The following is a 115,343-nucleotide window of genomic DNA, read 5'->3' on the forward strand; positions in this document are numbered from 1 at the left end:
TCAGGTTGTTTTGTCTTTGGGTGATATTAGTTGCTATTTTAGATACTCCGATGACTTGTTCATTGCTTTCATCAAATACTGGCATGTAGGTAGCTTCAAGCCAAACCGCATTTCCTTTCGAATCCATTCGTTCGATCTTATCCTGAAAACTCTTCCCTGTAAAAAGATCCTGCCAAAACCGTTCGTAACCTGGGCTATCTGCGAAATGTGGAAAACAGAACTCTTTATGATGCATTCCGTACATTTCATCTTTTTTATATCCCATGGAATTTGCAAAAACTTCATTCACATAAGCTACCCGGCGATCAAGGTCAAACCGGATAATAGCTAAATTTCTTTCTAAAGATCTAACAACAAGCTCATCAGTAACTCCTTGAGAGTGTACCAGCCCCATTCTAATTCCCCCTGAAAAATTCAATAGTTGATAGGTCGTAGTTAGTATATTCGAACAATTATACATCCTTAATCTGTAGTGTGATATTAGCTATATTACTTAAAATATTTATAACTTCTGCAGACGTTAATATACTCGAAATGATGATAATTAGGGAAAACATCCCTAATGATGTGCAAGATTCGAATGTTCATCTATCTTTTTGGGAAATACTCCCCAAAAACTCATGAAATCAGGTCTTTTTCTATCTTTTCAGGGGATTTTCAGGGAGGTTTTCCCTAAAATCTCTTTTTTTCGAGCATTTAGAGAAAAATAGAGGGAGGTTTTCCCTAATTTCATTTTCCAACAGAAAAATATCTACAGCTACGTCGACTATGAGACCCCCAAATTCTTCTTAGCATTAGCCTTACTTATAAGCTAAAAGCTTGCCCTAACTTAGTTCATTCATTTTTACTGATCCATTACCAAAAACCCCAGCTGCAAATATCAGCTAGGGTTCAAACTCTCAATTTCATTTTCAAAATTCCTATCATTCTCAATCCCCTTGTAGCAAAGTATGGAAGTTCCTCCGTTTTCAAATGCACTCCAGCCAGACTGCGGCGCAGCAAGCCACGCCTACCCTCGCCTTCATGCAACAGTTGTCTGCGACCTGTACGAATATTTTCCTTCTCCCATTGTACACACATTCAAAATTATCTTACTTATTGGATTTATAATCTTTTATCTTAATCCCCAAAACCATATCCTTCTGATATGCGTCAGCTTGCTTCAAACCAATAATCCTTGGGTCTGAAGGGTAGTGACGTTCAAGATATAACAAAAATGCGTGATGAAACCTAATTTCAGCATCCAATTTATTCAGTTCGTTCGGATGATTCTCTAGTTCGGTTAATTCTGCTTCCCATCGATACAAATCGCTCGCCTCAGAGCGCTCCATACGAACCTTCTCTGTCAGCTCCCGCAACTCACGATAGGCCCGTTTTACTTTTGGAGAGTACAACTGCTTCTGGTTCAAATAGGTTAATAATGCGATCAATAAGGCTAATCCTGTCCACAAAATAACGTTATCCATCTTTTCCCCCCACACTTAAGCTCTTCGCCCTAATTATACATGCCCAAACGCAAAAATACCCCACAAAGTGAGGTATCCGCCTTAGCTTTTTTAGCTGCTATTCTTTCTTCATAATCTCATTCAGCTGACGTTTGTCCGCTTCTTGTGCGCGATCCTGAGCTTCAATATCATCAAGATCGGCTTCCGCCGCCGAGAATTCTACATCCTCCGCTTTAGCTTCGTATAACATTTTCAATTTCTCCGTCTTGGAGAAGATTTGTGAGTTCTCTCTATCCATTATTTGTCTCCTTCCTTCTTATTAATGAGTGCCTGATCAGACCATCCCGCCTGCTTCTTCAATTAAGCGCAGAGCCTGATCGTAGGACTCCGTATGCACAATAACCGTAAGCAAAATATCTCTCCCCGTTGGACCTCCGTTACCACCATGACTCATTCCGCTAGAGCTGGTGTCCGCAGCTGCAAGTATGCCTGTGTGTGCGTACTCAGCAGTCATGGAGTCCATTCTGGCCACATTGCCTGTCACCGGATTTACCCCTGAGCTAAAGCTGGTACCTCCATATCTACTGAAGCGATCGATGGAAACTTCAATGGCCCGAAGTGCACGAAGCTTGCGCGCGACGCCTTCGGCTTCCTCTGGACTTTTAAAATATGCCAAAATATATCTTTCCGACATCTTATCCCCGCTCTCGCTTGAAATTCAGATATCTGTTGCATTCATTTATATTGTCTTAATTTCACTTGTTTTATGCTCTGATTTTCTTATATTCCACTTATCTACTGGGAATTCGACATTTTCCTCAACACTTCGCTGCAATATGGTACTAAAGTTGTATATTCGATTTGAAGTTATAGCTGTAGAATAAATTTAATTTTCATAATTTTTTACATTTTATATTGAGGAGGAGAACCACAGACACATTGCAATACAAAAAAATTCATTTGGGAGGATGAACTTATTTGAAACGTACCTTTAAACACTCTATTCAAAGATTTGGTATTGGAGCGGCAAGCTTCGGACTGGCTGTGTCTGTTCTTTTTCCATCAGCTGCATTTGCGAACTCATCCCTTGAATCTTCAACCCTGGTTACGGATGTACAATCTCAAAGTGTGACCCCTCATAACTATGCTGGAGTACTCAAAGGTTCAGCACCAGTTTCAGTAATTGTGGAATTGACTAATAAACCAGTCAGTGTGTATGTAAATGAGGCAAAAACTTATTCTTTACGATCCTCAGTCTCCTCACAACGCAGTAAAATTATCTCAGAGCATAAAAGCTTTATTTCCTCAACACAGAAAATCGATGCCGATATCGGTTTTGAATACAGTGAGATTTTTAACGGGTATTCCATTACGCTGCCAGCCAATCAAGTAAACAAGCTGTTAGAGCTTCCAGGCGTTGCGGCTATCTATCCAAATGAAGAAGTACATGCACTAGCAGACAGTGTTGAAGTAGCGACATTACCTGTTACACGTTCCTATTCAGACAGCGGCAAGCTAATAGGCGCGGACAAACTACATGATTTAGGTTACACAGGCAAAGATATACAGGTAGCTGTTGTTGATACTGGTATTGATAAGAATCACCCTTTGTTAAAAGATAATTATAAGGGTGGCTATGATGTATATGATCAGGATGATGATCCGGCTGAAACAGCCCCTGATGCTAACTTCCCTCCAAGAGCAGGTACTCCTTACGAAACCTCGCATGGTACACACGTTGCCGGGACAATTTTAGATGTGGCACCTGAGGTAGAATTGTATGCGTATCGCGTACTTGGTCCCTATGGATCTGGTTCCACAGCAGATGTAATTGCGGGTATTGAGAAAGCAGTCGATGACGGAGCAGATGTGATTAACCTTTCTCTAGGCTCTAGTGTCAACCAAAGCTATTCCGCGAGTTCAATCGCGATAGACAATACCGTAAAATCGGGCGTGAATGTTATTGTTGCCGCCGGTAACGCTGGACCGGATGCAGGAACACTGGGCGAACCCGCTGGTGCCCAACTCGCGCTTAGTGTTGGAGCTTCTACTACTCCGATAAATACCCCTTTCTTTGATATTGGCGATGTTAAAAAGATTCCCGGGACATTAGCCAGTTACTCCCCAGATTTAATCGATAATATTGCTGGCAGTAAGATCGTTTTCGCTGGTCTTGGGAGTCCTTCCGATTACAAAAATCTGGATGTCAAAGATAAGGTAGTGCTTGTTGATCGGGGCTCGCTGAGCTTCTCAGACAAATCTCTTAATGCCAAAGCTGCTGGTGCGAAGCTTCTGCTGATTGCCAATAATGAGCCTGGTGAAATCAGCCCCACCCTTGGTGCGCCTGGGGATTACATTCCTACCTACGGAATCAGTCAAGCCGATGGCAAAAAAATAAAAACTCAGATGGCTGCTGCTAAAGATATAATCAGTTACTATATAGCGCTTGAAGTAAATCAGTTAGCAAACTTCAGTTCTATGGGTCCAGGGATGCCCGATTATCTAATAAAACCTGATGTTGTAGCGCCCGGAGTCAATATCAACTCGACGATCCCTAGCTGGGATGGGAACTATGACCATGCTTTCGGCTTAAAAAATGGCACTAGCATGGCAACCCCACATGTTGTAGGAGCTGTGGCTTTGTTACTGAGTAAAAACTCTGATCTGAAGCCAAATGAAATTAAAGCTCTGTTGATGAACAATGCTGATCCTATTTTTAACCGTGATGGGAATTCTTACTCCTTGTACCAACAAGGTGCAGGTTTAATTAATCTGGAGAAGTCGATAAACGCTAAATCCATTGCTAAAGTCGGTGAGATCCTTAACAGCGGTCTTCCGGGTACTGTTGAAATCCCTTATTACACAGGTTCCTTATCCTTCGGCTTACAGCCAAAGGGTGTTACTGTAACGAAAGCTGTCTATGTAGAGGACTTTAAAGGAAACGGAGAAACATACACCCTGTCCACCAAATGGCTGACAGAAGCTCCTACTGATATTAGTATTGATTTTGCACCAAACAGCGTTACCTCAGGGGCAGATCAATATGCACAATTTACACTCAATGTATCTAAAACAGCAAAAGAGGGCGCATATGAAGGCATCCTGTTACTTACCTCTGATACAGAAACCCTTCGTCTGCCATTTAATGTTGTTGTAGGTGACCAATTTAATGTAGCACCTATTAATCAGCTCTCTTTTGAAAGTCCACAAATTTCACCTAATGGTGATGGTCGCTCAGACGACACCACCTTTACCTTTTCTGTCAATGAAGAGCTGGAAGGCATAAGTTTCGTTGCCTCTTCAAAAGATGCTCCCGCAACAGTTTTAGGTGAAGTTTATGCGATCGATGAGAAGATCTATCGTGGTGTATACGAAGTTCCAAATTGGGATGGAACATTAACAGACCTGGAGACCTCCGCCAAGTCTACTTTAGCAGATGGTCACTACTACATCATTCCTGTGCTTCCCAATGGGCAACTGCTCGAGAAACAAAAGGCCGAGTTCACAATTGATACCGAGAAGCCGCTAGTTTCCGGCATCACCATTGAGGAGTATGAACGCGAAGCGCCAACCGATCCTGGCGTGGCACAAATTAGTGGTTTCATTGATGATGACCTAATGGCCTATTATATTTCTAATACAAACCCTATTGGAAACTGGTTTACCGTATATGCCGAAGGCAAACATTATGATGGGAATGCTTATAAATTTGGCGGTGTGATTGCAAATAACGGTGCCTTTACCATTGATGTTCCTGTTAACGAGGGGCTAAATGAGTACAAAGTCCATGTGGTCGATAAAGTTGGCAATGGTGCAGACGACGATGATTACGTTCAGCGGCTGCTTTATAGCACAGGGGACGGTACTTTCACAGTAACTCCGGCTCTTTCTGCATCCACCATTGAAGTAGGACAATCTGTGACCGTTGATTTAGATTATTCCGTGACAGATGAGGTTTATGGCGTCTATGGGGCTTCATTCGGTGTCATATACGATGATTCCCTTGAAACACCAGTAATCCAGCCAAGCGTACAGCTGGTTACGTATCAAGAGGAGCATTTCTCTAGTGTTCCACTTACAGAATATTCACAAACGTATGATCTTGGAGACGGCCACAAACTGACACAATATAGTGTCAATCTGTCAGGAGGTGCTTATCACGGCTCTGGCTCACTAGCCCAAATAACCTTCGAACCAGCAACAGCAGGAGATTATTCCTTTGAGCTATATGATGTCCAGATTTGGAATGATGCCACAACATCAACTATCCCATCTGGTTTGAGAACAGTAAGTGTAACTGTAAACACACCTGAAAAACCTACACCAACGCCGACACCGACACCAACGCCAACGCCAACGCCAGATCCAACAGAAACACCAACACCGACACCAACACCATCGCCTACATCGCCTCCATCTTCTGAGTCGTATGTACCTACAGCAACCAGCACTCCCACTCCTGGACCTTCTTCGAAATCCGGGAAGCTAGTAGAGACAGCCGATCCAGCTGGTGGTAAAGCTTCAGCGGTGTTTAATATCTTAGATACTGCATTAACAAATTCGATTCAGAATGCAAAAGATAAGACTTCTGTACTTGATCTTAGCGATGTGAATTTCAATAAGTATAGCCAAGTCGTTATTACGCTTACCCCGGCGCAAGCTGAACAGTTGAAGAAATCGGAGAATGCACTCAGCCTTAACGGTAATGGATTCAATGTTCTTATTCCAGCGGCAACCCTTCCGGATTTCATTAGCAGCAGTGGTTTGTTGCTTACGATAAGTCTGGCTGATGCTAGTGATGCAGCAGTGTTATCAGGAAGCTCAGCTGCGATCAATATTGGTTCTTCCATTCTTACCATCAAAAATGGTTGGACAACCGGAAAGCCGGTTACCCTTCAGCTTAATCTAAAAGACAGCAGTCTACGTGATGCTCGAAAAACTGCCGCCTATGCAGAAACAAAGGATCATAAATGGTCCTATCTGCAACCTGGATCTTTCTCTAAAGAAGGTATTCTACAGTTTACAGTTACTGGCGACGGCTCATATAGCGTTGCATCCCGTAATGTAAGCTTCAAGGATATCGGCACACACTGGGCTAAAGGCGATATCGAAGTTCTTGCTGCTCATGGCATCATTGCCGGCAAAGGAACCGATGGCAGCTTCAAACCTGCTGACACCTTAAATCAAGCGGAACTGTTAACGCTCTTCGACCGTCTACTCGGAAAAGGTGACACATGGAATACTCGTATCAAACAAAGTGGTTCACGCGATGTGCTGACTCGCGAAGAAGCAGCCCTTATCATAGCTGAGGCCCTAGGCGCTGATCTTACAGTAGCTAAGACTCCTTTGAGCTTTAAGGATGCCGACAACATCGCTGCAGAAGCACGTAACGCCGTAGCCTATGCTGTAAGCAAAGGTTATCTCAAGGGCGTTGGTGCGGACAACTTCAATCCACAAGGCACTCTGACTCGTGCACAAGCAGCAACGATTCTGAGCCGTGTGTTTGAGGACCTACGTTCTTAAACAGTATCTAGTTGAACTCTCAAAGAAAGCCCCAGCAGCCATTTGGCTGCTGGGGCTTTCTCGTCTTAAGGTCACATCTGGGCGCATACGAGACAACTATCGGACACAGTTGCACTTAAACACTGAATTATGCGACTTTTGCCATGCCAACGGACCCCATAGTCGCTATTTGCACGAAAGACACCAAATATGAGCGTGTTACTAGGCAATAGCTGCACTGGAGTCCGAAACTTCGCTCAAAAGGAGAAAAATGTGCTAATTGCATCAGCTGAGTCCGACTTCGCACAAAAGGCGATAAATTTGCAAATAGCGTCAGCTGGGTCCGTATGCCTCCAGCGTCAGCTGGGTCCGTATGCCTCCAGCGTCTTCTGGGTCCTATCCACTCAGATGATTATTCTCAGCGCTATCGGACACAGTTGCACTTACACGCTGAATTATGCGACTTTTGCCATGCCAACGGACCCCATAGTCGCTATTAGCACGAAAAACACCAATCATGAGCACTTTTCTAGGCAATAGCTGCACTGAAGTCCGAAACTTCGCTCAAAAGGCGATAAATTTGCAAATAGCGTCATCTGGGTCCGTATGCCTCCAGCGTCTTCCGGGTCCTATCCACGCAGAAGATTATGCTCGGCACTATCGGACACCGTTGCACTTAAACGCTGATTTATGCGACTTTTGCCATGCCAACGGACCCCATAGTCGCTATTAGCACGAAAGACACCAAATATGAGCACTTTTCTGAGCAATAGCTGCACTGGAGTCCGAAACTTCGCTCAAAAGGCGATAAATTTGCAAATAGCGTCAACTGGGTCCGTATGCCTCCAGCGTCTTCCGGGTCCTATCCACGCAGAAGATTATGCTCGGCACTATCGGACACCGTTGCACTTAAACGCTGATTTATGCGACATTTGCCATGCCAACGGATCCCATAGTCGTTATTAGCACGTAAAACACCAAATATGAGCACTTTTCTAGGCAATAGCTGCACTGGAGTCCGAAACTTCGCTCAAAAGGAGAAAAATTTGCAAATAGCGTCATCTGGGTCCGTAAGCCTCCAGATTCTTCTGGGTCCTATCCACGCAGAAGATTATGCTCGGCACTATCGGACACAGTTACACTTAAACGCTGAATTATGCGACATTTGCCATACCAACGGACCTCATAGTCGCTATTAGCACGAAAAACACCAAATACGAGCGCTTTTCTGGGCAATAGCTGCACTGGAGTCCGAAACTTCGCTCAAAAGGAGAAAAATGTACAAATAGCGTCAGCTGAGTCCGCAAGCCCACCTAGATAATTCAAAGCATATAGTGTGTTTAAAAAAGCTGGAGACCAGTCGGGGGTTTCAAGGTTACAGGGTTCGCGGTTCGCGGTTCGCGGTTCGCGGTTCGCGGTTCGCGGTTCGCGGTTCGCGGTTGCCGGGGTTACCGAATTTACCGGGGTTACCAGGTTTACCGAGGTTACGGGATTGGCCGAGTTAGCCAAACACGCAGAATTTCGCAGGTTCAAGCATCACAGCTCCTCCAAAGATTTGCATGAGGTTAGTTAACTGGCCCTGCCCTAATCTCATGCCTGGACAAAAACGCAGAGCAGCGATCCCCCAATAACGGGAGGTCGCTGCTCTGCTGTCATTTTTCTATTCATTTACTGAATGAATGAGTTAGGATATCAGTCCCCGCGAAACGCACGTTTCACACGATCAAAGAAGGACTGCTCGTGCTCATGTGTGTTTTCTCCGTTCAGAGAAGCGAACTGGCGTAGCAATTCTTTTTGCTCTTCATTGAGCTTGCTAGGTGTCACAACAATTACCCGTACATGCTGATCACCTTGGCCAGATCCACGCAGACGTGGAACACCTTTACCTTTGAGGCGGAAGAAAGTGCCTGTTTGCGTTCCGGCAGGAATCTTCAGCTTCACTTTTTCGGTTAAGGTTGGAATTTCAATCTCATCACCAAGTGCTGCCTGTGCAAACGTAAGCGGAACCTCGCACATAATATCATCGTTCTCACGCACGAAGAAATCATGCGATTTAACACGGATAACAATATACAAGTCTCCAGCAGGACCGCCGCGTAAGCCGCCTTCGCCTTCGCCAGTCATGCGCAGCTGTGCACCGTCATCAACACCGGCCGGGATGCGCACATGGATCTTGCGTTGCTTTTTAACCTTACCCTGTCCGGCGCAAGTCGTACATTTTTCCTTAATAATCTTACCTGTACCACTGCAATGTGAACAAGGACGACGATTACGCATCTGTCCAAGCGGTGTATTCTGTACGAATTCCTGTTGTCCACTACCATGACATACGGAACAAGTCTCTGGTTTAGTGCCCGGTTTAGCCCCGGAGCCGTAGCAGGTATCGCAAGTTTCTGTACGTGGAATAGTAATATCGGTTTCTTTGCCGAATACCGCTTCCTTGAATTCAATGGTCATGGTATACTGCAAATCCCCACCGCGCTGCGGTGCGTTAGGATCACGGCGTCCGCCGCCTCCAAAGAACATATCAAAGATATCGCCAAGTCCTCCGAAGTCGCCACCACCGCCGCCTCCGAAGCCGCCCATACCTTGGTTAGGGTCAATATGGCCATATTGGTCATATCTAGCTCGCTGTTGTCCATCACTAAGAACATCATAAGCTTCTTTTACTTCCTTAAACTTAGCTTCAGCGTCATCTGCTTTATTCACGTCTGGGTGATATTGGCGCGCTAATTTCCGGTACGCTTTTTTCACCTCATCGTCTGAAGCATCTCTACTAAGGCCAAGCACTTCATAATAATCGCGTTTATCTGCCACTGCTTTCACCTCCGTGCATACATACTCAAATTCCTTATTACCTGTCAAACAAACCATTATACGATAAAACCTCAGGATCTGACCATCCAGATTCAGCGATGTTTATTCTTACAATATCAGAAGGCGCATTCGCAAAGAGTGTGCAATCTGATATTACAAAAGGAAAGTCAAAACACGGGATGACCCGGTTTTGACCTTCCCTTCTTAACTATATAAGAATTTATCAGTTTCCTATTACACTTATCGTATAAGGTTACCCTTGATTCTTATCTTCGTCAACAACCTCATAGTCAGCGTCAACTACATTATCTTTTTTAGGAGCGCCTTCAGCGGCTCCAGCGCCACCTTCAGCACCTTGCTCAGCTTGAGCAGCTTGTTCGTACAGCTTCATGGACAACTGTTGTACAATCTCAGTCAATGCTTCTGTAGCTGCATTGATTTCTTCAAGATTGTCAGTTTCAAGTGCTGCTTTAACTTTATCTTTAGCTTCATTTGCTTTTTCAACATCAGAAGCATCAGCTTTATCGCCAAGGTCTTTAATTACTTTTTCAGTAGAATACACGAGTTGGTCAGCACCGTTCTTCGCTTCTACCAGTTCTTTACGCTTACGGTCTTCCTCAGCGTGAAGCTCGGCATCCTTCATCATTTGTTCTACTTCTGCGTCGCTCAGGCCGCTGGAAGAAGTGATAGTGATTTTTTGGCTCTTGTTCGTGCCTTTATCTGTCGCAGATACATTTACGATACCGTTGGCATCAATATCGAAAGAAACTTCGATTTGTGGCACGCCACGTGGTGCTGGTGGAATCTCGTTCAGCATGAAACGTCCCAGTGTCTTGTTGCCATTTGCCATTTGACGCTCACCTTGCAGCACGTGAATCTCTACGCTAGGTTGGTTGTCAGCAAAGGTTGAGAATACTTGGGATTTGCTTGTAGGAATCGTAGTATTACGCTCGATCATCTTCGTGAACACGCCACCTGCAGTTTCAATACCCAGGGAAAGCGGAGTTACGTCAAGCAATACAACGTCTTTAACATCACCAGTCAATACACCCGCTTGAACAGCAGCACCAAGAGCTACTACTTCATCCGGATTCACACCTTTGTGTGGTTCTTTGCCAGTAAGCTTTTTGATAGCATCTTGTACAGCTGGGATACGTGTAGAACCACCAACCAGAACGATTCTAGTAAGGTCTGCAGGGGTCATGCCAGCATCAGACAATGCTTGACGAGTTGGTCCCAATGTACGTTCTACCAGACCAGCAGTCAGTTCATCAAATTTCGCACGAGTCAAGTTGATCTCTAAGTGCTGAGGTACGCCGTCAACCACAGTGATGAACGGAAGCGATACAGTTGTTGTCAGTACGCCTGACAATTCTTTTTTCGCTTTTTCAGCTGCATCTTTCAAACGTTGCACAGCAGATTTATCTTTGCTCAGATCAATGCCTTGCTCTTTTTTGAATTCGGATACCAGGTAATCCATAACCACTTGGTCAAAGTCGTCGCCACCCAGCTTGTTGTCGCCGCTTGTAGCTTTTACTTCGAAGAAGCCATCACCAAGTTCAAGGATGGATACGTCAAAAGTACCGCCACCAAGGTCATAGACTAGAATGGTTTGATCTTCGGATTTCTCCAGACCATATGCCAAAGCTGCTGCTGTTGGCTCGTTCACAATACGCAGAACTTCCAAACCTGCAATTTTACCTGCATCTTTGGTAGCTTGACGTTGGCTGTCATTAAAATAAGCAGGAACAGTGATAACTGCTTGAGTAACAGTTTGGCCAAGATAAGCCTCTGCATCGGATTTCAGCTTTTGCAGAATCATTGCCGAAATTTCTTGTGGGGAGTAGTCTTTACCATCAATGCTTTCTTTGTGGTTAGTACCCATGTGACGTTTAACAGAGCTGATCGTACGATCAGGGTTAGTAATTGCTTGGCGTTTAGCCGTTTCACCGACGATACGCTCGCCGTCTTTCTTAAAGCCTACAACCGAAGGGGTTGTACGCGCGCCTTCTGGGTTTGGAATTACTACGGCTTCGCCGCCTTCCATAACGGCAACGCAAGAGTTCGTGGTTCCTAAGTCAATACCGATAACTTTACTCACAATAATTTGCCTCCTCTAAAGTTATATGGAGCCTAAGCTCAATAAATTTATAAAAATATCAAAAAAATTCGATTGATAATAAACTATCCGGGCAACAGCCTGCAATCGGATAAATAGTAGGCAAAAGCACTGCTGCTTTATGGCGAGCAGAAACTGCCCGTCCTATATAGACAGACTACATGCTGACTTTGACCATGGCCGGACGAAGAACTCTATCTTTCAGAAGATATCCCTTTTGAACCTCTTCTGTAACGATACCCTCTTCGTACTCCTCGCTCTCAACCTGCATAATAGCCTGATGGTATTCAGGATTAAAAGGCTGTCCTACTGTTTCCATAGCTGTAAGCCCCTCAGCCTTCAATACCCCATCCAGCTGACGGAAAATCATATTAACGCCCTTCGCGAAAGCTTCGGATTCAGGATTAGCTGGAGTAGTGACTAACGCACGCTCGAAATTGTCCAGCACGGAAAGCAATTCCGTCAGGAGCTTGGAGGTAGCATATTGAGCCAACTCTTCTTTTTCCTTCTGGGTACGACGACGGAAGTTATCAAAATCAGCTTGTGCACGCAGTGCACGACCTTGATATTCATCAGCAAGATCCTGTAGGCGTTTCACCTCAGCACCTGTATCTGAAGCACCTTCACTAACGTTTTCAGCTGTAAATGAGTCGGCATCTGAGACTACTTCAGCCACAGGCTCCTCATTGATCAATTCCTCTTTGAATTCATTAGAATCTTGAACTTGTTCCTTTTTCAAGTTGTCTTCACCTCCTTAAAATCATTCACGAAATCATGTTGACTCTGTTCACTTATACCAGTGCGCCAGCATCGCTGTCAAATCTCGGGATAAAATGCCCAAGATCCCCATCACTCTTGCATATTCCATACGGGTCGGCCCAAGGATCCCAATGCTTCCTAGTGCCTGCCCATCAAGTGAATAAGTGGCGGTGATCAGACTACAGTTAGCGAACGCTTCGTGATTGTTTTCTGTTCCTATTCGTACTTGAATACCTGTGCCACCCACTGTAGGGGCCAGCATTTTGAGCAGTGTCGGTGTCTCTTCCAGCAGATCAAGAATACTCTTCACCTTGTCTACGTCTTTGAACTCGGGCTGTGTCAGCATATTCGTTGCTCCGCTGAGATAGATGCGCTGCTCTTGATCGCTTTCCAGCGCGGTGTCCAGCACCTGCATTAATTCTTCATAATGTGAGATGTGACGCTGCATTTCTTCGCCAAGCTCGGAATAGAGCCGAGTCTTCAGCTTATAGAGTGGTACATTGACCAGTTTACTATTCAGTAGGTTAACCACTTTCTCCATCTCGGAAACAGAAATCTCCGGCGGAATGTTCACCGTACGATTCTCAACTTGCCCCGTACTTGTGACGATAATGGCCACAGCGGTTGTATCATCTAGTGGTAACAACTGAAAATGACGCAATGAAGTATGAAAAACCTCCGGTCCCAGCAGGATGGAAGTATAATTCGTCATATTGGAAAGAATCATCGCCGCATGTTGGATTACCTGCTCCATTGCATTTAGCTTCTCGGCAAAAAAAGCGCGGATCGTGCCCATTTCTGCCGTTTCGGCGGAATTCCACGGTACCAAATGATCCACATAATATCGGTATCCTTTATGGGAAGGAATTCTTCCCGCCGATGTATGAGGCTGCTCGAGATAACCTAAATCCTCTAGGTCAGCCATTTCATTTCGAATCGTAGCCGGACTGTATCCTACATCTCCCCGTTTAGAAATGCTGCGAGATCCTACTGGCTCTGCCGATGAAATATAATCATCCACAATTGCATTTAGTATCATTCTCTGGCGATCAGTTAACATGTTATTCCCTCCTATCGGCTGTGGCTCCGATTCGTTAGCACTCGACTCAGATGAGTGCTAACCACTAATACAAAAATACCAAACTGACATTGACATTGTCAAGTCAGTTCAGTATCTTAAGCACTGCTATTTCATCGCAGGCATGCTGCTTTTTACAATTCACGCAATCTGTCCATACTTTTTCAGGGAAAATCTCTTTCTGGACGACTTCAAATCCATTTCTAAGAAAAAAATCAACAGCATAGGTTAGTGCCATAACCTTTGGGATTTTCTGGTTCCTAGCTTCCTCGACCAGCTTCGCCAATATCATGGAGCCTACGCCTTTACCCTTGCCTTCATCATTCAATCCAATTGAACGAATCTCTACGAGATCATTCCCGAGCTTGAAAAGTGAACCACAGCCTACGAATCTGCCTTCGATTTCAGCAACTACGAATTGATCGATCTGGCGTGTCAGCGCCTGCCGGGAACGGGGCAACATGATGCCGCGCTGGGCATACTCTTCTATCATTAGATACAATGGCTCAACGTCTTCTACCACAGCATTTCTACAAATTACCTGTGCGTCTCCCGCTGGAGACGAATGGCGAATCATTTCCGTCTTGGCAAGCACTTTGGTTCACCCCTCTGTTGATAATATGAATAAATATACAACAGAGTGAATTACAATTCAAGGGGTATTTTAAAATTAAACTTCTGTCAGGGCGCCTACAAATTCAGCAAAAACATCGTTCCCAAACAAGATTCCTTGCTTGCTGAGTCGGTAAACCCCTGCTTCTTGTTCCAACAGCCCTGCATGCAGCATTTTATGCAAGGATTTTTCGAATACTTCCTCTATTGAACGCCCGAATTGCGCCTGAAAAGCTTCATTAGAGACGCCCTCATGCATACGCAAGCCGACCATCATAAAGTCTTCCATCGCTTCTGCTTCTGAGATTGGGTATGCATCCAGTCGTGGCAGCCCTTTACGTGTGGCTTCTACATATGGATTTACGCCCTTAACATTAATATGCCGCTGACGTCCCACATATCCATGCGCTCCTGCTCCTAGACCATAATAATCTTCATTACGCCAGTAGGTGATATTATGGCGGCTCTCCATTCCTGGTTTCGCGAAGTTACTGATCTCGTATTGATTGTAACCCGCTTCCTTCATAGAGGACATCAACAGGAGGTACATTTGCAATTCATCTTCTTCATTAGGAAGAGGAAGCTTGTTCTTATTAAACAGCGTGTGAAAAAGAGTATTCTCCTCCACCTTCAAGCTGTAAATAGAATAGTGGGGTAGATCCAGCTCCAACGCCTTGCGGATACTTTCGCCCAACATCTCAACAGTTTGATTAGGCAGCCCAAACATCAGGTCAACCGAAAGATTATTTAGTCCAACTGCACGTGCATTCTCTAGGCTCCGGTATACATCATCTACATTATGAATCCGGCCGATGCCTGTGAGCAGCTCGTTCTGAAATGCTTGAACACCAAAGCTCACCCGGTTCACGCCGCCTTCTTTCATAACCGTCAGCTTGTCCAGATCCGTTGTTCCAGGGTTAGCTTCCATAGAAAACTCAATATCTTTATCCCAGTTGGGGAAATGCGTGCGAACAGACTTTAAGAAATAAGCCATTTCATCAGGTTTTAAAACAGTGGGTGTGCCTCCGCCGACGAAGATCGTTTTGATAACACCCGGAGGGGTGTTCTTGACGGTCTGCTCCATCTCTCGATCCAAAGCTTCGAGATAATCCATAACTGGCTGATCCTTGAGTACATAGGAATTGAAATCACAATAAAAGCACTTATTGGTACAAAAAGGGATATGAATGTATACAGCCTCAGGGGGACGGCCATTAGTCTTCGTTGTCATTAGCTGTCTCCTTTATATAAAAATATCGTTTGAATAGTGTAATCTAAAAAACAAGAAAAGGGAAGCCTGACGGCTTCCCTCCGAGGGCGTTCATTTATAAATGAACTCTATTTTATAATATAAGAAAGTATAAGTTTTACGTTATCCTATATATTTTGTATTTCCCGCAGAAACGGATACCGTCCCTATAAGGACGGCAAAGCCGTTGCTTCTTGATAAATCCGCATTTCCACAAGTTCGGCATGTACTCCACCGTTAGTTTCATGAATAACGATCCGGACAGCATCTGTAAGGACAGGCTTCTCTAATCGATGAACATTTTTCCGGCGATGGTTATCTTTGACACGGAGCATGACTTGCCACGCGCCATCAATGAGCAGCTCTACATCATAGTTCTTTACCAGTTCAGGAATCACTAGAAATGGCGTTTCATGGTGATGTAAGTTGATGAGATCTTCATTGACATCATCATTAAAGGTGAAATGGATTTCGGAGACTGGAACAGCATCAGGGAGACGCGCCTCTACCCACTCCGATCTACCCGCGGTCATCGGCTCAGAAACCCAGCTATGCGGTCCTGCGAAAGGTCGAACATACCCATCAATGACTTTAGATGCAGCATATGCCGATGTTTCTACTGCAAAGCAGAAATGCCTGCGTACAAGTTGTTTCATGCTCCACTCTATCACCGGCTGATCTGGCTGATGATCTTCCAGCGCTGAATCAACAACGGATTTAGCACCGCGCTCAAATGTAATGACACCTGTGATTGGGGTTTCTGAAATATGCAATTGAAGGTGTTCATTAGCTCGAATAATAGCGAAGATATTACATTCGCCGATAAGACTACATTTCTCCTCTTGTATCGGAACTTCAATCCATTGCTGCTCTCCAGCCTTTACTGTTATAAAATCAACCTGTTTGCACTCCGCCGGCACGTAATTTTCCGCGCGTCCAGTCGTCCAGATCTCCACGGTCAGCTGCGTCTGAATAGTTGCTGACACAAGCAGCCTTAACCCACGGATACTTCCTTCAACCGGAAACAAAATCCCTACATCATGAGAAAGCTCATAAGCTTCGGCTGGACGATCCAGCAGGATACCATTCAACGTGCTGGATGCATGAATCTCGCTTTTTCTGGCGAGGTCCAGTGGATCTTCGTTACGTAATCCAATAATCGAAGCATCTTGCTTCAACATCACCTGTTGTAATTCATGCATATGATGCTCGCGAATTACACGTGGAGTCACACCTTTGATGACGGATAAAGCGGCACCTGCTCCAGCTGCTTCACCCATGATCGCACAGGTTGCCATAACGCGTGTTGTTCCAAAAGCCACATGAGATGCACTGATATTACGACCCGCGAAGAATAGATTCCGCACATTCTTCGAATATAGCGAACCAAATGGAATATGGTAGATCCCGTCCGCATGCAGATGCTTGGAGCCACTCTCTTCTGCGTACATCCCTTGCGGTGGATGCAGATCAATCGACCATCCTCCGAATCCAATCCGGTCTGCAAATTCACGCTGCGCAAGAATATCATTTTGCGTTAAGATCGTATCGCCAACAAACCGTCTGTATTCACGTTTACCCGGAATTGAGCCAACCCACTCCAGCGTCATATTTTCGGCATCAAAATGACCTGAGTTTTTAATGTAATCCCAAATCCCATAAATAACAGAGGATAGTTCATCACGTATACGTTCATTCTCATCCACCGTATCAAGCTCGCCGCCCCACTCAATCCACCAATAGTGACAGCCTGAATCCCCACTCCGAATGACCCGGCGGATCGGGATAGACGTTGTTGTAATATCCTTCGCGAATGAGGGTGCAACATAACGTACCGGTTTTCCAGTATCCTGTGTATAGAATAATAATGTACTGCCTAATGTAATATTATCAGGCACTTCTGGTGCCCATTCCTCATTAAATTCATGACGGGCTTCACGTCCTAATCGAAAATCCGCTCCTGCTAGGAAGCCCACTAAACCATCACCCGTACAATCGATGAAAGCATCGCTCTCGAACGTGATTAAACGCTCAGATCCCATCATCCAGCCGGTCACACTCTGAATCGTACGCTCCTCTGCCTCACCTTCCGCTTCCACTTCACGTACATCGGTATTTAGGAACAAGCTGATATTCGATTCTGCCTTCACCGCTTCGAGCAAGGTTAGATCCCATAGATATGGATTCCCTTCCGGGTTCCGGTATTGATTCTCGATGAACAGCTCACCCATAATGCCTGTCTCCCGTGCATAGCGATTTACACCATGTCCTGTTGCACCACATACCCATACCCGAACCTCTGAACTCGAGTTACCACCAAGTACAGGACGATTCTGTACCAGTGCTACCTTTAACCCAAGACGTGCTGCAGCAATCGCCGCGTTCATCCCTGCAAGTCCACCCCCGACCACTGTCACATCGGATTTAACCGTTTCTGTTCTCATGTCAGTATCCCTCCTATAGTTAGCCTTTCACAGCCGAGCTAGAAATCCCTTGAATAATATATTTCTGACCTATGAAGAAGATAACAATCATTGGAATGATCGCAGCCGACGAAGCGGCCATCATCCCGTTGTAATCCACATTGTTCTCAAGAATAAAATTCTGCAATCCAAGCGGAATGGTATATAGCTTAGGGCTCTGCAAAAATACAAGCGCATTCTCATAATCATTCCATTGCCAGGAGAAATCAAGAATAGCAAACGTAGCGATTGCCGGCTTCGCTAATGGCAGAATTAAGCGGAAAAATATTTTGTAATGCCCGGCTCCATCCAGAAAAGCAGATTCCGTGATTTCCTTAGGAATGCCCATGAAGAACTGCCGAAGCATAAATACACCGAAGATCGAGAACATGGCTGGAAGGATTAGGGCCAAATGCGTATTGTAAATCCCAACCCAGTTAAACATGATAAACTTAGGAACAAAAAGCACCTGCGGTGGAACCATCATCATGGATAGATATATGACAAATAGGCCATCCCGCCCTTTAAACGAAGTACGTGAAAATCCGTAAGCGGCAAGGGCAGATAGAAACACAGCTCCCGCAGTCCCAATAATCGATATCTTAAGTGAATTTAAATAATACGGAACAAAATCATAACTTCCTGTCCACACCCGAATATGATTGCTCCAGTTGAGAGATGAAGGCAGCCATTCGTTAAACACCTCGGCAGGTGTCTGAAAAGATGTGCTGAGCATCCATAGAAAAGGCACAATCATAAATAGTCCTAGAACAAACATGATGATCGTCACTGGCAGCTTCACCTTCATGTTTCCTGCTTTTTCATTCATACCGCCTGCTCCTTTAATTTATGGTTTCGGGGCCTCCCGCAAAGCTCCACTTTGTGGGTTTAATTAGTAATGAACCCAGCGCTTTTGGCCGATCCACTGAATGACTGTAATGACGAGAATGACGGCGAACAAGAACCATGAAATGACTGAAGCATATCCCATATCGTAATAACTGAATGCTGTTTTATAAACGAATAGTGATAAGACCGTCGTACTTCCGCTAGGTCCTCCAGCCGTAATGGCTTGAATAATCGAGAACGATTTCATCGTCATAATTAATCCGGTAATCATTAATAAAAAAGTTGTTGGACTAACAAGAGGCCATACAATTTTCCATGTTGTTTTGAATGTGCTTGCACCATCGATCCGGGCAGCTTCCAGCTGTTCTGTCGAAATTTCCTGTAGTGCTGCTAAATATATGATCATATTGTAGCCAAGCATCAGCCAGATCTGTACGATATCAATGGCATACATTGCGGTTTCCGTATCCGCAAACCACCCTGGCGGCGATGTTATGCCAATCCAGCGAAGCAGTTCATTGATGGGTCCCTGTGAAGGCTGAAATAGCAGCATCCAGACAAATGCAACGGCTACTCCACTAGAGATATACGGCAGGAAAAACATTCCACGCAATAATCCTTTAAGATACACACTGCGGTTTAGAAATAGCGCCACAATAAAAGCGAGCACCATCGATACTGGAACCGATATCAGGAATATCACCGTATATTTGATCGAGGCATAGAAATTATCGTCATGGAACAACCGTTTGAGATTATCCAGCCCGGTAAATTGCCAATTCGGATTTGAAAATTGATAATTCGTAAACATCAGGACAAAGGAAAAGATTGCAGGAATCACAAAGAATAAGAGAATACCAATCATATTCGGGAGAATAAAAGTCATGCCGATCCAGCCTTGTCTGTCCATCCAGCTTCTCCGCTTCACGGTATCGCCGCCTTTCGTATGCTGAAAAATGGGTACACGAAAGAGAAGAACGAAGAATTCTTCCTCCTTCTCTTTTGTGCCAGCTATTTCTTTATTTCATTAACTCTTGCGAACGGGTTTGCATATTTTTCATCGTGGTATCAATATCTTGCTTATTTAAGAAGTATTTTTCATACTCTTCTTTACGTGCATCAATGGCTTGTTGAGGTACATTTAGCTGGAAGGATGGGAATTTGCCGAATACAATATTATTCATTGAATCTGTATCATATTTGTCTTCTACACCATTCAAGAGAAGGCTCATCGCTTCCTTACTGTCCACACTCTTAGAGGCTGGAATACGACCCCCGCTTGCCATTGGCAGCATACCGCCATCCGCATACCATTTTGCGAACTCCCAAGCCGCATCCAGGTTCTTGGACTTTGCATTAAGAGCAAGCATGTCGCCCACACCGCCCGAATATTTATAATCCTTTTGATCTTTATTCACTTTTGGAATAGCGGCGAACGCGGTTTTGAAATCATGCGGATAGTCCTTCAAGTTGTTCGCATTGCGGAAAATAAACTCACCTGCTGCCAGCATTGCCGCTTTGCCTTGCAGGAACATGGTATCAACCGGCATTTTACTGGTCAGCTGCTCCCCATATTCCGGTGTGGATTTGTCCACGAACATCATGTTATGCAATATTTCCAGTTGCTGTTTCCAGAGATCATTTCCAAAGTTTGAAGTACCATCCGCCTGTTTCACACCCATTCCAGCAAGCGTACCGTCCATCGTTGTTGCGAAGGAGGAATCTGCCTGCAATAATCCGTACACACCAGGTTTCGTTAGCTTCTTCGCATACTCCTCAAGATCTGACCAAGTCCAGTCCACCGCAGGAATCGGTAATCCTGCTGCATCCAGCATATCTTTGTTCAACCATACAAACGCCATGTTTTTCTTTGTAGGAATCCCATAGTATTTATCATTGATTTTCCACATCGCTGCGTCCTCGCCGATCTGGCTGTCGATATCATAATCTGTTTTCGTGCTTAGATCCAAGGCAACGCCTGCATCCATACGTTTCTGTAAATGAGCAAGATCGTAGTTCATGAAAAGGTCTATGTTTTGATTGGTCATCAAAGCAGTGTCCAGCTTTAAGTTGCCTGCATCGTCATTTACATTACGGATATACTCGACTTGAATATCTGGATGATCTTTATTCCAGTTATCAACTACAGCTTGAGGCCCGGCTTCTGCAGGAACTGCCCCCCACATCGTAAGCTTTATTTTCTCCTTTGCTGGTTCTCCATTTGTGCTGCCCTGCGATTCATTACTTCCACCACTCCCACAACCAGCCAGCATCGTACCTGCTAATAAGACAGAAAGCACTGCAGGATACCACTTTTTCTTCATAGATAGCTTCCCCCTTGGAAGGATTATGTGTTGTGCTCTACATCTATAACTTTATCATCAGAGCGGATTCTGGGGGATGAACTACATTTGGGAACTTATAGAACGTTTTTTGGTTCTTTACGGAATTCATTTGGCGTGACACCACACCACTTTTTGAAGATTTTTATAAAATAATTATCGTTCTCAAATCCTACTTGCTGCCCAATCTCGCTAATTGTTAGCTTCGTTTCTGCAAGCAGCATTTTCCCAGCCTGAATCCGACGCTCTTGAATATAATTGGTCAACGTTTTCCCTGTCTTTTTCTTGAATAAGTCACTTATATAGCTGGCATCCATCCGGATCAACTCTGACATGGATTTGAGCGAGATGTCCTCAGCATAATGTTCTTCAATATAAGCTATAATTTTGTTCATCTCCACATGATCTGTCGGTCCCGTTTGTTGCTTCTCAGGAAACCATTTATCGGCCTTCTTCATCTTCACCATTCGCTCCAGCTCGGCCTGGACCTTACCCATAGTCTGCTTCAAGCCTTGGAGATCTAAAGATAACTTCAAAATGTAGTCCGAAGCCCCAAATACGAGCGCCTGCCGGGCGTATTCAAATTCACTCAATGCGGTCAACATTACAAATCGGCAGTCGAAGCCTTCCTCTCGCGCAATTTGAAGAAGCTTCACCCCATCCATCACTGGCATATTGATATCCGTCACTACCACATCAGGCTGCAGCTCACGAATCATTTGCAAGCCTACTTCTCCATTCTCCGCCTCACCTATAATTTCAAACGGGATTCCAGCCTTTAAGAATAGCTTTCGTATACTTTTAACCGCAGGTTGTTCATCATCCACAATTAACGTTCTCCACATGTGAGCTTACCTCCATCGTAAGGTTTTGAAATAAGGAATGGAAAATGGATGATCACTTCAGTTCCTGTATCCGAAGATACAATGTCCATACCTGTCCGTTGATTCTTAAACAACAGCTCTAAGCTCTCCCTAATATTCTGAACACCGATTCCTTTACGTTTCCGTGTAGCCTTATTCAGCTGTGCTCTTTCTATCCCCATGCCGTTATCTCTAACCTGCAGATACAGCTGTTGCTCAGTCACTTTAGCGGAGATATCAATTCTCCCTTGTTTTACAGACTGACCGAAGCCGTGAATCAAGCTATTTTCAATTAAGGGCTGCAGACAAAATTTAGGGATTAATGCGTATTGCAGTTCCTCGTTGATATCATATTGAATTTCAATCCCATGTCCAAAACGTTGCCGCTGTATCTCCATGTAAGATTCTATTAGTACGATTTCATCCTTTAACAGGATCAAATCGACTTCAGTATTTAAGGTTGTCTCCAATATTTTTCCTAGTGCAACACAAATTCCATAAATTTCATCATCATCTTTATCTAAGGCAATGCTCTTTATCGTATTCAATGTATTTAGTAGAAAATGCGGGTTCATCTGCGAAAGTAATACCTGAAATCGAACGAATTGCTTCTGTTTTTCTTCAAGCTGAAGTCGCTGCAACAGCTCATTTAAATCATGGATCATGATATTGAAACTCTGAGTCAGGGCAAGAATCTCTCCCCGCCCTTGCTCGGGTAATTTCATTTTGAGATTCGTCTTAGCGGTCATTTCCATCTTCTTCTGTAGCTTCTTAAGCGGTACTGTAATCGTCGATGATATGAAATAAGTTAATAGAACAAATAGCAGCAGAATGATTCCAAATCCACCAAAAAACCGTCGTTTCTGCTTGTCTACCTCAAGAAATAGCTGTGCTAGCTGCACCTTTTTAACAACATAGCCATTTAACTCCTCGATGTAGCTGTATGTGTATAAACTTTCCTCCTTCGGATCGACAATGGATGCAGCACGCCCCGTCTGCCGCTGGTTGGCACTCTTCACAATACTCTGCGCAATATCAGGGGAAAAAGTCTCATCCTTAAGCGGATTAAGCATCACACCCCCCAAGGCATCGAGTAGAAATAAAGCCCCTTCCTGTTTACTCCCTAACGTTGATCTGGTAAACCACTCCTCATAATCGATACTTAATCTTGCATAGGCATAAATATTCAAACCATTATCACGCATAACCTCATAAAGACTAAGCATTTTCTTACTTGTTGTACTTTCCCGGACCACATTATTCTTGTCATTCGGATTCCATATATATCGATTCGTTCCTTCTCGCTTCAATGCTTGAACCCAATCCTCTGATTGGATTTCGTCGTAGCTCAAAGTTTCCTTTGGCATAAAGGAAGTGTATGCGTTTCCATGAAGGTCGATTAATGTATAATACACCGTCGCTCCACTCATAAAGAATGTATTTTCAATCGCTCCAAACTTGTTTTCAACGAGTTTTTTTCTCGTGATTTCATCAGATTGCTCGGGATTCTTCATTATCGATAAAATCGTCGTATCTTGTTCGAGTAATGACCCTGTTTTCATCACGAGACTCATGAGATCAACAAAACCATTCTTAATACCAATAAGCTGCTCTATGTTCTTCGTTTCCGCATTATCCTGCAGCATTTGTTCTGTCTCTTTAAAGTTATATAGAACGAGTATGGCAATGGGTGTTAGTACCAACAGCAAGAAGGCTAACAAAATCCGATTCTTAAAGGTACTTGGCGTAAGTTTCAAATATAATCGCTTCACGAGGACTCCCCTCACTTTGTATGTGCTTACAATCCTTCCCCCTATTGTAATCTGCTCCTGCTTAAAAAAATAGAGCCGGGATATTCTCCCGGCTCTACCTATTTTCTACTCATCGATCTTCAGTACTGCCATAAACGCTTCTTGTGGTACTTCTACACTACCCACTTGCTTCATGCGTTTCTTACCTTCTTTTTGCTTCTCCAGCAGCTTCCGTTTACGGGAAATATCGCCGCCGTAACATTTAGCAAGTACGTTTTTGCGCATCGCCTTAACGGTTTCACGCGCAACCACCTTCGTACCCACAGAGGCTTGAATCGGCACTTCGAACATTTGACGCGGGATAATCCCCCGCAGCTTCTCACAAATGATACGTCCGCGGTTGTAGGCACGATCGCGGTGAACGATAAAGGACAAGGCATCGACCTGCTCATTGTTAAGCAAGATATCCATCTTGACCAGATTCGAACGACGGTATCCGCAAATTTCATAGTCGTAAGAAGCATAACCTTTCGTACCGGATTTCAACTGATCAAAGAAATCATAAACGATCTCTGACAGCGGAATCTCGTACGTAATCGTTACACGATTAGTATCTAGATATTCCATATTTACGAACTCGCCGCGTTTGTTCTGGCACAGCTCCATTACAGTACCCACGAAGTCGTTAGGCACAATGATCGCTGCTTTAACATACGGCTCTTCAATATAGTCAATCGTACCGATCTCCGGATAATGTGACGGGTTGTCGATTTGGATCATTTCGCCATTGGTCAGCATAATTCGGTAAATAACACTCGGCGCTGTTGTGATTAGCGGCAAATTGAACTCGCGCTCAATCCGCTCTTGAATAATCTCCATATGCAAGAGTCCAAGGAAACCACAACGGAAACCAAATCCAAGTGCGCTTGAACTTTCCGGCTCAAAGCTTAGCGAAGCATCATTCAGCTGGAGCTTCTCCAGCGCCTCACGAAGATCGTTATAATCGGAGGTCTCAATCGGATACAACCCGCAATATACCATCGGGTTGATCTTACGGTAACCTGGAAGCGGCTCAGCAGTAGGATTCTTTGCGTCAGTGACAGTATCACCGACACGGGTATCTCCAACATGCTTGATCCCAGCTACGATAAAGCCAACATCACCGATGTTCAATTCATCGACAATGGTCATACGCGGCATAAATGCGCCAACTTCAATGACCTCGAAGGTCTTCTCAGTTGCCATCATCTTAATCTTCGAACCTGCACGGATCTTCCCGTCCATTACGCGCACATAGACGATAACGCCTTTGTAAGGATCGTAGTGAGAGTCAAAGATCAATGCTTTAAGCGGCTCTTCTGAATTACCAGATGGCGCAGGAACCTGCTTCACCACCTGCTCCAGAATTTCCTTGATTCCGATACCGGCTTTGGCAGATGCCATAACCGCTTCACTGGTATCCAGCCCGATAACATCCTCGATCTCCTGCTTTACCCGGTCAGGGTCAGCGTTTGGCAAATCAATTTTGTTGAGCACAGGTAGGATTTCCAGGTTATTATCCAGTGCTAAATACACATTGGCCAGCGTCTGTGCTTCAATTCCTTGAGCCGCATCCACAACCAGCAGTGCGCCTTCACATGCTGCAAGACTGCGGGAAACTTCATAGGTGAAATCGACGTGCCCCGGTGTATCAATCAAGTTGAGATAATACTCTACACCATCGTCTGCACGATAGGTTAAACGCACGGCTTGCAGCTTTATTGTGATACCACGTTCGCGCTCCAGATCCATCTGATCGAGTACCTGTTCCTGCATTTCACGCGTGGTTAGTGCCCCCGTGTATTCCAAAATGCGGTCAGCTAGTGTCGATTTACCATGGTCTATATGTGCAATAATCGAGAAATTGCGAATTTGTTGTTGTCTTTTCTGAACGTCAGTCATTCCTTACCCCCACAGACAGCCTGATATTAATCCACTTATTATAACAGTACAAGCTTACTCCATCAATCCCGCGCTGGCCCAAAACAAAAGAAACAGCTATACACGATCCCGTGAAATAACCGTTTCTTCTAAATTTGCTGTTAATTTTCTGCCGAAGCGAACAATGAAACTACCCAGCGGATTCCCTTCTGGGAAGCCTGCTGCAAGAGACCTGCCGTCTTATCTGCCAGAACATCGACTGTAGGCTTTTGCTCCTCAGGAATTAGAATTTGCTCCGGAGATTTCGTACTATAATCATCCACAACTTGTTGAGGAGGATCTGCGGCTGGCGTTGTATTGCTATTTTGAGGCAAAGGAGAGACGGCCGTATAAGCACCTGTGACAGGATCGATCACCATTGGCACATATACATAAGTCTGCCCACCCTGTGCCACACCATTCTTTTGCAGTTGTGGCTGTGGCTGCATGCCTGTTACTTGACTGGTCGGTGTAGTCGGGCTGGCATTCCAGCCGGGCAGAATCTTAGAGACTGTTGACCCCCCACTTCCGCCGAACTGCATCCCTAAGAGGATGCCAATCCCTGCCCAAATCCCGACCATAACCAGTTTTTTTCCGAAACGCGACATGTACACCACTCCTTTTTAATCCTTGGTAATTTATTTTAAGAAGCTCCGTTTGATTTCTTTGGTGTTGTAGTGGGATTCGCCACTTTTTCAGGTGCGTTCACCTTCTCAGCGTCATGACTGCTCCAGTAAACATCAGCGATAGCATCCGCCAAAATATCAGCCGTACGCTTTAATTCCTCAGCCGAATTATCAATTCCGCCCACTTCAATCAAAACACTATTAGGAGAGAGGGTCTGATTGTACTCCCCGTTATTTCCTTTACCCGCAGCTTTTCCCCATATCCCACGAGATATTCCCGGGTAATTCTTTTCAAGCTGTTGATGAATCTTATTGGCAAACTCTTCGTTCTTCTTCCAGTCTTTATTTGCATGTCCAATGATAAAATAGACCTGTGCATAGCTTTTCCCGTCAATAACAGCTGTTGTTTTGCTATGACGCTGCGAATCGCGGTGAATGTCGATAAAACTATCCATTTCCTCATTTGCGCTGAGTGCTGATTTAACCAAGATCCGGGAATATTTATAGGAAAAGTTCCAGTTATAGTCGGTGATTTTGGTTGGAAAATCTTCTTTGGCATGAACCGTACCAATCCCGAGCTGTTCCAGTCTTTTCGTAATATATGATCCTACCAGCATTACATTTTTAGTTGAAACTCCGGAGCTGGGATTTTCATTTGCTGCCCCTAACAGAGGATTGTAGGCCTCTCTAGGATGTGAATGATAGATTAGAATCCGTTTGATGGAGGTATCCTTAGTGCTGTCTGTGCCGCTTTGCGGATCACTCTTATCCGTCCCTTCCTCCGCTGATGGTTCAGGGGATGGTGCAACCGTCGCTTCAGGCTGCTGTGTTGTAGTATCTCCATGCTTGTCCCCTTCGTCCGGAACAGAAGTTTCTGCATCTTCACCACCCTCAGCCAGTTCATCAGTCCCAGGATGATAATCCACTGGTGCTCCTGTAGATCCACCTGAACCTTTCCGCAAAAGAAATGGATCATCCGCCGCCATCCCCGGCACTTCACGAGAGACTAGACTCTTAGGGTCACCTGGATTCACACTGGTTAGCAACTGAAATACGAAAGAAGTTACCTTTTCACCTGAAAAAGCGGAAGGCTCTTTACCCTGAGGTAAATGCGGCACCTCCATCCCCAGCAGCTCCATGAAAAAACCACTAGACAGAGAGGCAGCAAGCCCCTTCATTGAAGGAATGGGTGAAGAGCTAAGCTTCTGCCCGGCCAATCCACCGGCTCCAAGCAGCATAAAAAATACTAGCGAACCTCCGGCCAACAGCAGCATCGTTCTCCCCAGCGATAAAACATCCAGCATTTTTCCCCTTAAACGGCCGATGTTCCAAAGCTGAAACCATTTTTTATTCATTGTAGTTATGTCCTCCTCCAGCCCTCTGTAATCTCTTATACTCCAAATCTATGAGCGCAAGAGCAATACTAGAACCGAAAATGAGAGAATAGACATAAAGCCCGTACAGGATACCTTAATTCAGCATCCCGCCGGGCTAAACAAACCATAATTCAGTTAGTGGGTATACGCGCCAACATTCTCAGGATCAACCGCATCATGTAAAGCCGCATTCAGACCACTGGCCACAATATTCGCGATCCCTTCAATAAATTCATCGATTTCCTTGGGAGTGACAATCAAATCGTGCCCCAGAGGTTCAAGCACTTCCTTCACTAATGACAAGCGTTCCTGCTCAGAGATATCGTCCAGCATCCCCATGATTTCCTTCGTATGGTTTGCTCCTTGCCCGAAGTGATTTTTCATCATCTCCAGCACATTATTTACAATAGTTGAGGCATAGCAGACAGTGGGCACTCCGATTGCGATACAAGGAACACCCAGAATTTCTTGGGTTAATCCACGTCGCTTGTTGCCAATCCCCGAACCGGGATGGATCCCAATGTCGGCAATTTGAATCGTCGTATTGATACGCTCCAGTGACCGGGATGCCAACGCATCTATGGCAATAATAAGCTCAGGTTTCGTCCGATCCACGATTCCCTGCACGACTTCACTCGACTCAATCCCAGTCAGCCCAAGCACTCCAGGAGCAATAGCGCTCACCTTACGATAACCAGGGGAGATCTGATCCGGAACCAGCTCATAGAACTGCCGCGTAATGAGTGAGTTCTCCACCACCAACGGACCCAGTGAATCCGGTGTAACATTCCAGTTACCAAGACCAACAATCAACACAGATGCATCCTTGCCAATCCCAATTCTGATCAAAAAGTCCTCAAATTCGCGGGCAAAAACTTCTGCCACCTTTTGCTGCAAGCCTGTATCTCCGCCACGCAGAGCGGGTACCTCAAGGGTTACATAGTTACCAATTGCGCGTCCTATTGCCTGTGATCCGGCAGCATTAGCTACACCAAGACGGGTCACTTTAATCCCATCAGACTCTTCCACTTCTTCGTTCACACCAGGGATCGGCGTTCGTTGTGGGCCTTGAGCCATTTCCTTTGCCTCTAATGCCAAATCGGTGCGCACAGAATATAGCTGCAGATCCGGTTCCATTGTGTACCAGCCTCCTAAAAGTTTTGTAAGCATACACTTCCATGAGTTCATCCTCATTCGGCAAGCTTCTGCCTATGCTCTTTTGTCGATAGTGTGCGAGAGAAAGCCAATGTTTATGCAGGATACGGAGGTTTAATTTGAAAGCTTTAAGTATTGCTTTTTGCTACCGGTCATGCTAAACTATTTTAAGTTGTGAATCATTTGATAATGATTTCGAATGTCTTACAGGAGGTGAATGCAATGCCAAATATTAAATCCGCGGTTAAACGCGTAAACACGAACGAAAAACGCCGTGCACTGAATGCTTCCCAAAAATCCGCGCTTCGTACAGCTGTGAAAACTGCTGATGTAGCTCTGACTGGTACGGAAGTAGAAACTGCTCAAGCTGCTTTCCTAGCTGCTTCCAAAAAGCTGGACAAGGCCGTAAGTAAAGGTCTGGTTCATAAAAATGCGGCTGCCCGCAAAAAATCCCGCTTGGCGAAGAAATTGAACGCTCTTACGGCTCAAGCCTAAGACGACATTCATAATGAGCAATTGAAGAACCTGACCGCTATGCTTCATACGGTTAGGTTTTTTTGTGTCTATTAATTAATAATAAGTAGTGTTTAAGAGATGTTTATTAAATGAAAGAAGACCCCCTCAGAGAGACGGTCTTCTTTCATTTATTTATTCTCTTTTTTCATTTCATAATAGTTACCATCCCATAAAAAAATCATCGTTTGATCGTCTTTAACAATAAAACTGCTGCCGGGATTCGTCCAATTATTTATAGATACCGTCATAACCGATTCCGTTTCGATGCCAAGGTCGCTTAATTCATTTCTGTATTCGTTAAAAAAGTCATCCTTTGTTATGTTCTCTTCCTTATATTCAGGGTTCATAATTTCATCTTTATCAAAAGATGCCTTTTCTTGCGAATAAGTTACCCGCATGCCAATAAGCTTTTCATCCTCCGCTGCCGAGACAGGTGTAGAACCTACTAGACCTTGTACACTCCATTCCCCAAAATAAGAAGGTGCATCTGCAGAGGTATTCGAATTCGCAGGCGACTCAGAAGCTGAACCTGACGGTGAATTAGTATCCGTTTTGCCACAGGAACTAATTAATAGAACGAGTAACAGCAGTGCCGAATATTGAAATATTCTTTTCATAGTCAGATCATCTCCAATACTTTTTCCCCTTCTTAGCTCAGACACCTAAACGCAGCATGAACAGCTCCAGCCCTAGCACTTTGTCTATAGCCCCTGTTTTCATTTTATAATCCAGATCCGCCAATGCACTTAAGATTTGCCGTAATCGTTCACTGGAGAACTTATGGGCCTGCTCCCCAGCAAGTTTAACCGCATATGGATGCAATCCGATCTGTGACGCAATCTGTCCCTGCGAATAACTATGTGCTGATAAATCCTTAACCTGCAAAATAATGCGGAACTGCCGCGCAACCAACGCTGCGATCTTGATCGGTTCCTCACGCTGCTTCAGCAGCTCATATAATGTATCAAGCGCCTTATCAAGACGCAGATTAGCGATATCCTCAACAAGCGTAAACACATTTTGTTCTGTACCACGGTGTACCAGACTCTCTACGGCCCCCGCATCCACTGTGCCGCCCTTACCAGCGAATAAACAAAGCTTGTCCATCTCTGCAGATAAACCTTGCAAGCCTGTGCCTGCATTCGTTATAAGAATTTCTGCCGTGCCAGGTGCCATTACACAACCCCGCTCACGAATTCCTTTTTCCACCCAGCGCAGCAGCTCTTCTGCCCCCAGCGGATTAAAGGCTAATACTGTGCCCACTGATTTGACAGTCTTCACAATTTTTTTACGCTCATCCAGCTTATCATTATTCACCATAAAGACGATTACACTGAAGTCTACAGGATGCTGCAAATAGTCACTTAAAAGATCTATACGATGCTCCAGTTTGGCATTTTCTTTGCCCGCTGTAAATAACGAGGCATCCCGCACCAGCAATAATTTACGTTCTACCATAAATGGCACAGTCTCCGCTTCTTCTACCACAGCCTGCACCGGCGTCTCAGAGAGATCAAAGGGAATAACTGCGAAATCACGATCCTCTTTAGCAATCAGCTGTTCTTCCAGCAGTGCCGTGAATTCATTCATTCGAAATTTCTCACTGCCATATAAAACATATAACGGTGAGATCTTCCCTTGTTTGATTTCTTTTATCGCCGTTTTGGCATCCATCCCGCCACTTCCTTTTCCATTCATCTAGCCCATTTTGTCCAGAGTTCTATTGTAGCAAAAAAAACTACAAAAATGCATGCAAAAACGGAGAAACTCTGGCAGCCATGGCCAAAGCCTCTCCGTTTAAGCGGCGCATCTATATAAACGACGGAGTGCGAAGCTCTAGAAACTCCGCATCCGGCGGTCATACCGATGTTCTGCAAAACCTATACTTTCTAGTTCCTGTCCTGTTGATATAGTATATTCAGAAACTTCGAAAAAAGTTCCAACCCCACTTTAATTTGTTGAAGATGAGGTTGGAGTGTTCGTTGGTGTCGCCCCAGGGGATGCAGCCGGACTTGAAGAAACTGCTTCCTGTACAGTGTACACCTTGGTTACATTCACACCATCTTTTTCAGTCACGTACGTAAACTTCGAGCTGTCCGCAGACCATTCACCAGAAATCCAATTTCCTTCCAGCGGATAAGAGTTTACGGCTAACCGTTCTTCCGTTGAGCCCGCTGGCGACTTCTTATAAATCACAAGCTGCAATCCAATAAATTCTATAGCATACTGACCATCAGGGGAAGTCCAGGTCTGCACATTAGATTCATCAGAACTGCTTAAGCTCATAACTTCCCGTCCATAGTCATAAGGAATCTTTAAAGAATCCTCCATCAGCGGAGCAGAATCGGCTGCGCTGTCTGAATTCATATCAGCAGTTTGCTCCTTATTATCCACCTTTAGCTGATTGCTACTGGCGTTGCTAGAATCTGAATTATGAGATTTCGTGGCGACATCCTGCTTTGGCGAAACAATTTTCTCTGTAGGCTTAGGATCTGCGCTTTGAGGCGGTTCGGTGATCGACCGCCCTCCAGCTCCAGCTCCCGCATCAGCTGCATCCGCCGGTGCACTTGGCATCGTGGTAGGGTCCACTGGTCCCGTCGCTCTATCTAAAGCGGCGTTATCTTCGTTCATCTCTGTTGCATCCGTCTTATACTGGGCAGCGCCCTCGTTCTCTCCACCAGCTGCAGGTGAAGCTCCATCAGAGTTAGCAGTAATAGAAGCTTGTGATTCCATTGCTGTATCCTTAGTATCATCGCTGGCTGTTTTAGCACTATCCTGCATCCTTTGTTCTACTTCTGCCCCAGGCATTTTATCGGGCATATTAAATATTGCGATCCCTAATAGAACGGCAGCTGCAATAGCTCCAATGCCTGTCCGTGTTGCTATAGAGGTTCCCTTGGAAGGTTTACCGCGGGAGCTTTCACGTGAAAATGGAACAACAACCGGCTCCTCAGATCTCACAGCACTTTGTTCACGACTGCTTCGATCCAATTCTGCAAGCTGAGGTAAAATAGAGTCAACCAGACTAAACGGGGGTTTCACGTCTGGCAACTGCTCCAATTCATTGGAGAGAAGTGTCAGGCGCTCAAAGACTTCCGCGCAGGAAGGACAATTATCGATATGACGGAACATCTCAACAATCTCATCTTGACTCAAATCTTTGTCTAAATAGCGGTGCATCCATTCCATCACCTCCGCGCATTTCATCCCGATACACCACCTTTCTGGTACTCCTGAAGTCTATTCTGCAGTTGCTGTCTAGCCCGAAATAAGTATGATTTCACTGTATTCAAGGGCAAATCCAGACAATCTGCAATCTCGTTGTAAGAAAAATCCTGTAAATAGCGCAGGACGATGACTGTCCGATGATGCTCGGGCAATTGATCAATCGCTTCGCGTATATCCTCAGCTAAATAAGAGGATAGAACCTCACGTTCCACATTGTGTTTATCCTGAAACACCATTTCATGTTCATCAATAGAAACTGTAGGTTTAGTTCTTCTGAATTTATCAATGCAAATGTTAGTGACGATTCGCTGAACCCACGTTTTGAACTGGGCCTTCTCCTCATATGAGCCGATTTTTGTATAAACCCGGATCAAGGCTTCCTGAGATGCATCTAGCGCATCTTGTTCATTATGCAAAATGTAGAAGGCCGTTTTATATACATGTCCTTCAATTTCTCGCAATAGGGTGATTAGAGCGTCGCGATCGCCCGCTTGAGCGGCTCTGATGAGTCCCTGCTCCACCACGAAGGTTCCCCCTCTCTATGCAATCTTACTGACGCGCAAGACTGCGAATTTGTTGCAACCGTGTAATTAATATTTTTAGAATACCAAACTTTTCTTAGAACGTCATGTTAAGCCAGCCGTTACAACGCGCTATCCCGCATTGCACAGCCAATAATTCCTACTAAGCATACAGGGGAAACAACAATCATTCAAATACTCTTTTTCACTATCTTAGTAACAAAAATGACATCAAAAGAAACGGCCTATCCCCTTGTCGGAAATGAAGCCGTCTGTCTTAAATATTACCCTCCGGTATCGAGCAAGAAACTCTATTTATAGAGCGCAATTTTGCAGAGCATGAAGACCGCGTAGTTTTCCCTAGTCTCATCATCCACCACATAGGCTTCTCCATTCTCAAATAATTGAGGGTTATTGTAATTGCGCTCTAATCTGTAGATCTGCCCTTCCGTCACCTTACAACCATGGAATGCCGACTCAATTTCTACGTACTCAGCATCATCTTCATCCGCTGCTTGATACAGCTTTTTATCATTATAAGCAGGCATATACTCACTCCCGGCTGGATAATAAATCCTGACGTTCAGTCCATGTATCACTACTCTTCTATTATATAGTTTATTATCTTTATCCCGATTCTATACTTTCTAAAAAGCATAGAATAAAAGGAATATGGACAGCTCAAAGAAAATCAACATAAAAAGGCTGCATGGCCAACGTCTGTCAGCCACACAGCCTATAAATAAAAACGCGAATCCGGATTTTAATCTCCGTTCGAATACATTAAATCCCTTTTATCTCTTTAAACTTCGCCACATATTGGGCAGCAAGATCAGTAATCTGATCGTATCGGCCATTCTTCGCCGGTGCAGTCAAATTCCCCCCAATGCCCACAGCCATGCAGCCGTTTGCAATCCACTTCTCCATATTGTTCAAATCCACGCCACCGGTCGGCATAATATTCACATGTGGCATAGGACCTTTAACCGCTTTTACATAATCCGGACCGAAAGCACTGCCAGGGAACAATTTAAGCACATCCACGCCGTACTTCAGCGCTTCCTTCATTTCATTTAATGTCATGCAACCAGGCATATAGGGAATGCCATAAAGATTACACATCTTAGCTGTCTCCACTTCAAAAGAGGGACTAACCACAAACTCTGAACCTGCAAGAATGGCTATTCTAGCTGTTAAGGGGTCCAAGACAGTTCCGGCGCCAATCACCGCACGACTTCCGTACTCTGCAACCAATCTCTTAATCGCCACATCCGCGTCTGGTGTAGTAAAAGTTACCTCAATATTATTTAGACCGCCTTCTATACAAGCAACGGACATCTTAAAAGCTTCCTCAGCACTATCTGCTCGAATAACCGCTACAACCCCGACGGATGCCACATTCTGCAATACTTTCATTTTCTTCATCAGTAGACTCCCTTTCTCTTGGTACGATCATAGATAAACAGGAAATACTTTTTTAGATAAACTTTTTTATTAAATTTACTAATTATTGCGTTTTGTTCTATAAGGAAATAGTAATAACAATACGATTAACAGTCAATACATTTTTATTACATCAGGTGGAAATAAGTAATAAATTCTAAGTAAAACCTTTATAAAACAAGGGTTTATGGAAACATTATTTTCTTTTTACGAAAAAAGTTTTTTGGTTAACAATCATTCTTTTATTGTACAAAACCGATTTATGTGATAATTTCAAATTACAAATCATTATACTGGGATAAAATCATTACCCTAGGAGGAACTAAAAATGAGTAAACAGCTGGATGCCGTCACTTTCGGGGAGCCGATGGCGATGTTTTATGCGAATGAGGCTGGTCCTCTGCATGAAGTATTTTCGTTCTCCAAAGCATTAGCAGGTGCAGAAAGCAACGTGGCTACAGGCTTGTCGCGTTTGAATCATCCTACAGGTTATGTTACGAAGCTCGGCGAAGATAACTTTGGCACATTCATTGCTCAGGCGATGAAGAATGAGAACATTAATACGGACAATATTACTTTTACTAAAGAGTATTCAACAGGCATGCTTATCAAATCGAAAGTGGTTACCGGCGATCCAAAGGTCGAATACTTCCGCAAAAACTCCGCGGCCTCCACGCTTAGTCTGGAGGATTTCGACGAGGCCTACTTCAATTCCGCAGGACATCTGCATGTTACAAGTATCTCCGCCGCTTTGTCCAAGAGCTGTCTTGAATTTTCTATTCACGCTATGGAATTTATGAAGAGTAAAGGAAAGACGATCTCTCTGGATCCTAATCTGCGTCCTAGCTTATGGCCGGATACAGAAACAATGGTGAGTACCATCAATGATCTGGCTACACGCTGCGACTGGTTCCTGCCGGGACTCGGTGAAGGTAAAATCCTTACCGGACTGAGCACACCCGAAGAGATTGCAGACTATTACCTGGAGCGTGGCGTAAGCTTAGTCGTCATCAAGCTTGGCCCTGAAGGCGCTTACTATAAATCCTCTGCTGGGGAAGGTTACGTGGACGGATTCAAGGTGGAGCAGGTTGTTGATACGGTGGGTGCAGGTGATGGATTTGCGGTTGGCGTAATCAGTGCGATGCTGGAAAAGCTTCCGATTGCTGAGGCCGTCAAACGCGGCAATGCGATCGGTGCGTTAGCCGTCATGTCGCCAGGCGATATGGACGGACTTCCCACCCGTGAGGAACTTGCGAAGTTTATGCAACAAGAAGTCTAATAATCGCAAAAAGACACAGAGCAGCGATTCTCCGTTATTGGAGGAGCGCTGCTCTGCTTTTTGGGTTGCTGATTGGCTGCTATTGCTATGCTATGGCTTTGGCTTTGGCTTTGGCTTTAGCTTTGGCTTTAGCTTTGGCTTTGGCTTTGGCTTTGCTATGTTAAGCTTTTGCTATTGCTATTGCTATGCTTCAGCAGTGTAATCACGTACCTCAGGGCTTTCGGACCCAAAAGACGCTATTTGCAATTTTTTTACCTTTGCGGCGTAGTTTCGGACTCCAGTGACACTATTCCTTATGAAAAAGGGCATTTAGCATGTTTTCCATGCCGATAGCTGCGATGGGGTCCGATAGTACTCCAAATATGGGATTATACCGCATATAAGGTCAGCTGAGTCCGATAGTGACTTCCTACGCGAAAATATTACCCAATCAAACCCAAGTTTAGTGTTTAGATAAACTTAGGTCCAATAAAAGGGGGAGTGCCCAACAAGCTAAGAAATAGCTGCTGGGCACTCCCCTTTTTATAGTTCAAACTTATTTGTAAGACTTCACCGACTGCCCTTGCTGCAAGGTCGGCGGGAAACGATATGTAATTGGAACAGAAGCTCCCTTATCCTCGATACAAGAGAGTATAATCTTGGCAGCCTGCATCCCCATCTCGTAAGCAGGCTGACGGATTGTCGTAATGACCGGATTATAAATTTGCGCGAATTCCGCATCATCTATCCCGATGACCGACAACTGTTCTGGAATAGAGATGGCATTTCGATTCGCATATTTCAGAATTTCCGCTAGTGTGATGTCGTTCGTAGCCAGCAGTGCAGTTGGCGGCTCCGGCAGTGCTAATAAGTGTTCCAGCCCCGAAGCTAATTCCTCTTTGGATACACTGCAAATATACTCCTCACGCAGCGTTATGCCCGCTTCTTCCATCGCTTTTTTGTAGCCACTAATCCGCTCTTTCCGAGGGGTAATCGCATGCTCCCCAATTGGAAGGGACACCAGAGCAATCCGCTCATGGCCTTGCTGAATTAGCTGCCCTACGCCTATCTTTGCCGCCATTTCATTATCCAGCAATAGACTCTGCGTGGTGATTCCATCTACCAGACGATCCATAAAGACTAGCGGGAAATCAGCCTCTACCAGCTTGCTATAGGCAGACGGGTTATTCCCTGTAGGAAAAATAATCAGCCCATCCACCTGACGAGCGATTAAGGTTTCTACATATTTGCTTTCTTTCTCCGCATTCTCATCTGCGTTGCATATGATCACTTGGATTCCGTGATGCTGCAGCTCATTCTCAATCGCCCGGATACATTGGATTGACAGCGTGTAGTCAATATTAGCTACGATGATCCCGACCATATGCGTCCGGTTCTGCTTCAGACTGCGTGCCAGACCATTTGGCTGATAATTAAGCTCCTCAATTACGGCCTCAATCCGGTTTTTCGTCGCTTCGCTCATATATTTAAAACGTTTGTTCAAAAATTGGGAGACCGTACTTTTCGAAACTCCCGCTTTTTGAGCCACATCATCAATCGTTAACTTCTTCATCGCTTCGGCTCCACTCTTCTCAAAAGAAAATACTTTATCAAAAAGTATAGCTTTTATTTAGTGATTTATCTACTAGGGAGTCTGACTGTAAAATTCCTGATACAGCTCATTTTGTCGCTCTTCTGATAAAAATGCCCAATCTTCATCTAACCACCCTGGTCCACCTTTCGTAAGAATATCAGCTTTATAAAGTTCTCCATTCATCTCATATTCCATGGTTAACGATTGTCCATTAATGTCTCTAAATCCAATGGTCGATGCAGGTGTTTGAATGCTTAAGGTCTCCATATCATAAAGCACTGTTTTGTCTTGGTATGTCTTATCTACCGGGTATTCTAGGTAACTAAATACGATCTGGTCATGCTCCTTATCCACTGCGATTATTGACTTATATTCTAATAGCTCCCAATCAAAGGACGTAAGCTCTTTCGGTACCACTGATTCTCCTGTCGCTGCTTTTTTAACATTTAGAATAAAAAATCTACCATTCTCCATAATGCCTGAACCTATAGTCTTCGTATAGGTAAATAGCAGAGCGTAATCGCCCGCTCCAAAAAATCCACTCAAATATTGATAAGTACTTGCCCCTCCTGCAAAAAGAGGTAAAGTATAAATCCTAGTAGCTGAAGAAGCCGATAATTCCGTCTGGTCCTTCGAGCTCAGGTAAAGAGTGAACGGTTCTGTAGGATGTGTGTACTTTGGCTTCTTGTAGTCCACCATCGGGGGTGGCGGCGACCAAAGGATTCCCGCTGTTGTCTCAACGGCATACGCTTTACTCTTATCTCTGTTCATTGGCAAAGGCATGTAGTATTTCTTACCGCTAATCTCAAATTCTACTGGACTTGTCGGAGGCTCTATCGCTTTATCATTAGTTGCAGGACTAGAAGAAGGCAGTATGCCTGCGCCTTGTGACTGAACGGATGACGAATGGATTGGCCCTGTGTTTTTCCATATGCCCATAGGGAAGGTAAGCGCACCTATCAACAAAATCGTAGCCAGACTGGTCAACACCACATTTTTATTTATCCAATAACGTTTGTAAGCTGAACTTTTATTCGCAGCAGCCTGTTCGATCCGCATCATTAACTCAGGCGTAAAACCATCTTCAATGAAAGGATTTTTGCCTGCTTGCGCATACCAATCCGTCTGCCCGATCATCACTGGATTACTATCATCGGCGTTGCGTTTCATTCCCTCTCCTCCTTCTGGATAGCCTCTTTAACCTTCTCTCTCGCCCGCGCGAGCCGAGATTTCACGGTTCCTTGTGCTACATTCAGCAAATCTGACATTTCGGCAATGGATAATCCATGTTGAATATCTAGCACAAGCACCTCTCTGTTCTTCTCTGGAAGGGTCATAATAATTTCCCAGATCCGGTTCGCATACTGATTGCCAAGGGCTTCTTTTTCCGCAGAAGGTGCATTAACAGCAGTAGGTTGATCACCCAAAGCTATGAATCTGCGCCAAAAGCTATTTTTGCTCCAACTGAAGGCCGTATTTCTGGTAATCGTAAGCAGCCAGGTTTTCATCGAAGATTGCCCCCGGTATTTCCCAACATTCTTGTACGCCTTCAAAAACACTTCTTGGCTGATATCATTTGCCTGCTCTCGACTTCTAGTTAAGAAAAAAGCATAATTCCACACATCCGAGCCATACGCCTCCATCATTTCCCGCAAACTCATTGCGGGCGCATACGCTGCTGTATATGGTATATCTTCGCTTAGCATGTTTCGCCTCACCTCTTGCCTAATAAGACTTTCCAAACTTGAAAAAGTTCCCTCTAAAATAAAAAATAGGTCATTTATTAAAAAACACCACCGATGAACGTTTAAGCGTTCACTAGTGGTGTGTGGATATTTTTTAAAGAGAGCTGAATTTCTCCTCCAGCCGCCGTGCAAGCTCATCGTCCGGTAACGGATTACGATGCGTATTTTCCAGATAGATATGTTTTTCGGTCTCGGGCATCAAATATTCCTTATACCATAGAAACATATCCGGACTATCCCCCTGAATCCGCAAAAATTTACGGGCCGTTTCTACATGATCTATAGTGTTGGCAATATTGGTCAACCAATCAGCCCGATAAAAATGCTTCCACTGGCCGATCTCTGCCCGTAAAAGAGCCTGCTGGCCCTCCTTATAATCCCAAACCGCATGAGAAGCTTCGATAAACGCCTCTGGAAATCGCTCTTCTTGGTAACACATATACGCCTGGCAAAGAGAGGATAATCCTCTGCACCCGCTCCAATGCAGCTCAATTTGAACTAGCAGTTGAACATGCAGCCTGTTTCGCTCTTTTTCGGGTAAAAGTTCCATCACCTCTAGGCACTGCTTTCGCAGCAGATACCAGACTAGTACAACTCGCTCAGCTCGATCCCTGAACCATCGAACCTGCTCTACAAAAGGAACATCCCCTGCGGCCCAGCGCAGTCGCTCATCGCTCTCCGTCTTATTTTGCAGCCAATGCCCTATAATCTGCCTTGCCGGATGATGATAGAATTCATCGCCTGCGCGGTCGTCAGCATTAGGACCATATACTATGGTGTTTTTGAAGTAGCTTTTGTACAATTGTGCAATTCGCCCCTGCTGCGCTGTGTAGAAACGGTTAACGAAGGTCTGAAGCTGTTCATCAGCATCTGCTGTTCCATCCATCCACAACTTTGCTGTCAGATCTAATGTATAGAGATGAGGCAAAATATTCCCTGAATTCACTAGCAGATATTCACTAGCCCCTGCCGCAAATGCCCCCTGTAATTCCTCCACTATAAAGGACGGATCCGTTGGGAATTGTGTTAGATGATTGGAGGCCTGCAAGTCGTGGAAGGTGACGTGGTAATATACCCCGTTTTTGCCTTGATCTCCTGCCTCGGGTAGAGCAGGCACGCGCAGATTCAGATGGCCATGTCGTCGCGACACCATTTTACCGTATCCGTTATCCGCCCATATTTTAATAACACCTTCTGGCACTTCGATCTTTCCTTGTTTATACAGCTCTGCAATTTCTCCGTACATCGCCATACAGCACACAGGCTGGTCCACATATTCACAGATCATATCGTATTGCTTGCGAACTACAAATGAGATCAAATCGCCCCGTTTCTCCGGAGTATCAAAAGAGGGATCATTCTCCCAAAAAGGTTTATCACCCTGTCCGCGGAAGGAAAGCACCCAGAGTGTTTTTTCATCTTTTTGCCGCTCGATGGCTTCTCTCCACAGCTGTTCAAACAATTCTGGATATTCTTTATAGCTAGCCTGCTTGCCCGGAAAAGCACGTAGGAACATTTGCGCGCCAAGCGGTTCCGCATGATGATGTGTGATCCACAGTCCCATATCCACCGCAAGCTGATGATGAATTCCGTTTCTCGGCAAATCCGTCCCGGGGATTACCATATTTCCACCACAGCGCAGCAGCGCTTCAAAAACAGGCTCCCATACCTCCGCCGTCGGAGGATAATCCTCCTTCCAGCCGATAAGACACACTTCATCATTCACGAACCAACCTCGGTAACGCACCTTTGGCTGAATGCTGTTGTAATCAGAAATAGGTAAATTGATCGCATCTTTCTTAACAGGAGGAAGCTCCGCCCAGAACCAGAAGGGATCGACACCAAGCACGTGGCGGCTATAATGAAGCATCCCATAAATAATGCCCAATTCATCGCGGCCGATAATATGCAAGATCCGATCCTCTTCACTACCTGTAAAACGCAAACAAAAACCCTCCGCCCATTCCGGGCAGCCATCATCCTCTGTCGCATAACGAATAATTACAGTAGCTGCTGCTCCTTGTACCGGAGCTTTTCCGAACACCTGCTCATGATCCCTGGCGATCATCCGCCAAGCATATCCAATTGGATTACTGCGTTCCACTTGAACATCATATACACTTTCCGTTGTGACTCTAAATTCTGCATATGTATTCACTATCGCTTCATCTCCTAATTCGCTACAAAACACGGAGGACACAAGCTTCTCACCACCGCACTTTGCAACATAGTTTAAGTAGGCATAGAGTTTACCAGAATCTTCTATCTCTATTATAAAGCGTTTACATATATTGTGCATGCGTACGTAATAATTACTGGAGGAGGACGACGGCTACTGGAGCTACTGGAGCTACTGGATTAGAGCAGTTGGTGCTAGATAGGACAACAGATACTAGCATTAGAGCAGCTGGTGCTAGACAGGGACAACAGTTACATACTTAGAACAGCAGGTGCTAGAACAAATGGACTGGGATCATCAGCAAGTAACAGGAACTTATGTGAAAGTTAGTATCGCTACAACGATAATATGTAATTGAGGTGCTTTGATATGTTCATATGGAGCGTTTAGTTGCACTTAGTGCAACTAAAAAAGATCTTTCCAGCTCATAAAGTGATTTAGTTGCACTTCATGCAACTATTTCTGCTCAAATTTAGAAAAATAGGCGTTTTTTCAGATTTTAAGTGTACAAAGTGCAACTAAATGAAGAACCAGCTACTTTAAATTGCGATCTATTGCACAAAGTGCAACTAAACAAGGTTTTAGTTTTATAGTGGTGTAAAAGACCACGAAAGGAGCTTTAAAGGGGCCTTAAAGGAGCTTTAAAGGGACTTTATAGAGTCTGCGAAAATTAACATACACCACCCAGCGCTCAATCACATTACTCAACTACCTCCCTAATCCGCTCCCTCCGCCAACTTATGACGCACAATAATCCCGTCGGCCCGCACACGCATCTGGATCTCTCCCTGCTGATCCGTTCTATAAATAGCAGCTTGATTAGCTTTCAAACGTTCCAATACCTCAGCTTTCGGATGACCATATAGATTATTTACTCCCGCAGAAATCACCGCAGCGGCTGGGTGCCAAAACTGCAGCCAAGACTCGCCTGTTGAAGTTTTGCTCCCATGGTGAGCTACTTTTAAAACGTCAATGGCAGGTCCTGCGTTAATGCCCTTTTGCAGGGCTTGCTGCACAATCTCCTCCTCGGCTTCCAGATCCATATCTCCGGTAAATAGAAAATTTCTTCCGTTCATCTCTAGACGAAAAACTACAGAATCGTGGTTCTGATCCTCCAACAGTGGGATGCTATTCAGCATAGAAGAACCTGACGCTGCTCCCTCTCTATCTTGTTCTTCCGGCCATAAAAAGGACAGCTCCGTCTTATCATCCGGGGAAAGCCTCATTCCCTGATGTACGGCATACAGTTGAACATTGTTCTCCAGCGCAGTCCGCATCATCTCCATATAAGATTCACGGTCAGCGAGTGTGCCATTAAAAAGCAGTGCCGAAACCGGAATTGCCTCCATAACGGCTTGGAGTCCCCCGGCATGATCCTGATCCCCATGAGTCAAAATAATCGCGTCCAGACGGTGGATCCCACGTTTTTTAAGCAAAGGCACCAACACTTTAGCCCCTACCTCGAACGGGCTGCGGCGAATGCGCCATTCTTCTTTTTGCCCAAAATTTAACGTTCCTCCACCATCTACAAGAATATGAGCTCCTTTTGGTGTAGTGATGAGGATACTGTCGCCTTGCCCGATATCCAGGTAACTAATCGTCCCTTTACCCGCCTGACGTTCTGACTGATAACCCTTGTACAGCATTAGGCCCAGTCCAACCGCAGATAGTAGAACAATCGCTCCGCTCCAACGTACAATCTTAGGTTCATCCAAAAAATACTGTGCGCTCCCCGTTCCCCCAAACCCGCCGTGCTTGTTCACAGATAAACCAATCTCAGCTAACGGCCTCGTCTCATCCTCCATATACTGAGGTGTTGCGCGGGCTTCTACTCTTAGCCTGGCAGCATACAACAGCCCACACAATAAGACATAATACACTCCAATCCACAGCAGTGAAGGCGAGCGCCAAATCAGAACTCCACCAGCAAAACCATTAATCCATTCAACCGCATAAAAAGTAACGTTATTCAGCAGCTCCGTAATATGTGCCAAAAAAATCGCGGCATCTCCCCACAATCGTCCAAGCAGTAGCGCAAGCGTTCCTAACGGCAATACGATAAAAGTAATAAAGGGCACAAAAACCAGATTAGCCACTAAAGACAGGAGAGAAAATTGATTAAAATAATAAATCGTCAATGGAAATGAGACTAACTGGGCAACTAGAGTCACAGAGACGGCGCTTTTAAGCCAGCGTGGCAGTGCGCTCAGCAGAGGGTCCATAAGCGGAACGTAGACCATTAATCCTAAGGTCACCAGAAACGACAACTGGAAACTGACACTGAGCAGCATGTAAGGATTCCAAATCAGCATAACCAGTGCCGCTGCAGCCAAAATATTCAGTCCATCCTTCAGCATGCCAACTCGTGCAGCGAGCAATGCAATCATACTCATTAATCCCGCACGCACGATAGACGGACCCGCACCTGTCAACAGGACGTATACAGGAACGAGCACTAAGGTGACTGTTAGCGTGGTTTCTTTTGTCATCCGTAAGCGCCTGAATATAAATAAAAGAACACCAACATACACCGCAACATGCATACCTGAAATGGCGAGGATATGTGTCAAACCAAGTTGTGAGAACTGCTTAAAGGTATCCGGATCGAGATCATCCTGCATCCCAATCACCAAACCCTTCATATATCCAGAGTGGCGCGCTTGAAACAGCCGATCCGTCTCCGCTCCAAGAACTGCCCGCGCTTTATCATTCCAGCGTAAGATCATTAACGGATTCCATGAATCTGGAGCAGTTGCTTGCACATTCTCTGCACCTTGACTCTTTAGAAGCCAGTGAATCTTCTGCGTATGCAAATAGGCCCGATAATCAAACCCTCCGTAATTCCGCGCTGTCGCTGGCTCTTCAAGTACACCGTTTAGCGACACCTGATCCCCTCTGCGCCACTCCGCAGCAATAGCGATTTCTTGCTCGGCAAGTAGTTTGATCTGCACCATAATTAACTCCCCATGCACTCTTTTATCTTGTTCATCCCGCGGATCAGGTGAAGCGGCATCTTCCTCAGTAATCAACAATAACTCTGAGAGCTTCATCGTGAAATCAACCCGGTCCCCGTCCCGTTCCACCACGGAAACTATCGTCCCCTTAGCCTCCACGGCAGTCTCATTCAACTCCGACAATAATCTCCCTAGCGCTTCAGGCAGGTGACTTAAATTACGGCCTTCATTCCATTCCCAATATCCAGCGGATAAACTAATCGCCAAACAAAATATCGCCAGCTGTTTCCAGCTCATGTTCACCCAAACTCTCATACTAACCAGTAAAAATAGTAATCCAGCCCACGCCAACCATAAGCTAATCCCTGAGAATAAACACGCTGCTGCGCTTCCAGCAATCCAGCACACTGTAAAACTTAATAAGGGTCTCTCCTTCATGCCTCCACTCTCCTCCTTTCGCAAGATTTAACAAAAAAAAGAACCTCTGCATACGCCATAAAAGCGCACGAGAGGTTCTTCCTCAAGCCATCTTATTCAATTAGGGTTGTACAATACAGCTACTCCGCTACTTTAATCATCGTTTCACTTGGCGGCTCATAGTTCTCCAATTGGCGAAATACGATGCCTTTGGCAGCCATCATTGCTTCTACCTTTTCCATATCCTTACGGTAAGGACGATAATACACAATCTCCACAATACCGCTATTAGCCAGCATATTTGCACAGGTCCAGCAAGGCTCATCCGTCACGTAGACGGTACTGCCTTCCCGGTCAATCCGGTCTGTGAATAGCAAAAGATTCTGTTCGGCATGAATCGTGCGAATGCAGCGCTGTTTCTTCACCATAGTCTCTACGCCATCCACGATCTCCATCTCATATTGCTCCGAGAGCATACAACCTGCCTCTGAGCAATCAGGTACGCCCATTGGCGCCCCGTTGTACGCGGTACCAAGCAGCTTCTTGCCTTGCACCAGTACTGCACCTACATGTCGTCGTGAGCAGCGTGAACGAGTTGAGACCATACAGGCAATGTCCATGAAATAAGTATCCCAGTCTTTACGATAGGCAGTAGTCATAATCAATCTCCATATCCTTCTAAATAGTTGTTAACTATTGTAGCACATCCCCGCAAGTTTTCACTAGGACAACGGTTGTGGCACTTCCAACGATCTTCATTTCTTATTATCTTCAAAATATTACTAAAGCTTTTAACTTCTCCAGCATTTTAGGTCCTATCCCCTTTACCTTCCCCAGATCAGACAGGCTGCGAAAGGTCCCTGCACGGTTGCGGTAATCCATAATTGCCTGAGCCTTCTTTTCTCCGATGCCCGGAAGATCCATCAGCTCCTTAACACCCGCAGTATTCACATTTACTTTACCTTCCTGTGAAGCTGCTGATATGGAAAGCTCAGTCGTCTCCTTAGCCGCAACAACTTTATCCCCTGCAGGCGTTTGCTTCCCTGCAATGTTTGGCGTTTGAACTTCTGCCCCTGCTGGTGTTTGGCCTTCTGCCATTGGCGTTTGGCCCGCTCCTTCTGCTCTCTCCCCCGCAACTGCTGTCGAAGCTTTTTCAGCTGCCGAAGTTTGATCAGCTTGTTCTGCTCGCGCTGCCTCCTTAACCTTCTCACCTTCTTCAGCATTCCCAGCAGCTTCAGCCTGCCCTGCATCTTTCTCTAAATGTAGCTTATTTCCCTTCGTCTGATGACCTCCCTCACTGCCCCCAGCAGCTGGAGCGGCACCAGACTCAGCGATTCCAACCGCTTGCTCCATACCAACATTCAAAGTCTCCCACCCGGCAATCCCGGAATCGCCCTTGCTCCCTGCCGCCCATAAAAGCCCACTTCCTATTACAGCAGCAGCCACTCCGAGTACGATACTTCCTTTATTCATATTACTTTCCTCCTCACAAAAATTCTTCTTATGCCTTTTTGTGAATCTTCATACATTCCTGCGGCTGGAAACTCCTTTAATTATTCATACAAAACCTGTCATCTGTCCAAGTCTATCCTGCATACATATAACGAAGAGCATTCATGTCAGTTAGTAAATAAGCAACGCTAGAAAGGAGGAACCACAGGTGAAAGTTGGATTTATCGGAACAGGCAGCATGGGCAGCCTGCTGATTGACGCCTTTCTTTCTTCCGGAGCCCTGAATCCGTGCGATGTACTCGCCAGCAACCGCAGTCTGAATAAACTGCTGGAGCTAGAAGATCGTCATCCCGGCATAAACTTATGCGGAAGCAATAGTGAAACAGCGACTGGAAGTGACATTGTTTTTTTATGTGTAAAACCGCTGGAATTCAAAACCTTAACAGATGAGATCGGCCCTTATCTCCGTAGCGATCAAATCGTCGTATCCATTACAAGTCCCGTTCAATTGCAACATCTGGAATCCGCTTTGCCGTCCAAAATAGCCAAGATCATCCCCAGCATTACACACTGTGTCAAAAGTGGGACATCACTGTGCATATTTGGCAGCAGGCTTAATAAAGAAGACAGGCTCGTGCTGCTGCAGCTGTTGTCTTTCATAGGTGTTCCTTTGGAAATTCAAGAGGCCCATACCCGAATCGCTTCTGATTTCTCCAGCTGCGGACCTGCGTTCTTGAGCTATTTCATTGAACGCTGGATTGAAGCTGCGGTGGAAGTTACCGGGATTGAAGAGACGTTAATCAGCCGGCTTGCAGGTGAAATGCTGCTTGGAACAGGCAAGCTGCTAACAGAAGGAGAATTCACCCCGCAAGAGCTTCAAGAACGTGTAGCTGTCCGTGGTGGGATTACCGCAGAGGCACTGAACCATCTTCGCATTAGCCTTGAGGGCGTATTCGAACGTCTCATCATGACTACCCATGATAAATACGATGAGGATGTTACCAAGCTGGATGCGTTATTTGGGCATGACGGTATTATTCAAAGTCCCGTAGACCGTTAGAAAACAATAAAACCCGCAGCACGGAATTCTCCGTTGCTGCGGGCAATATTGCGTTCTTCGCTTAACCCACTACGATATTTACAAGCTTGCCAGGAACCGCAATGATCTTGCGTACGGTTTTACCTTCTACTGCTGCACTCACATTCGGGAGTGACAACGCATGAGCTTGCATCTCTTCTTGACCCATATCCTGCGGGATCAATGCGCGTTGTACGATTTTACCATTTACCTGAATAACGATTTCAACCTCAGCATCCACCGTCCATGCTTCATCATACGTTGGCCAAGCCACGTAGCTGATACTTCCTTCGTGACCGAGCAGCTGCCACAGCTCTTCAGCGATGTGAGGCGCCAGTGGTGACAACATTTGTACGAAGTGTTCAGCAGCTTCTTGGGACAAAGTTTCTTGCTTATAAGCATCGTTAATAAAAATCATCAATTGGCTAATTGAGGTATTGAAACGCAGATGCTCGAAATCATCAGTGACCTTCTTAATGGTCTTGTGCCAAGTGCGTTTGAACTCGTCAGTGCCACCGTCTGCTGTGATTTTGGTGCTCAGCTTACCATCTTCACTCACGAACAGGCGCCATACACGGGACAAGAAACGGTGAACTCCTTCTACACCCTTTTCATTCCAAGGTTTGGTTGCTTCCAGAGGGCCCATAAACATTTCATACACACGCAGCGTATCTGCACCAAATGCTTCTACAATCTCATCAGGGTTGATGACATTTCCGCGTGATTTACTCATTTTTTCATTATTATTTCCAAGAATCATACCTTGGTTAACCAGCTTATGGAAAGGTTCTTTTGTTTCAACTACGCCGAGATCATAAAGCACCTTGTGCCAGAAACGTGCATAGAGCAAGTGAAGCACGGCATGCTCTGCTCCACCAATATACAGATCTACTGGAAGCCATGCTTTTTGCTTCTCAGGGGAGCAAAGCTCTTGATCGTTTTTCGGATCAATATAACGCAGGTAATACCAGCAGCTGCCCGCCCATTGCGGCATGGTGTTCGTCTCACGGCGAGCCTTCATGCCAGTCTCAGGATCGATAGTTTCCACCCACTCTGTTACATTCGCAAGTGGAGATTCCCCTGTACCCGAAGGTTTGATTGCCTCTACATCTGGCAGTACCAGCGGCAGCTGATCCACCGGAACAGTCTTCATTGTGCCGTCTTCCAAATGCAGAATTGGAATGGGCTCTCCCCAGTAGCGTTGACGGCTGAACAGCCAGTCACGCAGACGATAGGTTACTTTGCCTTTACCTACGCCCTTCTCTTCCAACCAAGCAATCATCTTAGCAATCGCTTCTTCATTCTTGAGTCCATTCAGGAAATCAGAATTGACATGCGGACCATCTCCGGAATAAACCTCTTCTTCAACGTTGCCGCCTTGAACGACTTCCACGATATTCAGGCCGAATTGTTTAGCAAATTCCCAGTCGCGAGTATCGTGACCCGGAACTGCCATAATTGCTCCCGTTCCGTAACCAGCAAGCACATAATCTGCAATCCAGATTGGCACCTTCGCACCATTCACAGGATTAATTGCATATGCGCCTGTGAAGACACCGCTCTTCTCTTTCGCCAAATCCGTACGCTCCAGATCGCTCTTACGTGAAGCTTTTTCACGATATTCTGCCACAGCAGCAAGCTGTGCTTCAGTTGTAATCACATCAACAAGCTCATGCTCTGGTGCCAATACGCAGTAACTTGCTCCGAACAGTGTATCTGGACGTGTAGTAAACACGGTCAGGTTAGCTTCGTGACCTTCAATGTTAAAGTTCACTTCTGCACCTGTTGATTTCCCGATCCAGTTGCGCTGCATATCCTTGATGCTTTCGGACCAATCCAGCTCTTCCAGATCCTCCAGCAAACGCTCAGCGTACTCTGTAATTCTCAGAATCCATTGACGCATCGGTTTGCGCACGACAGGGTGACCTCCGCGCTCACTTTTACCATCGATAACCTCTTCGTTGGCAAGTACCGTACCCAGTGCCTCACACCAGTTAACAGGTACTTCTGCTACATAAGCCAGGCCTTTGTTATACAACTGGATAAAAATCCATTGTGTCCATTTATAATAATCCGGATCTGTCGTACTGATCTCGCGGTCCCAATCGTAGGAGAAACCCAGCGATTTGATCTGACGACGGAAATTATCGATGTTCTTATCGGTAAAATCACGTGGATGCTGGCCGGTATCCATCGCATACTGCTCTGCCGGAAGTCCAAAAGCATCCCAGCCCATCGGATGCAATACGTTGAAACCTCGCATCCGTTTGTAGCGAGAAACGATATCCGTCGCTGTGTAACCCTCTGGATGACCTACGTGCAGTCCTGCACCTGAAGGATACGGAAACATATCCAGTGCATAAAAATTGGGTTTTTCAGGATCTTCTCCTGTCTTAAAGCTTTTGTTCTCATCCCAGAACTTTTGCCATTTCGGCTCAATAGCCTGCGCCCGGTAACCAGTAGCGGGTATGCTATTTGTTTGATTGTCGCTCATTGTCTGCTCCTCCTTGGAGTGTTACTTCTTAGATTTCTTATTTCTTAACCAAGCATATACGCCCTCGGTGTCCTTATAAGGACAGTAAGCATTTATGCGGGAAATATAAGACATGAAGTATTGCGTGAAACGTATACTCTCTTATATTTACAAAAAAACCTCCCATCCCTAGCGTATTATCGCTAGGGACGAGAGGTTATAATTCCCGTGGTACCACCCTAGTTAGCGGCTGAATATACTTTATTCTGCCACTCACTTTGCACCCTTTAGCGGGGGTGAGGCGACGGCGGTTCATTCATGACATCCATTATCTCTTATGGATATCCTGTAAACTTGCACCGTTACTCCGAGGTGAGTTCACTCTGTTCCGTTAACCGACTCGCACCTTAGTGCCGGCTCTCTGCAATAACGGTATAGAATTAATAATCCTCATCATCGAACAACTATATACTGAGTCATCAGTAATATTCCCCAACATTATATACAAAACTGTTATCAATAGTCAATGATTATCCCTTTATACAGGCTTTCGTTTGATTAAAAACGCCATAAAGTGTTGAATAACGACTTTTGCAGCTGCAAAGAACGGTACAGCAAGGATCAGTCCAATCATCCCTGCCAGCTCACCACCTACCAGCAATGCAAAGATAATAAGCAGCGGATGCAAATGTAGCGTCCTGCCTACTACCTGTGGAGAAATAATATTGCTCTCCACAATTTGGCATAAAGTGTTTACCACAGCAACCAGTAGAACTAATCGAAAAGAGACGGTCGAAGCCATCACAATAGCAGGTGCAGCCCCTAGAAAAGGACCCATATACGGAACAATATTGAATACTGCCACCACACTGGCGAACAGTAAGGCATAAGGCATTCCGACGATAGCATAGCCGATATAGGCGAGCACACCTATAATGATGCAGACCAGAAATTGTCCGCGAATGTAATTGCCGAGCGCGGCATCAATATCTTTTAACAAAGTAACAATAGACTTGCGGCGTGCGCGGGGCAGACAAGAGACCACCGTCCGTTCAAATACGTCAAAATCCTTCAGAATATAGAACACCAGAAACGGCACGATAAAAGCATTGAACAGCAAGTTAATCGTTGTCCCTATGTTATCGAGAAAATGAGAAATCCCTTCGGCCAGACGATTCTCCAGTTGAAAAAACCAGTTGTTCATCCCCATTTCAACCCCAGGTGGTATTAGCCTTGTATTCATATGGCTCATCAGGCCTTGGGCTTGCAGTGTGATCTCAGGCAGATGTTCATTTAACTCTTCAAGCTGCTCAATAAACATCGGGATAAGGTTGATGGCGATCACGGTAATCGCCGTTAGAAACACTGCATATATAAGTAGAACAGCTACGCTACGCGGCATCTTCCGTCCGGCCAGCATACTAACCACGGGATTCAGCACATAGGAAATAATCATAGCTGCCAGAAATGGAGCGAGGATTGCCTTTAAAAATACAAAAATCCCCTGCAGCATCGGACGAAGCAACCAAACAAAATACAAAATGATCAGGGATAGCAGCACTCCGATCATCCAGCGGAACCATTTACTTTGGGACCATTGTTCCATGAGAGTACCCTCCTGCGGTAGAGCCTGGACTAGCTTCGTAAATAAGTATATGTATGGCCGCAGCAAAATAACCATCAAACACACAAAAAAGCGTCAACAACCTTGCAACTGATTTCAGCTGAAAGGAAATTGACGCTTAAGTACATAGAGCAGTCTTGCTTACAAAGCAAGATTCATAGTTAAGACGACGCATGAATTTGCGGGAAATCCTGAGTCATATCATCCCCGGAGAACAGGTCGTCCAGTGAGCTTAGTGTGCCGTCTTCTTCAACTTGATAAACCGACATTTTTTCGCCATTTACCGTCAATTCGATGAAACAGCCCCAGCAATAAAACTGGTGGGAACCGATCTTTCCGATATCTTTGGAGTTGCAGTTTGGACACTTCATATAATACATTCCACCTATCCGTTAACAATATTAATGGCTTTTTGTAGCCGTTCTTCGCTCATCGCAGGAACCATTAATGCATTCTCACCAATGGACATCTCGTCAGAACAAGGCAGCCATTTGCGGCCTTCGATCAAATCAGTGACAAGCCCGTCACTAATTTCCAGCGCTCCTATTGTGTTTCCCAACTTTTGGTCAAAATAAACATCAGATATTCGTCCGAGTATAGTTCCAGTTGTAGTTAGCACTTTTAAATCCTTAAGTTTGTTCTTTCCAAGTAGAAAAGTACAAGGTATATGATCGGCATCTATCTTATCAATCGACTCTTTACTACGAATCATGACAGCATCCTCGCCGTAGGCCACAATATCTTCCCATGCCACAAATTTCACATGGCCACCAAAAAAAGATTTGCTTTCCAGTTCAATACCCGTAATATTCCAGTTTGAATCGAGCAAAATATCGACAATTTTGCCGATTGCGTTACCCTCTTCAACTTCATATACAGCCAAGCCGATCAGATCTTGAAGTTTCATGGCTGCTCGGTCTCCTCACTTTGAGTGTAATTACGAGTTCTCAAAAAGTGAAAGCCCGAATGATCAGGATACCTATCATAGCCTAGAAGTAACTAGTCTCTGATACGCAGCCGATTCAGAATGGTTTCAACTTTTCGAGCAACGTACTCAATTTCTTCAGTAGTATTACCCAAACCCATGCTAAATCGAATCGCGGACCCTAAAATATTTTCTGGAAGCTCCATTGCTCTCAGAACATGGGATATTTCCAGTGATCCTGACGTGCAGGCTGAACCGCTTGCCGCCGCAATCCCGTCCATATCCAGGTTCATCAGCATAACATCTGTTCTAGCTCCCGGGAAGCTCAAATTCAGTATACTTGGCAAAAAATGCTCGGTATTGCCGTTAATCGAATAACTTTCCCGTCCAATCAGCGTATCCAGCTCTTCAAGTAGTCTATTGCGCAGGAGCTGCACTTTTTGTCGACGTTCTGATAGACCTGTAACTGCTATCTCAACAGCCTTGGCAAATCCAGCAGTACCTGCTAGATTTTCTGTTCCGGCTCGTCTGCCGCGCTCCTGAAGGCCACCGTGAAGTCTTGGATGCAGCGGTGCTCCACTCCGCACATAAAGGCCACCGATCCCCCCAGGTCCATTGATTTTGTGAGCTGTAAAGCTCATGTAATCTACCGGAAGCTCCCGCAGTGTGATCGGTAAGGCACCAAGAGCTTGTACAGCATCAACATGGAACAGAATTCCCCGCTCTCTGGCAAGCTGGCCAATTTCCTGAATCGGCTGAACGGTTCCTACCTCATTATTGGCATACATTACACTGATTAGCACCGTGTCTTCCTGCACCGCTGCTTCTACGTCTGCAACGGATACTCGGCCTGTAGAATCCACAGGAAGATAAGTAACCTTAAAGCCTTCCTTCTCCAGCTCTTCGCAGGTATGTAGCACTGCATGATGCTCTATCGCAGAGGTGATAATATGATTGCCTTTCTGGGCAACAGCAGCGACAGCTCCATAGAGGGCTAGATTGTCGCTTTCGGTTCCGCCGCCAGTGAACACCCACTCTTCCGGCGAGCAGCCTAAAAAGGCGGCGATAGTATCGCGCGCCCCATTTAATATTTTCTTGGCTGAACGTCCGAACTGATGTACACTGGACGCATTTCCATATTGTTCTGTCATTATATTCAGCATGACCTTGGCCACCTCGGGATGAACCGGAGTTGATGCGGCGTGGTCCAAATAGATGGTTTTCATCATTCATTTCTCCACTTCTAGGGTATAGGACAATAGTTCGTTTTTAAGAACTATTAAATTATACCGCGCGAGAAGTTAGTTTTCCACAAACTAAAGAACACAATATTGTAATCAATTCCCTGTATAGGCTAGGATAATGACAGCCAATTCTCTTCAGAGGTAACTTCTATGCCGTTTTTTCTAAGTAAAGCCGCAGTCACGCCGTTGCCAGCGATCTTCTTCCCTTTGAACTCTCCGTTATAAATCATGGTGCTGCCGCAAGAAGGACTGTTTTCCTTGAGGACTACCATCGTGGCTGAAACCTCTTGAGCTTTTTCAAGCGTAATATAGGCCCCTTTTAAATATAGTTCTGTTACATCTGTTCCCGACCGGTCCACTACTTTTGCCGTTCCTGCAAGCACATCCTCACCATCCCCGCCGACAATTTCAGCTGGCTCTCTAGGCGTAGAGAATCCCCCTAATAATTCCGGACACACAGCAATAGCCTGATTCTCATTCAAAAGCTTCTGAATTTTCTCATCCAAACAATCCGTACCATTATATCTTACCTTCATGCCAGCTAAACAAGAGCTTACCAAAATCACCTATATGCACCGCTTTCTTCATTCATTGTGCTTCGTTTATAATAAGATACAACCCTCAACAGCCGTTCAAGCTAAGAAATATTTCGAGCATAACATGCTGATTACAAGCTGTAAACAAATCTAGCCTCAAAAACGACCGAATGGGAAGTGTATAAAATGTGCGGACGATATACAATAACAGTCACCATGGAAGAGCTGATGGTCAGATATTTTGCCAATGATTCTACCATTATCCACTATGCTCCAACATATAACGCAGCACCCATGCAGCAAATTCCGGCAGTCATTAACACAGGGTCCAGCAATAAACTTGGGGAACTGCGCTGGGGTCTGGTTCCTTCTTGGGCCAAAGATGATAAAATCGGCAGTAAAATGATCAATGCCCGGGCAGAGTCACTCCTTGAGAAGCCTTCTTTCAAGCGATTAGTAAGCTCCCGCCGCTGCATCATCCCTTCTGATGGTTTCTATGAATGGAAGGCACAGGGCAGCAGTAAACAGCCCATGCGAATCGTGATGCGCGATGGGGGTATTTTTTCAATGGCCGGATTGTATGATATTTGGATGGACCCTGAAGGTAATAAATTAAGTACCTGCACGATTATAACGACTACCCCAAATGAACTTATGGCTGAAATCCACAACCGTATGCCAGTTATTTTGAAGCCTGAGGATGAGCCTGAATGGCTAAGCCGGAGCAATCAGGACGCAACTTCGTTAATAAAGCTTCTTAAACCCTATGATCAGCATCAAATGAGAGCCTATCCGGTTTCCACTGCAGTGGGAAATGTCCGGAATAATACGAAGGAATTAATCAATGAGATATAGACAGGAGGAAGTCATATTTATAAAACACATTTAAAAAAGTGGATCGTAGCAGGGTTAGTATTTCTGAGTTTATTTAGAATTCTGTTCTTTATATTAAAAGAGGTTATCTTTTCTTATGTCACTCTCCCTGATCCCTATAACAATATTATTCAAATGGTGGGAATGATTGTCACCCTTTTATTGACACTAATTCTGACCTCGTTGTTAATCCATGAAAAAACATCTTAACCCTGCAGATTAACCGCAGAGTTAAGACCAGCGCCGCTCAATTTGAATTCTACGTCCCATCAATTGATGATACATCTGTAGAAATCTGTCTGCATACAGCTCGGAGGACAGGTTAGTCCGGATATGCCATTCTCCATTCATCCTGATTCTGGCCCGCAGTGCCGGATCATCCATTAAGGATAGAGCAGCATTCACAGCTTCATCCAGCTGCCCTCTCGTGTATATTTTTCCAGTGTGATTGTTAATGACGAGTCTTCGAACGCCGTCAGAATCTGTAGTAAGTACAGGACAACGGCACAACATCGCCTCAGCAACCGCATATCCAAATCCTTCCAAAATCGAGGTCGAAAGGAGCAAACCTCCCGAATCACCAATAATGCTCATATAATCTGCCATTTGCTCATGAGGAATATTGGAATACGAAATTAATCGTGAAGAAATCCCTGTCTCAGCTACAAATTGATCAAAGCTTTCTTTTTGCTCTGGATCAAACAACGTATCATCCTGAAAAATCCATAAATAAAGCTCGGGATGGATCGCCAGCAGCCTTTGCCCGATTTGCAGAAATTCCCGCCAATTCTTATTCGTTTGAATGCGTCCTACCCAACCGAGGATAGGGAAACTTTTCGCGGGATAATTGGTATATCCAAACTGATCGCAATCGATCGGATCATCAAAACAATATTGTGGAATGGTTGGAAATCCGCCTTTGAAAAGCGCCTGCAAATGGGTTGTTTCCGGATACAGCAGTGCATCGGTGAGCCTGTAAATGCGCTCTGTAAAATTATTAACGACCTGCTCAGCTTCATCTAAGGTACCTAAACCCTGCACTTCAAAAACAAGCGCCCCTTTATACCCAAACTCTCGAATCCGCTCTGCTAAGTTAATATCCGTACACACTACAATTAAGTCAAAAGCTTCCCGAGCAAGCATTGCCCTGATCTCGTCATCACTATTGGTAATATGCGTTTGAATGTTACGGATATTCTGCTGTCCTTTTCCATGGTGTGTATACAGTAAATGGCACTCTACACCGCGAGCATATAACGCTTGGCAGCGAACTCGGTTCAGAGTTTGCATACCACCACTCGGGTTATAAAAAGTGAACAAAATCTTCATCATGATCACTCATTCGCAAATTATTTTAGGTAAAAGAGGTCTTCAACAAATCATACAAATCTGCGCTGCGAAACAGCTCATTATAATAGTGGCTTTTGGTCGAGGGGACATGTCTGTGTCGAAATCCAATCAAGCTATGATCATCCGTGTAGTAGTTGGAAATCGTATCCCCACCCGTAGTAATCAAAGCTTCCAGCATGTACTCAATATCGAGCGCTCCTATAAAAACCTTTGGACCTAAAACTATCGTAAATGGGGTGGATAGCTGCTCAATAGCACTGCAAATCGCGTGTGACTCCACAGCCCCAGGCAGCCAAGCGAACGCTGTCGCAGGATGAGGTATGGTTTCCAATAGAGCTGATGGCTGACGTGTAGTTGATAAATCCAGCACCCGGCATTCATAATTGCTATACGTTTGTTCGTACAGATTCTCTATCCTCGTTATTTCATCCGCACAAGCATTAACTACAGGATATAAAACGGTAATCATCGCCGGAATCCCTCTGCGAAACCGCGCCTGATGGCGGGTCAAATGATAGGCATATCTCCATCTACGATGATTTTCAACCGAATGTAACTGGGCAGATACACTAAAGGTAGAATCCACACGATAATTCACCAGTTCCACCGGTATAAAGCGAATCTCACAATGTTCAGCCAGTCTCAGCCAGTAATCATAATCTTCCACCGGTTCCATTCCATAAGCTCCAACAAACTTCGCAATCTGTGTTTTGTACATAAAAGATACGCCAATGAGCGAATAATCCAGCAATCTCTCTTTGGGCTGTGACTGATAATTACGCTGCGTAGCCAATTGATGTTCGTTGTGAAGAAACTTTCCCTCGTTATCGATGCTTTGAAAAGAACTGAACACGATGCCTAACTCCTGTGGACCTCTAACTAGCGCCCCCCGAAGGATTTCGAGGAAACGGGGTTCATAAACATTGTCGCTGGAAACCCAACTCAAATATTGAATACTGGGCTCACTAAACAAAAGATCAAAGCCAGTATTCAGTGCATGTGCTATACCCCTGTTCTGTGCGTAAGAGATAACCGTTACCCTCGGATCTTCGACAATAATGGATCTCACGAGCGGTTCCATATCTGGTGCTCCATCGATCACAACAACCAGCCGAAAATTGGTAAAAGATTGGTGTAGAACAGACTGCAGAGCTTGCCGCAGAAACTCCGGCTTTTGGGTATACACAGGCATAACTACTCCTACATCCGCCATGATTTTTACCTCTCTCTACATTGGAGTATAAAATCAGTATATTTTGATTCCTCTCATCTGATTGTGTGAATGCCCCTAAAATACTTTATTGCGCCTAAAAAAGCAGCAATCGCCCTATTTCTTTCAGCGACTGCTGCTTAATGGTCTAAACGTTACTATTATATAGGGATAGATAATGCGGTAATCTGCGTCAATTCAGATTGAAGCACTCGCTGATCAGTAACTAGATTTCCGAATTCGTCCAGCCCATACACGGAGGTAACTACTTCTGCCAAAGGAAAAGGACTACTAATTTGTACCTCGTAAGCCAAATTGCCCCCAATGAAAAACTCTCTAATATCAGAACTCTTTGCAGGAACGTAATACCCTGTGACATAAAGCGGAGTAAGAGCTGGCATCGAATATGGAACACCAAAAACTTCGACGATCATCATTGCACTCGCATTACTTGTGTTACGAACACTGACTACTACATTACTTGCTGCAGTACCAGTTGCTCTTGTATTTGTAATAAGACCTGTTGTATAAGGCATTTCCTCACTCCTCCTTTTGGTTTCTATCAACTTATTCACCAGGAAGCCGATAGTTGTGAGGCAAGAGGAAGGGGAAACTCGTGGAATAACAGCCAATTAGACAGGTAGAAGATTATATTGATATCATTTCCGTTCCGCTTTGAGGATATGTCGGCGGGTGATTTCTGCCTTCTTATAAACAAAAATAAGTACAAATGTTCGCATATAAAGAATAATAGTGTTAAAATAAAGTTATACTATTCCTAAACTAAAGCCTAAGGAGTCTTGCCTAATGAGTCAAAGAGTTGCTTACAATGAAGTTGCACCTGAGGGTATGAAAATCATGATGGATATGGAGATGTACACCAAAAAATCTACGATTAATCGGACTACAAGAGAACTTATCAAAATCAGAGTTTCTCAAATTAACGGATGTGCTTTCTGTATAGATATGCATACATCCGAAGCTCGTAAAATGGGTGAAACTGAACAACGAATTTATTGTTTAAATGTTTGGGAGGAATGTACTTTTTATACACCTGAAGAGAAGGTTGCTCTAGAACTAGCTGAGCATATTACGCTAATCCCTTCCAAAAGAGTTCCGGATGATCTATATAAGCAAGTACGTGAACATTACGATGAGAAACAATATGTTGATCTTGTGCTGATTATTAATCAAATCAACAGTTGGAACAGAATTTCTATTGCAATGGGAAATACCCCCGCAGCACAATAATTAACATTAATTAACCTTAATGAACACTTTAGGGTGTTCTTTTTTTATTCTCCGCTCCTCACGTTCCACGGCTCCGTTGATATATGAATCATCTCATTAAAATGCCCTGCCAGTATAATCACTAGCAAGGCATTTTTTCTTGCGATCGTGTTGGGTTAGTTCAATAACAATTTCTGATTTTAGTACTCTCTTTTATTTCCCTTCTTTACGTATTCCCACTCAACCTCAACATTTTTCCTAACTCTTTGCAAAAGTCGAAACAAGACTTCCGTTTCTTTTTCAGATAATCCTGCTAACGCAACCAAGTCGGTATGGTCCCCTTCTCTCTTCAGAAAAGAGTAGGCTTGTTTGCCTTTTTCAGTTGTGAATAACCTTTTTATTTTTTTGTTCGTTTCATCGTCTTTCTTTTCAATAAAACCTTGGATTTCAAGCTTCTGAATCGCACGTGCTGCTGTTGTTCGGTCCACCTTTATCATTTCCGACAGCTTTTCTTGAATAATGCCCGGATTCTCATATATCCGGACCAGATATAAATACTGCCCCTTTGTAAGCTCTAATTCCTTGAACTCTATATTACTTATGGAATCTAATGCCCTCGCTATCATTCCAACTTCACGAAGGATCTCTTTCATTCAATCACCTACCAGTTCCAATAATGTTGTATTTACAACAATATTGATTGTATATATACTTATAATTGTCGTTAATTCATTATGACGTTTTTCCTAAAAAAAACAAATACAGAATGGAGTAAGCAAGAATGAATCTTAAAAGAATTACACTAATCGAGGAACTTGAAGCTGCATTTTCAATCAGAAAAAAAGTATTTGTTGAGGAACAAGGCGTTCCCCTTAATGATGAATTTGATGAATTCGATACACTGAATGGAGAATGTGAACATGTCCTGGCCTATTATGATGGGCAACCAGTTGCCACAGGAAGGATCCGCGTTCTTGATGGTATAGGTAAGTTAGAGCGTATTTGCATCCTAGAACCTTATCGTAAATTTGGAATTGGGAAAAAAATCATTTCGGCATTAGAAGAGATCGTGGTGGAAAAGGGGCATCAAAAAGTTAAATTGCACGGGCAAACTCAGGCGGAGGGCTTCTATAAAAAACTTGGTTATCGGGCTTCATCTACTGAATTTATGGAGGATGGCATCCCTCATCTTTTAATGACTAAAGATCTTTCTGCTTCAAAAGAATGAAGAAGTTTAGTGTAACTACGTTTTCCATTTTCACTTGCGGGATTTTCATCTTAACCCTAGGCGTTTCACTAACAATAATCTCTGACCTTGGAGCATCACCTTTTGATGCACTTTTAGTGGGTCTATCCAAAAATGTCGGTCTTACAGTAGGCAGTTGGGAAGTGCTGATCGCATGCCTATTGATTGGATGTAATTCATGTTTATCCAAGCAAAGACCGGAATTATTAGGGCTGGTAACTGCATTCATAGCAGGCTTAGGTATTGATATGTGGCTTTTTTTGTTTAACCATCTGATCGAGCCTAATCTGTGGATCAGTAAAATTGCTTTTTATGGTTTAGGCTTAATCGCAATTGGATTAGGTACATCCATTTATTTATACGCAAATTTCGCACCGATTCCAGTGGACCGGCTAACATTAGTACTGCAAACGATAACTAGGCTTAGTATACTATTTACTAGAACAATCATTTATCTTGTTTTCTTATTTGCCGCCATTATTTTCAATGGGCCTATTGGGATTGGCACTCTACTTACCATTTGTTTAGGCGGATTAATTCTTAATTACTTTATGCCACTTACACAGAAAGTCTTGGACCGATTGCTACAACATTAATAGCGAACTCCGCTAAAGAAACTTGATTTATACAACAAACCATAATCTTATCATTGGGAGTGAATAATTTGGAGATTAGAATCGATAACTTAACCGGAACCGAAATCATAGCATTGATCAGTGAACATCTTCAGAGCATGTTTGAGCAATCTCCCCCAGAGAGTGTACATGCGTTGAATTTAGATAAATTAAAAACACCTGAAATCACCTTCTGGAGTGCCTGGGAGCAGGGCGAACTCTTAGGTTGCGGTGCTCTTAAAGACATGGGTAGCCATCATGGTGAAATCAAATCCATGCGTACTTCTACCAAGCATCTTAGGAAGGGCATTGCATCTAAAATGCTTGCCCATATTATTAAAGAAGCTAAGCAACAAGGCTATCGGCGGCTGAGCTTGGAAACCGGATCCACTGAAGGGTTCGAAGCGGCTAGAAAACTATATGAACAATATGGGTTTGAATACTGTAGTCCGTTTGCAGATTACATTGAAGACCCCTATAGTGTTTTTATGACGAAAGAATTATAAGTACTGTAGAGGTGCTTACTTGACTACTAATCAATGGATACCGATTCTCGCAGCGTTCATCGGAGCCTTTTGCTGCTGGATTGCGCTCCTTAATAAACGTAAGAACAAATAGAATCACAGATAATAAAAGATAAAAAAAGACTCCCAAATGGGAGCCTAAAGGTTGATTCATAATACTGTTGAGTTATCTTTCATTGGAGATCTAAATATAAAACATGTAATTGTCAGCCAAACTCTCTTCTTTGTAGTTAATCAAATCATAAAGTGTTGTGGAATCCAGCACATCGGCAATACTGTCGCGAATACGCAACCATAAATCCCGTTTCGCTGCATCGTCCTCTTCCGTGAAGTCTACAGGAGAGATAGGGCCCTCCAGCACACGGATGATATCACCGGCAGTGATAGCATTCGCCTCACGCGACAAAATGTATCCGCCATATGCTCCACGAATACTTTTTACAAGTCCTGCATTGCGCAGAGGAGCAATTAGTTGCTCCAGATAATGCTCGGAAAGACCATTTTTCTCAGCGATACTCTTAAGTGAAGTTGGTCCTTCACCAAATTTCAGTGCAAGCTCCATCATAATTGTTAGTCCGTAACGACCTTTAGTTGATATTTTCAAAGGGGCACCTCTTTCAGTTTAATGTCTGATTATTGTATACTATTGATTCGGCAAGTCATTTGGATTGTCATATCAAGGTATTCCGATAATTACTCTCAGTTTATGTTATCATATCCGAAGTCACAAATGAAATGGAAAACAAAACATTTTACGAGAATGTTCACCCCAGGTGGACATTTTGTTGTTTCCAGTCTCTTATTTCAGAGGTTTAGAGTAGACAGGTATGTTATAATACATTTTGAGCCGGGTGTTCCATGAATGACCGGTATTTTGGGTACAGAAATGGTGATTACGATGACAAAAGCAAAACAAGACACCCGTGTCGTCGTCGGCATGTCCGGAGGGGTCGATTCCTCCGTCACGGCGCTTCTGCTCAAGCAGCAGGGCTATGACGTCATCGGCATCTTCATGAAGAACTGGGACGATACCGACGAATTCGGAGTATGTACGGCCGAAAGCGATGCAGAGGATGTTCGCCGCGTATGCGAGCAGATTGATATTCCTTACTATACCGTTAATTTCGAGAAGGAATACTTTGATAAGGTATTTTCTTATTTTCTCGATGAATATAAGGCCGGCCGGACGCCAAATCCTGACGTCATGTGCAACCGCGAGATTAAGTTTGGAGAATTTTTGAACAAAGCTCTTCAGCTTGGTGCCGATTATGTCGCAACTGGACATTACGCACGTGTTATAGAAGAAGATGGTGTGTACAAGCTGCTCCGCGGCGTAGACAACAATAAGGATCAAACCTATTTCCTGAATGCACTGGGGCAACATCAACTCTCTAAAACAATGTTCCCTATTGGACATCTGCCGAAACCTGAAGTGCGGAGAATTGCTGAAGAAGCAGGACTTTACACTGCCAAGAAAAAAGATAGCACAGGCGTCTGCTTTATCGGCGAGCGCAACTTCCGCGAATTCCTCAGCCAATATCTCCCGGCACAAGCTGGCGATATGGTTGACATAGTAACTGGAGAGATCAAAGGCCGCCACGACGGACTTATGTATTACACGTTAGGCCAACGCCAAGGCCTTGGTATTGGTGGCTCTGGCAACGGCGAACCGTGGTTTGTAGCTGAAAAAGATCTTAGCCGCAACATTCTTTATGTAGTACAAGGAGACAAGCACCACAGCCTGTACTCCACTAGCCTGATTGCTTCCGGTGTTAACTGGATTGACGGTCAAGCGCTTGGGCAAGAGCCGCTGAAATGCACCGCCAAATTCCGGTATCGCCAGCCAGATCAAGGCGTAACCCTTACAGCGCGGGAAGATGGAACAATAAATGTAGCCTTTGATGTTCCACAAAAAGCGATCACCCCTGGTCAAGCCGTTGTCTTCTATCTCGGCGAGCAATGTCTCGGCGGCGGAACGATAGAATACGCGGAGAAGGTTGTTCCTTCAGCACAAGTGTGAATGTAAACCAAGCTTCTATAAAAGCTTGATCTACAAGTATTCGTAGTAACTCACAATATCTAACTAACATACCAAAAGCACGAAATAGTTGTATTTAATACAGCTATTTCGTGCTTTTTTATTTCTTTTTGGGTTTTAGTTGCACATTGTACAGTTAAACTGAGCTTATATCTCAATAAGTATCCATATACTGATAAATAGTTGTATGAAGTGCAATTAAATTACGTTGGCGCGGCTAGAGCCCATTTTAGTTGTAGGAAATACAATTAAAATGGACATGAAGCCACAATTAGTCGAAGTGCAGTCGCTAACCAGCCAATAACAAAAAAAGCCCCAGCCAAATGGCTAGGGCTTCCCTCATTTAGACTTTAAGGCTCAAGTCCCCATGCTAGAGCACCATTCAAGTACAACGGCACATGATTCCATTCCGTGTACGATGTTTTGGTAGGGTCATAAGAGTAGTCTCCAACCTCGTTGTAATTACTCCAGTCCGTTTTGTTGACCCGGATCTGGATATCACCCGTGTTGGCTCCCGGTGCAAGACTGCCTGCACCTGCGCCGAAGGAGATTTCTAAATAATAGTCCGCTCCAGTTTTGGCAGGGTCTACCTTCACGAATGTTCCCTGTATATTACTTCCACCGATGTTAGCATAGTCAACATTAAATTGTTGAGGTTTATCGCCATCAATCGTGTAATAATACCGCAGCTTTACATCGCTAAGCGCTACAGCCGTATCCCCATTGTTAACAATTTGCAGCTGCGGGCGGAACTGATTATCTCCCGGATTGGTATCACTTGTCCGATACTTCACCACCAAATCTCCTTGTGCCGGAATCGGTACATCCATAGGCTTGGCGTGTGCCTCAGGGGAATTCGGACTCTCCCCAACCACGTTGGAAGCACTAACTACATAGTAATAATCCGTACCGTTAACCACGGAAGCATCACTGTAAGTAGCTTGAGTGACAACAGCCACATCGCTATAAGGACCGCCAGTTGTTGCAGCTCTTTTCACAGTATAGCTTGTAGCTCCAGTTACGTTGTTCCAACTAAGATCTACAACTTGGTTACCAGCGACCGCACTTGGTTTAGAAGGTGCTTTTGGAGCTACTGGCTCAGTAGGCACGCTGCTGTTGATCAGTCGATCGTATTCTGCATAAGCAGTTGCCATATCTACTTGCGACCAGAAGCGATGGTAGGTAAATTCAGGGGCTCCATTGTCCCAAGTTTTAGTCACTTTATTAAAAGAAGTATTGTATTTGTCCAGCAGATATTGCCACTTGGAGTCATTTACGATATTTGGACGGATATCGGTATAGCTTGCATATACCCCATTTCCGCCTTTAGCAGGATCGGAAGGCACTGTTGATGTACCAGGGATCGTATTTCCTTGGCCGAATGTACCTGTCCAGCCGCTTGGGAAATAGACTTCTTTAGTGAAATAGCGAGAATAATCTGCACGGCTTTCGGTAGTTGCAATACCAATTCCATCGTTATAACCCCATGCCGTGTCTAACAAAGATTTAGCCAGTACCTGAGCTTCTCCTCCCAGAGTACTGTAGCTGCCATGTTCAGCTTTGGTGCCAGCCGCATAGAAGGTAAGTGCCTTAATATAGCTGCCCAGTACACCTGTATCTTGGCTTGGACTCTTAGTTACGGCTTTCAGGTTACTGTTTGCGGCAGAACCACTGAAGCCATTCCACGTATTAGGTTGTCCTGTCCATTCCACATTACCTGGAATCCAGAATTCTCCTGGTGCAGAGACTGTAGCCACTTGTGGATTGGCGCCTCCAAGAATTCGATTTCCTTGGCTGTTCAGATAGTAACCTTCTGCATCCGTAACTGGACGTTTGTTGGCAAAGGCATAATCTTTAGACCAATCTACCCAATTTTCTATAACTTGTTTTGCCATTTGGAAGTTTTCAGATGTAGTGTCTCCGTTAGAAGCAAGGATATAGTACAGCTCCGCTACCCGCTCCACACTCCATGCCTGCATTCCGAACCAGTTATTGGATGGAGGATCGTGGTAGACTGGAGCTTCGTCATAGGCCATGCCATAAAAAGTACTGGTTCCAGCTGGATAAGCCTTGTAGGCGCCTTGATAACTATTGGTCGCTCCACCGGCAATTGCCCCTTCAGAGGACTGCAGCCAAGTATAAAATTCCAATTGACGTTTCAGAGAGTTTTCCCAATCCTGCCCAGCTGTAGCTGATGACGGAATCAGACCACCATCCGAATCAGAAAGTGCGTAGGCAGCCACGACATTCTGATACCCTTGGTGGGCATGGCTCGCACCGATTCTCCAAGCCCAGTTTCCTGTTGCTCCAAGTCCACCGCCCCATGCGGTATACCAAGCCAGAAGATATTGATTGGAATCTTTGCCAGTCCCGGCATCAGGGGTGCCGTCAGTAGCAGCACTTCCTACTTTTTGGAAGTATTTATCATACATACCGTAACGCAGGAAATCGCCCATTTTCTTAGCTTTATTCAAATACACTGTATTGTTGTAGCCGAGCTCTTTAGCCCAGTACATTGCTTGTACTGCCCGTGCATCGGCATCTGTAGCATTCGTGTAACGCCATTGAGCGGAAGGCACGTTAGCTTCTTTTGTGAACAGACTCATGAAGCCTTCGTTTGCTTTTCCGAACGTTTTGTCATCTTGAGAAGGGTGAGGGACCGCCTCCCAAACGGACTCTTGTTCACCCCGTTGGAATGTATTTACATAAGCGGCTGTATGCGTAGGATTCAGCAAGTTGCCGAAGCCGTACCAGTTGTCCACGTCTACCAGCCAGTGCATCAAGTAGGTCTGGTTGTTGCCATACGTCGCCTTCAATTCAGCATCTAGCGGATCTTTACCTGCTGTATACTGGCCACCTAGCTGACTTGGATACTGATCCGGCTGAGCATGCTCCGCTGCATACGTAGCCGGGCTGTTCGGATTGTAATAACTCATGGTTGGCTGCTCTTCCTTGCCATCACCTTCGTTAATAGGGATGATATACTTCTCCATGTTGTCCCAAGCGGATTCCAGCTTAGTCCAGTCCCCTGTGTGATAACCATAGAGTACCTCAAGCCACATCCAATAACTGTAAGCTTCTGAGGTCGTCATATGTCCGTAATCAGGGGCTTCACTCATCAAGGTCTCTACCGCATGATAAGGTACTCCTTCGGCAGAGAAATAACCATTTGCGGGGTCTTTTAGCTGCGCATATAATTGCAGAAATCGCGTCTGCTCCGTAGTTGAAGCGTGAGCAGTCTGAGGTCTAAAATTAAATAGACCGGTCATGAGTGAGAGAAACAGGACTGCGGCCATTATTACAGAAACAGGCTTCTTTATTAAGCTCAATTTCATCATCTTAGGCAAGCTCCCTCTCTTGGATATATTTATGGTTCTAAGCCCCATACAAGTGTTTCACCTTGATAAAGTGTAACCTTATTCCAATCGGCAAATGTCTGCTGAACCGCGCTGTAGGAATAATCATCCGTTTCATTATAAGCCGTCCAGTCCGTCTTATTGGTGCGAGCCTGAATCTCGCCGCTATCTCCACCAGGCGCTATACTTCCAGCCCCTGCACCAAAAGAAATCTCCAGATAATAATCCGCGCCCGTACTGGCGGGATTCAGCTTAACAAAACTGCCGCTTAAATTACCACTGCCCACTACAGCATAATCACAATGAAACTGTTGTGGTTTATCCCCATCCACAGTGAAATAATAACGCAGCTTCAAGCCGCTAAGTGCCACAGACTCGGTTCCTGTATTCATAATTCGGAACTGAGGGCGCAGCTGTCCATCACTGGCATTCGTATCATTCGTACGATATTGCACCTTCAAATTTCCCGTTGTGGGCTGTGTCGGTTCTTGGGGTTTAGCACTAACCTGTATAGATGGCAAGCTCTCCCCTACACTATTCGTGGCAGTGATCACATAATAATAAGTGGTTCCGTTCACCCGTCCACTATCCATGTAATCCGTTCCCGTGACATTCTCAAGCACCGTATACGGGCCTCCACTCACTTCACTGCGTTTAACGGTATATTCACTGACCCCGCTAATCGCATTCCAAGTCAAATGGACAGTCCCATTACCTGCTACAGCCTGAACATTAGTCGGACGTGCAGGGACTTGAGGTTCTCCAGGTTGTCCGCCACCCGCTGGAAGTTCTCCATACATGTGCACACCTGCTTCAAACACCGGAATGTTCGCTGTTTTTACAGGAGTTACTCCTTGAGCTGCCACCCCTTGGAATGAAAAATCATTAGCATTATTCCAGAAGTTAGTGTTCAGCGGAGCTGCAATTCGGAATTGAATCTCCTTACGATGAGCAGATTGTCCACCCGGATAAATCAAAGTACCTGTAAAATCAACCTTAGTATAGTAGATATGGTTAGCTGCATCGTAAGGCTGAAGTGCAGACACCGTTCCACCCTGATTGTAGCCTCCCGCTGTAACCGTAATATCCTCAGGACCATAACCAGCCGCTATCGCTTCACTAAGATCCACATAATAGTTAAAAGACATCTCTTTACTGGCCCTTGCCGGCCAGCCCGTACGGTTATTCAGCAATGCTCGAATCTCTACAAAGTTGCTGCCACTAGCATTCACAGAGGCTTCGACAAACATCTCATCTTCACGTGTCTCTGCAGGTGGAAATTGTGCAAGGGGCTGTTGCCCTTGTCCATGCAGCAGCACCATTTTTGCAATAGCTCCTGTAAAAGCTGCATTGTAATCGGTTGCAACTTCATTCGAGACATAATCGTTAATGGAGTCGGTGTAACTGTCTGTTTTGGACGGGCCTCCAACTAGCGCTCCGTACAAGACATGGCGATGATTTACCGGAACGCTCTGACTATCATTCCATGATCCATGTGAGGTTCGATGATGGGGATGCTGAGGAGAATTGTTACCAAAACCGATAACATAACTGCTGTTTCGTGGATTGTCGCCAAGCATATACGTAATTTGTCTCTCCGCGAAAGAGCGCGCCGTATCTTTCTTCACCGGATCGCTCACCCAGTCTGAGTAAACGAAGGCCATAAAAGCCTGATTGGCTGCATAACGCAATGCGCCCCATTGATCCAGATGGGCTAGTCCGCCAGGTGTATAGGCAACACGGTCACTTGTTCCACCCACTCCAGTCGTCCAATACTGCATATTCCGTTCAGTGGATTGAATGAACTTGGTCTGCCCGGTGATTCGTGCCAACAGTAATTGAGCGCCATAATGCTTGTCGTCCCAAGACTGTGTCCACTGATACCCCCAGTTTCCAGCCTGATTCGTTCCCCATTGATCGCTTGCTGCAATAGCCTTATTGAGATACTGCTGATCGTTAGTCGCCAAATACAACCAGACAGCCCCCCAGCTCAATTCATCCGCGTAACCGCTCCAAGAATTATAATATTGTTTGACGTCGGTAATGCTGTCGGAATAGGAGCCGCGATAAGTGTCTGCAAAATTGTAAAGCTGTTTAGCATGCAGCAGCAGCTTGTCCGCGTATACGGCATCCGTATCCCTGAAAATAATGGATGCTGAAGCTAACGCTGCAGCTGTTTCTGCGGCAAGATCTGATCCGGGATGAGTGGCATCAATTTTGTAGGAAGGTCTCTGCATCTGCATGACTTCTGCGGGTCCCCACCAATTATGATCGGTTGTTCCGTTACCAACTTGTCCCCACAGCTCGTTAGGAGCGGTATGAGCTTTCACAAAATAATCGGTTGCCCAGCGAATATTGTCTAAAATTTCCTCCAGCTGCCCAGACCCCTCATATCCTTGCTTGTACTCATAAACTGACCATGCCAGCATCGTTGTAGAATAAGCCATAGGCAAACCGAATTTAACGTGATCACCGGCATCGTACCAACCACCAGTCAGATCATGTCCCACATCCGCCCCGTCCAAAAGACCGGAATCGCCCCGCCATTCCACCCGATTGTTATCTGGCAATTCACCAGACCGCTGGGTTTCGTAGAAATAAATAGATTTTTGTAGAACCTCCGCATAGTTGTAGTCTCCGGCCGCTGCCTCTGCTATCGCCGGTTGAAATGCAGCATTTGAACAAAATGTAAGCGTAAACAACAAACTGAACACCAGTCCTTGTTTCCTATACCTCTTGATCATTTCTACTGCCCCTCTCTTCAGTGAATGCCACAAGAAAGATTACACCTCAGTCCCGTAACACCTCCCTCACTTGAATCAGGTACCTGTCATTGCGATCATCCACTCACCTCACTCTAAGAGCTATATTTAAGCGAAAGTTTCGCTCTCACCCAAAATATACCATATCTTTCATTAAAACACTATATTTTTACAGTAAATAATGCACAAAATATAGGAATAATTGTTAATTTAACGGAAAATAAAAAACAGCAGCTCAGGATTTCTCCTTGAACTGCTGTTCATTAATCCCCTCTTACTGAGCCACCGCAGCTTTATCTGCAGAAACCGCAATGTCGTTATAATAGAGTCCGGTTCCATCACCAATTGCAAAGTTTAGAACACGGTTATTAACCGGCACAATCACAGCACGATAAAGTGTTGGGAATACTGGAATCTCATCAACCATAAATTGTTGCCACTCTTTATAGATTTCTTTACGTTTGTCTACATCAAATGCAGCCTCAGAGATCCCTTCGGCGAGCAAACGATCGTTCTCTGCACTGGAGTAACGTGGGAAGTTATAGATTGCATCTTTACCGTACAGGCCTGATGGGTCAACGTCAATCCCTACCCCCCAAGCACCTTGGTACACATCAACAGTAGGATCATCCTCACCATTTTGACCTATGCGATCATAGAAGGTATTAAACTCTACCATTTCCAAAGTTACATTCAGACCAATCGCTTTCCAGGATTGTACATAATATTGAGCCAGCGGCTCAGCAATGTCTCCACCAGTCATCGAAATGAAATTAATCTTCAGCTCGCTGCCATCTGGATTCGTTCTAAATTCACCGTTTAATTTGTAACCAGCGTCATCCAGGATCTTTTTAGCTGCTTCTGGATCAAAAGCTACGCCCGGATTGGTAGTATCATGGAATTCTGGATGGGACGGTGGAATCAAGGTAGTCGCATTCCAACGCAGACCATTATAGAACTTTTTACCAACAGTATCATTGTCAACCGCAGCCCACATTGCTTTACGAAGATTCACATCCGCCATTTTAGCTTTAGGATCGGTAACAACCTCTTTTTTCGTTGCATCCCATTTGCCAAGCTTAAATCCAATATACGTATACGCACGGTCAACAGCCCCGAGATACTCAACATTTGATAGCTTCGCATTATCAGGGAATTGATCAATAGGGAAGGAATCCACCAAGTCAACTCCACCAGATTTCAGTTCTTGTACAATCGTTGTTGGGTTGATAACCTTCAAAATTACTTTATCCAGTTTAGGGGCTCCACGCCAGTAATCTTCATTCTTAACAAATACTACAGACTCACCAGGAACGATACTCTCTACTTTAAAAGCTCCGAAGCCAATTGGCTTTTGGCGGACTTCAGGGGAAGAGGAGATTTTGGCAACATCCATGCCGCCAAAGATATGTTTGGCTAATGGATAAATCCATACGCTACCCGTTAACAAGGAAGGTGTAGATTGCTTATAAGTAATTTGCAGTTTCTTATCACCCAGCACTTTAATCCCGGATATGGTCTTGGCCTTACCGGAATGGTACTCATCCATGCCTTCAATATTAGTGAAGTCAGAACCGTAACGAGGACCATCATAAGCAGGATTACCAATAACTTCATGGGCGAACAACCAGTCTTCAGCCGTTACTGGCTTACCATCCTGCCAGTTTACATTGTCGCGAATCGTAAAGGTAAAGGTACGTCCATCTTCTGCAACTTCATAAGTAGCCGCACCATCATTAGTATAAACATAGTCTTTATCCCAAGTTAACAAACCTTCATCAAACCAGTTCAGAACTTGAGCATCTGGATCTCCAGAATAGAAGTTCCAGTTCAAAGTGCCTTCAAATGGACTATCGGAAACAAGTCCAAATGTAATTGTCCCTCCGTCAATAGCTTCACCTTGGTTAGTCTTAACGTTACTGAAATCTTTAATGTTATAAAGTCCGTCTTCTGCCTCAGGCGCGGCCGTTGCTTCTGCGGTTGCCGCAGGTGCGCTGGCGTTAGGAGCTGCTGTTGATTCAGCCGCTTCGTTGTTGTTCTTGGAGCCGCAAGCCGCAAGAGCGAACAACATTACAAACATTAATGAAACTAGTAAAGCTTTTGAACGAATGGCTTTTCTCATTTAATCATTTCCTCCCTTATTATCCTTTTCTTTGTCTTGCGTCGGTCGCACGTTTTAGCGCTTGACCTACATTATTTATACTCAACATCAATACCAGGATCAGCAATGATGCGGGTAACCAGATCCACCATCTGAACTCAAGAGTCTGCGGATTTCTCGCATAGCTTACTAGAGTACCCAGACTGGGTGTACTTTCTGGAAAACCAAAACCTAGAAAGGATAGGCCTGATTCCAATCCAATATTAGCTGCCAGATTCAAGGTCATTGTTACGATAATGATTGAGCTTAAGTTCGGCAGAACTTGCGTAAACATAATTTTTAGATTGGAGGAGCCTAGGGTCTTAGATGCCTGAACATAATCCAATTCCTTCTCTTGTAATGTCTTGGAACGAATTAGCCTGGCAATCCCCATCCAAAGAAATGCTGTCATGATAAAGGAGAAGGTCAACGTATTGTATTTAGGAACTGCGCTGACAAAAGCTATAACAATCATTAGAAAAGGTAGAATCATGAAGAAATCCACAATACGCATCGCGACATTATCTACCGTTCCCCCAAAGTAACCTGAGACTAAACCTACCAGAATACCGATAATTCCCGTAAAAAATGTAACCATAAAGGCAATAGACATGGAATTTCGTGTTCCTATAATTAATTGACCGAATACATCCCGTCCTCCATAATCAGTCCCCAGCCAATGCACAGCCGAAGGCTTCTCATATAGGGCGAACAAGTCAACCGTGACAATTTCTTTCTGATCTAAAAATAAGGAGATCCCATATACAGCAGCAATAATCGTAAATAGGAAAATCAACGAGACCAGTGCCAGCTTATCCCGCACCATCTCCCGCCAAACAATTTTGAAGCCCGATGGACTTTTATCAGTTTCCTGCAGCAGAGCTATCTCTGCGCTCGTCTTTGCCATTTCATTCACCCCAAAGTGTTCATCTTCTTATTTAATCCGGATACGAGGATCTACGATACTTAAAATAATGTCTGATAACAACGCACCGACGATGGAAGCAACCCCATACAGAAGAACGAGGGCTGTTACCACGCTGAAATCCCGAATCGTTATCGAACTTAGAAACAGCAAACCCATTCCTGGATAGCTGAAGATCGTTTCAACGAACACCGTACCACCGATTAACCCAGTGATCTCATATCCAAAAAATGCAGCGATCGGCAGCAAGGAGTTTCTCAAAATATGACGATTGTATACGCGTGACTCCGAAGCCCCTTTAGCTCTAGCAGTGAGAATGAAATCTTTTTGCTTCGTATCAATGATCTCATTTCTCAGATATTGGACGGTCCCAACCGTTGCAATTAGCGCCATAGATAACGCAGGCAGAAGCAGATGGTAGAATTTACTCCAGAAGTGACTTAGTGTACCTGGAACTTCCCCGGGACTGACACTGCCGCTGGTAGGAAACCAATGAAAATGAAATCCGAAAACCCATACCATTAAAAGTGCAAAAATAAACAACGGTGCAGCAAATCCAATATAGGTATAGCCAGTTATCAAGCGATCCAGCCACGAATCGTTATAACGTCCGCTGGTAATACCAAGCGGGATAGCAATAAGGTATGTAAGAATCAGCGTAACAATGGCCAGCCAAAGTGTGTTCATCAGGCGTTGTCCGATTAGTTCTGAGACCGGCATTTTGAAACGGAAGGACTGGCCGAAATCCCCTTGTATCGCTTTAGTGATCCAATCCCAGTACTGGATGTACCATGGATCATTTAGACCGAGCTTTTCTCTCATCGCATCAATGGCCGCCGGATCAATATTCGGATCGAGCATTCCTGAGAGTGCGTCACCAGGCATCGCCTTCGCCATAAGAAAAACAAGAATACTTAATAGAACTACTTGAGGGATCATTATAAGAATTCTACGAACGATAATCTTCCACATATTCTCAACCTTTCTCAGGCAAGGCTACCAGATGAGTCTCGGAAATTGATTTTAATGGATAAGCCATGCCTTCTTCATCAAAATAATTCCGGTGCGCTTGTTCATATTCCTTGCTTACTGATTTTCTGAATTCCGTCTGCTTTTCTCTCTGTTTCGGATCAATATCAGGAATGGCGGCAATGAGTCGTTTGGTATAAATATGCTGAGGATTGTCAAAAATATCTTTAGCAGTCCCTTGCTCCACATGTCGTCCTTTATACATAATCCCTATGTGATCGCACATATGCCTGATGATCCCGAGATCATGACTGATAAATAGAAAAGTAAGATTCAGCTCTTTTTGAATGTCCTGCATGAAGTTAAGCACCTGTGCCTGTACTGAGACATCTAGCGCAGATACCGGCTCGTCAGCAATAATAAGTTTTGGCTTGAGTGCAATTGCTCTGGCAATTCCGATCCGCTGCCGCTGGCCGCCAGAAAATTCATGCGGATATTTCAGGATGTTCTCAGGACTTAAGCCTACTTGTAAAAGCAATTCCTGCACCCGGCGTTTTTCTTCCCCTGGAGACATTTTTTCGAAATTACGCAACGGTTCTGCAATAATATCGAGTACACGCTTCTTAGGATTTAAGGAAGAGTACGGATCCTGAAAGATCATCTGAATGTCTTTGCGGACATTTCTTTGCTTTCGTACACCCCTCAAGGCCAAATCTTGCCCTTCAAAAATCACGCTGCCGCTAGTAATAGAATTAAGACCTATAATCGCGCGACCCGTTGTCGTCTTTCCGGAACCAGATTCACCAACCAGACCATAGGTTTGCCCAGCTTCAATGGTAAAATTAACATTATCGACAGCCTTAACTACGCCAACTTCCCTTCGAAAAACACCGCCGTGGATCGGAAAATGTACTGCTAAATTTTTAACCTCAAGAAGTCCCATTGTGGATTGCCTCCTCGTTAGTATCAGGGAAATGGAAATTGTTATAACAGGTGCAGCGAACGAAATGTCCGGGTGCGACTTCATGCAGCTGTGGGTTCTCCTCATGCTCCGATTCAGGAATCCAAGGCGTCCGTGCCGAGAAACGGCAGCCCTTACGCGGAAGGTTTTGCAGTGGTGGAACAATCCCCTGAATCACATGCAACCTGGATTTTTCTTCTTTTGCCGTTGGAATGGAGTTTAATAAGGATCTCGTATATGGATGTTTCGGATTAGACGTCAACGTAAAAATATCTGCGATTTCGACGATTTGTCCGGCATACATCACCGCAACACGGTCAGCCATTTCGCTTACAACCCCTAAGTCATGAGTGATTAAGATAATGCCTGCTTCCATATCGTTTTTTAATTTTTTAATAAGTTCAAGGATTTGTAATTGGATAGTCACATCTAGTGCTGTGGTAGGCTCGTCGGCGATCAAAAGCTTGGGTCCATTGGCTATCGCAATGGCGATAACCACCCGCTGCCTCATGCCACCGGATAATTCGTGGGGGTATTGCTGATATGTATGCTCGGGACGGGAAATTCCAACCTTGGTCAAAAGATCAATGACCTTCTCTTTTCGCTGTTTCTTAGAAAGCTTGGAATCATGTAGGATAAGTACTTCTTCAATCTGTGAACCGATGATCATTAGCGGGTTTAAAGCGGATAAAGGATCTTGAAAAATCATAGACATTTCTTGCCCGCGCAGCTTGTTTAGTGCAGCAGGAGACATAGTAACGATGTCCTGGCCCTTGTATTTGATTTGTCCGTCAATTCTGGCTCTGGTATGCAGCCCCATAATGGAAAAGGCGAGCGCACTTTTTCCTGAACCAGATTCTCCAACGATAGCCAGAATTTCATTTTTGCGAACAGACAGGGTAACATCATCAACCGCAGCATAATAGTCGTCTGCAATTCTGAACGATGTCGACAAATTTTTGATTTCTAGTAGTTCTTCGCCCATATTCATCACCCTAACGACAAGGATTTCAAAATTAACACAATGAAAATATTATGTAAATTTTGATATAAATAGTGTTGATTTTCATGAAACATTTTGAAATAACCAATGTGATGATAATTAACACTGTTAAGAATACTACCAGTAGTTCAATCGGAAATAAAAATGAACATCTCGTAACTTTGTAGTTCATTTTAATTAACTTATGGTAAATTATCAATCTTTTCCTATAAAAAATTTTCAATCGATGTGATTAAAAGTAACGTAGGCAACAAAAAAACGGCTCTAGGCCGCCTTTTTTTGGGAATTATTTAGTTCGACTGAAAGTTAAAATCTTTGGCTTTCCAGCATGAAATTGGAAGGTATTACAGTCGCTAGCTGCTTACTGCTCCCGTCGAAGCTTTTGATTATGACGAATCTTAATCTCATTTCCTTGCTCAGTAGCTTGATAAAAAACACGCTGAGAAATCTCCTTAGGTAAATACTCTTGCTTCACATAATGCCCCGGAAAATTGTGCGGATATTGATATCCTTCATGCCCTAACGCAGTTGCACCTTTATAGTGCGTATCACGCAGATGCAGCGGTACCTCCGCTGATTTGATCTCATCCATACTTGCCATTGCATTGGAAATAGCCATAACCACAGCATTAGACTTCGGACTTTCCACTGCAAAAAGAATAGCTTGGGCAATGTTCAGCTTCGCCTCTGGCCAACCATTGTTTCGATACGCATCCAGCGCACTCACCGCTTGAACCATAGCTTGGGGATTAGCCAAGCCGATATCCTCACTGCTGGCTGCAATCAGGCGCCGAATAAAAGTCATAGGGTCCATTCCAAGCTTTTCTACCGCATACAGAAACCAAAACAACGCGGCGTCGCTGGAACCGCGAATACTTTTATGAAAAGCGGATAGCACATCATACTGCGTAGATTCATCAGCCTTCACAATGGGGCGCCGAATGGATTCTTCCGCCACCTCCAGCGTGATATGAACACTTCCATCAACTTGCGGCGCGGTAGTCAGGGCTGCAAGCTCCAGCGCATTTAGTGCCCGCCGGATGTCTCCATTAGCCATTGTTGCAATATGCAACAAAGCCTCCTCATCAACCTGAAGCTCCATAAATCCAAGACCTTTCTCTTTGTCCGCCAAGGCTCTGCGCATCGCGATCAAGCTGTGTTCACTCGTTAATGCCTCCAGCTGAAATAAGGTGGATCGGCTCATAAGCGCCCCATTAACATAATGGAACGGGTTCTCTGTAGTCGCTCCAATGAAGGTAATAGTCCCTTTTTCTACTGCTGGCAAAAGCGCATCCTGGCGTGAGCTATTAAATCGATGCACCTCGTCCAGGAACAGGATCGTCTTAGTGCCGTACAATGTTTGATTGTTCTGAGCTCGCTCAATAACCTCCCGTACATCCTTCACGGTAGCTTCCACCGCATTCAGACGTACGAACTCTCCTTGCGTGTGATGAGAAATAATATGCGCGAGTGTCGTCTTGCCGCATCCCGGGGGGCCATAGAGCAAAATCGAAGAGACTTGATCCGCCTCAATCGCTCTTCGCAGCAGCTTCCCCCGACCTATGATATGCTCTTGACCAATATATTCATCAAGATTCTCCGGTCTCATCCGGTCCGCAAGCAGCCGTCCGCCCCCGGTGTCCTCTCCGAAAGAAAATAAATCCATAACTCCACTTCCTTGCTATATTCTTGTAAAAGCTCAATGTAAATCCCTCTCTATCATACCATATCACAGGGAAGGATTAGGATGTCCTGCCGGTTCAAGGTAACAGTATCAGCATAGACTTATTTTACGCCAAAATAAAAAGAGCATGATCTCGTCTTAGAAAGGCGGGAGCCATGCTCTTTTTTCAAAATATAAGAAAGTATAGGTTTCACACTACACTTTATCCTTATGATTTCTCGCATAACGCTTACCGTCCTTATAAGGACACCAGAGGCGTTTATGCTTGAATTGCAAGCTAGCAATTTACTGCCAGCCGCATTTTTGATATGATTTTACGAATGCTTTCTTCCGATAGATGGTACTTCTTCTGAAGTTCCGCTACGGAATCACCGCTTCGATGACAACTGAAAATTTCCTTGTTCCGGTTCGCTATTTCTTTCCTCGAACCGCTGTTCTCGCCCCATCGAACCCGCTCTTCCGTCTTCTTAGGGATGTAGAGCAGTTCACCTTGGATGTATCCCTGAAGCTCTTCGAGCAAGCCAGGGGGGAGCACATCCTTCCCATTTACATAACTCAACTTGCATTTCCTCCTTCAACAGGTGTGTCCCTATGCGTCGGTCAACTAAGTTTTTAGTTATAATCACGTCACCTGCCTCCTTTCTTCTCCTCATATTTGGAAAAATCCGTAATTTCATTATATAAAAACCTTTTGGTAGCGTCTACATTCGATTTCATAAATTTCGTTCTTATGGATAAGTGTGGTACTTCTTATGTTAGTAATAAGGAGGCCGTAAGGCCTCCTCGCTTTAAGCAGGTTTCCGTCTTAAACGGAAACCACCTCGTATACTGAAATCATTTCAATCAGCCTCCTTCCAGAAGTGTTCTTGCCCGGCCGGACACTTATTATTAAGCCATACCTATGGGGGAGTTACAAGACCAAGAACAGTTATAACCATTCTCCACCAGTCTTATTCTCCCTCAGAATCGCTTCCAGCCGCCGTTTGCACATAGGAAGGAACTTCCCCATTATGGAGCAGCCACAGCTCATGGAGAGCACGTGTACAGCCGACATACATCAGCTTCGCGTCCCAAGCCGTCGCTCCATAATGGTCTTGATCGGCATCTGCTAAGATCACCGCATCGAACTCCAAACCTTTTGATAAATAGACAGGCAGCACCGATAACCCGCCCTGATATTGCGTCATACTGCCATCAATCAGATGAATATCTTCAAAATGCTGTGCCAGCTCCGCATATAGTTCTGCAGCCTCATGAAGATTTCTTGTTAGGACAGCCACCGTACGGTATTCCCTTCCTGACAGAGACTTCAGTGCAGAGGTTATTGTCCGCAAGCGAGCCTGCTCATCAGCCACCAGTTCCCCGGCATCCTCGCCATAGGCGATCATACGCACGGGATCTCCACTACGAAACACAGGAACAGCCAGCAATGAGCTCTCCACACCTGAAGATAGAATTCCATTAGCGAAGTCTATAATTTCCATAGTAGAACGATAGCTGCGTGTCAGCGCGTGATAAGCCGTGTTCTCAGGTGCAAACAACGTCTGCATCTCTTCCCACGCGTGTACGCCTTTATAGGCATGTATGCCCTGCGAGAGATCACCCAGGATCGTAAAGGAATGGCCTCGCACATATAAATCCAGAACGGCAATTTGGAAAGGTGAAAAATCCTGAGCCTCATCGATTACTACATGGTCAAAGCGAGTAACGCCCTCATCACCATTCAAAAGATAATGGATATACAGCAGCGGAGGTAAATCCTCTTCACGTATGATGCCTTTTTTCAGCTCTTTTGCCGTTTCCTTCAGTACAGCTGCCGGAATTTCCTCAGGCGGTTCAACCGGCCAATCCTCAGGAAGTTTAGCTGCTCGGAAAATTTGCTTATAGATCGTTAATGGATCATATTTAGGCCATTTGGCACTATAAGCCTTCTCTCGCTGCGCGCCTTTTTTCTTGCGATCCTTCATAGCAGCAGCTGACGGACTCTTCTTCAGTTCCATCTCAATCCAACGATGAATCCGCGCCATTACCCGTTCCTTGCGCTTGGCTGGAGGATAGGGAGCATACTCCTCATTATGCCAGCGCAAAATCATAGAACGGCGTAGCACCGCACCCTCCCACGGGCTAAAATCACCCTCAGGTACAGAGCTGCTTTCCAATAGCTTGATGCTGGACTCTATGATTCCCATCAGCACCGTGGAACCCTTGAAGCGCCCCGGCGTCTCTTCTGTAATTACCGGCATGCCGCCAGGGGTTTCGAACCAGCGGTTCATCGTCTCTGTCGCATCCTGTTCCGGCAATTCCAGTCCTAGTACATTAGCCGCCCAATCCGGAAATGTACTTTGAGCAATATTACCTACCCCGAGCTCAGGCAATACGTCCGAGATGTAATCCAAAAACATCCGGTTTGGTGCAAAAATGATCATTTTTTCCGCAGAAACCTGATCCTTGTATTGATACAGCAGAAAAGCAAGCCTGTGCAGTGCAACGGTTGTTTTACCGCTTCCTGCCACGCCCTGAATGATTAGCGCTGTATTTTTGGCAGCACGGATAATCTTGTCCTGCTCCTCTTGAATGGTCGATACGATATCCCGTAGACGATTATCCTTGTTCTCCCCAAGTCGATAGACGAGAAACTCATCTGATACAATCGGTGCATCGCTTTCCCGATTGTACGTATCCGCGACCCGCTCCAGAATTTGCTTCCGAATCACCACGTTGCGTTTGAGGTATACCAGCCCCTCTATTAGTCCCTCAGGAGCTTCATAGGAGGCTGGCTCCGTACCGCCGGTAAACGAATAGAACAGGCTTGCTACCGGTGCGCGCCAGTCGATGACTAGCGGACGGTCGCTTACCTGCTCGCGGTCTACGCCGATTTTGCCTATATAGAGTGCCTTCCGTTCATTCTCATCATTGCCTTGAAAATCAAGCCGTCCGAAATAAGGCTCCTGCCTAAGCTTAGCAAGATCTTTGCGCTTCTGATCACGGTTCGCTTCCAGCACCTGTTCCGTATAGTCATGTCCCGTGTACACTGGTGTCTGCTGGAGCTTCTCCAGCAAAGTGTCAATTTCAGTAAGCGCTTGATTCAGCCTGTCTTCTTCCTCTTGATAGGCACTTTGAAAGTTGTCTTCCAATTTCAGTTACCTCCTAAAAGTTTATCGAGCTTAAATTTTCATGCTCCTACGCCCATTTCTCACGCAAAAGGATACCCATTGTAGCACAATCAGCACTTAAATACCAAATCTTTCAAATGATTTGACTAAACTTATAAGTTGTTCTCCAACCTAAAGCACTTTGGTGCTCCTTAGCTCGCACAAGCGCAGAATGTTTGGGACAAACCAAAGGCTTTTTTGCCTTTGGTTTCGGCGTTCGCACGCATTTAGCTCCGATCAGAGGCTTTTTTGCCTCTGTTTTCGACGTTCGCACACGTTTAGCTCGAATCTGAGGCATTTTTGCCTTTAATTTCAGCGTTCGCTCACATTTAGCTCGCATCAGAGGCATTTTTGCCTCTGTTTTCGGCGTTCGCTCGCATTTCGCTCCAATCAGAGGCATTTTTGCCTTTGATTTCGACGTCCAGGCACATTTAGCTCGCATCAGAGGCATTTTCGCCTCTGTTTTCGACGCTTCCACGCATTTAGCCCCAATCAACGGTATTTATACCTTTGTTTTCGTCGTCTACGCGCATTTAGCCCCAATCAACGGTATTTATACCTTTGTTTTCTACGTCTACGCACATTTAGCCCCATTCATCGGTATTTATCCCTTAGATTTCGTCGTCTACACGCATTTAGCTCCAGTCAACGGTATTTATCCCTTTCTTTTCGACGTCTACGCACATTTGGCTCCAATCAGCGGCACAACGGCATTTACCTCTTTAATTTCAACGCTGGCTAATAGAGCTGATTAGTGTGCAACAGGTCCCTCGCAATCAAAGAAACTGGATGCCGCTCTATAGCACAGCCTGCAAAATAAAGTTAGCCACAAACAAACCAGCAATTCCATACAACGCAGGTGGCACTTCCTTCCCTTTGCCCAGCGCCAGCTTCACAATTGGGTAGGTAATAAAACCAAAAGCCATACCGTCCACGATGCTATAGGTGAATGGAATCATAACCATGATTAGAAAAGACGGGAACAGCTCGGTCAAATCACTTAAGTCCATCTCACGCACATTTTGTACCATTAGTCCGCCGATCACAATCAGGATCGGTGCGATCGCACTATCGGGAATATAGGATAACAGCGGTAGGAATAAGAAGGTCGCCCCGAATAGAAGCCCTGTCACCAGCGAGGTGAGACCCGAACGCCCGCCCGCAGCTATTCCTGCATTAGATTCTGCAGCGGCCACAACCGGACTGCTTCCGAAAAGACCCGCGGCGATATTAGCAAGCGAGAGCGCACGCAGGCTGCTTTTGAAGCGTTCTGGACGGCCTGCCATCATCGTCTGCGAGGCTACAAGACCGATATTTTCAAATACAACGATTAACAATAACAGGAATACAGCAATCCAGAACACCAGGCTCACAATGCCGCTCCAGTCCATTCCGAAAAATAGGCCGCCATAACCTGAGAATACATGCCCTGAGGCCTGTTTTTCCGGTGCATGTGCAGCTCCCAGCAGGTAGGCAAGTCCTGTACCGACCAGCATACTTATCAGCAGGCCTCCGTTAGTTCCCCGGATAAATAACACTAAAGCCAGCAATAAAGTCACACAGGATGTAATAACTGCAGGATCACTAAAATGTCCTATGGCAACAAAAGTAGTCTGATGGGCAATCACTATCCCACTCTTTTGCAGCCCTATAAAGGTCAGAAACAGCCCTATACCGACTGTAATGGCATGCTGCAGGTTTTGGGGAATTGCCTCACTAAGAATACGATAAAGTGATGTAAAGGCCACGATAGCGAATAACACGCCTGTTATAACGACTACAGTAAGCGCCTCTCTCCAGTCCAGTTTCATGGAATGAACAAGCGTATAAGTGAAAAATGCGTTAATCCCCATCCCGGGAACCACGATGATAGGCGTCTTCCCGCCAAAAGCCATCAGCAGACAGCCGGTAATTGCGGTCAACAGTGTAGCCACCATTGCCGGTCTAAGCGGCATCCCCGCGTCATGGAGAATCGTCGCATTCACCATAACAATATAAACTGAAGCAAAATAGGAGAGAATCCCTGCAGCCCATTCCCGTTTCCAGTCATTCTCAGGCGCAAGCCCCACACTATTTCGCCAAAAATTCGATTTCATGTACAAAAACCTCCACTGATATTAAGTTCCGCAGGCGGATATTACCCGGATTATAAATCTAATAATCAGCCGTTCATCCCGGTTCAGCTATTATGCCTATTTGTGGCCTGCTTCTTGCAGAACCCGCCTGTTTAACGACAACAAAAGGGCGTACGCAGCCGGATTCCAGCTACTCGCCCTTTTGTCCATTACTCTAATCCTATAACTATAATTGAAACAGCCTCAGCTCAGCGATTCACTTACAAGCTGACGCCTCCAGCCTCAAGCAAGTCACGCACGGCAACGCTGACCATAATTAGGCCGGCTACCGGTGGAACAAATGAATTGCTGGCTGGCGGTTGTTTCGCTTTACGTCGATCCGGCGCATTCTCCGGAACAATCTTGTCCGTAACATCCTGACGTGGCTTCATTGGCGGCTCCGTAGAGAAAACCACCTTCACGCCTTTCTTAATCCCATCCTTACGCAGCTTCTGGCGAATGACCCGGGCAATCGGATCATACGTTGTTTTGGAAATGTCCGCTACCTGGAATCTTGTAGGATCCATTTTGTTGGCAGCGCCCATGCTTGAGATCATAGGAATTCCACGTGCCAGACATTCTTTAATCAAATGGACCTTGTAGATAATCGTATCCGAGGCATCAATCACATAATCCGGTTTCAGCTTGAACAGTTCCTCATAGGTTTCTTCCGTATAGAACATGTTCAGCGCAATCGCTTCACATTCCGGATTAATCAGCTTCACACGGTCTACCATCAGTTCGGCCTTCTTTTGCCCAACCGTTGTAGTAAGTGCGTGGATCTGCCGATTTACATTGGTAATGTCGACGGAATCCTTATCAATCAGAATCAGTCTGCCGATCCCGCTACGAGCCAATGCCTCAACAGCCATACCGCCAACACCGCCGATACCAAGTACCGCTACTGTGCTGTTCTTCATAATCTCCAGACCTTCCGGTCCGATCGCCAGTTCCGTACGTGAGAACTGATGCAGCATGAGGTCAGCCTCCTTCAAAAGCTATGGCGAAGCAGAAATCTGCCTCGCCCGCTTTATTTAATTATTCTTTTTCTTTTTCTTTCTTTGGTTTAAGAGCCAGCTTAATATGCAGTTGCTCCAATTGTGAACCGTCTACTGGTGCAGGTGCATCCATAAGCAGGTCCGTTGCACTTGCCGTTTTCGGGAATGCGATGGTTTCGCGTAGATTTGTACGACCCGCCAGCAGCATAATTAGACGATCTAAACCGAAGGCAATACCACCATGTGGAGGTGTACCATATTCGAACGCATCCATCAGGTAACCAAATTTCTCGTAAGCAACCTCATCTGAGAAGCCGAGAGCTTGGAACATTTTTTCCTGTACTTCACGTTTGTAAATCCGCATGGAGCCGCCGCCTACTTCATAACCGTTCAGAACGATATCGTAGGCTTGTGCACGAATTGCACCTGGATCTGTGTCGAACAGATGCAGATCCTCTTCACGTGGACGAGTGAACGGATGGTGTTCTGCTACATAACGTTTCTGATCTTCATCATAACCAAGCAATGGGAAGTCAGTCACCCAAGCGAACTTGAACACATTATCGTCGATCAGACCCAGCTGACGTCCGATTTTGACACGAAGGGCGCCTAGAACGTCCGCTACAACCTTTTTGGTATCAGCGGAGAACAACAGTAGGTCACCTTCTTCAGCGCCTGTACGCTCCTTCACAGCTGCAATTTCTTCTTCAGTGAAGAATTTGACAATCGGTCCTTTGAACTCGCCGTCTTTCACTTGAATCCAAGCCAAACCTTTCGCTCCATAACGCGCAGCATAAGGTCCGAGATCATCGATTTCTTTACGAGTCCAAGTCCCACAGCCTTTAGCATTTAGACATTTCACTTCTCCGCCTTTTTCGATCACGGAAGCGAATACCTTTACGCCACTTGTGGCAACAATATCGTTCATTTCTACAAGCTCTAATCCAAAACGCAGGTCAGGTTTGTCTGAACCGTATTTGCCCATAGCCTCAGCATAAGTCAAACGTTGGAATGGAAGCTGAATATCCGCTCCTACAGTTTCTTTAAACAAACGCTGCATCAGGTTCTCCATCATGCCAAGCAGCTCATCCTGAGACAGGAATGAAGTCTCGATGTCCACTTGTGTAAATTCCGGCTGGCGGTCAGCACGCAAATCTTCATCACGGAAACAACGAGCAATTTGATAATAGCGTTCAACGCCACCCACCATCAATAGCTGCTTGTAGATTTGTGGAGATTGCGGCAATGCGAAAAATTCGCCTTCATGCACACGGCTTGGCACCAAATAATCACGAGCACCTTCCGGTGAGCTCTTAGTTAGGATTGGTGTTTCTACATCAATAAATCCTTCACTGTCAAGAAAGTCGCGGAAAATCTTAGAAGCTTTCGAGCGTAGCAACAGCGTTTTTTGCATTTCTGGACGACGCAGATCCAGGTAACGATATTTCAGGCGAAGAGATTCGTCTACTTCCACTCCATCTTCGATGAAGAATGGAGGAGTCTTAGCAGCGTTCAGCACTTCGATGTCTGTAATTTGAACTTCAATCTCACCTGTTGGCAGATTGCGGTTAATGGTTTCTTCATCACGTTTAACCACTTTTCCTTTGACAGCCAAAACATACTCACTGCGAACCTTATCCGCAATTTGCAGTGCTTCGCCGGAGTAGTCCGGGTTGAATACAACTTGCACAATACCGCTTCTGTCACGCAGGTCAATAAAAAGTACGCCCCCAAGGTCGCGGCGGGTCTGGACCCATCCGTTCAAGGTTACCGTTTGTCCAATATGTTCTGGTGTTAATTGCCCACAGTTATGACTTCTTTGCATAATTCACCATTCCCCTTTTTAGTTAAAAATAAGTTTCTATTTAAAAAGTCTTCTTCTATACCAACGCCTGAGCCAGCTCTTCGAGCTTCACAGTCTGCTGTTCCCCTGTGCTCATCGACTTCAGCGCAATTACACCATTCTTCAGCTCGTCTTCGCCAAGAATCGCAGTATAACGTGCCGACATACGGTCAGCTGACTTCATCTGTGCCTTCATCTTCCTGCCGAGGTAGTCGCGTTCTGCCGAGAACCCTTGGCTACGCAGAAAGTATAGCTGCTTGGAAATTTCAATGTCAGCCTCTTCGCCAAGAGCTACAAAATACACATCCAGTGGCTTTGCAGTCTCCAGTGCTACCTTCTGATCTTCCAGAATAAGAAGAATACGCTCCAGCCCGATCCCAAAACCAATACCCGGTTGATCCGGTCCACCGATTTCTTCAACCAAACCGTTGTAACGGCCTCCGCCGCCTACGGTATCAATAGAGCCAATGCCAGCTGCTTTATATTCAAACGCAGTATGCGTGTAATAATCCAAACCACGTACAAGACGAGGATTAATCGTGAACTCCACACCCATGATGTCGAGATGCATCTTAACCTTCTCAAAATGAGTTATGCATTCATCATCCAAACTGTCCAAAATGGAAGGCGCATCTGTAAATTTATCCTGATCCACCTTGCAATCCAGCACACGAAGCGGATTACGCTCGATTCGACGCTGACAGTCACTGCAGAGGTTATCCTTCATCGGTCTAAGGAATCCCAGCAGCTTCTCCCGGTAAGCCGCACGGCTTGGTGCATTACCCACGGAATTAAGCTCCACTCTTACATCCTTAAGACCTAGATCCTTATAGAATTGATAGCCCATAGAGATTACTTCTGCATCAATAGCCGGATCCACGGCCCCAAACGCCTCAATCCCAAACTGATGGAACTGGCGATATCTTCCGGCCTGCGGACGCTCATAACGGAACATAGGTCCGATATAATACAGCTTGCTTACATCAGGTTCACCGTATAGCTTGTTCTGAACGTAAGCCCGCACGACACCAGCCGTTCCTTCTGGACGAAGAGCCAAATCACGGTCGCCTTTGTCCTTGAACGTATACATTTCGCCTTCCACAATATCCGTTGTTTCGCCTACTCCACGTTCGAATAACCCTGTGTGCTCAAACATAGGTGTGCGAATTTCCCGGTAGTTAAAACGGCGGCATAAATCTCTGGCCTTCCCCTCAATATACTGCCATTTCTCCACAGCACCCGGAAGCACGTCCTGCGTTCCTGTTGGTTTCTCGAATCTTTCTTTAGCCACAGTCTATCCCTCCTAAAAAATAACCCCTCTAGAGCTGTTCTCTTCATCTGTTTCTATTGCAGAAAAAGCAAAAAATCCCTCGCCCTGTTTTATAAAAAAACAGGGACGAGGGATTATCATAACCAATAATACACCACGTGGTACCACCCACATTCCGGATCAGTAAAAATATACTGAAGCCGCTCAAAGCGGTTAACGCCCGCCTACGCGTAACGGCTACTGATCGCGGCAATCAATACTGCCCACTTTCGCCGTACGTTCTCGGGGAGGTCATTCATTCGCTCATCAACAGAATCCTTGCAGCCAAGCGATACCGGTTCATCATCCACTTAAGTAGATGTCATCCGAATCGACAAGGGATTCTTCTCTGGAGTTGTGGGTTCTCGAATTACTTGGTCCCGTCATCAAAACCATATGATAAAATCGTATATTGTTAATATTCTACTGAACTACTGCATTAAAGTCAAGGAAGTAAAAAGGATGCCTGGTATAAATTTTGACAGTTTCCGAGTTTTTTATTCAGCAATTATATTGTAACAAAAAAAATGACCTGCAGCCGAATGCTGCAGGTCCATCATCATATATTATTAAAAAGGGGGTCATGCCTTTATTATAAACACGCTATATTAAGGAATCATGTACGTAATATTACGATTATATTACATTCCATGAAAGCGGTTTATTTTTAATAGAATACTATTCGAATTGTTCAACATAGGCCCCTTTGCCCCGAAGGATTTCCACAACTTCATTATAATTCTCTTCTGCTATACTTAGCTCCATCACATAACGAAGTTCACTTAAATCCCCATCTTCGAGATCTCCTTCTGCCACGTTCGCACTAACCTGATCTTCATTCACACTATAATGTGTTTCAGGGTCAGCCCGAGTGTCAGAAGCGGCAATGCCAGGGACCAGCATAGCTCCAGCTGCAGGTGTGCTAGCCGTTCCAAGCGTTCCAGTTGTGCCTGCGACTACAGATGCACTATCCAGTGGAATGATTGGAAACAGAATATTACGATCATTGCCGATAGGGTCTGTGAGTGGCCAAACCTCCAAGCCATCCACCTTATAGCTAATCAATGCTGTTTTTGCGCCTTCTGCTTCATTTTCAGTTCTGAAATACGCTTGGATTTTTCTGCTCATTGCCATTACCTCCTTGGATTATAAGACTCTAATTTAAATATTGCTTATTTATTTCAGGACCTTCAATATTTCACGAACAAATGCAGGCTCATCTTTTGGTGTACGCGAAGTAATGTAATTGCGATCAACCACAACTTCCTCATCCTTAAACTCCGCGCCGGCATTCACAACATCATCCTTCAGCGGAGGATAAGAGGTAATGGTGCGTCCCTTAAGCAAGTCTGCACTGATCAGAATTTGTGGTCCGTGGCAAATAGAGGCGATAGGCTTGCCTGCTTCATTTGCTTCTTTTACAAACTTCAAAATATCAGCATTTTGCCGTAAATTCTCGGGGGAAGAACCACCCGGGATGACAATCGCGTCATAATCACTTGCTTGAACATCGGCGATCGCCTTGTCTGCTGCGTAGGAGACTTCTTTCTTTTTACCTAGCAAGGTCTCCCCTTTTTTCAAACCAATAATGTCAGCTTGATGTCCTGCCTTTATAATTTCATCATAAGGAACCTTCATTTCAGAATCTTCAAAATCATTAGCCAGTAAGAAAGCAACGTTACTCATGTAATAGTTTCTCCTCTCTGTCTTTAGCAATTAATGATGTTCTAATTATTCTTTCTTGTGGTCTATTACCCTTATGAGGATGCTTTCTAACCTTTAATCGGAAAAAAGGCTTCCTTCACAACACCGAAAAAGCCGCATTTTCCACCCGCTTCAGGTACGCGGCAAGAGATTGCGGCTTCTTCCTTTCATCACTAGTGGTTCGGTCTCGCCGTCTAGCTTTTTGGCTAATGCACAGGCTTCCATAGGACTCCCAGTCGGTAGTGCCGGGATACTTCTCCATACCCATGCCTTCTGTGATTGTCTCATTCTTAAACTCCCTGCCTTATGCGTGATATCTGCCTGCATTTAGTTTATCCAGCCCAAAGAAGCTCTATCCGCATAAAAAAAAGATGTCGAAAGTTAGCTCCGGCCAGAAGCAATCTTCGACATCCTCTATTTCGTTAGCTGCGGCTATCCAGAATGAGAGTAACTGGGCCCCAATTGGTCAGCGACACATCCATCATCGCTCCAAATATGCCCGTCTCCACCTGAAGACCTCCAGCTCTAAGCTCTTGATTAAAGTAATCATAAAGACGCTCGGCCTCCGCAGGAGCTGCAGCTCCCATGAAATTCGGCCGTCTTCCCTTACGGCAATCTCCGTATAAAGTAAACTGGGACACTGAAAGAATAGCCCCGTTAGTATCCGTGACACTATAGTTCATTTTGCCAGCATCATCTTCAAAAATACGCAGTCCAGCTATTTTATCCGCTAAATATTTGGCATCCTTCTCTGTATCTTCATGGGTAACGCCGACAAGCAGCATCAGGCCATTGCCAATCGCTCCGGTCACTGTCTCATCCACGGTTACTTTGGCGTCCTTACAACGCTGTACTACAACTCTCATCGCACTACTTCGCTCCTTGCCTTATTGCATGATCCGATTCACTGTATATACATCCTTGACTCGTTTCACTTTATCTACAACGGATTGCAGATGCTCCGTATTACGAATAAGGATGGTCATATGAATCATTGCCATCTTATTCTTGTCAGAGCGCCCAGTGACCGCTGAAATGTTCGTTTTGCTCTCGGACACAGCCTGCAGTACTTCATTGAGCAGTCCATTGCGATCATGGCCTGTAATCTCAATATCCACACTATAGTTTGCTTCCATCGTGCCTTCCCATTCCACTTCAATCACTCTAGCTGCTTCTTCTCCGTCACCTTCACCCGGAATGTTAGGACAATCCTGGCGGTGCACAGATACGCCCCGGCCCCGTGTAACATAACCTACAATGTCGTCACCCGGAACCGGGTTGCAACATCGTGCAAAACGAACAAGTAAGTTTTCAATTCCTTTTACACTAACGCCATTGGTGGGTTGATTTCGTCTCTCGCCGGAAGACTTGATCTCCTTCATCTCTGAAGTAAGCTCCAAGTGGTTAGCAGCTTCTTCCTGCTCCTTGCGCAGCTTCTCCGTCAAACGGGAGGCAATCTGCGAAGCGGTAATCCCACCAAAACCAACGGCAGACAACATATCCTCTACATCATTAAAAGCAAATTTTTTCGCAGCTTCCAACAGTTTTTCATCAGAAATCCACTCGGAAACTTCAACATTCAGGCGCTTCAGCTCACGTTCAATCGCTTCGCGACCTTTTTCGACATTTTCCTCACGTTTTTCTTTTTTGAACCATTGTTTAATTTTGCTTCTTGCGTGAGAGGATTGTGCAATTTTGAGCCAGTCACGGCTAGGTCCGTAAGAATGCTTAGACGTCAAAATCTCAACAATATCACCCGTCTTCAGCTTGTGATCAAGCGGCACGATCCGCCCATTCACCTTGGAACCAATTGTACGATTGCCCACTTCTGTATGAATGCGGAACGCGAAGTCAAGAGGCACAGAACCGGCAGGAAGCTCGATAACCTCACCTTTAGGAGTAAATACAAACACGAGGTCTGAGAAAAAATCCATTTTTAGTGATTTTACGAACTCTTCGGCATCCTTAGCTTCATGCTGCAGCTCCAATATTTCGCGAAAGAAAGGCATCCGATTCTCCGGATTAGCATTATTACTGCTGCCTTCTTTGTATGCCCAGTGTGCGGCTATCCCGTATTCTGCCGTGCGGTGCATTTCCCAGGTGCGAATTTGCACCTCAGTAGGCTCTCCGCCTGGTCCTACCACAGTAGTATGCAGAGATTGATACATATTGGCTTTTGGCATAGCTATATAATCTTTAAAACGCCCCGGCATTGGCTTCCATAAGGTATGAATAATTCCAAGGGTTGCATAACAGTCCTTAATATTATCCACAATGATACGAATGGCCAGCAGGTCATAAATTTCATTAAACTGCTTGTTTTTTGTGCTCATTTTGTTATAAACACTGTAAATATGCTTCGGGCGACCGGAAAGATCACCTTCAATGCCCATTTCATCCAGCTTGGCACGAATACGGCCAATTACGCTGTCGATAAATTGCTCACGTTCAGCCCGCTTCTTATGCACCAGATTAGCAATCCGGTAATACTGCTGCGGGTTCAAGTAACGAAGCGCAATATCCTCCATCTCCCACTTAATCGCGGAAATCCCCAGCCGGTCAGCTACAGGACAGAAGATCTCCAACGTCTCATAAGAAATACGGCGCTGGCTCTCTTCAGATTGGTATTTTAACGTTCGCATATTATGCAGACGGTCCGCCAGTTTAATGACAATGACCCGGATATCCTGGGCCATAGCAATAAACATTTTGCGGTAATTCTCGTTCTGCTGCTCTTCCTTTGAGCGAAAGCGAATGCGTTCCAGCTTCGTTAAGCCGTCAACAAGCATTGCGCAGGTATCGCCAAATTTAGCGCGGATTTGTTCCAGTGAGACCGTCGTATCTTCCACCACATCATGCAAAAGCGCTGCAACAATAGATATAACATCCATTTGCATATTGACGACAATATCTGCCACCGCCAGCGGATGCAGAATGTATGGCTCCCCCGACTTGCGGATCTGCCCGTGATGAGCCTGATCGGCAAATTCATAAGCTTCCCGGATGCGGAGAAGATCTTTATCTTTTATATAGGCGCCAGCCTTATCAATTAATCGCTCAATGCCCATTCTCGTCGTATCCGATTCCTTTCTATAATAAAATGAACCCGCAACTGTTCAAAAATCTGCAGGTTCCAATCATTTCATTTGTCCAAGCTTACTTACGCCCTTATTCAAAGTTGTCTATAATTATGAGGCTTAAGGAGGATTACGTCAACACTTGCCATCTCATGGTATTCCAGAAGTAAAAGTAATTAAATTCGGACAAATTAATAACACTTGTGAAAATGTTGTTGTAAAAAAGCCAAGTTCTATTTAATCTAGTAAAGGCGGATTTTCGCCGGACAACCTAATATCAGATAAGAAAGAGGAGTGAACTCCATTGCAACGCGAAATTCAAGTTAACGAAAAACTTCCATGGGGCCCAGGCTTTCTATTAAGTCTCCAGCATTTGTTTGCCATGTTTGGCAGTACAGTGCTAGTGCCTAACTTGTTCGGGGTCGACCCTGGAATGATTTTGCTTATGAATGGTATCGGTACATTGCTGTACATTTGGATCTGTCGTGGTAAAATCCCTGCGTACCTTGGTTCCAGCTTTGCCTTTATTGCACCGGTATTGTCAGTACTCAGTCGTTACCCAAATGATCACATGAAAGGATACTCGCTTGCTTTGGGTGCTTTTATCGTCACTGGTATTATATTCGTGCTCGTGGCATTGATCATTCGTTATGCAGGAACCAAATGGATTGATGTTGTTTTCCCTCCGGCAGTAATGGGAGCTATCGTAGCTACGATCGGACTTGAACTTGTACCTGTTGCCGCACGAATGGCAGGACTTATTGCTCCTGAAGGCGTTGCAGTTGCAGACTGGACTCCAGATGGCAAAACAATCGCACTTTCTATGGTGACACTTGGTGTAACTGTAATTGGAGCTGTACTCTTCCGCGGTTTTCCAAAAATCATTCACATCCTTATTGGTATCGTCACTGGTTATGGTTTAGCATATATTTTGAAAATGGTGGATACCGCTGCTATCTCTAATGCAAAATTTTTAGCGCATCCTTCCATTGTTACTCCTTCATTTGATTGGAATGTAATATTCACTATTATCCCGGTATCATTAGTTGTTATTGTTGAGCATATTGGACATTTACTTGTTACAAGCAATATTGTCGGCAGAGACTTGGCAAAAGATCCTGGACTTGACCGCTCTCTGATGGGGAACGGGATATCTACAATTATCTCCGGTTTTATCGGTTCTACTCCAAATACAACCTACGGTGAAAATATCGGGGTTATGGCGTTGACTAAAGTATATTCGGTATATGTAATCGGCGGCGCAGCGGTGATTGCTATTCTGCTTTCTTTCTCTGGTACTTTCTCCTCCGTCATCGCTAATATTCCAACCCCTGTAATGGGTGGTGTATCCCTGTTGCTGTTTGGTGTAATTGCGGCTTCCGGATTACGTATTTTCGTTGAGCAAAAAGTTGATTTTTCCAAGGCTACGAACATGATCATGGCTACGTTGGTACTCGTTGTCGGAATCAGTGGTACAACCCTTACTATGGGCAACGTTAAACTAAGTGGTATGGCGCTGGCTACAATTGTTGGTATCGTATTGGCATTGTTCTTCAAACTCATTGAAGTGCTTGGACTGTCTAATGATGGCGGAGAAAGTGATAAAACTGCCCATTAATCGATTGTAAAAATAGAATTTTAAAAAAGCTGCTCCAACATCCATTTATGGACTTGGGCAGCTTTTTTTATTAACGCAGATACAAAACAGCAACTCTCCGCCACAAGGCAGACAGCTGCTGTTATTATCTTACATTTTCCAATTAATGTTTAACTTCCACACTTTGCGTCACGCGCTAATCTTTGCACTTTTCAGCATAATTCGAGCGCCGAATCCCCGTTTATTTCCCGGGAAAAGACAAACTTTACAAGATTAATCCTCGTAATTCACCAAGGAAAGAACTTCAACTCCAGAAAGCTTATTACGCCCAGCAAGCTCAACCAGCTCAATCAGAAAAGCAGCACCTACCACTTTACCGCCAAGCTGTTCTACAAGGTTAACCGAAGTAGCAATGGTTCCACCAGTAGCCAATAAATCATCAGCGATCAATACTTTTTGACCAGGCTTGATGGCATCTGTGTGAACAGCAAGGGTGTCCTTGCCATACTCAAGATCATAACCTACCTCTATAGTCTCATATGGAAGCTTGCCGCTTTTACGAATCGGCACAAAACCTACTCCCATCGCATAAGCAAGAGGTGCTCCAACTACGAAGCCACGTGCTTCTGGTCCAGCGATAACGTCGATTTCCAAATGCGCTACGAGAGCTTTCAACGCGTCAATCGCTTGGCGGTAAGCCTCACCGTCTTTAAGCAATGTGGTGATATCTTTAAAACTAATACCTTCTTTAGGGAAATCAGGAATCACACGAATACTATCTTTAAAATCCAAATTTATCATCTCCTATAAGTTTTGTAAGCATAAGCTACAGTGATTTCAGATCGGCAAAACTTGCTTCGTAAGCATTCGCTTTGTTATATGAGCGTTGCATTTTTATACACCATTGGGTAAGCTCAGCAGCTCATATTTGCATGGATTATGATACGCCTAAACGACGCGATAACATCCAGTCCTGTAACTCTGACAGGCTGCCCTCCATGAAGTATTGCTCCATCTCCGCCATCTGTCCCAGTCTAACAAAATGACTCGATGCTGTCAGACTTTTAGCTACTGGCTGAGTAATAAACGCCACACTTCCCTGACTTCTTTTAATAAAATCAAGCTCCTCAAACACATCAAGCATGTTGTTAAGCATGCGGATACTTAACGAGGACTGGCGGCTTAACCGCAGCAAAACTTCGTTCTCAGGCGTTGCAACTGAGGTGATCGAAGCCAACAGTTTATATAGTATTTTGAAATGATCCCGCGTCGGAGTAATAAGTCGTTCTCGGCCATCCTTGATAGAATGCAATAACGCAATATTATCAGCATTAGGGAAGGTTTGGAGCAGCGCATCCAGTTGTTCAGGAGTCTCCGGCATATCCAGTATGCATAACAGAGAGACATGCCCTGACTCCTGAAGGGGCTCATCCTTAACAGCAGCGCTAATGCCAGCTTCTTTATCATATACCCATAAAGACATTCCTATCAATTCACTTGCAGGCGTACTACGTCCGTTCTGAAACACTGCAGCAGCTCGATACGGACCCGCACCACTATAAGGAAGAAGTAGTTCTCTAATATGTGCGGCTTGCCGTACGGCGTCAGCAGCACCACGAAGATCGAATAACTGGGCATCCTGCACAGATAAATCCTGCAGCATCAGCTGTGATTTGCGTGAGCCATTCCATTCATTGATCGACAGCTCAGCTAACACGTTGATCGTAGTACCCGCCGGTAGCAGCCTGGATAAAGCGCCTTTACCAAACGCCAAGGCTTCAATGCTGTTTTTCCCCTGCTGCAATACAATCTTCAGGTGTTTTCCATCTTGACCCATTGTACGTGTCTCTTTCACGGTAGCCCCACGAATAATAAACTTCGGCAACGGATTAGACATTCCGAAAGGTGCAAGCCTTTCCAATTCTAGCGCGGTCTGCAGTGATAAATCCGAGATTGACACCTCTGCATCAGCGGAAGCAACAGGAACGAAATGCTCTGGCGTTAACACCCCGGACGCATATTCATTTAATGCTGCAGCAAAGGCTTCTAATCCATCCCGATGCAGGCTCATTCCCGCAGCGGCTGGATGACCTCCAAAATGATCCATTAAATCAGAACAAGAAGAAAGTGCAGCGTAGATATCAAGTCCAGGTATGGAGCGAGCAGAACCTTTGCACATTCCGGTCTCTGGATGTATATCCAGAATGATCACAGGCCGATAATAACGCTCCAGTAGTTTGGAAGCCACTATACCTACCACACCTACATTCCAGCCATGATCAGCAAGAACAATGATGTCTGGGATTTCGCCACCCTGTGTCATCTGCTCCAGCTTGGCAGTGGCCTCAACAACAATTCTTTCTACCACCAATTGGCGTTCTTTGTTAAGCAGGTCAAGCTCTCCAGCTAGCTGCTCTGCCTCAGCCGCATGCTCGGTAGTGAGGAGGGACACAGCCCGTCCAGCATGATCCAGGCGACCACTGGCATTGATGCGCGGCGCCATGCCAAAAGCGATATTGACCGCACTCACAGTGCTCATGTTCACACCGCTGACAGCGAGTAAGGCACGAATCCCCGGGAAACTTGAATGCCGCATACTTTCCAAGCCATTTCTAACAATCTCACGGTTCTCGCCAAGCAGCGGCATTAAATCCGCAACCGTTCCTATCGCTGCAATCTCTGCCCATTCTGTGGGAGTCTCTTCCCCTAGAATAGCCTGAGCAAGCTTATAAGCCACACCTACACCCGCTAATCCTTTGAACGGATAAGGGCAATCTGGCAGCTTGGGATTAATAAGCGTATAGGCCTCTGGCAAAAGCTCAGGAGGTTCATGGTGATCCGTAACGATCACATCGATCCCCAGTTCATTAGCGTAAGCAACCTGATGATAAGCGCTAATGCCAGTATCTACTGTAATGATTAAGGAGACACCTTGCTGTAAAGCCCAATCCAGGGCATGATTATGCAGCCCATAACCCTCGTTAGAGCGGTGTGGGATATAAATATCAAAGGAAGCGCCTAAATAGCGCAGCAGATGAATCATAAGTGCTGTGCTGGACACCCCGTCGGCATCATAATCGCCATAAATAAGAATATGTTCTTCATCTTTTAAAGCCTTTCTAATTCTAGGAACCGCTTCAGCCATTCCTTTGAGTAGGAACGGATCATGCTGTTCTTCCTCACTGCCATCCATGAAGCTTAGAGCTTCATGAGGCGTGTTCATTCCTCTATTTACTAATAGTGAGGATAAGAGTGGAGAAATAGAAAGGCTCCGGGCCATATCCCTAACTGTGTCGGGATTGGCTGCCGGAGATTGCCATCTTGTTTTTGAATAAAGCAATAGAACTCACCTTTCTCTCACCTTGCAAACTACTGAAGCAACGTAGGAATATCATTATCCGGCAATTCATAATTGCTTTTGTACGGATAGCCGGGATCATAAGGAACAACGTCCATATGCACCTCACCGACATGAACAAACCGGTGCTGCAGCAGCTTCCTAGCGCATTCCGAAATATCCTGTGCTTCCATCACCGTAATCCGCGGATTTACACTGATTTTCACTTGAAGATTCACATAATTCCCTTGCTCAAGTGCCTTCAAATATTCTACGCGAATGACGCCATGAACACGTTGCACTGTTTCAATAAAATTAGCGGCTTCCTCCGAAGGAAGCTCCTGCGCATTTTTAGTGTTAATAGAGCTAGCAATGAGTGAATAGCCTTTACGAAGAATTAAAACTCCGGTTAAGAGTGCAGCAATAGGATCCATATAAGATAGAGGATGCCAATAGGTACCACCCATGGATAACGAAATTCCGACTAATACTGTGATAGATGTATATAAGCTGAAACGATGACTATTAACATATGCAGCATGACTGCCATCACCTATTTTTTTAAAGTAGCGATATTGATATTGAAAAACAGCTTCTTTAAACACAATAGATACTAAGACGGTTACAAACGCCAGCTGTCCGTGTGTAGATGATTTTCCATCTGTTAAGTCGCGGATTGCAGAGAATGCGATCTGCAGTCCCCCCATAAGAATAAATACCGAAAATAGTATAGCCAGCAGCGGCTCCTTAGTGCCCCGCCGTTCTTCGATCCGTTGCTTACTCTTTCTCCCTTGCTCAGAGCGCCACGGAAGAATATCCGCCAGTTTAGCTGCTGCATCTGCTCCGGAATACAAAGCATCCCCCATTAATGCCTTGCTCCCTGAAATATAGCCAAAACTCCCCTTAGCTACTGCCAAAGTAACATCGCTAATGATCCCTGTCCAAGCAACCGTCTCGCTTTGCGGTGATCGTTCTTTATTCATACGAGGCCCTCCTTACCAATAGCAAGTAATCTCATGATGATTCAATACACATGACATGACCCTAAAGATTTCGAAAGCCGCGTCGCATTTGACGCGGCTTTCTTAAACGTATAAGAAAAGTAGAACTTCGATGCTAATTTCTTCTAACCTTTATTCGGGCTGCTCTTCACTTTAACCTTCTCACGCTTTTTAAGCACTAACCAGAGTGGACTTGCAATAAAGATGGAAGAGTAAGCTCCGAAGAGCAAACCGATTACCATCGCAAGCGAGAACATCTTAATCGACTCGCCTCCGAACAATAACAGGAAGAACGCCGCAATAAATACGGTAAATGCAGTATAGAGAGAACGCATGAGCGTTTGAGCCACACTTTTGTTCACAAGGTGTTTCAAGTCTTCATAAGTTTTCTGTTTACCAAAACGTAAATTCTCACGGATACGGTCAAAGATAACGATCGTATCATTGATGGAATAACCGATGATCGTAAGCACCGCTACAATGAACGTCAAATCCACTTCCAAGCGGAAGATAGAGAAGAGCGCGACTACGATAAAGGCATCATGGAGCAAGGCCACAATCGATGCCACGGCGAAACGCCATTCAAAACGAATACTTACATAAATAATAATCCCCAGACAAGAAATCAGAACTGCATAAATAGCATTACGTGCCAATTCTTTAGCCATTTCAGTGTCCACGGTGTTAATTTCAAATGATGCTTTGTCATCCAGCTTAAGGATTTCAGCTTTTAGGGCTTCATCTTGAGCCTCATCAAGAACTTCGTCATAACGAATATTCACACGCTGATCACCAAACGAAATCGTCGGTTCATGATCGACATCGATTGCACTAGTTGCAGTCTTAACCTGATCCAAGTTCAAATTCTTGGATAGGGAGATGTCCACATTAGATCCAGCTTTAAAGTCAACGCTGTAATTCAGGCCAAATGTTGCCAGGAAAATCAATCCTGCTACTGTCAATGCGATAGAGAAAATATAGAAATATTTACTCAAATGTACGAAATCAAGCTCTTTCTTAAAGCGCACGGATTTCACTCTCCTTAACACCGAAGCTCTTCGGTTTGTTCAGCTTACCCGCTTTGACAAGCTGGCTAAGCAACCAGTGGGAGAAATAAAGATTCGTGGCGATACTCAGCACGATTTCTACAATCAGCACCAATGCAAAGCCTTTGACCGCACCTGTACCGAAGGCAAACATAACTGCTGCCACAATAATAGTAGTCACATTGGAGTCCATTACTGTCCGGAAAGAGGATTTATTCCCTGCCTTAACGGAGGACAGTATACTTTTTCCACTGCGCATTTCTTCCCTTATCCGTTCGTTGGTAATGATATTGGCATCGACCGCCATACCTATACCCAGAATAAATGCGGCTATACCAGGCAGCGTCAAGGTGAAGTCCGCGAAGACGAAGACCGCAATTAGCGCCCATGTATGCAAGAGCAAGGCAAAACTAGCCAAAAGACCTGGCAAACGATACATTCCGATCATGAAAATAAGGATAATCACAGAAGCCAGCAGACCTGCTCGAATCGTTTGATCAAGCGATTGCTTACCCAGGGTAGCACCCACACTTTGGGAATATTTCTCCGTCAGCTTCAGTGGCAATGCACCTAGGTTAATCGTGTCTGCAAGTTCGCGCGCTTCCTTAATTGTATAGTTACCAGAAATAGAAGCACTGCCATCGGTAAGTACTGCTTGTACCGTAGGGTCAGATAGTTTGTTCTCATCCAAGTAAATTGCGAGATTCTTTCCCAAGAGACGTTTAGTAATCTCTGCAAATTTGTCCTTGTCCTTAATCTTGATGCTGATGATTGGCTGATTCAGGTTATCCCGTCCAACTTCTGCAGCACCTTCAACAAAATCACTACCTACCAGTTCGATTTTGCTGTAAGTTCCCTCAGCGTCACCTTCAGCAGCACTACGGAAAGTCAGAACTGCAGGTTCCTTCATTTTTTTACGAACCTCGGCTTCATCCGTTACGCCCGCAATTTTCAAACGGATACGGTCCGTACCTTCAGTAGTTACCTCTGGTTCACTTGTTCCGAGCGCATTCGCCCGTTTTTCTAAGCTTTCCGCTGTCTTCAGCAGAGAAGCTCGGGACAATGCTGCTCCCGCTTCCATAGGCTCAGCATGATACAAAATCTCAAATCCGCCTTTCAGGTCAAGACCAAGTCTAACCTTGTCCAGCAGTCCAGGAGTAGTAAATGCCATAACGCCTGTCAAAACGAGCACGGTAATAAAAAAGCCCATTAGTCTCTTCATGCTCTAGCTAGTTCCCCTTTCATTAACTCAATATTCCTATTATAGCTACACGCGAAATGACCGTCAATTCACAGCATTGATAGAGCTATACTCACACAAAGAAACGGCCGCCCCTGCTTAAATCAGCAAGACATCCGTTTTAATAGGAGATGTGGAGTTATTATTCTCTTACTTTACTGCTTTATCAGGCAGTTCGCAAAAAGAAATATGTGGTTTATTGTTCAGTTCAACCCCCGATAGGCCGCAATAGTCAAATAATTCATGTAACTATTGGCTTTCAAGGAATAAATGTCGTTTACCAGCTTATGTAGGGGAGGCAAGCCTTCCTTATCATAATTACGGCTGATGCAATCCCAAATATCCTTGCTGGTTACATACTCATAGCCGAGGAGCCGGAATTCTTCAGCTTTGCTGCGGCACATGGCTTCGATTTCTTCACTATGTTGATCATGATTCCACTGTTCCGATTCCACGTGTTGACACCTCCAAAGATCGCTCATGTTCGTATGCTCACCATAGATATTCGACTCTTGTTCTTCGCTTTCCTTCTTCCGTCACAAAAAGTTAATGCCACTAAAACAAGGCATGCCGAGATAGGGGTACAGCATATCCATAAGAATAGACAAGTTCGCCAGCGTTTTATTTCATTTTGGGAAGAAGGCGTGACCTTTGAAGAAACAGAGCTTTATACAAGGAACTTTAATCTTGCTAGCCGCCGGCATCATTAATCGGATGCTTGGATTTATTCCCCGGATTGCTTTACCCCGTATTATCGGAGCAGAAGGTGTGGGTCTGTATCAGCTCGCGTATCCTTTTTTTCTTGTGCTGGTTACTGTCATTACAGGCGGGATTCCACTGGCGATAGCCAAGATGGTGGCGGAAGCAGAAGGAGAGAATCGGCCTGAAAAATCACGGCTGATTTTACGTACTGGACTTGCTCTTAGTATTGGACTTGCAATCTTCTTTACATTGGTTGCTTTGGTAAGTGCCTCATGGGTCTCCAATGTTATCTTAACAGACCATCGAGTTTATTATACGTTTATTGCCATGATCCCAATGATTGGGATTGTCGCCGTATCTGCAATTTACCGCGGTTATTTCCAAGGCAAGCAGAACATGATACCATCGGCGCTCTCCTCCATCTTCGAATCTTTAGTTCGAATATTCTTTATGCTCTGGTTCTCCTGGTTGTTGCTTCCTAAGGGTATTGCTATGGCGGCGGCTGGAGCGATGTTAGGTGTGACGGTAGGAGAAATTGGCGGAATGTTAGCGATTCTGTGGCAATATTATGTCATTACTAAAAAAGATAAAAAGCAGACAAATCCGACTCCAGAGCAACCCGCTCTCGAGCCGGAGGTTATCCCATCTGATACACAAGGTGTGAAAGCCAACTCCCCCATATTACGGCGGTTACTAGGCATATCCATTCCCGTTACGGCAAGTCGGCTTGTAGGCTCTTTTTCTTATCTGCTGGAATCTATTATTACTGTGCGCAGTCTCGCCTTGGCAGGTATAGCCGCTGCTGCCGCTACAGCTCAGTACGGGTCTTTACAAGGGATGGTTGTTCCTTTATTGCTGCTGCCCGGGGCATTAACCTCTTCACTTGCTGTGTCTCTGGTTCCTTCCATATCAGAAGCTGCGGCAAGAAAGGACTTGCCCACCATTCACAAGCGTATGCATCAAGCGTTGCGGCTTGCGCTGGTAACAGGGGCTCCTTTTGCTGTTCTTATGTATATCCTGGCGGTTCCGCTATGCAATTTGTTATATGGTAACGCGGATACAGCTCCTATGCTGAAGCTCATGGCTCCATTCGCCTTGTTCATTTATGTTCAAGCTCCCTTACAAGCTGCGCTGCAAGCTATGGATCGACCGGGCAGGGCACTCATCAATACCTTAATTGGAGCAGTAGTCAAAATCATTCTGATCGTAATACTGGCATCGCAACCTGAATATGGAATTTACGGCGCCATCATAGCCATTATTGTGAACAGCATTCTGGTTACGATGCTTCACGGATACAGTGTGGTCAGTCTTATTTCATTATCTTTAAGAGTAACCGAAACCATAAAAACCTTATGTGCAATGGTCATTATGGGAGCGGGCGTGCATTATGTATACACTTCCATTCCCATTGCAGATGTACAATGGATTCAATTTATATTTGCCTCTGCGATAGGAATGGTCCTGTATTTCGGAATCAGTCTGTTAGCTGGCCTTATCTCAATTCGTGATTTGGACCGTCTGCCGTTTATCAAACGCAGGCTCTAAAAAGCTATCTGTTGTCCAAACGGTCGACATAAATTCTGCCCTTATGATCTATGGAGCATAGAAATACATTTTTGAAATCAGATACTCCTTTTTGACGAATTTGAGTTCTTAACCAAAATCTGGTTTTTCCAATCATCTCTAAATTCTGATCCTGCACCTTGCCATCCATAATCAGAGGGATTGGAAGTCCTTCATATCTGATCTTATTCTTCGGCAGCTCTATCTTACGGTTCTTATTTCCTTTATTATCGTCACTCTTTTTATGCTCAGCAGTTGCACTGCTATTGCCTGATGGGTTAGAGGATGAACTCCCCTTCTCTTTCTCGAATACCGTTAGCTGTCCACTAGGCTCCAGGATTGCAAATTCCACGTCAGCAGGACTGGCGATGTTCTGTCCACGCAATTGCTGTAGCAGATCATCGATATTATATCTCTGCCTACGCATTTCACCCCGGTGCAGCTTGCCGCCAGAAATGAGTATGCTCGGTTTGCCGTCCATTAAAAGTCTGAGCTTTCTGCTCTTAAGACTGAGCTGAGCCACAATTACCTGTATCAACACCAATGTTGCCATCGGAACGACTCCTTCATAGATCGGCCGATTAATATCCTCAAGCACAAAAACAGCAATCTCAGCAATCATGATGGAGATCGTTAGATCAAATACAGACAGCTTACCTATTTCCCTCTTCCCCATGATGCGCATACACAGGAATATGAAGAAATACATCAGCACGGTCAAGAAAATATGGGTAGAGATATGCTGGAACATATAGCTTCGCTCCCCTCCATTCTCACCCGCAGACTTGTTTCCTCGGGTGGATTAATGTAACCCTATTCTGACCGCTCTGTGCAGGGAACATTCGGAAGCCGGCATATTAATTAATGGTAAAAAGGCTGCAATGCCCTTTCTTGTACTATTGGGGCAAGCCATCCCATACAATGAATAATAACTATGTTGATTCTTTTTCCTCAAAAAAACTTTAGGAGGTTGTACCATGTATTTAATCCGGCGCATGTTCTCGTGGAGAATAGCCAATCCTGTGTTATCTGGCCTATGTCGATCATTCCTTTGGATGCTGATGGGTGCGTTTGTCCTCTCACTTTTGTTATGGGGCAGCAGTCTGAAGGAGCAGGATCTCTCAATGTACACGTACATTGTACACGGCATAGCTGCAGCATTCGGAGGACTAACCGCCGGTCGCAGAGCCACGAGCAAAGGCTGGTATCAAGGAAGTCTTACAGGCGCATTTTATGGGATTATCGTTCTGTTGATCGGTTTTTTGGCACTGGACAGCGCACCCTCTGGTGTGGATCTGCTATGGGTTCTGGCAGCCGCAGCAATTGGCGCTCTCGGCGGAATGTTTGGCGTTAATTTACAAAAAAGCTAAAATTATAATTCCATTAAATTCGAAACATTCCTTGAAAATATGTTAAACTGTGATCATCTGACTTCATTAAGAGATCAAGGAGGCTTCGATTGCTTTGTTTTACCAATCAATGAACCATATTGTTTTGTACACAGTTGCATTAGTAGTGATATTAGTATGGATTGGCGCTAAACGTAATCCACTCATGGCATTGGTTGAAATTGGGAAAGAGATGCTGCGATCCTATAAGTTTTTGTTGCTGATTGCAGGAATGTTTGGCGTATTAGCCATAAATAAATATGAACTGCAAATTGAACAAAAAATGCATCTTACCTCTGATTATACGCCGTTTATATTTGGTCTAGAGGGTCATTTTGTCCAAGCCGTTCAGGATATATTCTACAGTCCATGGTTAACACCGATCATCGTCTTTTTCTACATTTTCATGCTTCAGTCTGTTCTAGCAGCATCATTAGGAGTCTATCTGTTAGATAAAAACCGGGTGATGTTATATGCCACCTGCTATGCTATTATTATCAACTATGCCTTGGCGATTCCATTCTATCTTTACTTCCCGGTAAACGAGGTTTGGTCCTATCTGCCAGCGGGCGTCAAATTTACTATGCTGGATGTATTTCCGAAATTCGAACAGGAATATAGACCGCTATCCGGTCTCAATAACTGCTTCCCGAGTCTACATACGTCCATATCTGTTACAATGGCACTTCTGGCCTTCCGTTCAGGGAACCGCCGCTGGATGGCCATCACTAGTATTTCCGCAGTTGTAATCGTCTTTGGAATTTTCTATCTGGGCATTCATTGGCTTACAGATATGATTGGTGGAACCTTGCTAGCTGTACTAGCCTCTACAGTTGGCGTTCAACTCGCCAAATTAACTTTGCGGGGACGTGAAGAGTCGCTTACCGTTCCGAGCCGCGTAACAAATGTACGTTAAAGTTAAACTGCTAAATCTTAATAACCTTAAAGATCAAAAAAGCGGTGTCCTCTCCAATGAGAAGACACCGCTTTTTATGTACTTAAATAACTCTATACTTTCTCTTCGACATCCGTCGCCACAGCGTGGCTGATGGAACCGCGATCAAAAGTCAGCTTAGTTACATCGTTGACCCGCAGAACCACGATATCATCGGAAATCTCCATGATCGTACCGTGAAGTCCTCCAATAGTAACGATTTTATCGCCCTTTTTCAGAGCTTTCAACATTGCGTTACGAGTTTTGGTCTTCTTTTGTTGCGGACGAATCAGCAAGAAGTAGAATACTACAAACATAAGGACAAAGGGACCTACCAGGCCTAGTATACTACCTCCACCACCTGCGCCAGTTGCATATTGAAACGATTGAATCATATTTCTCCCCCCTTTCAAAGTACATTAAAGCATGACTCTTAAATCAAACCCTAAAAGCCTTTAAGATTATCATATAATCCGTATTTGGCAAAAAACTCATCGCGAAAATCAAGCAGCCGATCTTCTTTGATGGCTTCACGCACTTTACGCATTAAATCCAACAAGAAGTGCAAATTGTGGTATGTCGTCAATCGAAGTCCGAAGGTTTCATCGGCTTTGATTAGATGGCGCAAATAAGCGCGGGAATAATTCCGGCATGTATAGCAATTACACTCCGGATCAAGCGGCCCAAAATCACGGGCATACTTAGCGTTGCGTACAACGAGTCTTCCCTGACTGGTCATCGTTGTTCCATTACGGGCAATACGAGTAGGCAAGACACAATCGAACATGTCTACTCCTCGGATTGATCCTTCCAGCAGCGCATCCGGTGAACCCACGCCCATCAAATAGCGAGGTTTGCCTTGTGGCAGCAGGGGAACTGTATAATCCAGCACTTCATACATTAGCTGCTTGGACTCTCCGACGCTGAGCCCTCCAATAGCATACCCCGGGAAATCCATGGAAGTCAAATCAGCCGCGCTCTGACGGCGCAGATCTTCATACATGCCCCCTTGCACGATAGCAAAAAGACCCTGATCGTTAGGACGAGCATGACTTTTCAGGCAACGTTCTGCCCAGCGCGTGGTGCGCTCTAGGGATTTTTTCACATAATCATATTCAGCCGGGAATGGAGGACATTCATCAAATGCCATCATTATATCTGAACCCAGAGAGTTCTGAACCTCCATCGCTACTTCCGGAGACAGGAATTTCTTATCCCCATTTAAATGGGAACGGAAATGAACTCCTTCTTCCGTAATCTTGCGCATGTCGCTTAACGAGAATACTTGAAACCCGCCGCTGTCTGTCAGAATCGGGCGATCCCAGTTCATGAACTTGTGCAGTCCACCAGCTTCACGAACAATATCATGGCCTGGTCTTAGAAACAGATGGTAAGTATTGCTCAAAATAATATGGGCATCCATCTCTTTCAGCTCTTCAGGACTCATGGTCTTAACTGTAGCTTGTGTGCCGACTGGCATAAATGCTGGTGTCTCAATCACACCATGTGGAGTGTGGACTCTTCCAAGTCTGGCTCCGGATTGTTTGCACGTTTTGATGTGCTCATAAGTAATTGCTGCCATAAGTTAACCCATCCTCTTACCTTAATAAATAAACATTGCATCTCCAAAGCTAAAGAATCGGTACTTCTGCTCTATCGCTTCTTCATAAGCAGCTAGAATATGTTCCCGACCTGCCAAAGCGCTAACCAACATAACCAAAGTAGACTTTGGCAGGTGGAAATTAGTAATTAGCGCATTTACTACACTGAACTTATACCCTGGATAGATAAAAATATCCGTCCAGCCGCTGCATTCCACAAGCGGACCACCTTCACATTGTCTTCCGACCGTTTCAAGTGTCCGACAAGACGTTGTGCCAACTGCAATAATACGGCCGCCTCGTGCCTTAGTAGCATTTATGGTATCTGCCGTTTCTTGAGACATTACGAAATACTCAGAATGCATAACATGCTCTTCAACCTTCTCTACAGACATCGGACGAAAAGTACCGAGACCTACATGAAGGGTGATATAAGCGATATTTACACCCTTAGCCTCAATCTGTTTCAGCAATTCTTGGGTAAAATGAAGCCCTGCGGTAGGCGCAGCGGCCGATCCCTCATGCCGAGCATACACAGTCTGATATCGTTCACGATCATCCAGTGTTTCCTTAATATAAGGTGGCAACGGCATCGTTCCCAGCCTGTCCAGAATCTCCTGAAAAATACCCTGATATATGAAACGAAGCGTACGGCCGCCCATATCAGCTTCGTCCTCGATAACGGCACGAAGCTCATCACTAAAGATAATCACCGCGCCTGTCTTGAGCTTTTTCCCTGGCTTTACAAGTGCTTCCCAGCGATCATCCCCAAGATTCTTTAGGAGAAGCACTTCCGCCTTAGCACCAGTATCTTCTTTCACTCCAAACAATCTCGCTGGAATGACTCTCGTATCATTTAGAACAAGCGTGTCTCCGGGATTAAAATAATCAATAATATCGGTAAAATGCCGGTGAGCCAGCTCTCCATCCTCCTTATTCACTAGAAGCAGTCTAGAAGCACTGCGATCAGCGAGAGGTGTCTGGGCAATCAATTCTTCCGGCAAATGAAAATCATAAGCATCTACATTCATGGTCTGTCTTCATTCCTTAACTATAGTAACGTTCTTATAATAGTGTTGCAATATTTGCTTGTAATCATACCCGCTGTCCGCCATGCCTTTCACGCCCCACTGCGACATGCCTAGACCATGGCCGTTGCCTTGTCCAATGAACAGAAAGCCCGAGCTGTTAGTGATCACTCTGGCCGCAGAATCTCCGCCCATCACTACAGTTCCACTGCCATTCACATTAACCTTCCCCGATGCGGAAAGCACGCCAGCACTCTGCGAGCTGCTAATTGTGGCGGTAGCGTCGTCAGCGCCTAATACAGTATAACTTCCGGGTGCCACAATATCAAACAATGTACTAGGTAATCCATTAAACGCGGAGCGGAACATATCAGGATATTTCACATTCAGAGCCTGACCATTAGCTTTCACCTGAATCGCTCTTCCAGAAGGACCGCGCTGGGTGACCTGCAGGTTAGAGATGCTGGAAGGGAGCGTGCTTGTTGTTTTACCCTGCAGGCTTTTTAGAAGTTCAGCAGAGGTATACGGCCCTTTGATCCAGCTATAGCTGCCAGACTCATATACTTTATCCAGAGCCACAGCGTTCTCACCCGGATTCAGCTTTCCGACTGCACTAACACTGCTCTCAATAACTGGCAGAGGACGTATATTCACATCTTTGGTTGTAGCGGTAACTATATCGAGTCCGGCAGCGGTTTTGCTGCCCGTCAATTTAATATTATCTTCACGTGCATAACCAGAGGTACCATTCGCAAGCAGAACATAATACCACTTCTTAGCAGCAGCTGCCGAAACATCTTCAACGCTTGGAACACTAGCAAATACATCGCCACCATTCGCCCAAACCTCTGAAGGGTCAGCTGTCATACCACCACTATTGGATGAAAATACAGCCTCAACAACTTTACCACCACTCATCAGCACTTCACCAGCAGTAGTATCTACAGCTTTGATAATGGAGGGAGCTTCAGACCCGATTCCGTTATATACCTGACTAAGAGTGGTATCTACTACATTCGCTACATCAAAACGGTTGCCTTGGGACAGCGCATAGCTGCGGGCGGCGACAGCCTGAGCTTTTAGCGCTTCTTCTGGCCAGCTGGAGGAAACCTCTCCTCCAACTACGGCATACAAATATTGCTCCAGCGGCACTACATTAATTACAGCCAGCGATCCGCTCAAATTGCTCAGTTCCAAATTTCCGCGATATGTACGCTTGGATCTTTCCACTAACTGAATCCCAACCTCGCTGCCTGCAGCAAGAAATTTAGCATTGCTTCCAGAAACCAGATAATGATCGGCTTGAGTTTCACTGCTAAAATCCAGTCCGGCATCCTTACGCAGTATTAATCCGGGCGAGGTCGCCACCGAAACCGTAAATTGTGGTGCCGCCGTAGACACAGCGGCCTGAACAGCTGTTAAATCACTATCGTTGGCAGCTTCGCCTACCCATACCTCTACTTGTGCACTGCCATCGTTTCCTGTCAGAAACACCTTCCAAGCATCCAAACCAGCTGCGGTGAGGCTATTAAGCGCCACATCTGCTTCCTGCTCCGAAGAATAGCGGCCAGCTGATAAATGTTTATTACCTTTCACTGCTGGGGTTTGGTCAGCAGGAATGCTCAACCCTGCTTTGACTACACGGGTAAGCCCATCCTTGGCAGCTGCTTCACTAGCATAGACGCCCGTGTACAACTGATACACAGTCGCTCCATTTCTGGAGATTGCAAAAATCTGCGGTTTATCGGAGGTGGATTGGAGCTTTTTAGCTGCATCCGCTGCTGTCTGCCAGCTTGAAACCTCCATCACCTTAACTCTATATCCGTCCAGACTTACACGAATTTGCTTCTGTGCTGGGACAGACACCAAAGGAGCACTTCCTGCTTGATCCGACAGCAAAGTAAAGCTTTGCGTTGATAGCAGTGTTACTGCTGGCACAGTGGATTTATATTTACTTCCAATATCAGCATAAAGAGCAACTCGTATCGTGCTATTAGAATCGGCATGACTGGCACCCGCAGGGATCAGGAAACTTCCTACAGCAAGCGCAGCCGCAAGCAATCCTTTGCTTAGCGGGGCGACCCCTCTCCATTTCCTCTTCGTATGCTTCATCCAGCATCCTCCTTTATAATTGTAGTGACGAACTAGTGCTGCTCCGGAGGGAGCGGAAGCCCTAAATGATGATAAGCGGCCGGGGTTACAATTCTTCCACGCGGACTCCGCTGCAAGAAACCTATCTGCAGCAGGTACGGCTCATATACGTCCTCAATCGTCTGACTTTCCTCACCAATCGTAGCTGCAATCGTATCCAGTCCTACAGGACCGCCGCGAAAGCTTGAAATCATAGCACTTAACATCTTGTGGTCAATACTGTCCAGCCCACGTGGGTCCACCTGAAGCATCTTCAATGCTTCCCCAGAAATTTCAGGAGTTATAATTCCATCTCCGCGCACTTGAGCAAAATCACGGACCCGCTTCAATAAGCGGTTAGCAATCCGCGGCGTGCCCCGCGAACGAAGCGCGATCTCTTCTGCTGCATCGCCAACAATCTCAATGCCTAAAAGATCCGCATTTCGAGAAACAATGTAACTCAGCTCATCTATGTTATAGAATTCCAGGCGACTGACCACTCCGAAACGATCACGCAGTGGTGCAGACAGTAGTCCTGCCCGGGTTGTGGCACCTATCAGTGTGAACGGCGGCAAATCCAATCGTACCGAACGGGCACTTGGCCCTTTGCCGATCATGATATCCAGCGCGAAATCCTCCATCGCAGGATACATAACCTCCTCAACCGTGCGGTGTAAACGGTGAATCTCATCGATGAAAAGCACGTCGCCTTCCTGCAGATTCGTCAGCAGAGCGGCAAGATCGCCTGGACGCTCTATCGCAGGGCCGGAAGTTGTTCGCAGGTTCACACCCAGCTCATTGGCGATAATATTAGCGAGCGTTGTTTTGCCCAGACCCGGAGGTCCGTACAGCAGTACATGATCCAGCGCTTCGCTTCTCATTTTGGCCGCTTCTATATATACCTTCAGGTTTTCTTTCACCTGAGTCTGGCCGATATATTCTCCCAGATAACGAGGACGCAAGCTTAGTTCTACCGCCTGCTCATCCATCATCAAATTCGCGGATATAATCCGGTCATCCATTTCCTATCGCTCCCTTTCTTTAGGATGTGTACGGCTTTACTTAGCTATATATAGCAGCCCTAGTGCTTTCTTCATCAGCACATCTACAGTGCCTGTCTCTGCTCCCTCTTTCTTCAACGCGAGCCACACGCGGTCCAATTCGCTTTCGGTATAACCCAGCCCCTTAAGCGCATCCCGCGCCTCTTGCCAGGCCAATCCATCCGTTGCTTCTTCCGTTGGCACTGCAAACAATCCCGTTTGCATTGAAGCCATACTGAGTCCGTCCAGCTTGTCCTTCAAATCAAGGATCATACGCTGTGCCGTCTTTTTGCCAATGCCCGGTAATTTCGTTAAGAACGTTATATTCTCTTGATAAATCGCTGAAATCAACTGATCCGGTGTTCCACCTGTCAGGATTCCAAGCGCAACCCTAGGACCGATGCCAGATACCTCTATCAGCTTGCGGAACAATTTTTGTTCCTCACGAGTCGGGAACCCAAATAATAGCGTAGCGTCCTCACGTGTTTGGTAATGAATATAGATCGTTACAGGTCCTTCTACTTTAGCAAAAGCATAAGGATTCGGGCAGAATACCCGGTATCCTACTCCCTGCACATCCAGCACCACATATTCCGACTCCAAATGAACGACGGGTCCTCTTAAGAAATCTATCATTTTCGCAATACCTCATTTAATTTAGAATTAAGACTGCTCGAATGGGCATGGCATACCGCTACCGCCAGCGCATCCGCCACATCATCGGGTTTCGGAATCGCCGATAGCTTCAGCAGCAGCTTCACCATTTCCTGGACCTGCCGTTTCTCAGCCTTACCATAACCCACAACAGCCTGCTTTACCATCATAGGTGTATATTCCGAGACGGGGAGACCCCGCTGTACTGCAGCTAATATAGTCACACCGCGGGCCTGCGCCACTGGCAATGCTGTAGTAACGTTGCGAGCGAAAAACAGCTTTTCTATCGCCACAGCATCGGGTTTATATTTATCAATGAGCTGACCCATGCCTTCATAGACATGCAGCAGTCGTTCTTCTTCAGGCGTATGAGCCTCAGTCTGAATACAACCATATTGGACGGGGGTCAGTTTATGTCCTTCCTTATCCACAAAGCCAAAGCCGACGATCGCCAGCCCCGGATCAATTCCCAAAATACGCAAACACGATCTCTCCTCTATAACAGGCAGATTATTCCACCGTTTTCATCCATTCCTCCGCCATGAAGCGAACATATGTATTCCTTCTAACCATTATAGCAAAAATCGCCCTTGCGGGAGAAAAAAAGTTTACTGTTTGCAGCGAAATGGCAACTTTAGGCCTACAGCTAAGACTCTTCCCCGTTTCATTTCACACAAAAAAGCTGCCCTCAGCCATTAATAATGACTTTAGGACAGCTTTATCAAAGCTATTGCTTGTTCTGCATGACATGCTCAGCAGCTTCGCGGGCATAATCACTGAAGGTAGACAGCACACTGTTGTACTCTTCAATATCCTGAACACGAATCCCCTCATGAAGCTCTTTCCAAATATTTTCCGGCAATGAGGATTTCAGGGAACCCATATCCATTTGAAAAAAAGTCTTCAGTACCTTCTCCTGAACTGGCGGACCTTTAAACAAGGTCAAATTCCCAAACGCATCTACACCAATGTAAGCTTCATTTTTTATCATTGTCGATAAATCATTCACTTTTTGTTCCAGCCACAAATCCCCTTCTGAACTAATCCAACCGCTCCATTCAGTGTGTTCATTGATTATAGTCTTCAGCTGCAGCGGATTCTTTACGCCCGGCAACGTCTGAATCTCTTCTCCGGACACATAGGTTGTTTTTAAATGAACGGTTCTGCTGAGCCCACTTTGGGTGATGGTTTGCAGCAGTTGTTCATTATTTAAAGTGCCCTTCTCTTTTGCCTCATCACTGTCCTCGCCTACTTTAAAGACAGCTGCGGCCAGCTCACTATCGGCACTATCCGCCCAGCTAGAATTCGTCAGCAGTCCACTGATTTCCTCAGGTACCTGCATACTGCGCCAAGCCAGTACAGTAAAAGCTATACAAGCAGCTCCTACCCAAAGCGCCTTTTTCCAACGTCTCCATCGCCGCCAAAGTTGTTTTTTTAAGCGAAACGCGTTCACGTTAATCCCTTCATTCTGGTTTTTCCCTATTGTGACCTAAGAAGGGAGCATTTATGCGCTTTTCTGTGAATAATCGACATTTCTCCAAAAATACAAGGTTGACCTTGCAGTATAGTTCAAGATTTATGGTATAACCAATAGACTATTAGTTCTTAGTGTGCTATGCCATTGGATTGGGCGTTTGGGATGGTGGCGATGTAGGCGTTCTGCGTTTGCGTGCTGGGGAATGCGTTCTGGTGCTGGGAGTATGTGTTCTGCGTTTGCGCGTTGTGCGGAGTGGATCTAAAACTAATTAGGGAAAAACTCCCTGAAAGTAGGAGAAATTTGCTCTAAATGAACGAAACCAGGGAATTCCTCCCTAATAAATAGGCTGTTTTCCTTATTTCCGGGGAATCAGACATAAAATTAGGGAGTTTTTCCTCAATTATATGCCTGACGACCAGAATCCTAAGAATTTCAGGGAGAAATTCCCTAATCGCTCTATAAGAGTTTTACTTTTCGCTTCAATTGAAGCATAAGCTCATTCTTCACTTTTTGTTTCACCTAGGCCGCACTCGGTGTTCACTCAGTACTCTCTCGGTACGTCACTTGAAGCATCATTTGTCATCAAATGCTGCTTCAGCTTTAAGTGTTAATTCCCTTTACCTTTGTTCAGCCCCTTCTTCATATTAAAGTCACATTTAAGCGTTAGGAACCACCGGCAGCTTCACATGGCTCGGATACTCATGATTATGGTAAACAGTCTGCAGCACAGTAATCGCTTCTGAATCTTCATACGGATTACTGCCTGTATTTGTATTAGGGAAAGCAACGAATTTACTGGACGAAGTAATCGAGAACCGAATTCGGTGCCCCACAGCAAATCTATGAGCAATATTCGGCATGAAAATATCATATTTCTCCACCTGCCCGGGAATCAGCAGCTCAGGCACTTCCAATCCATGACGGTATTTAGCTCTGACAATATAATTGGATAACCGGATAGAGTCCCCTTGTTCATTCACGTCACTAAGCGTAACAACCCAATCCGTATCTTTGCCAGTGCTGGCAGCATAGATAACCGCAGACAATTCTCCGGCCACAGTCAGCTCATCCGTCAGAATATCACTAGTGTAGACAAGGATATCATTGCGCAGCTCGTATTTTCGCAAATTCTCAGGCTCTCGTTCACCGCTATCATTCATAGGATCATGAGGATTATAGATATAAGTATCTTCAGGAGAATGTTCCTCAGGCGCTGCAAGCAGTTGCCCATCCCCTTGTCCTGAATTCGCTCGCCCGCCGCTGGAAAGGTAGAAGGAAGAAGTTGTGGCATCAGCAGGTGTCCAATCCGCGGACGTTCTCCACTGATTTTCACCAACAACATAATAAGAGGCTCTAGGCTCCTGATCTATTCCATTTGGAATGCCTTTGAGGAAGCGGTCGAACCAGCGCAGCACAGAAACATCGTAATCATAGACTACGGCATCATTGCCGAAGCTCACGCCTTCGTAGTCTCTAGCTCTGTTCGGCCCGTGCTCCCAAGCGCCCAGACGGATTTTTCGATTTGGCACATCATGTTCTGTTAGCATTCTCCATGTTTCCGATACGCCGGCGCTGTCGCCGTCATACCAGCCTGAGATAACATACATAGGCACCTGCACCTGATCACCGCGCTCGGTAAAAGTACAGTTTTTCCAGAAATCATCATACTCCGGATGCTGGCTCCACAGATCCCATGGACCTGATGTTTTGCCAATCATTTGCTGAGGGATCTCTTTAATCGGTCTTGCATCAACGGCTGCTTCCGGATTCACCGTAATGCCTCCAAAGATATCAAAATCCGTCCGAGTACCCACAGATTGAGCAAGAGTCCAAGAGAGCAATGGCCAAGAACAAAGGGTTCCCCCTTTGCGAACGGTATCAACAAATGGAGAGCCCACGTTCACTTCATCCACAACCGCCTTCAGATTCGGGTGCCCACTGGTGGCCGCCGCCACAACAACAAAACCTAGATAGGATGCGCCCCACATGCCGACGTTGCCATCCGACCATTCCTGAGCAATAATCCAGTCAATCGTATCATAACCGTCATCCCGTTCATTATAAAAAGGAATCAGTTCGCCTTCCGAATCTGCCCGACCTCTAACATCCTGCGATACTACTGCATAACCTTTATTGGCCCATCTCATAAAAATCTCTTTTTTTCCGTTGCGGTCATAACATGTTCTTACGAGAATTGTCGGCAGCTTAGTTCCCGGCTTAATGCCCTCTGGTAAAAAAACATCTGTCGCCAACTTCACCCCATCGCGCATCGGAATCAGATCAGTACCCAAATCGTTCACACCATATTCTGCCTTGGATAGAAGAGGATCGTCGTAGACCACTAACGGAGTCAGCTTCTCATAACCTGCTTTAACCATAAGCTCAATACCATACCGATTCGGCGTTAAAAAAGCGATAATTTCCCCGTCCAAAGTCACAATGTCCAGAGCCGTCTCTTTGCGCAGCGCCCATACTTGTGAGGTCAGTTCGCGGCCTTCAATCTGCGCCTGATACTGGATATGCTTTTGATAGATATCGCCATTACTCAGCACTACCTCGTCTTCTGCCCATTCTGCATTAGCATAAGCATCCAAATGTTTATGGATTTTTTGAAGCGGGAGTACGGTCTTGAACTGTCCATCCAGCACATTGTCCTGCATTTGCGTTCTTCTGCGCGGATCGACCTTAGCTAGCATGATCTGTTGCTCTGTAAAATGAATTTTTCCTGTATAAACACCAGAAAAGTAGACGTTAAATGTAGATGTGTGTAAGTAGGTTGTCATCTGTTTATCCCCTATCCGCAAATTTCTTCAAATACGCGCAGCCAGTTGCCGCCCATGATCTTAGCAATATCTGCATCCGCATAACCGCGGACAACCAAACCTCTAGTAAAGTTAATAAAATAACTATATTTCTCAAGTCCAGCAACGGTTTCTGTAGAAGGTCCGTCTCCTTTGGCGAATCCAAGCTTGGGTGCGATATGTTCTTTAAAATAAACCAATGACCAGAGCACATCGCTCATCGGCCAATCCGTTCCAATTCCGACATGATCCACGCCTACAAGCCGGATTACATATTCGATATGATCCAGCACATGGTCAATAGTTGTATGTTTAGGATCTTCATGAACAAACCAAGGCATAGCAAAAATACCAATAACTCCACCCGTCTTGGCTATCGCGATAATCTCCTCATCACTTTTACAGCGCATATGCGGATAGATCGCCTCTACACCCGTATGTGAAGCAATCACCGGAGTTGTGGAATAAGCGCAGGCATCTAACGTAGTCTGTTTCCCGCAATGCCCCGTATCTACAATGATCCCCAGCTTGTTCAAGCGTGCAATGAATCTTTTTCCGAAATTAGTGA

General features: G+C 45.1%; 95 protein-coding genes (2 of these 95 cut by a window edge). 14 read left to right on the forward strand and 81 right to left on the reverse strand.

What is annotated here, in order from left to right:
• The 4 genes from MHI32_RS23675 to MHI32_RS23690 all read right to left on the reverse strand — a co-directional run.
• On the reverse strand, positions 1-394 hold the 5' end (the start) of the coding sequence (locus MHI32_RS23675) for a methyl-accepting chemotaxis protein (protein ID WP_248549494.1). 518 nt of this gene lie to the left of the window's left edge; the window shows 394 of its 912 coding nt (coding positions 1-394); it begins with the start codon at positions 392-394; the stop codon falls past the left edge of the window.
• Between the two features lie 697 nt (positions 395-1,091).
• Positions 1,092-1,466 carry a hypothetical protein gene (locus tag MHI32_RS23680; protein WP_340011055.1) on the reverse strand — a complete coding sequence of 125 codons (375 nt, stop codon included), beginning with the start codon at positions 1,464-1,466 and terminating at the stop codon, positions 1,092-1,094.
• Positions 1,467-1,563: 97 nt separating this feature from the next.
• Positions 1,564-1,743, reverse strand: a complete 180-nt coding sequence (locus MHI32_RS23685) for a YfhD family protein (protein ID WP_036683923.1) — start codon at positions 1,741-1,743, stop codon at positions 1,564-1,566.
• Positions 1,744-1,779: 36 nt separating this feature from the next.
• Positions 1,780-2,139, reverse strand: coding sequence for a hypothetical protein (locus MHI32_RS23690; protein WP_340011057.1), 360 nt, complete (start codon positions 2,137-2,139; stop codon positions 1,780-1,782).
• Positions 2,140-2,423: 284 nt separating this feature from the next.
• Here MHI32_RS23690 and MHI32_RS23695 point away from each other — a divergent pair, with 284 nt between their 5' ends.
• The gene (locus MHI32_RS23695; protein WP_340011058.1) at positions 2,424-6,968 is read left to right on the forward strand and encodes a S8 family serine peptidase; all 4,545 of its coding nucleotides are present in this window, start codon (positions 2,424-2,426) and stop codon (positions 6,966-6,968) included.
• A 1,671-nt stretch (positions 6,969-8,639) separates the two neighbouring features.
• Here MHI32_RS23695 and dnaJ read toward each other — a convergent pair.
• From dnaJ to gpr, 16 genes are all read right to left on the reverse strand, one after another.
• A complete protein-coding gene (gene dnaJ / locus MHI32_RS23700) occupies positions 8,640-9,764 on the reverse strand; it encodes a molecular chaperone DnaJ (RefSeq protein ID WP_036677487.1) in 1,125 nt (374 codons plus the stop codon).
• Between the two features lie 253 nt (positions 9,765-10,017).
• On the reverse strand, positions 10,018-11,865 hold the full coding sequence (dnaK, locus tag MHI32_RS23705; RefSeq protein WP_036677488.1) for a molecular chaperone DnaK: 1,848 nt from the start codon (positions 11,863-11,865) through the stop codon (positions 10,018-10,020).
• 175 nt (positions 11,866-12,040) lie between these two features.
• Positions 12,041-12,622, reverse strand: coding sequence for a nucleotide exchange factor GrpE (gene grpE / locus MHI32_RS23710; RefSeq protein ID WP_036677491.1), 582 nt, complete (start codon positions 12,620-12,622; stop codon positions 12,041-12,043).
• A 48-nt stretch (positions 12,623-12,670) separates the two neighbouring features.
• Positions 12,671-13,702: a heat-inducible transcriptional repressor HrcA gene (gene hrcA / locus MHI32_RS23715; RefSeq protein WP_036677493.1), complete on the reverse strand. Its 1,032-nt coding sequence runs from the start codon at positions 13,700-13,702 to the stop codon at positions 12,671-12,673.
• Between the two features lie 103 nt (positions 13,703-13,805).
• On the reverse strand, positions 13,806-14,297 hold the full coding sequence (locus MHI32_RS23720) for an N-acetyltransferase (RefSeq protein ID WP_051490987.1): 492 nt from the start codon (positions 14,295-14,297) through the stop codon (positions 13,806-13,808).
• Positions 14,298-14,390: 93 nt separating this feature from the next.
• The gene (gene hemW / locus MHI32_RS23725) at positions 14,391-15,563 is read right to left on the reverse strand and encodes a radical SAM family heme chaperone HemW (RefSeq protein WP_076105910.1); all 1,173 of its coding nucleotides are present in this window, start codon (positions 15,561-15,563) and stop codon (positions 14,391-14,393) included.
• Between the two features lie 185 nt (positions 15,564-15,748).
• Positions 15,749-18,025: an FAD-dependent oxidoreductase gene (locus tag MHI32_RS23730; RefSeq protein ID WP_076141558.1), complete on the reverse strand. Its 2,277-nt coding sequence runs from the start codon at positions 18,023-18,025 to the stop codon at positions 15,749-15,751.
• Between the two features lie 19 nt (positions 18,026-18,044).
• Positions 18,045-18,872: a carbohydrate ABC transporter permease gene (locus MHI32_RS23735; RefSeq protein ID WP_076129699.1), complete on the reverse strand. Its 828-nt coding sequence runs from the start codon at positions 18,870-18,872 to the stop codon at positions 18,045-18,047.
• A gap of 63 nt (positions 18,873-18,935) precedes the next feature.
• Positions 18,936-19,820: a sugar ABC transporter permease gene (locus tag MHI32_RS23740; RefSeq protein ID WP_249267723.1), complete on the reverse strand. Its 885-nt coding sequence runs from the start codon at positions 19,818-19,820 to the stop codon at positions 18,936-18,938.
• Between the two features lie 91 nt (positions 19,821-19,911).
• Entirely contained in the window at positions 19,912-21,216 is a 1,305-nt protein-coding gene (locus MHI32_RS23745; RefSeq protein ID WP_340011061.1) for an extracellular solute-binding protein, read from the reverse strand.
• Between the two features lie 95 nt (positions 21,217-21,311).
• Positions 21,312-22,079: a response regulator gene (locus MHI32_RS23750; protein WP_076141556.1), complete on the reverse strand. Its 768-nt coding sequence runs from the start codon at positions 22,077-22,079 to the stop codon at positions 21,312-21,314.
• Positions 22,064-23,869 carry a histidine kinase gene (locus MHI32_RS23755; RefSeq protein ID WP_256717218.1) on the reverse strand — a complete coding sequence of 602 codons (1,806 nt, stop codon included), beginning with the start codon at positions 23,867-23,869 and terminating at the stop codon, positions 22,064-22,066. The genes MHI32_RS23750 and MHI32_RS23755 overlap by 16 nt, the downstream gene beginning before the upstream one ends.
• Positions 23,870-23,974: 105 nt before the next feature.
• Positions 23,975-25,789: a translation elongation factor 4 gene (gene lepA, locus MHI32_RS23760; protein WP_036677511.1), complete on the reverse strand. Its 1,815-nt coding sequence runs from the start codon at positions 25,787-25,789 to the stop codon at positions 23,975-23,977.
• Positions 25,790-25,929: 140 nt separating this feature from the next.
• Positions 25,930-26,415, reverse strand: coding sequence for a hypothetical protein (locus MHI32_RS23765; protein WP_076304261.1), 486 nt, complete (start codon positions 26,413-26,415; stop codon positions 25,930-25,932).
• A gap of 35 nt (positions 26,416-26,450) precedes the next feature.
• Positions 26,451-27,788 (reverse strand): stage II sporulation protein P, encoded by a 1,338-nt coding sequence (locus tag MHI32_RS23770; protein ID WP_076129693.1) that lies wholly within the window; start codon positions 27,786-27,788, stop codon positions 26,451-26,453.
• A gap of 156 nt (positions 27,789-27,944) precedes the next feature.
• On the reverse strand, positions 27,945-28,946 hold the full coding sequence (gpr, locus tag MHI32_RS23775) for a GPR endopeptidase (protein ID WP_036677518.1): 1,002 nt from the start codon (positions 28,944-28,946) through the stop codon (positions 27,945-27,947).
• Between the two features lie 240 nt (positions 28,947-29,186).
• Here gpr and rpsT point away from each other — a divergent pair, with 240 nt between their 5' ends.
• On the forward strand, positions 29,187-29,459 hold the full coding sequence (rpsT, locus tag MHI32_RS23780; protein WP_036677521.1) for a 30S ribosomal protein S20: 273 nt from the start codon (positions 29,187-29,189) through the stop codon (positions 29,457-29,459).
• A gap of 149 nt (positions 29,460-29,608) precedes the next feature.
• On the opposite strand, the gene MHI32_RS23785 is transcribed toward rpsT, so the two are convergent.
• The 6 genes from MHI32_RS23785 to MHI32_RS23810 all read right to left on the reverse strand — a co-directional run bounded on the left by MHI32_RS23785 (position 29,609) and on the right by MHI32_RS23810 (position 34,654).
• Positions 29,609-30,097: a hypothetical protein gene (locus tag MHI32_RS23785; RefSeq protein WP_076129692.1), complete on the reverse strand. Its 489-nt coding sequence runs from the start codon at positions 30,095-30,097 to the stop codon at positions 29,609-29,611.
• Between the two features lie 37 nt (positions 30,098-30,134).
• Entirely contained in the window at positions 30,135-31,154 is a 1,020-nt protein-coding gene (gene holA / locus MHI32_RS23790) for a DNA polymerase III subunit delta (RefSeq protein ID WP_036677525.1), read from the reverse strand.
• Between the two features lie 276 nt (positions 31,155-31,430).
• Complete coding sequence (locus MHI32_RS23795) at positions 31,431-32,687, reverse strand: zf-HC2 domain-containing protein (protein WP_340011065.1); 1,257 nt, start codon at positions 32,685-32,687, stop codon at positions 31,431-31,433.
• Positions 32,684-33,232, reverse strand: a complete 549-nt coding sequence (locus MHI32_RS23800) for a sigma-70 family RNA polymerase sigma factor (protein WP_036677530.1) — start codon at positions 33,230-33,232, stop codon at positions 32,684-32,686. Before MHI32_RS23800 ends, MHI32_RS23795 begins: the two co-directional genes overlap by 4 nt.
• Before the next feature lie 308 nt (positions 33,233-33,540).
• Positions 33,541-33,777 carry a hypothetical protein gene (locus MHI32_RS23805; protein ID WP_038572950.1) on the reverse strand — a complete coding sequence of 79 codons (237 nt, stop codon included), beginning with the start codon at positions 33,775-33,777 and terminating at the stop codon, positions 33,541-33,543.
• A 235-nt stretch (positions 33,778-34,012) separates the two neighbouring features.
• Positions 34,013-34,654: a bifunctional 2-keto-4-hydroxyglutarate aldolase/2-keto-3-deoxy-6-phosphogluconate aldolase gene (locus MHI32_RS23810; protein ID WP_038572952.1), complete on the reverse strand. Its 642-nt coding sequence runs from the start codon at positions 34,652-34,654 to the stop codon at positions 34,013-34,015.
• A 346-nt stretch (positions 34,655-35,000) separates the two neighbouring features.
• On the opposite strand from MHI32_RS23810, the gene MHI32_RS23815 reads away from it, so the two are divergent.
• Entirely contained in the window at positions 35,001-35,951 is a 951-nt protein-coding gene (locus MHI32_RS23815; RefSeq protein ID WP_076129690.1) for a sugar kinase, read from the forward strand.
• Positions 35,952-36,486: 535 nt separating this feature from the next.
• Here MHI32_RS23815 and MHI32_RS23820 read toward each other — a convergent pair.
• The 7 genes from MHI32_RS23820 to MHI32_RS23850 all read right to left on the reverse strand — a co-directional run bounded on the left by MHI32_RS23820 (position 36,487) and on the right by MHI32_RS23850 (position 46,292).
• Positions 36,487-37,503, reverse strand: a complete 1,017-nt coding sequence (locus MHI32_RS23820) for a LacI family DNA-binding transcriptional regulator (RefSeq protein WP_076179378.1) — start codon at positions 37,501-37,503, stop codon at positions 36,487-36,489.
• Between the two features lie 72 nt (positions 37,504-37,575).
• Positions 37,576-38,694, reverse strand: coding sequence for a hypothetical protein (locus MHI32_RS23825; protein ID WP_076278810.1), 1,119 nt, complete (start codon positions 38,692-38,694; stop codon positions 37,576-37,578).
• Positions 38,691-39,230, reverse strand: a complete 540-nt coding sequence (locus MHI32_RS23830) for an RNA polymerase sigma factor (protein ID WP_076129686.1) — start codon at positions 39,228-39,230, stop codon at positions 38,691-38,693. Before MHI32_RS23830 ends, MHI32_RS23825 begins: the two co-directional genes overlap by 4 nt.
• 133 nt (positions 39,231-39,363) lie before the next feature.
• On the reverse strand, positions 39,364-41,427 hold the full coding sequence (locus tag MHI32_RS23835) for a glycosyl hydrolase 115 family protein (protein WP_340011069.1): 2,064 nt from the start codon (positions 41,425-41,427) through the stop codon (positions 39,364-39,366).
• Between the two features lie 737 nt (positions 41,428-42,164).
• Positions 42,165-44,840, reverse strand: coding sequence for a ComEC/Rec2 family competence protein (locus MHI32_RS23840; protein WP_340011071.1), 2,676 nt, complete (start codon positions 44,838-44,840; stop codon positions 42,165-42,167).
• 119 nt (positions 44,841-44,959) lie between these two features.
• Entirely contained in the window at positions 44,960-45,478 is a 519-nt protein-coding gene (locus MHI32_RS23845) for a dCMP deaminase family protein (protein WP_076137388.1), read from the reverse strand.
• Between the two features lie 112 nt (positions 45,479-45,590).
• Entirely contained in the window at positions 45,591-46,292 is a 702-nt protein-coding gene (locus MHI32_RS23850; protein WP_076278811.1) for a ComEA family DNA-binding protein, read from the reverse strand.
• Between the two features lie 187 nt (positions 46,293-46,479).
• On the opposite strand from MHI32_RS23850, the gene comER reads away from it, so the two are divergent.
• Positions 46,480-47,331: a late competence protein ComER gene (gene comER / locus MHI32_RS23855; RefSeq protein WP_036677548.1), complete on the forward strand. Its 852-nt coding sequence runs from the start codon at positions 46,480-46,482 to the stop codon at positions 47,329-47,331.
• A 61-nt stretch (positions 47,332-47,392) separates the two neighbouring features.
• Here comER and leuS read toward each other — a convergent pair whose 3' ends face one another.
• The 6 genes from leuS to MHI32_RS23885 all read right to left on the reverse strand — a co-directional run bounded on the left by leuS (position 47,393) and on the right by MHI32_RS23885 (position 54,181).
• Entirely contained in the window at positions 47,393-49,843 is a 2,451-nt protein-coding gene (leuS, locus tag MHI32_RS23860) for a leucine--tRNA ligase (RefSeq protein WP_076303081.1), read from the reverse strand.
• 517 nt (positions 49,844-50,360) lie between these two features.
• Positions 50,361-51,428 carry an AI-2E family transporter gene (locus tag MHI32_RS23865; protein ID WP_036677553.1) on the reverse strand — a complete coding sequence of 356 codons (1,068 nt, stop codon included), beginning with the start codon at positions 51,426-51,428 and terminating at the stop codon, positions 50,361-50,363.
• A 179-nt stretch (positions 51,429-51,607) separates the two neighbouring features.
• A complete protein-coding gene (locus MHI32_RS23870) occupies positions 51,608-51,817 on the reverse strand; it encodes a hypothetical protein (RefSeq protein WP_036677557.1) in 210 nt (69 codons plus the stop codon).
• A gap of 14 nt (positions 51,818-51,831) precedes the next feature.
• Positions 51,832-52,353, reverse strand: a complete 522-nt coding sequence (locus tag MHI32_RS23875; protein WP_036677560.1) for a PRC-barrel domain-containing protein — start codon at positions 52,351-52,353, stop codon at positions 51,832-51,834.
• 92 nt (positions 52,354-52,445) lie between these two features.
• Positions 52,446-53,597, reverse strand: a complete 1,152-nt coding sequence (locus MHI32_RS23880; RefSeq protein WP_076129682.1) for a cysteine desulfurase family protein — start codon at positions 53,595-53,597, stop codon at positions 52,446-52,448.
• Between the two features lie 128 nt (positions 53,598-53,725).
• Complete coding sequence (locus MHI32_RS23885; RefSeq protein ID WP_076129681.1) at positions 53,726-54,181, reverse strand: DUF523 domain-containing protein; 456 nt, start codon at positions 54,179-54,181, stop codon at positions 53,726-53,728.
• 156 nt (positions 54,182-54,337) lie between these two features.
• On the opposite strand from MHI32_RS23885, the gene MHI32_RS23890 reads away from it, so the two are divergent.
• A complete protein-coding gene (locus tag MHI32_RS23890; RefSeq protein ID WP_076129680.1) occupies positions 54,338-55,006 on the forward strand; it encodes an SOS response-associated peptidase in 669 nt (222 codons plus the stop codon).
• Between the two features lie 249 nt (positions 55,007-55,255).
• Here the strand turns inward: MHI32_RS23890 and MHI32_RS23895 are convergent, their stop codons facing one another.
• The 3 genes from MHI32_RS23895 to MHI32_RS23905 form a co-directional block, all read right to left on the reverse strand.
• Positions 55,256-56,356: a glycosyltransferase family 4 protein gene (locus MHI32_RS23895; protein WP_340011076.1), complete on the reverse strand. Its 1,101-nt coding sequence runs from the start codon at positions 56,354-56,356 to the stop codon at positions 55,256-55,258.
• Positions 56,357-56,378: 22 nt separating this feature from the next.
• Complete coding sequence (locus tag MHI32_RS23900) at positions 56,379-57,587, reverse strand: glycosyltransferase (RefSeq protein ID WP_340011078.1); 1,209 nt, start codon at positions 57,585-57,587, stop codon at positions 56,379-56,381.
• A 158-nt stretch (positions 57,588-57,745) separates the two neighbouring features.
• On the reverse strand, positions 57,746-58,120 hold the full coding sequence (locus MHI32_RS23905) for a hypothetical protein (RefSeq protein ID WP_076129677.1): 375 nt from the start codon (positions 58,118-58,120) through the stop codon (positions 57,746-57,748).
• Between the two features lie 271 nt (positions 58,121-58,391).
• Between MHI32_RS23905 and MHI32_RS23910 the strand changes: the two genes are divergently transcribed.
• Complete coding sequence (locus MHI32_RS23910) at positions 58,392-58,835, forward strand: carboxymuconolactone decarboxylase family protein (protein WP_076281201.1); 444 nt, start codon at positions 58,392-58,394, stop codon at positions 58,833-58,835.
• A 179-nt stretch (positions 58,836-59,014) separates the two neighbouring features.
• On the opposite strand, the gene MHI32_RS23915 is transcribed toward MHI32_RS23910, so the two are convergent.
• Complete coding sequence (locus MHI32_RS23915) at positions 59,015-59,467, reverse strand: MarR family transcriptional regulator (RefSeq protein WP_076179370.1); 453 nt, start codon at positions 59,465-59,467, stop codon at positions 59,015-59,017.
• A gap of 128 nt (positions 59,468-59,595) precedes the next feature.
• Between MHI32_RS23915 and MHI32_RS23920 the strand changes: the two genes are divergently transcribed.
• The 3 genes from MHI32_RS23920 to MHI32_RS23930 all read left to right on the forward strand — a co-directional run bounded on the left by MHI32_RS23920 (position 59,596) and on the right by MHI32_RS23930 (position 61,180).
• Positions 59,596-60,042 carry a GNAT family N-acetyltransferase gene (locus tag MHI32_RS23920; RefSeq protein WP_076129675.1) on the forward strand — a complete coding sequence of 149 codons (447 nt, stop codon included), beginning with the start codon at positions 59,596-59,598 and terminating at the stop codon, positions 60,040-60,042.
• Positions 60,039-60,656 carry a hypothetical protein gene (locus tag MHI32_RS23925; protein ID WP_076179369.1) on the forward strand — a complete coding sequence of 206 codons (618 nt, stop codon included), beginning with the start codon at positions 60,039-60,041 and terminating at the stop codon, positions 60,654-60,656. The genes MHI32_RS23920 and MHI32_RS23925 overlap by 4 nt, the downstream gene beginning before the upstream one ends.
• Before the next feature lie 68 nt (positions 60,657-60,724).
• On the forward strand, positions 60,725-61,180 hold the full coding sequence (locus tag MHI32_RS23930; RefSeq protein WP_076179368.1) for a GNAT family N-acetyltransferase: 456 nt from the start codon (positions 60,725-60,727) through the stop codon (positions 61,178-61,180).
• A gap of 202 nt (positions 61,181-61,382) precedes the next feature.
• Here the strand turns inward: MHI32_RS23930 and MHI32_RS23935 are convergent, their stop codons facing one another.
• Positions 61,383-61,802: an Rrf2 family transcriptional regulator gene (locus MHI32_RS23935; protein ID WP_036677599.1), complete on the reverse strand. Its 420-nt coding sequence runs from the start codon at positions 61,800-61,802 to the stop codon at positions 61,383-61,385.
• Positions 61,803-62,096: 294 nt separating this feature from the next.
• On the opposite strand from MHI32_RS23935, the gene mnmA reads away from it, so the two are divergent.
• Positions 62,097-63,218 (forward strand): tRNA 2-thiouridine(34) synthase MnmA, encoded by a 1,122-nt coding sequence (gene mnmA, locus MHI32_RS23940; protein WP_076129704.1) that lies wholly within the window; start codon positions 62,097-62,099, stop codon positions 63,216-63,218.
• 368 nt (positions 63,219-63,586) lie between these two features.
• Here mnmA and MHI32_RS23945 read toward each other — a convergent pair whose 3' ends face one another.
• The 20 genes from MHI32_RS23945 to MHI32_RS24040 all read right to left on the reverse strand — a co-directional run bounded on the left by MHI32_RS23945 (position 63,587) and on the right by MHI32_RS24040 (position 91,224).
• On the reverse strand, positions 63,587-66,571 hold the full coding sequence (locus tag MHI32_RS23945; protein WP_081387886.1) for a glycoside hydrolase family 48 protein: 2,985 nt from the start codon (positions 66,569-66,571) through the stop codon (positions 63,587-63,589).
• A gap of 32 nt (positions 66,572-66,603) precedes the next feature.
• Positions 66,604-69,336, reverse strand: a complete 2,733-nt coding sequence (locus MHI32_RS23950; RefSeq protein WP_340011080.1) for a glycoside hydrolase family 9 protein — start codon at positions 69,334-69,336, stop codon at positions 66,604-66,606.
• Positions 69,337-69,628: 292 nt separating this feature from the next.
• A complete protein-coding gene (locus MHI32_RS23955; protein WP_076218485.1) occupies positions 69,629-71,476 on the reverse strand; it encodes an oligopeptide ABC transporter substrate-binding protein in 1,848 nt (615 codons plus the stop codon).
• Between the two features lie 19 nt (positions 71,477-71,495).
• On the reverse strand, positions 71,496-72,401 hold the full coding sequence (locus tag MHI32_RS23960) for an ABC transporter permease (protein WP_076129671.1): 906 nt from the start codon (positions 72,399-72,401) through the stop codon (positions 71,496-71,498).
• A gap of 27 nt (positions 72,402-72,428) precedes the next feature.
• Positions 72,429-73,391, reverse strand: a complete 963-nt coding sequence (gene opp4B / locus MHI32_RS23965; protein ID WP_036677612.1) for an oligopeptide ABC transporter permease — start codon at positions 73,389-73,391, stop codon at positions 72,429-72,431.
• Positions 73,392-73,395: 4 nt separating this feature from the next.
• Positions 73,396-74,331, reverse strand: a complete 936-nt coding sequence (locus MHI32_RS23970; RefSeq protein ID WP_036677615.1) for an ATP-binding cassette domain-containing protein — start codon at positions 74,329-74,331, stop codon at positions 73,396-73,398.
• A complete protein-coding gene (locus MHI32_RS23975) occupies positions 74,318-75,334 on the reverse strand; it encodes an ABC transporter ATP-binding protein (RefSeq protein WP_076129669.1) in 1,017 nt (338 codons plus the stop codon). The genes MHI32_RS23970 and MHI32_RS23975 overlap by 14 nt, the downstream gene beginning before the upstream one ends.
• A gap of 379 nt (positions 75,335-75,713) precedes the next feature.
• Positions 75,714-77,018, reverse strand: coding sequence for a replication-associated recombination protein A (locus MHI32_RS23980; RefSeq protein WP_076129668.1), 1,305 nt, complete (start codon positions 77,016-77,018; stop codon positions 75,714-75,716).
• Between the two features lie 295 nt (positions 77,019-77,313).
• The gene (locus tag MHI32_RS23985; RefSeq protein WP_076129667.1) at positions 77,314-77,595 is read right to left on the reverse strand and encodes a CD3324 family protein; all 282 of its coding nucleotides are present in this window, start codon (positions 77,593-77,595) and stop codon (positions 77,314-77,316) included.
• A gap of 391 nt (positions 77,596-77,986) precedes the next feature.
• The gene (locus MHI32_RS23990) at positions 77,987-80,170 is read right to left on the reverse strand and encodes a UvrD-helicase domain-containing protein (protein ID WP_339169399.1); all 2,184 of its coding nucleotides are present in this window, start codon (positions 80,168-80,170) and stop codon (positions 77,987-77,989) included.
• Between the two features lie 815 nt (positions 80,171-80,985).
• Positions 80,986-82,284, reverse strand: coding sequence for an NCS2 family permease (locus MHI32_RS23995; protein ID WP_036677630.1), 1,299 nt, complete (start codon positions 82,282-82,284; stop codon positions 80,986-80,988).
• Between the two features lie 239 nt (positions 82,285-82,523).
• Complete coding sequence (locus tag MHI32_RS24000) at positions 82,524-83,279, reverse strand: tRNA threonylcarbamoyladenosine dehydratase (protein ID WP_076130395.1); 756 nt, start codon at positions 83,277-83,279, stop codon at positions 82,524-82,526.
• 61 nt (positions 83,280-83,340) lie between these two features.
• Positions 83,341-85,125 (reverse strand): aspartate--tRNA ligase, encoded by a 1,785-nt coding sequence (gene aspS, locus MHI32_RS24005; RefSeq protein WP_076193219.1) that lies wholly within the window; start codon positions 85,123-85,125, stop codon positions 83,341-83,343.
• A gap of 55 nt (positions 85,126-85,180) precedes the next feature.
• Entirely contained in the window at positions 85,181-86,434 is a 1,254-nt protein-coding gene (gene hisS / locus MHI32_RS24010; protein WP_076304246.1) for a histidine--tRNA ligase, read from the reverse strand.
• Positions 86,435-86,637: 203 nt separating this feature from the next.
• A complete protein-coding gene (locus MHI32_RS24015) occupies positions 86,638-86,763 on the reverse strand; it encodes a hypothetical protein (protein WP_256716501.1) in 126 nt (41 codons plus the stop codon).
• A gap of 367 nt (positions 86,764-87,130) precedes the next feature.
• Entirely contained in the window at positions 87,131-87,580 is a 450-nt protein-coding gene (locus MHI32_RS24020; RefSeq protein ID WP_036677637.1) for a hypothetical protein, read from the reverse strand.
• A 48-nt stretch (positions 87,581-87,628) separates the two neighbouring features.
• Positions 87,629-88,138, reverse strand: a complete 510-nt coding sequence (locus MHI32_RS24025; RefSeq protein WP_076105448.1) for a type 1 glutamine amidotransferase domain-containing protein — start codon at positions 88,136-88,138, stop codon at positions 87,629-87,631.
• A gap of 150 nt (positions 88,139-88,288) precedes the next feature.
• Positions 88,289-88,444, reverse strand: a complete 156-nt coding sequence (locus tag MHI32_RS24030; RefSeq protein WP_175617366.1) for a hypothetical protein — start codon at positions 88,442-88,444, stop codon at positions 88,289-88,291.
• Between the two features lie 134 nt (positions 88,445-88,578).
• Positions 88,579-89,022: a D-aminoacyl-tRNA deacylase gene (gene dtd, locus MHI32_RS24035; protein ID WP_036677641.1), complete on the reverse strand. Its 444-nt coding sequence runs from the start codon at positions 89,020-89,022 to the stop codon at positions 88,579-88,581.
• Positions 89,023-89,043: 21 nt separating this feature from the next.
• Positions 89,044-91,224, reverse strand: coding sequence for a bifunctional (p)ppGpp synthetase/guanosine-3',5'-bis(diphosphate) 3'-pyrophosphohydrolase (locus MHI32_RS24040; protein WP_036677643.1), 2,181 nt, complete (start codon positions 91,222-91,224; stop codon positions 89,044-89,046).
• A 313-nt stretch (positions 91,225-91,537) separates the two neighbouring features.
• Between MHI32_RS24040 and uraA the strand changes: the two genes are divergently transcribed.
• Complete coding sequence (uraA, locus tag MHI32_RS24045; protein WP_038572987.1) at positions 91,538-92,851, forward strand: uracil permease; 1,314 nt, start codon at positions 91,538-91,540, stop codon at positions 92,849-92,851.
• A 252-nt stretch (positions 92,852-93,103) separates the two neighbouring features.
• Here the strand turns inward: uraA and MHI32_RS24050 are convergent, their stop codons facing one another.
• The 6 genes from MHI32_RS24050 to MHI32_RS24075 form a co-directional block, all read right to left on the reverse strand.
• Positions 93,104-93,622, reverse strand: coding sequence for an adenine phosphoribosyltransferase (locus tag MHI32_RS24050; RefSeq protein ID WP_036677647.1), 519 nt, complete (start codon positions 93,620-93,622; stop codon positions 93,104-93,106).
• Between the two features lie 145 nt (positions 93,623-93,767).
• Positions 93,768-96,170, reverse strand: a complete 2,403-nt coding sequence (gene recJ / locus MHI32_RS24055) for a single-stranded-DNA-specific exonuclease RecJ (protein ID WP_340011084.1) — start codon at positions 96,168-96,170, stop codon at positions 93,768-93,770.
• A 29-nt stretch (positions 96,171-96,199) separates the two neighbouring features.
• On the reverse strand, positions 96,200-97,150 hold the full coding sequence (locus MHI32_RS24060; RefSeq protein ID WP_340011085.1) for a cation diffusion facilitator family transporter: 951 nt from the start codon (positions 97,148-97,150) through the stop codon (positions 96,200-96,202).
• Positions 97,151-97,293: 143 nt separating this feature from the next.
• On the reverse strand, positions 97,294-98,196 hold the full coding sequence (gene secF, locus MHI32_RS24065; RefSeq protein WP_052097271.1) for a protein translocase subunit SecF: 903 nt from the start codon (positions 98,194-98,196) through the stop codon (positions 97,294-97,296).
• Positions 98,186-99,436, reverse strand: a complete 1,251-nt coding sequence (secD, locus tag MHI32_RS24070; protein WP_036677653.1) for a protein translocase subunit SecD — start codon at positions 99,434-99,436, stop codon at positions 98,186-98,188. Before secD ends, secF begins: the two co-directional genes overlap by 11 nt.
• 221 nt (positions 99,437-99,657) lie before the next feature.
• Positions 99,658-99,909: a post-transcriptional regulator gene (locus tag MHI32_RS24075; protein WP_036677655.1), complete on the reverse strand. Its 252-nt coding sequence runs from the start codon at positions 99,907-99,909 to the stop codon at positions 99,658-99,660.
• 196 nt (positions 99,910-100,105) lie between these two features.
• Here MHI32_RS24075 and spoVB point away from each other — a divergent pair, with 196 nt between their 5' ends.
• Positions 100,106-101,704: a stage V sporulation protein B gene (gene spoVB, locus MHI32_RS24080; protein ID WP_076185511.1), complete on the forward strand. Its 1,599-nt coding sequence runs from the start codon at positions 100,106-100,108 to the stop codon at positions 101,702-101,704.
• A 4-nt stretch (positions 101,705-101,708) separates the two neighbouring features.
• Here spoVB and MHI32_RS24085 read toward each other — a convergent pair whose 3' ends face one another.
• A complete protein-coding gene (locus MHI32_RS24085; RefSeq protein WP_340011088.1) occupies positions 101,709-102,473 on the reverse strand; it encodes a DUF421 domain-containing protein in 765 nt (254 codons plus the stop codon).
• Between the two features lie 226 nt (positions 102,474-102,699).
• On the opposite strand from MHI32_RS24085, the gene MHI32_RS24090 reads away from it, so the two are divergent.
• Positions 102,700-103,092, forward strand: a complete 393-nt coding sequence (locus MHI32_RS24090) for a TIGR04086 family membrane protein (RefSeq protein ID WP_036677660.1) — start codon at positions 102,700-102,702, stop codon at positions 103,090-103,092.
• A gap of 94 nt (positions 103,093-103,186) precedes the next feature.
• On the forward strand, positions 103,187-104,026 hold the full coding sequence (locus MHI32_RS24095; RefSeq protein ID WP_248549480.1) for a phosphatase PAP2 family protein: 840 nt from the start codon (positions 103,187-103,189) through the stop codon (positions 104,024-104,026).
• 92 nt (positions 104,027-104,118) lie between these two features.
• Here MHI32_RS24095 and yajC read toward each other — a convergent pair whose 3' ends face one another.
• From yajC to MHI32_RS24145, 10 genes are all read right to left on the reverse strand, one after another.
• On the reverse strand, positions 104,119-104,439 hold the full coding sequence (yajC, locus tag MHI32_RS24100; RefSeq protein WP_036677664.1) for a preprotein translocase subunit YajC: 321 nt from the start codon (positions 104,437-104,439) through the stop codon (positions 104,119-104,121).
• A 50-nt stretch (positions 104,440-104,489) separates the two neighbouring features.
• Positions 104,490-105,626, reverse strand: coding sequence for a tRNA guanosine(34) transglycosylase Tgt (tgt, locus tag MHI32_RS24105; RefSeq protein ID WP_036677666.1), 1,137 nt, complete (start codon positions 105,624-105,626; stop codon positions 104,490-104,492).
• 21 nt (positions 105,627-105,647) lie between these two features.
• Positions 105,648-106,676: a tRNA preQ1(34) S-adenosylmethionine ribosyltransferase-isomerase QueA gene (gene queA / locus MHI32_RS24110; RefSeq protein ID WP_076130401.1), complete on the reverse strand. Its 1,029-nt coding sequence runs from the start codon at positions 106,674-106,676 to the stop codon at positions 105,648-105,650.
• Between the two features lie 9 nt (positions 106,677-106,685).
• Entirely contained in the window at positions 106,686-108,785 is a 2,100-nt protein-coding gene (locus MHI32_RS24115) for a SpoIID/LytB domain-containing protein (protein WP_340011091.1), read from the reverse strand.
• Positions 108,786-108,817: 32 nt separating this feature from the next.
• On the reverse strand, positions 108,818-109,825 hold the full coding sequence (gene ruvB, locus MHI32_RS24120) for a Holliday junction branch migration DNA helicase RuvB (protein WP_036677672.1): 1,008 nt from the start codon (positions 109,823-109,825) through the stop codon (positions 108,818-108,820).
• Between the two features lie 36 nt (positions 109,826-109,861).
• On the reverse strand, positions 109,862-110,479 hold the full coding sequence (ruvA, locus tag MHI32_RS24125) for a Holliday junction branch migration protein RuvA (RefSeq protein ID WP_036677675.1): 618 nt from the start codon (positions 110,477-110,479) through the stop codon (positions 109,862-109,864).
• Positions 110,476-110,979: a crossover junction endodeoxyribonuclease RuvC gene (ruvC, locus tag MHI32_RS24130; protein ID WP_036677679.1), complete on the reverse strand. Its 504-nt coding sequence runs from the start codon at positions 110,977-110,979 to the stop codon at positions 110,476-110,478. The genes ruvA and ruvC overlap by 4 nt, the downstream gene beginning before the upstream one ends.
• A gap of 245 nt (positions 110,980-111,224) precedes the next feature.
• A complete protein-coding gene (locus tag MHI32_RS24135; protein ID WP_340011093.1) occupies positions 111,225-111,950 on the reverse strand; it encodes a BofC C-terminal domain-containing protein in 726 nt (241 codons plus the stop codon).
• 680 nt (positions 111,951-112,630) lie between these two features.
• Complete coding sequence (locus MHI32_RS24140) at positions 112,631-114,757, reverse strand: CocE/NonD family hydrolase (protein ID WP_340011095.1); 2,127 nt, start codon at positions 114,755-114,757, stop codon at positions 112,631-112,633.
• Positions 114,758-114,768: 11 nt separating this feature from the next.
• Positions 114,769-115,343 carry the final stretch of a membrane dipeptidase gene (locus MHI32_RS24145; protein ID WP_340011097.1) on the reverse strand. It continues 586 nt past the right edge of the window, so the window shows 575 of its 1,161 coding nt (coding positions 587-1,161); its start codon lies beyond the right edge, outside the window; its stop codon occupies positions 114,769-114,771.

It is taken from the genome of Paenibacillus sp. FSL H7-0690, from assembly GCF_037980415.1.
Lineage (GTDB): Bacteria > Bacillota > Bacilli > Paenibacillales > Paenibacillaceae > Paenibacillus_AQ > Paenibacillus_AQ odorifer.

What these genes read in the sequence shown, in the direction of transcription:
- MHI32_RS23910 (WP_076281201.1), top strand. Translation starts at nt 58,392, where the DNA reads ATGAGTCAAAGAGTTGCTTACAATGAAGTTGCACCTGAGGGTATGAAA.
- mnmA (WP_076129704.1), top strand. Translation starts at nt 62,097, where the DNA reads ATGACAAAAGCAAAACAAGACACCCGTGTCGTCGTCGGCATGTCCGGA.
- MHI32_RS23900 (WP_340011078.1), bottom strand. Translation starts at nt 57,587, where the DNA reads ATGGCGGATGTAGGAGTAGTTATGCCTGTGTATACCCAAAAGCCGGAG.
- MHI32_RS23875 (WP_036677560.1), bottom strand. Translation starts at nt 52,353, where the DNA reads ATGAAACTTCAAGATCTGATCGGCTTGGCTGTATATGAAGTTGAAGAG.
- hrcA (WP_036677493.1), bottom strand. Translation starts at nt 13,702, where the DNA reads ATGTTAACTGATCGCCAGAGAATGATACTAAATGCAATTGTGGATGAT.
- MHI32_RS23970 (WP_036677615.1), bottom strand. Translation starts at nt 74,331, where the DNA reads ATGGGACTTCTTGAGGTTAAAAATTTAGCAGTACATTTTCCGATCCAC.
- MHI32_RS23745 (WP_340011061.1), bottom strand. Translation starts at nt 21,216, where the DNA reads ATGAAGAAAAAGTGGTATCCTGCAGTGCTTTCTGTCTTATTAGCAGGT.
- MHI32_RS24030 (WP_175617366.1), bottom strand. Translation starts at nt 88,444, where the DNA reads ATGAGACAATCACAGAAGGCATGGGTATGGAGAAGTATCCCGGCACTA.
- MHI32_RS23995 (WP_036677630.1), bottom strand. Translation starts at nt 82,284, where the DNA reads ATGAAATCGAATTTTTGGCGAAATAGTGTGGGGCTTGCGCCTGAGAAT.
- MHI32_RS23685 (WP_036683923.1), bottom strand. Translation starts at nt 1,743, where the DNA reads ATGGATAGAGAGAACTCACAAATCTTCTCCAAGACGGAGAAATTGAAA.
- MHI32_RS23975 (WP_076129669.1), bottom strand. Translation starts at nt 75,334, where the DNA reads ATGGGCGAAGAACTACTAGAAATCAAAAATTTGTCGACATCGTTCAGA.
- MHI32_RS23770 (WP_076129693.1), bottom strand. Translation starts at nt 27,788, where the DNA reads ATGAATAAAAAATGGTTTCAGCTTTGGAACATCGGCCGTTTAAGGGGA.
- MHI32_RS23890 (WP_076129680.1), top strand. Translation starts at nt 54,338, where the DNA reads ATGTGCGGACGATATACAATAACAGTCACCATGGAAGAGCTGATGGTC.
- ruvA (WP_036677675.1), bottom strand. Translation starts at nt 110,479, where the DNA reads ATGATAGATTTCTTAAGAGGACCCGTCGTTCATTTGGAGTCGGAATAT.
- MHI32_RS23880 (WP_076129682.1), bottom strand. Translation starts at nt 53,597, where the DNA reads ATGAAAACCATCTATTTGGACCACGCCGCATCAACTCCGGTTCATCCC.
- MHI32_RS23945 (WP_081387886.1), bottom strand. Translation starts at nt 66,571, where the DNA reads ATGAAATTGAGCTTAATAAAGAAGCCTGTTTCTGTAATAATGGCCGCA.
- MHI32_RS23720 (WP_051490987.1), bottom strand. Translation starts at nt 14,297, where the DNA reads ATGATTCGCCATTCGTCTCCAGCGGGAGACGCACAGGTAATTTGTAGA.
- MHI32_RS23905 (WP_076129677.1), bottom strand. Translation starts at nt 58,120, where the DNA reads ATGCCTTATACAACAGGTCTTATTACAAATACAAGAGCAACTGGTACT.
- MHI32_RS23960 (WP_076129671.1), bottom strand. Translation starts at nt 72,401, where the DNA reads ATGGCAAAGACGAGCGCAGAGATAGCTCTGCTGCAGGAAACTGATAAA.
- hemW (WP_076105910.1), bottom strand. Translation starts at nt 15,563, where the DNA reads ATGACAACGAAGACTAATGGCCGTCCCCCTGAGGCTGTATACATTCAT.
- MHI32_RS23980 (WP_076129668.1), bottom strand. Translation starts at nt 77,018, where the DNA reads ATGGATTTATTTTCTTTCGGAGAGGACACCGGGGGCGGACGGCTGCTT.
- MHI32_RS23925 (WP_076179369.1), top strand. Translation starts at nt 60,039, where the DNA reads ATGAAGAAGTTTAGTGTAACTACGTTTTCCATTTTCACTTGCGGGATT.
- MHI32_RS23895 (WP_340011076.1), bottom strand. Translation starts at nt 56,356, where the DNA reads ATGATGAAGATTTTGTTCACTTTTTATAACCCGAGTGGTGGTATGCAA.
- MHI32_RS23690 (WP_340011057.1), bottom strand. Translation starts at nt 2,139, where the DNA reads ATGTCGGAAAGATATATTTTGGCATATTTTAAAAGTCCAGAGGAAGCC.
- MHI32_RS23850 (WP_076278811.1), bottom strand. Translation starts at nt 46,292, where the DNA reads ATGAATAAAGGAAGTATCGTACTCGGAGTGGCTGCTGCTGTAATAGGA.
- MHI32_RS23765 (WP_076304261.1), bottom strand. Translation starts at nt 26,415, where the DNA reads ATGTCGCGTTTCGGAAAAAAACTGGTTATGGTCGGGATTTGGGCAGGG.
- MHI32_RS23865 (WP_036677553.1), bottom strand. Translation starts at nt 51,428, where the DNA reads ATGGAACAATGGTCCCAAAGTAAATGGTTCCGCTGGATGATCGGAGTG.
- MHI32_RS23785 (WP_076129692.1), bottom strand. Translation starts at nt 30,097, where the DNA reads ATGAAAAGAATATTTCAATATTCGGCACTGCTGTTACTCGTTCTATTA.
- lepA (WP_036677511.1), bottom strand. Translation starts at nt 25,789, where the DNA reads ATGACTGACGTTCAGAAAAGACAACAACAAATTCGCAATTTCTCGATT.
- ruvB (WP_036677672.1), bottom strand. Translation starts at nt 109,825, where the DNA reads ATGGATGACCGGATTATATCCGCGAATTTGATGATGGATGAGCAGGCG.
- MHI32_RS24060 (WP_340011085.1), bottom strand. Translation starts at nt 97,150, where the DNA reads ATGAATAAAGAACGATCACCGCAAAGCGAGACGGTTGCTTGGACAGGG.
- secD (WP_036677653.1), bottom strand. Translation starts at nt 99,436, where the DNA reads ATGAAGAGACTAATGGGCTTTTTTATTACCGTGCTCGTTTTGACAGGC.
- MHI32_RS23810 (WP_038572952.1), bottom strand. Translation starts at nt 34,654, where the DNA reads ATGAAGAAAATGAAAGTATTGCAGAATGTGGCATCCGTCGGGGTTGTA.
- holA (WP_036677525.1), bottom strand. Translation starts at nt 31,154, where the DNA reads ATGGATGCCAAAACGGCGATAAAAGAAATCAAACAAGGGAAGATCTCA.
- MHI32_RS23735 (WP_076129699.1), bottom strand. Translation starts at nt 18,872, where the DNA reads ATGAATGAAAAAGCAGGAAACATGAAGGTGAAGCTGCCAGTGACGATC.
- MHI32_RS23750 (WP_076141556.1), bottom strand. Translation starts at nt 22,079, where the DNA reads ATGTGGAGAACGTTAATTGTGGATGATGAACAACCTGCGGTTAAAAGT.
- MHI32_RS23840 (WP_340011071.1), bottom strand. Translation starts at nt 44,840, where the DNA reads ATGAAGGAGAGACCCTTATTAAGTTTTACAGTGTGCTGGATTGCTGGA.
- MHI32_RS23825 (WP_076278810.1), bottom strand. Translation starts at nt 38,694, where the DNA reads ATGAAACGCAACGCCGATGATAGTAATCCAGTGATGATCGGGCAGACG.
- MHI32_RS23730 (WP_076141558.1), bottom strand. Translation starts at nt 18,025, where the DNA reads ATGAGAACAGAAACGGTTAAATCCGATGTGACAGTGGTCGGGGGTGGA.
- MHI32_RS23955 (WP_076218485.1), bottom strand. Translation starts at nt 71,476, where the DNA reads ATGAGAAAAGCCATTCGTTCAAAAGCTTTACTAGTTTCATTAATGTTT.
- leuS (WP_076303081.1), bottom strand. Translation starts at nt 49,843, where the DNA reads ATGAGCGACAATCAAACAAATAGCATACCCGCTACTGGTTACCGGGCG.
- yajC (WP_036677664.1), bottom strand. Translation starts at nt 104,439, where the DNA reads ATGATTCAATCGTTTCAATATGCAACTGGCGCAGGTGGTGGAGGTAGT.
- queA (WP_076130401.1), bottom strand. Translation starts at nt 106,676, where the DNA reads ATGAATGTAGATGCTTATGATTTTCATTTGCCGGAAGAATTGATTGCC.
- MHI32_RS24040 (WP_036677643.1), bottom strand. Translation starts at nt 91,224, where the DNA reads ATGGGCATTGAGCGATTAATTGATAAGGCTGGCGCCTATATAAAAGAT.
- MHI32_RS23805 (WP_038572950.1), bottom strand. Translation starts at nt 33,777, where the DNA reads ATGCCTGCTTATAATGATAAAAAGCTGTATCAAGCAGCGGATGAAGAT.
- MHI32_RS24085 (WP_340011088.1), bottom strand. Translation starts at nt 102,473, where the DNA reads ATGTTCCAGCATATCTCTACCCATATTTTCTTGACCGTGCTGATGTAT.
- rpsT (WP_036677521.1), top strand. Translation starts at nt 29,187, where the DNA reads ATGCCAAATATTAAATCCGCGGTTAAACGCGTAAACACGAACGAAAAA.
- gpr (WP_036677518.1), bottom strand. Translation starts at nt 28,946, where the DNA reads ATGGAACCGGATCTGCAGCTATATTCTGTGCGCACCGATTTGGCATTA.
- MHI32_RS23915 (WP_076179370.1), bottom strand. Translation starts at nt 59,467, where the DNA reads ATGAAAGAGATCCTTCGTGAAGTTGGAATGATAGCGAGGGCATTAGAT.
- MHI32_RS24090 (WP_036677660.1), top strand. Translation starts at nt 102,700, where the DNA reads ATGTATTTAATCCGGCGCATGTTCTCGTGGAGAATAGCCAATCCTGTG.
- opp4B (WP_036677612.1), bottom strand. Translation starts at nt 73,391, where the DNA reads ATGTGGAAGATTATCGTTCGTAGAATTCTTATAATGATCCCTCAAGTA.
- MHI32_RS23830 (WP_076129686.1), bottom strand. Translation starts at nt 39,230, where the DNA reads ATGCTAAGCGAAGATATACCATATACAGCAGCGTATGCGCCCGCAATG.
- MHI32_RS24115 (WP_340011091.1), bottom strand. Translation starts at nt 108,785, where the DNA reads ATGAAGCATACGAAGAGGAAATGGAGAGGGGTCGCCCCGCTAAGCAAA.
- tgt (WP_036677666.1), bottom strand. Translation starts at nt 105,626, where the DNA reads ATGGCAGCAATTACTTATGAGCACATCAAAACGTGCAAACAATCCGGA.
- dtd (WP_036677641.1), bottom strand. Translation starts at nt 89,022, where the DNA reads ATGAGAGTTGTAGTACAGCGTTGTAAGGACGCCAAAGTAACCGTGGAT.
- MHI32_RS24025 (WP_076105448.1), bottom strand. Translation starts at nt 88,138, where the DNA reads ATGAGTAACGTTGCTTTCTTACTGGCTAATGATTTTGAAGATTCTGAA.
- MHI32_RS23795 (WP_340011065.1), bottom strand. Translation starts at nt 32,687, where the DNA reads ATGAAATGCGCGGAGGTGATGGAATGGATGCACCGCTATTTAGACAAA.
- MHI32_RS23920 (WP_076129675.1), top strand. Translation starts at nt 59,596, where the DNA reads ATGAATCTTAAAAGAATTACACTAATCGAGGAACTTGAAGCTGCATTT.
- aspS (WP_076193219.1), bottom strand. Translation starts at nt 85,125, where the DNA reads ATGCAAAGAAGTCATAACTGTGGGCAATTAACACCAGAACATATTGGA.
- MHI32_RS24020 (WP_036677637.1), bottom strand. Translation starts at nt 87,580, where the DNA reads ATGAGCAGAAAAATCCAAGCGTATTTCAGAACTGAAAATGAAGCAGAA.
- MHI32_RS23845 (WP_076137388.1), bottom strand. Translation starts at nt 45,478, where the DNA reads ATGACTACTGCCTATCGTAAAGACTGGGATACTTATTTCATGGACATT.
- MHI32_RS24140 (WP_340011095.1), bottom strand. Translation starts at nt 114,757, where the DNA reads ATGACAACCTACTTACACACATCTACATTTAACGTCTACTTTTCTGGT.
- MHI32_RS23815 (WP_076129690.1), top strand. Translation starts at nt 35,001, where the DNA reads ATGAGTAAACAGCTGGATGCCGTCACTTTCGGGGAGCCGATGGCGATG.
- MHI32_RS23680 (WP_340011055.1), bottom strand. Translation starts at nt 1,466, where the DNA reads ATGGATAACGTTATTTTGTGGACAGGATTAGCCTTATTGATCGCATTA.
- MHI32_RS24000 (WP_076130395.1), bottom strand. Translation starts at nt 83,279, where the DNA reads ATGCTGCATCAGTTCTCACGTACGGAACTGGCGATCGGACCGGAAGGT.
- MHI32_RS23950 (WP_340011080.1), bottom strand. Translation starts at nt 69,336, where the DNA reads ATGATCAAGAGGTATAGGAAACAAGGACTGGTGTTCAGTTTGTTGTTT.
- MHI32_RS23870 (WP_036677557.1), bottom strand. Translation starts at nt 51,817, where the DNA reads ATGAAGTGTCCAAACTGCAACTCCAAAGATATCGGAAAGATCGGTTCC.
- MHI32_RS23820 (WP_076179378.1), bottom strand. Translation starts at nt 37,503, where the DNA reads ATGAAGAAGTTAACGATTGATGATGTGGCTCAAAAAGCGGGAGTTTCG.